Origin of the sequence: Paraburkholderia dilworthii (genome assembly GCF_000472525.1) — a bacterium.
GTDB lineage: Bacteria > Pseudomonadota > Gammaproteobacteria > Burkholderiales > Burkholderiaceae > Paraburkholderia > Paraburkholderia dilworthii.
In genome coordinates this window covers 56990-171971 of sequence record NZ_AWZT01000010.1, presented here as the reverse complement: position 1 = coordinate 171971, position 114982 = coordinate 56990, and the positions used below count along the sequence as shown (strand labels likewise).

Here is a 114982-nt window from a genome sequence, read left to right as displayed (position 1 = left end):
GCGCGCGCCGTCATCGGGAGTCGGGATCGGCGCAGCCAAACTTTGACTGCTCGCAATGCATGCTTTTGTTTAGGTTTATTCAACGCCTGTCGGCAAGCGTTGTCGTTGGCTCACAAGCTCGTGGTCGAGGACGGCCGTCGAACAAACCTCAACATTCAACGTCGCCAGCGCATAGTCATCCGAACGACGGTTCGGCCTTACCGGAGCAGTCAATTGCGGCGTTCCTAGCCCCATACCCATGCAAAGCCAATGCTATGGCTACGTTTGCCCGCTTTATACAGCGGACCAACGACGCGCGTACCGGATCTCGCAAAATGCAGGAGCCGTGCGTTGCCAACCTGTTTTCCTTGGCCACAGACGCATAGCAGTCGGCTATTACTTCGGATGGGCAGAATGAAGTAGCATGGCCATCGAATGTCCGTTATTTTCATTCTGGCGTTGGTGATCTGTTTCCTGTCGCAAACAAGGAGTGCTCATGCTGACGCTTTATTCCTATCCGGATCTCTTTGGCGTCGCCGATAACAATCCCTTTGGTCTGAAGGTATTTGCGTTCATGCGATTGTGTGGGCTCGCCTTCGATCATCGTCATGTCCTCGACACAAGCCTTGCGCCGCGTGGCCAATTGCCTTACCTCCTCGATGGCGAACATACGATCGGCGACAGCGACAGCATCATCGATCATTTAACACGTCAGTACGATCTGGACATCGACCGCGCGCTTTCGCGAAAGCAATTGAATCTGGACTTTATGATCCGTCGAACGCTCGACGACCTGTACTGGACCATGAGCTTTTCACGCTGGCGCGACGAGCGCTTCTGGCCGTCCTTTCGCGACGCCGTGCTTGCCGCCCACCCGGACGTTCAAGCGAATGATCTTGAAGCCGCTCGCGAATACAACCGTCTGCGGTACCACTATCAGGGCATCGGACGATCTGAACTGGAGGCGATCTATGCGCGAGGTATCGAGGATCTGCGCGTCGTGGCCGACACGGTCGGCGACACCGGCTATGTGTTCGGCCGCGATCCTGCCACCGTTGACGCCGCGATCTATGGCTTCGTCGCCAATATCTATTTTTATGAAATTGACACGCCGTTGAAGCAGTACGTACTGTCCCGCCCGGCGCTCGTGCACCATTGCGAAGCCATCCATGAGCGGATCGGCACGACAGGGAGCGATTTGACAGTGTGAGCAGCGCCTAAGGTCAGTCGAATCCACCGGGACGAAGTGGCGCCCAGGATCGTCTGAATGCATCGTACGCTGCGGGGTACAGTCCGTCGCCCCCGGACCGTCAGCTCCTCAGACGAACCGGTAGGTGCACTCGACCGCATTGGCGTGCGCGAGCGGTGCGTCCTGCAGCTGTTCCGGGCTCTCGTTCAGTCAGTCGCGCAGATGCGCCAACGGCCAGCCCGGTGCACTCTGCAACACGGAAGCGCGCCGTGCTAGACAACTCAAGCTTTTCCAAAATAACGTTTTCATAATTCGCTCAAGAGTCCTATCCTCTAACGAGCGCGGTGGGGCAGCGCCTTGGGAAGCACTGGCCACGTTCGTCTGTGACGAAGGCGGAAAATCGTGATGCTTACGTATAAGACCATACGCGGACGATTCGCTGTATTGTCCGTGCTACCTGTCCTATTTGTACTTTTTGCGTGCGCGAAAGCACCGGAGAGAAGCGCGCTTGCGCTCGCTGCGGAACACGGTGACCTGTCGAAAGTCCAGCAACAGGTGAACGAAGGTGCCGATATTAGCGCAAAAGATGATAAAGGCCTGGATGCCTTGTCTTACGCGATAATTAACGAGCGCCGTCAAGTAGCAGAGTACTTGCTGACACGTGGCGCAAACGCGAATACGGAGAATGACAGCGGGATAACGGCTCTGATTATTGCCGCAACGGTAGGTGATCTTGCGATTGTCGAGAGTTTGCACCAGCACGGCGCGGAGATAAATCGGGGCACTAAAGACGGTATTACGCCGTTGATGGCCGCTGTCGCATCGGATAATCAGGAGACTGCCGAATTGCTATTGTCGTATGGCGCAGACCCATGCATGAGAGACAAAAATCATCTGACGGCGCGCCAGACAGCGGACCAATGGCGCGGATCCGAGGAGACATCGCGCGTCATAAGCCGAAACAAGAAGCTGGCCAGGCTGAATTGCAACAGGAGTGAATAGGTGAATAAATCAAAACGCGCTGTTGCTTTTGTCATACTAACGCCCATTTTCTTTATTCTGTCGCTTTGGGTCTCGGCGTTCCCGCACGAGTACGCCCATTCGGTAGCCGCATGGCTGTTCGGATACAAACTGAATCCTTTCGATATCGATTACGGTAGCTTTGACTGGAGGAACGTACTGTTCGTCGACGGTATCGACGAGCATGTGAACTATTTCCTCATATATCTTTTCGGGGGCAGGTTTGCAATAGGAATGATCGCTTTCGCCGGGCCATTTATTGCCACGTCATTATTGTATCTTGTGTCCTGGCGCGTCATTCGTTGGAAAAAAATGGAGTCTAGGCCCTATTTGTTCTACTTCTTCCTTTGGGTCAACGTTACAAATCTGTCCGAGTTGATAAGTTATATCGTGCTTCGGTCTGTTACAAAGCACGGCGATCTCGGGCATATAGAGTTTGCGTGGGGCGTATCCCAGTGGCTCGTCTTCACCGTTGGCTGCGCCTTGTTGTCGATCGCAACGTGGAATTTCTTTTCGCGCACGATCGTAGATCTGTATCTCATCGCAGAGGCAAACAAAATTTCGTTTAAATGTTTTTTCATTATTTTATTTTCGGCTTACTTGTTTGCATATCCCGCTGTACGAGTATTGCTGGTGAACAATGACCTGTTTTCGGTAAGTATGTCTCTTCTCTTTTGCGTACTGACTCCGGTTATTGTAATTGTCTGCTGGCCGGGACGCGATTGGGTAAAAGAGCGCGAGCGCGCCTATCTCGCGTTTTCGGGCGGCGAGGTTGTGAAAGTCTGAGCGACAGATGAAAGCCGCTTCCGGGCCGCTCAGACGCGCAAGCCTGGTCGGGCCTCGGAAAGCCGGACGGGACAGGTGCCGCCCGGGGGCATCCGCGAAGCGCGGCATTCACCTCCATCGGCTGACTAACGACAGCAAAATGACATGGAGCGGCCGAAGCGGGCTTGGCCGGCGAATGTCGGCAATGGCCCACGAGCGGCACTCGCCGATCCGTTGCTTTCTCGTTATGAAGCCCCTTTGTTTTTTGTTTGGGAATCGTCCTCCAAAGACCATCGCTTTCGTCGATCTCGGTGCTCTCCATATCGACAATCTCGCCCCCTCTTGTGCCAGTCCACAGGTAGAGCGTCACGCATCAGCGACAGTCAAGCTGAAATTCGGCAGCCATCGCATCAATGTGCTCAGTTCCTCTATTGAGAGCACCCTCATTTGTGTCCCGGTATATTGGCCCTCGACCTTGCGCCCTTTGCTCTTCAGTCGCCCTCTTAGAACTTCCTTCCACCAGTTAGCGGTGTTTTCAGGAAGACGGACCAGCATCGAGCGCGTAGTGCCAGGCACCGCCAAGCTCCATGCGAACGCGAGCTGCGAGCACTGAAGTCGGCCGATATGATTGGAGCAGATCGAAAGCCTCGGCGCGCGTGATGGTAGCCGCAGGCTTATCCGCGATAGGCCCTAACATCGCTTTGAAGATACGTGCGACCTCGACTGCACTTTTGGTCTTCGGTTGACTTCTGCATGCCCCTGCAGATAGTCGCGGCACAGTTGTTCGACGGTGTAATTGTTCGGCGATGGACGAATGGCGTCTGCTTCCGTCATTCGACGCAGTGCCGAAAGCTCGGCGCCCGAGTCTCTCTCGACGCGGCTCTTCTCCCTCGCAGCGATGGTTCCGGCAAACGACAGTGCTTGCCATTCACCGAGCTTCACTTGCCGCATGCGGCTATCGACCGGTGACTTGTAGCGATACGCCCACGATTTCCGGCTCGTAGACGCTTGCAAGGCGCAGTCCGGGAAATCCATCAAAGGTCATGTGACCGCCGCTCGGCAGTGTGGCTGCGGCACGTGTATCGAAGCGCGTTCTTCCCTCGGCGTAGGTTTTTCTGAGGGAAGAATGTCCGGCGTAGGTTTCCTTGACAACGCCGAAAAAACCTACGCCGACGTTGCAAGTTTAGACATACGGAGACAAACGTCGATGTGGCGACTGGCGCCGCCAATAGGAGTGCATTCTGTTTTATTTTCAACCACTTGCGGACTACTTTGGCTCTCCTTGGGAGACCGCAGACACACTCCTGACCCGCTATTCGTTCTCGTCGAAGTAGTGCCCAAACTTGAGCTGCTTCGTGCGGATATAGCGCTCGTTCTCCTCGCGCATCGGAATGGCGAGCGCCACGCGCTCACACACCGGAATGCCATGCTTGGACAGCGTGTCGAACTTCTCGGGATTGTTGCTCATCAAGCGGACGGAAGTCACTTTCAGCGTGCGCAAAATGCCCGCTGCCGAATCGTATTCGCGAGAGTCGTCTGGCAGACCGAGATCGAGATTGGCCTCGACGGTATCGCGCCCCTGCTCCTGGAGCGCATACGCGCGGATCTTGTTGGACAGACCGATACCCCGGCCTTCGTGACCGCGCAGATAGAGCAGCACGCCGCAGCCTTCAGCCGCGATATAGCGCAGCGCGAGATCAAGTTGCTCGCCGCAATCGCAGCGGTAGGAGCCGAGCACGTCGCCCGTCAGACATTCGGAGTGCAAACGCGTCAGCACCGACGACCGGTTCGCGACATCGCCCATTACGAGCGCAAGATGTTCGGCGCCGCTTTCGACCACGCGAAACACGTAAGAGGTGAACGTGCCGTAGCGCGTGGGAAGCGTGGCGGTGGCGTCGAGAACGACGCATTCGCCGTTGATTGCGCCGTCTACTGCGGGCGACGGATCGTGAGACGTGAGCATGGCGTTAGACAGTGGTGCTGGACATGAACCCGATCAAACCGGGGATAAGGTACGGACAGGAGTTTACCGCTAATCGCCGCACCGCACCCGCATGCCCATGCATGACGCACGGATCATGCACCGGCAAAGCGCCGAAATGCGCCGCGAGTGGGAACGGCGCGAGCCCGCGCGCTACTCGAATTGAACGCTTTGCGCGCTCCAGGTATTCCCGAACACACTCGCCGGCGCGTCACGCCTATACTGGAATCGCTTGGTCCTCGACAGCCCGCCGCGCCGGCGTGCTGCACTGCGAAACGGAGCCGCTCCATGACAACCGTTGCACAGCTTCTTAAAACGAAACCGAACAACACGACCGTCTATACGATCGGAGCCGACGACTCCGTCTATGAAGCGATCAAGTTGATGGCCGAGAAAGGCATTGGCGCGCTGGTCGTAACGCATGGCGACAGCATCGCGGGAATCGTCACCGAGCGCGACTACGCGCGCAAGGTCGTGTTGATGGACCGGTCATCGAAAGCCACGCCGGTACGCGAGATCATGAGCAAAGCGGTGCGCTTCGTGCGCCCCGAGCAGACCACCGACGACTGCATGGCGCTCATGACAGAGCGCCGCATGCGCCACTTGCCGGTAATCGAAAACGACAGGCTCGTCGGCATGGTGTCGATCGGCGACCTCGTGAAGAACATCATCGCCGAACAACAGTTCACCATTCAGCAACTCGAGTTCTACATCCACGGCGAGCGTCCCTGACGCGTCACGCATGCCGCATATATAGCCGCAAAAAAAGCCCAATCGCTGAACGGTTGGGCGAAGCTACCTTGCGGCAGCGGAGGTTCCTCGGAATTGAGAACCGTGCGAGACAATGCGCCGGATTTTACAGGTGCCGCGTGGCGAAGCGTGGCGCTTGCCGCCGGTCTCGCGCGGCGATTTCGCGTTTGGGCGTTGCACTGCATTTGCACTCGCAACGCTGCGCATAGGCATGGCTCGAAATCTGGTTTCCGCCTGAAGCGGGCCTGCGCGCTGCGTCTTCCACAGCGCGCACTCGCGGCCCACCTCCACAACTTGCACTTCTCGCTGCACGCCGACTGCACCTCTTTCACCAATACGCGCTGCTGCGGACATAACGCGAGCCACCGTCCGCAGACTCAACTACACGACGCTGCCAATTCGCATTAGTTGCCGAAGTACACCGACTTCGGCCCGCTCATCGGCTCACGCGCACCGCCCGATTGCGACGAGCCGCTCGTCATGCCGCCGTAGCCGCTCGTGTCGGCAACCGGCTGCTGTGTTTGCGCGACCACAGGGTTTTGAGCCTGTACGCGACGCTCGGCGGCCTGGATGTCAGCCGGATAGTCCGGGTCATTGCTGACGGCCGGGTTGTAGCCCGCTTGCTCCAGCTGGATCAATTGGTTGCGGACTTCGGCGCGGGTCACGGGTTGCTGGCTCGACTGCGCGAACGAAGCGACCGGAGCGGCGAAGACTGCTGCAATGGCGACTGCCTTGATAAGCGATTTCATGATCATTACCTCCAGACTTAGTCTTATTTGCCGCGCTTGCCACACCATGTGGAAGCGAGTGATTCCAGTCTAGTCACCGGCGCACCAAGGGAAAACCCCTATTTGTGAGATACATAATTGTCGCAACTGGAAAAGTGCGACGAAATTGCCGCAGTTCGCTACGCGGCGCGCATCGTCCTCGTAATAACTAGCCGGCGCGTGCCCTTTGTGGATGAGGTACCGAAACGTCACCGCCAATGCGCCCGATATGCTGGTCATCGTCATGGGAGCGGTCAGCGAGGCGCAGCGTCGCTCAGGTCCGCGTGGGGCGCGAGAAGCAGCTTGCGCGGCCCGCTGACGAAGGCGCTGCCGGGCTCGAAAAAGCGCAACGGCCGATGCGTCTCACGTGACAGGCCAATGCGCGTCGTCACGCCAACCGGCACATCGCCCCTCTCGATGACGCCGATCCACAAATCTCGCCCGGCGCAAAGGTCGCGGCCGTCAAAAGACTGACCGATCCCCAAGGCCATCGTCAGGCGGCCGGGTCCGCGCGCCAGATCGCGCAGCGGCACGCCGGGACGACGGGCTTCCATCAGCGACAGACCCTCGAGCGGCTCGATCGCACGAATCAGAATGCCGGCGCCGATCTCTTCGGCTTCCGCGGACATATTGAGCATGTACGAAAGTCCGTAAGTGAGCCTCACGTATGCGTGGCCGGGTGCGAGAAACATCGAGCCGTTGTACGGACGGCGTCCGATGAACGCATGGCTGGTCGAATCGCCGACCGGATAGGCCTCCGTTTCGACGATGCGGCCGCTCATGCGCCCCTGCGGCGCATCGTGCACGAGGTATTTGCCGATCATGAAACGCGCGAGTTCCGCGGCCCCGACGGGCAGATCGTCACGCGACAAGGGGATGATGGGAAGCAACGGTTTGCGCATGCGTTGTGCCTCTTGTAGGTGCGTTCGTTTGTGCGTTGGTTTATGCGCCGTGCGTGCATTAGTTTGCTGGTTTTCTGTAGGCGCGAGCGCCGCCCACTACCCGAAACCGCCCGGACATTCCAGCGAAACCAGCGAAGCTTTGCAGGTTCGTCGGCTCAACCGTTGTAGCGAAGCCTCATTTTCTGGCAGCACCGCCTTCACCCTGGAACCAATTGGAGTATCGTGTGCTTCCAGCCTGCGGCAAGCCTTTGCCGGCTCACGCGGGCTTCGGCCCGCTGAAGCAGGCTCGATCAGCATGCCAGACTCAAGCATTCGCAAGACCCGCAGCAGCAAGACCCGCAGCAACGTCCTTCCGATTCGATTCCGCTGTACCCGTAGTGCAAGCACATGGTCTCCGCCAGGGGACGAGCGTATTCACGACAAGGAGAAACTCGCATGAAAGCATCCACGGCATTGAAGATGGTCGGCGGCGCGCTGATCGTACTGGCATCGCTCAACGCATCCGCGCAAAGCAGCGACGCGGCAGCGGCGGCGGCGCCGGGAATGGCGGCATCGTCGGCAGCAACCGGCAAGCAGGCCAAGGCAGCCAACCGTGCGCTCGGACGCAAGGTCCGCAGCGCGCTTGCCAAGACGAAGGGGCTGAGCGTCGCGAACATCAACGTGCGCGCACGCGGCGGTGCTGTCACGTTGGCCGGCACGGTGCCCGACCAGTCGCAAGTAGATGTCGCGACGCAAGCGGCGCAGGGCGTAGCCGGCGTGACGTCGGTGAAGAACGCATTAACCGTTCGTCCGGTCGGGCAGTAAGCAACGAAGTCGGCGCTGTGGGGGCGCCGGCATCGCCACTGGCGGGTGCCTTCGCCCTCAAAAACACGCATCAGAAAAAGGAAGCCCGATGACCACGTCCACGACCGTCTCCCCCCGCTGGACTCTGGCCGTGCCGTTCATTGCGTGGATCGTGCTGGGCGCCGCCTACGCGTTGCCGGGCAACCGGTTGCTGCTCGTGCTGGTGGGCACCGGCCTGTGCGCCGCGGTGTTCGCGGCCGTGCATCATGCGGAAGTAGTCGCGCATCGCGTCGGCGAGCCGTTCGGCACGCTAGTGCTTGCCGTGGCGGTAACGGTGATCGAGGTCGCGCTCATCGTCTCCGTCATGCTGACCTCCGGCCCCGAGAAAGCCGGCCTCGCGCGCGATACCGTGTTCGCCGCCGTCATGATCGTCTGCAATGGGATCGTCGGATTGTGCCTGCTGGTGGGCGGCATCCGCCATCGCGAGCAGGATTTTCAGAGCCGCGGTGCGGCTGCGGCGCTCGCAGTGCTGGCGTCGTTGTCTGTGCTGACGCTCGTCATGCCGAACTACACGACGACGAGTGCGGGCCCCATGCTGTCGCCGTCGCAACTTGCGTTTGCCGGCGCGTCGTCACTGGTGCTATACGGCGTCTTTGTGTTCGTGCAGACGGTCCGGCATCGCGATTACTTTCTTGCCGGCGTACCCGACGAAAACGTGCACGCGGCGCCCCCGAGCGCCGGACTCGCGCTGGCGAGCGGCGGCTTGCTGCTGGTGTGCCTCGTCGGGGTGGTGCTGCTCGCGAAAGTCCTGTCTCCGGTCGTCGAGACGGCCGTTCAGAACGCGGGCGCGCCGCCGGCAGTGGTCGGCATCGTGATCGCCGCGCTGGTGCTGCTGCCCGAAGGCCTTGCCGCGGTACGCGCGGCGCGCGCCGATCGTTTGCAGAACAGCCTGAATCTCGCGCTCGGCTCGGCGCTCGCCAGTATCGGCTTGACGATTCCGACCGTGGCCGGCGTGTTTCTGTCGACGGGGCAACCGCTCGTGCTCGGCATCGACGGCAAGGAGACCGTGCTGCTCGTGCTCACGCTGATCGTCGGCACACTGACCCTGAGCACCGGGCGCACGACGATTCTTCAAGGCGCCGTGCACCTGTCGCTGTTCGCCGCGTATCTGTTCCTGTCGTTCGCGCCCTGAAACTACGCTTTCTGATCTGGTTTTCGGGCTGCGGCGATTCGGCGCCTATTCTTCCCAATGCGCCGCGATCCAGTCGCGGAACAGATTCAGCTTCTGCTGATGCGCGACCGAGTCCGGATAGACGAAGTAGTAGCGCCAGCCGGTTTTGAGCACCGTATCGAAGGGCCGCACAAGACGCCGCGCGGCCACGTCTTCGTCGATCAATGCAAGGTCGCTGATGGCTACGCCGAAGCCCTGCAACGCGGCGTTGGTCGCCATGTCCAGCGTGTCGAAGCTCGGGCCGTGTTCGGCGTCGATCGAACGCGCGTTGGCGGTATCTCCTTCAGCGGCCTTGGCCAGCCACATCTTCCAGTCGCGATGATCGCGCGTGGGATGCAGCAGCGTGTGGCGCGCGAGATCCGCGACCGCAGCGAGCGGCTTGTCCTTGAGCAGATCGGGCGCGCACACCGGAGTCAGGCGCTCCTCGAACAGCGGCACCGACTGCACGTCCGCGCCGGGCGACGATCCGTAAATGATCGCGGCATCGAACGGCTCACGCTGAAAATCGACGTCGTGCTGCCATGTCGTCGTGATCTGTACATGCAGATCGGGATACTCGGTCTGGAAGCGCATGATCTTCGGCAGCATCCAGCGCATCACGCAGGTGGGCACCTTCAGTGCGAGATCGGTGCGCTGCCGCGTGAGGCGCAGCGAAATCTCCTCGATGCGCGCGAAGCTTTCCTTGACCGCGGGCAGCAGCAACTCGCCTTCGGCGGTGAGCGTCAGCCCCTTCGCATGACGCTTGAAGAGCGGGAATTTGTAGTAGTCCTCGAGCGCGATGATCTGGCGGCTCACCGCTCCTTGCGTGACGCACAAATGATCGGCCGCGCGTGTGAAGCTACGATGGCGCGCGACGGTTTCGAAAATCTGCAGTGCGTTTAGCGGCGGAAGACGTCGCATGGAAGTGTCCGGATCAGAAAAAATCATTGGGGCGGCACAATCGCGATCGTTGGCAACACCCCTTCAGAGCCAACAGGATACGCGATCCAGCATAGACAAACGAAGCCGCACGAAGCAATAGCGGTGCGGCAAGATCCGTTCGCATGCGGCCGGCTCGACGCGTCGTGCTCACGGTCGCCCATGAGCTTACGTCATGCCCTCCATGCGCATATTTCGTTTGTTGAGGGATTTTGGCAAACCTAGAGTCCATTTCATTCCAATACCGACATTTCGACATTTTCGACAGAGGACAGACCATGAACCAGCACAAGCCCGTTCAATCGAACGCTCGCCGCGCGTTCGCCACGCTTGCCGCGGCCTTCGCCTTCACCGGCGCCGCCGCGCTCAGCGCCTTTTCGCCGGCCGCTCATGCCGATGCACTCGATAACATTGCGAAGTCGGGCACCGTGCGCATTGGCGTGTTCATGGACTATCCGCCGTTCGGCTCGATCGGCCCGGACATGAAGCCGATGGGTTATGACATCGACGTCGCCAATCTGATCGGCCGCGCGCTCAACGCAAAGGTCGAACTCGTGCAGGTGACGGGCGACAACCGCATGGCCTATCTCGCGGACCGCAAGGCCGACATGCTGCTGTCGGTCGGCCAGACGCCCGAGCGCGAAAAGGTGATCGACTTCTCGCAGCCTTACGCGCCGTACTACCTCGCGGTGTTCGGCCCGAAAGCACTGCCCGTGAAAAACGCAGCCGATCTCGCCGGCAAGTCCATTTCGGTTGCGCGCGGCACGCTGGAAGACCTGAGCGTGACGAAAATCGCGCCGCCTTCCGCGAACATCAAACGTTTCGACGATCCCAACGGAGCAATTTCGGCGTTTCTTTCTGGTCAGGTACAGTTGATGGTCGTCGGCAATGACGTCGGCGCAACGATTCTCGCGCGTCATCCCGCGAACGATCCGGAGCAGAAGTTTTCGCTCTTCAGCTCGCCGGATCACGTCGGTTTGAACAAGAACGAGCCGCGTCTGAAGCAGAAAGTCGACGAAACCATAGCCAAGGCCCGCAAGGACGGCACCATGAACGCGATCTCGCAGAAATGGCTGCGCACGCCGTTGCCGGCCGACCTCTGAATTTCCTGCACCGGAGTTTGACCTCACGATGAGCGCCACGCCATGACCTATGCGTTCGATTTCAGCGGCTTCGGCCTCTATGCGGGGATGCTCGCGCGCGGTGTCGCCGTCACCCTGGGGCTGACGGCCATCTCGACACTGCTCGGCGGCGTGGTCGGCATCGGCGGCGCGAGCATCGCGGTGGCCGGGCCGAAATGGGCGCGCTGGTTGGTGGCGAGCTATGTGGAGGTGATCCGCAACACGCCGTTCATCGACCAGCTGTTCTTCGTGTTCTTCGGCTTGCCGAGCCTCGGCATTCATATCGACGAAATACAAGCCGCGATTCTGGCAATGACCGTCAACCTCGGCGCCTACGCGATCGAAATCGTCCGCGCGGGCATCGACTCCATTTCGCGCGGTCAGGTTCAGGCGGCGCAAGCGCTCGGCCTGCATGGGCGGCAGGTGTTTCGCTATATCGTGCTGCCGCAGGCGCTCGCCAATGTATTTCCCGCGCTCCTGAGCCAGGTGCTGATCGTGATGCTCGGCTCTGCGGTGGTGTCGCAGATCTCCGTTCCCGATCTAACGTATGCGGCCAACTTCATCCAGTCGCGCAATTTCCGCTCATTCGAGAGCTACGTGATCATCACCGCGACGTATCTGCTGCTGTCCATCGCGCTGCGGCAACTCCTGAACCGGTTCGGACGCGGCCTCTTCGCGGGCCGCACCGCGCGCGGCGCAGACAGCGCGCCTCGCAACTGGCGCACCCGCCTGATGTGGCGCGGCGCCCGCAGCCTGCCCGCGGAGCGTTGATCATGGTCGAATTTACGTTGTGGGACATCGCCCGCAATCTGCTGCTCGCCGCGCGCTGGACAGTGTTGCTTTCGCTGATCGCGTTTGTCGGCGGCGGCATCGTCGGGCTGATTCTGCTCGCGATGCGTGTGTCGCCGATTGCGTGGCTGCGCCGCATCGTCGTGCTCTACGTGGAAGTGTTTCAGGGCACGCCGCTGCTGATGCAACTCTTTCTCGCGTTCTTCGGTTTGCCGCTGCTTGGCGTCGACGTGTCGCCGTGGGTCGCCGCAACCGTCACGCTCACGCTTTACACGAGCGCGTATCTGGTCGACATCTGGCGCGGCTGTGTCGAAGCGGTGCCGCGCGGCCAGTGGGCCGCGGGCGCGAGTCTCGGCATGACCTTCAGCCAGCAGTTGCGCTATATCGTCTGGCCGCAGGCACTCAAAATCGCCGTGGCGCCGACGGTCGGCTTTCTCGTGCAGGTGGTCAAGAGCACCGCGCTCGCCTCGATCATCGGCTTCACCGAATTGACGAAGACCGGCACGATGATCACCAACGCTGCGTTCCGCCCGTTTCCGATCTACGGCATGGTCGCGATGATCTACTTCGCGATGTGCTTTCCGCTGACCTGGTATGCACGCGTGCTGGAAAAGCGGCAGAAGGTGGGCCAGCATCGGTAGACATGCGCGGCGTGTGCCTGGCAGAAGACAAAAAGCGTCAACCGCCGAAAGACGGTTGACGCTTTTTCATGCGCTCGCGCTTTACGGGCTGCTGCTTTACGAGCGACTGCTAGCGAGCCGCTTGCGTTGACTTGCGCAGCTTCGTCACATCGGCCGCCGTGACCGCTGGCGCACCGTTGTTCCAGCCGGCACGCACGAACGTGAGCACGTCGGCGATCTGCTGGTCGTTGAGCACCGGCGCGTACTTCGGCATCGGATACGGCGCGGGAATGCCGCCGATCACGAGATCGTCGGCGCCGTTCAGCGTCACGTTGATGAGCGACGACGCGTCCTTCTCCAGCACGTTCGGATTGCCGGCCAACGGCGCGAGCATCGGCGCGAAGCCGCGTCCGTCAACGCCGTGACAATGCATGCAATACGCGGTGTAGACGCGCGCGCCTGCATCGTTCGCGGGACGGTTGAGCGACACCTTCGTCGCTTGCGGATCGAACTGATAGGGCGGCGCACCGTTGCCGCCCGCCGGCGGCAGCGACTTCAGATACGTCGTCATGGCCGCGATATCCGCATCGTTCAAGCTTTGTGTGCTGTTGTTGATCACGCTCGTCATCGAGCCGAATGCGGAGGCGTGGCGATTCGCGCCGGTCTTCAGGAACGCCTGCACGTCCTGATCGTTCCAGCGCCCGAGCCCCACGTTATGTTCGCCGGTGAGATTGGTCGCGTACCAGTTGTCGAGCAGGCCACCCGTCAGGAACGCGCTGCCGGTTTCGTCGAGCGCCTTCTCCTGGAACGCAATGCCGCGCGGCGTATGACATGAGCCGCAGTGCCCGAGCCCCTGGATCAGATAGGCGCCGCGATTCCACGCAACGTCCTTGCCCGGCTTGTTCTGGTACACGCCCTTCTCGAGGAAGACCATGTTCCAGAGCTTCAACGGCCAGCGCATGTTCATCGGCCATTTGATGTCGGACTCGCGATTGGCCTGCTGCACGGGCGCAACGCCGCTCATGAAGAACGCGTAGAGCGCTTTCATGTCGTCGTCGTTGACCTTTGCATACGACGGATACGGCATCGCCGGATACAGGTTGTGGCCGTCTTTCGCGACGCCTTCGCGCATCGCGCGGGCGAAGTCCTGTTCCGTATAATTGCCGATGCCGGTTTGCGGGTCGGGCGTGATGTTGGTGGTGTAGATCTGGCCCATCGGCGTGTTCATCGGCAGGCCGCCCGCGAACGGCTTGCCTTTGGGCGCCGTGTGACACGCGACGCAATCGCCCGCCTTCGCCAGATACGCGCCGCGCTGCACGAGCGCCGGGTCAGCCGGCTGTCCCGCAGCCGCCGCGGCCGCCGATGGCAAGGCCGCGGTCAGCAAAGGCAGCGCTATGCACAGCGCCGCACCGAAACCCTTCAGTGTGCTTTTCATGTCGGGCTCCCGTTAAGCGGTTTTCAACTGGCTGCCGACCGGCAGATGCCGCAGCCGCTTGCCGGTGGCCGCGAAAATCGCGTTGGTCAGCGCGGGCGCGAGCGCCGCTGTTCCCGGCTCGCCGATGCCGCCCGGCGCCTCGCTGCTCTTCACGATATGCACGTCGATAGGCGGCGTCTCGTCGATACGCAGCATCCGGTAGTCCGTGAAATTGGTCTGCTCGACGCGGCCGTCCTTGATCGTGATCTCGCTATAAAGCGCCGCCGTGATGCCGAAGATGATGCCGCCTTGCACCTGCGCTTCGATCGTGTTCGGATTGACCGCCATCCCGCAGTCGACCGCGCACACCACGTGCTTGACGGCCACCTCGCCCTGGTCCACCGCGACATCGACGACGATCGCGAAGTAGCTGCCGAACGCATGCATGACCGACACGCCGCGCCCTTGCCCCTTCGGCACGGCGCTGCCCCAATTGGCCGCCTGCGCGGCGGTATTGAGCACGTTCAGCGCGCGCGGCGTCTTGCCGAGCAGATCGCGCCGGTATTTGACCGGGTCGATCTTCGCCTCGGCTGCGAGTTCGTCGATGAAACTTTCGACCACGAACGTGCCGCGCGTGGGACCCACGCCGCGCCAGAACGCGGTGGGAATCGCGTGAGGCTCCTGGCGCACATAGTCGACGAGCTGGTTGGGCAAGTCGTACGGCAGATCGGACGCGACTTCCACCGCGTCGGGATCGAGCCCGTTCTTGAATGCAGGCGGCGCGAAGCGCGCCATGATCGACGAACCGACAATCCGATGCTGCCACGCAAGCGGCTTGCCGTTCGCGTCGAGACCCGCGGAAATCTTGTCGTAGTAGTACGGCCGGTACATGTCGTGCTGAATGTCTTCTTCACGCGTCCACAGCACTTTCACGGGCGTCGATAGCTGCTTGCCGATCTTGACGGCCTGCGTGACCATGTCGAATTCGAGCCGCCGCCCGAAGCCGCCGCCGATCAGATGGTTGTGCACGACAATCTTGTCGGCGGGCAAACCGGACGCAGCGGCCGCCGCGTCCCGCACGCGCGTGGGCACCTGCGAGCCGAGCCAGATTTCGCAGCCGTCGGGTCGCACATGCACCGTACAGTTGATTGGCTCCATCGTGGCATGTGCGAGAAACGGCTGCTGATACACGGCATCGATACGCGTCTTCGCGTTCGAAAAGCCCTGCACCACATCGCCGTCCTTGCGTGCGACCGCGCCGTTGCGTTGCGACGCGTTGGCAAGATCGTCGACGATCTGCTTCATCGAAAGCTTCGCGTCGGCGCCCTCGTTCCACTTGATGTCGAGCGCCTGCAGCCCGCGTTTGGCCGCCCACGTGTGGTCGCCGATCACGGCGACTGCATTGTCGATCTTCACGACCTGGCGCACGCCGGGAATCTTCTTCGCGTTGGTATCGTCGACGCTCGCAAGCGTGCCGCCGAACACAGGGCAGTTCGCGATAGCCGCGTAGACCATGTCGGGCAGGCGCACGTCGAGGCCGAAGATCGCGGTGCCGTCCACTTTTTCCGGCGAGTCGAGGCGCTTGACCGCGGTGCCGATGATCTTGAAGTCTTTCGGGTCCTTAAGCGGCACGTTTTGCGGCACCGGCAGTTTGGCCGCGGCATCAACCAGCTGGCCGTAGCCGATGCTGCGATTACTCGCCGCATGAATGACCTGGCCGGCTTTCGCATGACAGCTCGCGGCGTCCACCTGCCATTGCTGCGCGGCTGCACTAATGAGCAGCGTGCGCGCGGTGGCGCCGGCCTTGCGCATCGGCTCCCATGCATAGCGGATCGACGTCGATCCGCCCGTGAGCTGGCCGCCGAGCAGCGGGTCCGTGAAAAGCTTCTCGTCCGGCGGCGCGTGGTCGAGCGTGACGGTGTCGAGCGACACTTCGAGTTCTTCGGCGATCAACATCGGAATCGACGTATAAACTCCCTGCCCCATCTCGACCTTGGGAATCACCAGCGTGACCTTGCCTGCCGTGTCGATCTGGATAAACGCATTGGGTGCGAACACGCCGCTCTGCGGCGCTTCGTTAGCATCGCCGCCGATCACCGATTTGCCGGCCTTCTGGTCCTGACTGACGGCCGGCATGCTGAAGCCGAGCAGCAAGCCGCCGCCGGCCGCCGCGCTTACCGTCACGCCGAGTTTCAGAAAGCTGCGGCGCGACAAGCCGCGCGTTTCATTCGCGTGGGCGTGCGAGGACTTCGCGCCGTTCTGTGCATCGAGCAATCCCTGGGACATATCAGACTCCTTTCGCTGCGTGCCTGATCGCCGCGCGAATGCGGTTGTAGGTGCCGCAGCGGCAGATGTTGCCTGCCATCGCGGCGTCGATGTCCGCATCGGTAGGATTGGGGTTGCTCGCGATCAGCGAGGCCGCCGACATCACCTGGCCCGACTGGCAGTACCCGCATTGCACGACGTCCAGTTGACGCCACGCCTGCTGCACTTTCTGGCCTGCCGGCGTGTTGCCGACCGCTTCGATCGTCGTGATCTTTTTGTCGCCGACTGCCGCCGCCGGCAAGACGCACGAGCGCACTGCGACGCCGTCGAGATGAACAGTGCACGCGCCGCATTGAGCGATACCGCAGCCGAACTTGGTGCCGGTCAAGCCGACGAGATCGCGCAAGACCCACAACAGAGGCATGTCGGGCGGCGCGTCTACGGTATGTGTCTCGCCGTTGATATTGAACGTTGTCATGCGCGGCTCCTTGTGGGGTTATCTTCTATCAGGCTGTTTAGTCGCGATTGCCGCTCAAAACGCGATGACTCGCCGTGTTTATTCGACAGCCCCGACTAATGCGCAATGCCGCCGAAGCGCTAGCGTGCAACTGCACGCCAAGCATCGCGCCAGTGCACTGTGAGGGCTCGGCGAATTGTAGCCGTGCATTAAGAAGTTCGCCGGGGCGCCGCCCGCCCCGCTGTCATTGCGCCGGGCGCGGACGAGGCCGTGGCCGCGCAATTTTGTTAGCATGGACGCGACCCGCACTGACCATCCGAAGGAGCCGCATCATGAACGACCCGCAATGCACCCAATTCCTCTCGGAGATCCGCAAACCTTTGTTGGCGTTGCATAAGGCGATACTCGATCACGAGCGCGCGTCATATGAGAAAGAATTCGGCCCGGTCACGCCCGCAGCCTTTCTGCAAGTGCTGATCAACGGTTCGGGTTTTCGCTGGCTCACGCCGCTCTCGACGATCATCGCAAACGTCGATGAAATTCTCGACGACAAGGAAGCCGACGCCGCGGACCGGCTCGCCGCCGCGGAAGCCGTCACCGGCCTCTTTTCCGCCGATCAGCCGAACAACAGTTTTCTGCCGCGCTACCTGCCGCTGTTGCAGGCCGATCCGGCGATACTGCATTTGCATGGCCAGGTGTCGCAACTGCTGCGCGGCGTGCAGACAAAGTAGGCTGGCTTGCGCCGCGGGCTCCCGGATTTCCTCACCGTTCGCAAGCACGCGGATATGACGAGTCTACGCCGATCACGGGTCGTTCCTTATAGGCCCGCCTGCTTCATTAATAAAGGATTACCAGGCTTTATTAACCGCGGCAGCTCAGAATCACCGCATTTCAAGGTCATTCATGCGCGATTCGTAAAGATGCCGGATGCACTGTCTGCTGACCGACATACGAGGCGAGCGCGATGAAACGCATATTCGGCAAATTGCCTGGGTTTGCTGAACAAATCAAAGGTGAGCTCTTGCGGGATTCGCGTGGCGACGTTTGATGGAGCTTGCCGGGGCTTTGCGGTGCCTGCCGGTGCGCCACGCAGAACGCGTCATGCGCGCTATCAAAAGCCCTGCTAACGTAAGCGAACTTCGTCACCACCGCTCATTACCATGACCGACTGGCCACTGCCCGAAACATATACGTTCCGCGATCAAAGCGTGCGCTTCAACGTGACGGGCACTGGCCCGCCGCTCGTACTGGTGCACGGCACGCCGTTTTCGTCCTACGTGTGGCATCGCATTGCGCCTCATCTCGCGCAGATTCGCAGCGTCCATTATTACGATCTGCTCGGCTACGGCCAGTCCGCTATGTGCGATGGCCAAGATGTGTCGCTCGGTGTGCAGAATCGGTTGCTCGCCGAACTGCTCGCGCACTGGCAATTAAAAAGCCCGGATGTGATCGCGCATGACTTTGGCGGGGCGACTTCGTTGCGCGCGCATCTTATCGACGGTTGCGAATACCGCAGCCTCACGCTGATCGACCCGGTCGCACTCGCACCGTGGGGCTCGCCGTTCGTGCAGCATGTGCGGCGCCACGGTGACGCATTCGCGGGACTGCCGCCGTATATTCACGAAGCGGTGGTGAACGCGTATGTGCGCGGCGCAATCGCGCGCGACATCACCGATGAAGAACTCGCGCCGTACGTCACGCCCTGGCTCGGCGCAACGGGCCAAGCCGCGTTCTACCGGCAAATCGCGCAAATGGATCAGCGCTATACCGATGAAGTCGAAGCCCGCTATTCGCAACTGCGCTGTCCGACGCAGATTCTGTGGGGCGAAGAGGATCAGTGGATTCCGCTGGAACGCGGCCGTCGCCTGGCAGCGCTGATTCCGCAGGCGCGCTTCCAGGCCGTGCCGCGAGCGGGCCATCTGATGCAGGAAGATGCGCCCGAGGCGATCGTCGCGGCGGCGCTAACGTGGCTTGACTGAAGCCGCCGTGGTCCGGTGCGCCTAGCCGCGTCCTTGCGGCAGATATGGCATCGGATCAATCGGTTTGCCGTCGTGGCGCAACTCGAAGCCGACCGAGACGCGCGAGTTGTTCTGGTCGCCCATCTCGGCGATCTGCTGCCCTTGTCGAACGATGTCTCCCGTTCTCACGAGCAGCTTGCGGTTGTGCGAGTACGCGGTCAGAAAGTCCTTGTTGTGCTGGACGATGATGAGACTGCCGTAGCTGTTCAACCCTGTACCGGCGTACATGACCTTGCCGTCCGCCGCCGCGCGAACTGGATCGCCTGCCTTGCCGCCGATTTCGATGCCGCGCGTCTCGCCCGGCTGGAATGCTTCGACCACGCGGCCACCCGCCGGCCATGCGAGCGAAAGGCTATTCGCGTGCCGCGTTGTCTGTTGGGCGACTTCGCGCGCTTCGGCGGCGCTGGGCGCGGCGGAGGCTTGCGGGACCGGCGCCGAGCCGGCTGCGGACCCGCCTGCCACGGAAGCCTGCGCGGCCGATCCGTTCGACGTTGCGACGGAAGCGTTGGCGGTGGCAGCAGCGGTAGCCGCGTTGACGGCCTGAGCGGTTTCCGGCGATGCCACCCGCAGCACTTGCCCCGTCTTCAACCGCGCGGACGCCTTCAAGCCGTTCCATGCCTGCAACTGCCTGACGCTGCAATGATGACGCTGCGCAATGCGCGCCAGCGTGTCACCGCGCTTCACCCGATAAACCGGCGGCGGCGCTTTCCTGAGCGGCGTGCCTTCTGCGATGCCGGCCGCGACTGGCGTATTCGCCGAGGCAGACGATCCCGCCGTGCCCACTACGTTCGCCGTGCTCGCCGCCGATGCCGCGCCTGTCTGCGCGCTCTGCTGCCCGACGTTCGCGCAACCGCTCATCGCGAGCGCCAGCCACGCGCCGGCCACGCTGACCATCATTGCTCTGTCCAAACGCTGTCCGATCATGTTCGAATCCTGCCTTATCTTCTTATAAGCGGGCCGGATGCCGCCTTGCCGCATACGAAGCGCGCGATTCGACGACGCGCAGCCTTTCGTGCTGCAACCTGGCGAGCGCGCTTGTACGCCCCTCGCCCTTGCCTTGCCGGCCGACCCGGTTCGTCGATTCACCGCTTGCGCGCTGGCGGATTCGGGCGCTCGAAGCGGCCGTTCTTCCGCGGACGGGGCCAGAGTGGGACCAAATTCCCAGCCGAATTGTAAAGTGGGTTTAACAGAAAACGCGGCGCGCCACACAGTCTGATACAAACGTTACGCACAGCCTCGCAGGCGTCGTTGTGCGCGCAATCCTGCCCGAAAGCGCCGGCTCGTCGGAGCAGTGCCATCGACGCCATCTGCATAACGGCACGCGGCCGCCGGAACTTGAATTGCGGGTCGAAAAACGCGATCGCTCAGCGCGGAACGCGGCAACGCCCGCAAGGGTTAGCTGTAGTACTGACCCGCGTAACGCACGTAACCGACTGGATGGTGAGTGAAGTGCAGCACGGGCAGCACCGGATTGGAATTGTCGTCGGTCGGATAGGCGCTCGCCTCGGGGAGATATTCGCCTTGCACCTCGATCGGTTGGCCGGCTTGCAGTCCGGGAATCTCCTCGGACAGTCCTTCGTTGTCGCCGAATCGCACCGCGACGAACACCTCCGTGCCGACGAGGTTTTGCGTGCCGCCCTCAAACTTCAACACCTTGTCGATCTTCACGATCAGATGCTGATGGTTGGCGCCGTGGTGGTTGTCTGGGCTCGCGAATACCTTGCTGATGGTGCCTTGCACGCAGGCCAGCGGCGCGCCCAGCGAATGGACATAGCGATGATGAGGAAGAATCTGCGTTGCACGATTGGTCATGAAATCTCCATGAAAAAAGCCAGGCTCATGTTCCGCGCTTGACGATGCCGGCGCTCGTCTTCGCGCTTGAGGATTTCTCCGAAGCCTGATTAGGAAACGGACGATAGGTTGAAGAGCACAAAAAAAATATTCTTAGGTCTCGTTTGATTCTGACCGCCGGGCGCACAAAAAATGGCCGTCAGTCATTCAACGGAACACATCCCTTCAGAATATTTTGCTTCATCAGCCCTTCATCTGGGCGATGAAAAAGTCGAGGCTCACGTGGATTCTCTTACATCAGCCAACCGCTTCATGAGCGGTTTTTTCTTTGGCGCAGTGATCGCTACCGCCATCATGGTGCTCCTCTCCATCGGGGCCGAGGTTTCCCCGTTGGTCGCGAGACTGCATGCGCCCGAACAGGTCATTGCGACAGCGGTGATTTCGCTGCTTATCGCCGACACAAAGCCGCTTCTGTACAAGACCGTGTGGAGCGAGCGCCGCAGCAGCTTCATCCTCGACGAAGACCTGAGCGCCACCCTTCGCGGCCGGACTTTTGGCATTCCCGCCGGCGTGATGATCGGCATTCTCGTTCAAAACGTTCTGTTGAGTTGAGCGTTAGATAAAGCAGCCGGCATTTGCTGTTCTAATAGATAGAATCGAGATAAAAGCGACAAAATCGGCGAAAGCCGGATAGCGCGCCTCGTGAATCGTTCACCGAGGCGCGTTTCTTTTGGATTGCCGTCTGTCTCCGGCACATCAATTCCAATCTAGAATTTATGCCTTATCGCGGCACGTACCACCACCTGTTTCGATGTCGATGACGGCGCCTGCGCGCCAGGTATAAACGCATCATCAAGTATCGAGTACGTGGGGTCGCCGGTTACGTGCTGGTACTCGCCTTGAATATAGACATCGGTTCGCTTGGTCAGGTTGTAATCTGCCATCAGGCCGAACGAGTGGATTTTCGGTTTGACCCCGCCGCTCGACGCATCGTAGTTTTCCATCGTATATACGTATTGGGCACCGACGAACAGCATCGGTGAAATCTGATACTTGCCGTTCAACTCGAAGTTCTGATACTTCAACGAGTTGAGCAATACGCCAGGCGGCACCAGCGGCGCGATGCCCAGATAACCGTTGCCGGTCGGATGCAGATAATTCGAGTTGCTATATACGAAGCCTGCCGTAGCCGGCCCGAAGTTATACGTAATACCGCCGCCGAATACGCGCATGCGCGTTGCCACAAAATTCGCGTCGTTGGCGGTAATCGCACCGTTCGCGCCATTGCCCGGATTATTGGCCTGCAGGTAAGCGGCACTGACGAGCAAGCCTCCGTACGCGTACTGTCCGCCAACGCTATATGCGCGGTTATTGCCGAAGTTGGTGTCGTTGCTGAAACTGTAAGTGCCGCCAAACTGAAAACCGCTAATCGACGGACTCGTATATTTGACGGTGTTATCGAGACGAAACGAGTTATCGGTGTTGTCGTTATCATAGGGGTGCGAGAACAGCGAACCGGCCCAGTTGCCATTGGCTGTGGTTTGCGCCAGATAATCGACCACCGAATCGTATTGCCGCCCGAACGTCAACACCCCGTATCGCTCTGCGCTCAAGCCCACGAAGGCCTGCCGCCCGAACATCCGGCCACCCTGATTGAACCGCCCGGAACTCAGGTCGAAACCATTCTCGAGCTGGAAAATCGCCTTGAGCCCGCCGCCCAGTTCCTCGGCGCCCTTGAGGCCCCAGCGGCTGCCTTGCGCATAGCCGCTCGCCAACTCGTAGACATGCCCGCGGCCGGCGTTGTTCGTGTAGTTGATACCTTCGTCGAGTACGCCGTACAGCGTGACGCTCGTCTGCGCCGAAGCCGGTGCGCTAAAAGTGGCGGACACAGCGGTGGAAACAGCCAGCGCGAACACTTGCTTGTTCATGACGATCCCCTGCACTCGAGTAATGGCACAACTCGATCCGACACCTTCTTCTTGACTCTACGACAACGCGCTTCTGGAGCCTGACGCGCTTATGGGAAATCCTCACACGCCGTAAGCCGTCCGTCCATTGGGTGTCGCGTGGATATGTCAAAACGTTGCGAAATCTCCACTGTCTTTAAACGCCTATTCCGCCGACAACCCATCCGACGGGGCTTTGCCCCTACGCAGTGGAAAGCGGCTTGTCACAGAAAGAAATATAATCGCTGACTTTTGCGGCAGCGAAGCGGAACTCCGTCGCCCTGCCAAGGTCATTTTTACTGCCTCGTGCAACCGTGCATGCATTTCCGGTTGACGCGGCACCGCGGTCGCCTCGCCACCGCAGCACTCATCCACTATTCCAAAGCCTTGTGAGACGCCCGACGCGCTGAGATAGCGCGCCGTCGCACGGGGCTGCTTTTGGCATAAAAACAATGAAACCGTCGCAATCCCGTTTAATCGAGCTCGACTTTTTTCGCGGACTCGTTCTACTGATCATCGTGGTGGACCACATCGGCGGAAGCATCTTGTCGCGCGTTACGCTACATGCGTACGCGTTGTGCGACGCCGCCGAAGTCTTCGTCTTTCTTGGCGGCTTCGCGACCGCGACGGCCTATGCGGCGCTTGCTGAGCGGCGGAACGAAACCATCGCGCGCAACCGCTTCCTGCGGCGCTCGCTGGAAATCTATCGTGCATTTCTCGTGACCGCCGGTCTCATGTTGCTCGTGAGCGCGGTTCTCAACGCGTTCAGCATCGAGGCGCCGAATCTCGCCATCACCGACCTCGACGATCTGATGGACACGCCCGTCGCCGCGTTGCGTGACATCCTGCTGTTCCGCCGCCAGCCTTATCTCGCGTCGGTGCTACCCATGTACGCGTTCTTCGCGCTGCTCGTGCCGATGATCCTGCCGCTCGCCCGCAGCAAGCCCTGGCTTCTCCTCGCGGGTAGCGTCGCGCTGTGGGCCGGCGCGCCGGCCGTCAATGCGTATCTGCCCGCCGCGCCCGACATGCATTGGGACTTCAACCCGTTCGCCTGGCAGTTGCTGTTCGTGCTCGGCGCGCTCGCGCGATGCCAACCGGTCTATCAGCGAGTGAGCGCGCATCGCCTCGGTTGGCTCGTGACTCTCGCGGCCTGCGCGGTAGTGGCGCTCGCGGCTTACTACAAGCTTTTTATCGAACGCGAGCCGCTCGACGCGAGCTTCAAGCAGAATCTGTCCTACCTGCGAGCGGTCAATTTCGTGGCCATCGCGTGGCTGGTGGCTAACCTGATCGAGCTTGGCTGGGCAAGAAAACTCGCACAGTCGCTGCCGATGATCGGTGTCATCGGACGCAAGGGGCTGCTGTGCTTTATCGCCGGTGCGGTGATCTCGCTCGTGGTGGACTCGGTGCTGTATGCGGCAACGGACGGCTATCTGAACTATCCGCTAGGTCTGCTCGCCGACGCCTGCGCCGTCACGGCCCTCGTCGCCGTCGCCTGTGGGACCGAACCGCTTAAGCGCCTCGTGATGCGCATGTTCGGCACGCGGCTTCGGACGTCGCCATAAAGCAGGCCCCGACGCGTGAGGCAGGCGGCTGCACCGTCAAAGAGCACTCTTTCGGCCTCTGAGCCGCCGCATGCATCGCATCGGGAAGCGGCGATCTCCGCGCTGCCCCTGGGCCAAACCTCCTCTGGATGCTGATAGCATGACGGCCGCGCCTCATTCAGCGCGGCGGCTCCCTACCCTGACATGCGTCTATTCCTACATTCCGCGCTGGCTCTACTGTGCGCCGCTTGCGGCACTTCGTCTTATGCGAGCACAGTAACGACTCGAAGCTTCCATTCGTCCGCGCTCGGACGCGACTGGTCCTACACGCTTTACCTACCGACCGGCTATCGTCCGGACGCAGCGCGCATTCCGGTCATCTATCTCCTGCACGGCAACAATGGAGACGCGAATGACTGGATCACCCAAGGCCACCTGCAAGGCACGGTCGACGCACTGATCGAACATCGCGATATCCCGCCGCTCGCGGTGGTAATGCCGCAAGGCGGCACCGATTGGTACGTCGATCGCAAGGAGAAGATGGAGACTGCGTTCTTCGACGATCTGCTGCCCGAGATCGAAACGCACTACGCCGTGTCGACGCAGCGTGCGGGACGGATGATCGGCGGCGTCTCGATGGGCGGGTTCGGCGCGTTGCGCTACGCAATGACGCAGCCTGAGCGCTTTTGCGGCGCGCTGCTGCTGAGCCCCGCCATCTATGCGAACGAGCCGCCGCGCGGTTCAGCCGCGCGGCGTGTCGGCGTATTCGGCGAGCGCCAGTTCGATCCGCGCATCTGGCATGAGCTGAACTACCCGGCGCAATGGGAGCGTTATATGAGCCGGCCCTATCGCGTGCCGATGTTCATCGCCGCCGGCGACGACGATCTCGCGATTCAGGCGGATGCGTCATTGCTTTACACGCAGCTTCGGATGGCGGGCAACCCGGCGGCGTTGCGTATTATCGACGGCGGCCATACGTGGGATGTATGGAGCGCGCTGCTACCGGGCGCGTTGAGATACACACTCGGCTGCACGAGACTGCCGGCGCAGGAACATCCGTCGAATCAGCGGCCCTGAGCGGGTTCCGCCGCTGGCGGAGCCGCGTATCGCAACAACGCGTATGCAACTATTGCACGAGGTCGGTCCACAGCACCATCAGCACCGTCATCAACGCGGGACCGATAAAAAGGCCAAGCAGGCCGAACGTCTCGGCGCCGCCGAGAATGCCGAACAGCACGAGCAGAAAAGGCAGCCGCGTCGAATTGCCGATCAGCACCGGCCGCACGAAATGCTCGGCGACGAACACCACGATCGAACCGAAAATCAGCAGACCGATTGCGCCCGCCACCGATCCCTGCGAGAACAGCCACAACGCTGCGAGGCCAAAAGTAATCGGCGCGCAGAACGGCAACATCGCGGCAATCGCGGTGATGAGCGCAAGCAGGGCGACATGCGGCAAGCCGGTCACGAAATAGGCGACGCCGAGCAGCGCGCCTTCGCCTAGTCCGACCACCACGAGTCCCGACACAGTGCCGCGCACCGCCGTCGCCATGCGCTGGACAAGCTGCGCGCCGTCTTCCCCGAAACCGCGCCGCAAGCCTCGAGTCAACGCGCCCGACAGACGCGGCCCCGCCTGGAAGATCACGAACAGTGTCACGAGCATGAACACGAAGACCGTCACCGCATGCACGGCGCGCGCGCCGAAGTGCCGGCCGAGCGTGACGACAGTGGTACTGTGCAAGCCCTTCATCGCCGCCGAATCGCGCAACGGCGGTGCGAGATAGGCTTGCCACCAGGCTGCGACCTGCTGCGCACCAAATGGCAAACGGTGCATGAAGTCCGGCATCGCAATGCCGTTCTCCTGCGCGGCCTTGAACCACTCGCTGAGGTCATGCGCTTCGCGCAAAGCCTGAGCGATGCCGATACCCACCGGCAGCGCGACCAGCAATGCGATGGCGAGCGTCAGCACGGCCGCGATCAAGGTGGTGCGCCCCATCAGCCAGCGGTTGGCTTCGACCTTGCGCAGCAGCGGCCATAGCGCAATTGCCAGCACGCCGGCCCAGCCGACGACCGGAACGAAGTCGCGCACGACCCACAGCGCCAGCAGCACGAGCCCGATGTAAAGCACGAGCGAAGCGGCCTTCTGCTTCTGGCCGTGTCCCGGCGTCAATAGCGACTGTGCGGGATGCGGCGACTCTGGCGGGGCGAGAGGTGGACCTGAATTCATGTGAGCTCTTTATTGATTGATGCCAATTCGTTAAAGCCGATATGCGTGCGAGCCGCCCCGAAAAAAGCAAACCCGTTAGACTTGCGGGGACGCGCTCGCGCAATGACAACGACATCTTAAAGGAAGCGTGCGCACGCCTCCCGGGCGTGGTTTGGTGTCTCACCTGTTACAACACTGCGTTGCAAAAAGCGCTCCTATCGCGTCCGCGCTCAGTGCGCGCACCGCTAAACCCCGTCTGTTCAAGCCCCATCTAAAGTCAAGTCGGATTGTTGCTAATTGGGGAACAGTGTTTCAACGTAGACACAATGGCTCTCCGGCGCGCGCGGGACTACATTCGGCACACCCACAAAAACGGAGCCGACGATGATGACCCTGGAGTCCATCCCCCTTGACGGTACCAACGGCGTACGCATCGAGATTCTCGAGCGTTCCGACACGACGCTGGTGATCCGTTGGGTCGAGCCTGGACGATGTCATTACGGCGAGCAGCGGTGGCGGCGCAGGTCGGCGCATACATCGGGAACGTGCGCTGTGTCGCGCCGCAAGATTCGCCGCGGCGATGCTGTGTTCAAGCCGGCCGAGCGCCCCGCGCCGTCGAACGCGTCAGCGATGATCTGCGCCGAAATCCTCGGCGCGCTGCCGGCCGACGCCTGATTTTCCTGCTGGATTCCTGCCTTCGTGCCGGCGCGGCAGCCGCGTTTCGCGACCGCGCCGCGCACAACCTCCTCCCGATTGCGGCTCTTCGCCACGTGCGTTAAGGTGGACCTGCTTGCGTCAGGTCATCTTGCCGGCTCGAGGCGCGGCGGTACAGTGACGCGCATTTCCATCCATTCACGCCGTGCGCGGCACGGCGCCGCCCGAGGTTACATCATGGCAGAAGACACGCCGCACACGTCAACACAGCAGGACACTCGCGCGGCAAGCGCGCCTCCCACTTCCCTCGTCGCTCCGCAGCAGTTTTCCATCGACGTCCTGCTTGAAAAATACGCGAAAGGCGACGAGCAATCCGCCGACGACGTGTTCCAGCGTGTCGCCCGCGGCGTTGCCGAGGCCGAGCCTCCGGCGCTGCGCGAATCAGTAGAGGAGCTCTTCGCGGACAATTTGCGGCACGGCGCGCTAGGCGCCGGCCGGATCATGAGCGCGGCGGGCACCGGCATCGCGGCCACGCTGATCAACTGCTTCGTGCAGCCGGTCGGCGACGCGATTCAAGGCGTCGACGAACAAGGGCTGCCCGGCATCTACGTCGCGCTGCTGCAAGCAGCGGAGACCATGCGGCGCGGCGGCGGAGTTGGCTACAACTTTTCGGCGATCCGGCCCAAAGGCGCGCGCGTTCACACCACGAGTTCGTCGGCGTCCGGACCGTGCAGTTATATGGACGTGTTCGACGCGTCGTGCCGCACGGTCGAAAGCGCAGGGTCGCGACGCGGCGCGCAGATGGCGGTGCTCGACTGCAATCATCCGGACCTGCTCGAATTCATCGAGGCCAAACATTCGAAGGGACGCTGGAACAACTTCAACGTCTCCGTCGGCGTAACCGACGAATTCATGCGCGCCGTCGAGGAAGATCAGCCCTGGCAACTCGTGCATCGCGCGGAGCCGTCGCCGGCACTGCGCGCGGCCGGCGACGTCAGGCGGCGCGACGACGGCCTGTGGGTGTACAGCGAGCGGCCCGCGCGCGAGATCTGGGACCGCATCATGCGTTCCACCTACGACGTCGCCGAGCCGGGCATCGTCTTTATCTCGCGGATGAACGACGACAACAACCTGCGCACCGTCGAAACCATTCGCGCGACCAATCCTTGCGGCGAACAACCGCTGCCCGCTTACGGCTGCTGCAATCTCGGCCCGCTGAATCTCACGCGTTTCGTGATCGATCCGTTCGCGCAACTGAAAGGCCGCAAGCCTTCGTTCGATTGGGACGGCTTGGCGAGACGCACACGCACGCAGGTGCGTTTTCTCGACAACGTACTCGACGTCACACTATGGCCGCTGCCGCAGCAATTCGACGAATCGCGCGCCAAGCGGCGCATCGGCGTGGGCTTTACCGGACTCGGCGATACGCTCGTGATGCTCGGCCTGCGCTACAACTCGCAGGAAGGCCGCGACTTTGCCGTGAACATCGCGCGGCTGATGCGCGACGAGGCGTATCGCGCGTCGGTGGAACTCGCGAAGGAGCGCGGCGCATTTCCGCTTTTCGATGCCGCGCGCTACCTCGAAGCAGGCACCTTCGCGTCGCGCCTGCCCGATGACATCAAGGAGGCGATCAGCCGCGACGGCATCCGCAACAGCCATCTTCTTTCTGTTGCACCGACCGGCACGGTCAGCCTCGCGTTCGCGGACAACGCGTCGAATGGCATCGAGCCGGCGTTCTCGTGGACTTATACGCGCATGAAGGTGATGGCGGACGGCGGCCGCGAATCGTTCGATGTCGAAGACTACGCGTACCGGCTTTATCGCGAGCTCGGTGGCGACGTGAGCAAACTGCCGGACTATTTCGTCAGCGCACTGGAAATGTCGGCGCGCGATCATCTGGACATGATGGCGGCCGTGCAGCCTTACGTGGACACGTCGATCTCGAAGACAGTCAACGTGCCCGCCAACTATCCGTTCGAAGCGTTCGAAAGCCTCTATTTCGATGCATGGAAAAGCGGCCTCAAAGGTCTCGCCACCTACCGCCCCAATGAAACGCTCGGCGCGGTGCTCAGCGTGAGCGCCGCGCAAGCCGACGACACGCTGGCCGAAAGCGATCTCGATCCGCTGCGTATCGCAATCGACCATCGGCCAAAGGGCGAACTGCCGGCGATCATCGAAAAGGTCGAGTATCTGACGCAAGCCGGCAAGAAATCGCTGTACGTCGCGGTATCGTTTATCGAAGTGACGGGGCGCCTGGGCGGTGAAGACGTGACGATCGAGCGGCCCATCGAATTCTTCATTCCAACCGGTCAGCGCGATGAGTCGCAGCAATGGATTACCGCGACCATGCGTTCGCTGTCGCTCGCCGCACGAGGCGGTTTCGTCGCGCGCAATTTGCAGGACATGCGCAAGGTCTCCTGGGATCGCGGACAAGTGCGTCTTGGCGAAGTGCAGCGTCTGGACGGCCATCGCACGCCGCGCTGGCACGATTCGGAAGTGGCCGCGCTCGCCTTTGCGATCCAGCAGATCCTGCATCGCCGCGGCTTTCTGGATGCCGAGGGCAACCAGGTTCCGTCGCGTCTGCTCGCACGTCTGCCACGCGGGCAGATGAAAGCGGAAACTGCGTTGCCCGCGGACTTCGGCATCCGCCCGCACCCCGGCGAAGCCGGCGCAGCGGAATCAGCGCTGCCTGGCACTGTCCCCGGACTGCATACGATGCTGGGGCGCAAATGCGGGTCGTGCGGCGCGAACGCCGTGATCCGCAAGGACGGATGCGACTTCTGCACCGCATGCGGGGAAGTGGGAGCTTGCGGGTAACGTCTGTCTTTCGCCACGCTGTCGCACTTCGCGCACGTGCTTGCGCGAAGGCATTGGCAACATTCGTCGCGGCCAGGCGAATGGCTGCTTCGCCCCGGTCAGATCGGCGTGAGCACGGACTGACCGGCAAAATGCCGGGTAGCGTTACGCAGAAAATTGTCCACGGAGGCCGCTATCGCCTCAGGCGAGCGCCCGCCGACATGCGGCGTCAACACGATATTGCGTAGCTTCAGCAAAGCGGCGGGCGGCTGCGGCTCGCTTTCGTAGACGTCCAGTGCCGCGCCCGCAATCGTCCCCGAAGCAAGCGCCTGCGCGAGCGCTGCGGTGTCAAGCACACTGCCGCGAGAAACGTTGACGACAAAACCATGCGGGCCCAGCGCGTCGAACACTTTTGCGTCGATCAGATGATGCGTGCCCGCACCGCCGGGTGTCGATATCACAAGGAAATCGCTCCACCGCGCGAGCTCTTCGACGCTGGCGAAGTAGCGCAGCGAGGCGTCTTCACGCGGCTTACGGTTGTGGTAGCCCAGCTCCATGTTGAAGCCCGCGCCGCGCCGCGCGATTTGCTCACCGATGTTGCCGAGCCCTACGATGCCGAGCCGCTTGCCCGAGACGCTGGGCTGCATCGGCAATGCGTCGCGCCACACGCCTTCACGCGTCGCCCGATCGAGTTGCGGCACGTCGCGCACGATGGACAGCAGCAACGCAAACGCATGATCGGCCACACAGTGGTCGTTGGTGCCCGCACCATTCGCGAGCGCGATGCCTCGGGAGCGTGCATGGCCGATCGCGATGTTTTCATAGCCCGCACCGAGCGCGCTGACGAATTCGAGTCTTGGCATGCGCTCGATCTCCGCTGCGCCGAGCCCCAACGTGCCGTTGGTCAGCACCGCGCGGATCGCCCCGCTGTGAGCGGCGATCGCAGTAGCACGTTGCGTCGAATCCGGCGCGTAGACAATATCGAATTCGGCCTCGATGCGCGCGCGGCTTGCGTCGTCGAGATGAATGAGGATCAGCAGACAAGGTTTCATGTCGACCTTTTTTCTTCGTGGCGTGTTTGCGAGGCGGCGTAGAGAACGCGTGAGATCGAGTGTAGCAAGCCCGAACGACGCATGCTTGCGCGAACCCGTTTCGCACGCCGATGAAAGCCGTTTGTTTTCGGGTCGTTCCGAAGGCGCCGTAGAATAGCCGCACTTTCCGCGACGAGAACCTCATGCTGGATACTCTACCAGGCGTCCCAAGGCCCGCCAACGACGATTCGAAAATGTTCGACCTCGCGCCCGTCTCGCTATGGGTCGAAGACTTCAGCGGCGTGCGCGACCTGTTTAACGTATGGCGTGCCGAAGGCGTGACCGACTTGCGCGAGCACTTCGGCCAGATGCCGGAACGGGTCGCCGAATGCGCGCATAGCATTCGCGTCATCAAGGTCAATCAGAAGACGTTGACGCAATTCGAGGCCGCCGATTTCGACGTGCTCAACAGCAATCTTGCCGCCGTGTTCCGCGACGACATGCTCAAGACACATCTCGAGGAACTGTGTCAGTTGTGGGCCGGGCAATTGCACTTCACCAGCCAGACGGTCAATTACACGCTCGGTGGACAGCGGCTCGACGTGCTGCTCAAAGGCGCCGTGCTGCCGGGTCACGAGGCGCGTTGGGACCGCGTGCTGGTGTCGGTGGAAGACATCACCGAACTGGAGGGCGCGCGGCACCGCGTGGCGCTCGCCGAGGAATATGCGCGCGGCCTGTTTGAACATTCGCCGGTGTCGCTATGGGTGGAAGATTTCAGCGCCGTCAAGCATCTGCTCGATCAGGCGCGCGCGGCCGGCATCAGCGATTTTCGCGTGTTTACGGATGTGCATCCGGAGTTCGTCGAACGCTGCATGCAGGAAATTCATGTGCTCGACGTAAACCGGCACACGCTCGAGATGTTCGCCGCGCCGGACAAAAAGACGCTGCTCGCGCGCCTGCCTGAAGTGTTCCGCGACGACATGAGCCCGCATTTCCGCGAGCAGTTACTCGACCTGTGGGAAGGCAAACTGTTTCAGCAGCGCGAAGTGCTCAACTATTCGCTCGACGGCAGTGAAGTGCATGTGCATCTGCAATTCTCGGTGCTGCCGGGCCATGAAAAGAACTGGGACCTGGTGCTCGTCGCGCTGACCGACATTACCGCACGCAAGAAGGCGGAGGCGTACCTCGAATTTCTCGGCAAGCACGACGTGCTCACCAAGCTGCGCAATCGTTCGTTCTATGTCGACGAACTCAACCGGCTCGAACGCAAGGGTCCGTGGCCAGTAACGGTCATCATGGCCGACCTGAACGGCTTGAAACGCGTGAACGATCAACTCGGCCACGCCGCGGGCGATGCACTGTTGCGCCGCGCCGGCGAAGTGCTCGCGAAAGCAATGGAGACGCCGTTCCAGGCCGCGCGCATCGGCGGCGACGAGTTCGCGGTCCTGATGCCGAATACCGACGAACGCGGCGGCACGGCGATGATGGAGGCAATTCGCCAACTCGTCGAGGTGAACAATCAGTTCTATCCAGGCTCGCCGCTGAGCTTTTCGATGGGAGTTGCAACCTGTCAACGCGGCGAGCGTCTGGAAGCCGGTGTGCAGCGCGCCGATCTGCTGATGTACGAAGAAAAACGCTCCCACTACGCGCAACAGCTCGCTATGAAAGCCGGCGGCGCCTAAAAAACCACCGCCTAAAAAGCGGGATAGCGCGACGCAGCGGTCCGGTATACTCGCCCGCCCTCAATCGATCCGCGGCTCACCGCGCTTAGTGAAAAGAATCATGTCGACGATCCCCGCCTGCCTCCAATGCGCGATGGAAAATACTTATCCGGACGGCGAGAACTATGTCTGCCCCGACTGCGCGCATGAGTGGCCAATGGCCGCTGCCGCATCCGCTGACGATCCGGACGAACGGGTAGTCAAGGACGCCAACGGCAACGCGCTCGCCGACGGCGACGCCGTCGTGCTGATCAAGGATCTCAAAGTGAAGGGCTCGTCGATCACGCTGAAGATGGGCACGAAGGTGAAGAGCATTCGGCTCGTAGGCGGCGATCACGAGGTGGACTGCAAAATGGACGCCGGCAACTTCATGCTGAAGGCGGCGTATCTGAAGAAGGTTTAAGTACCCGCGCTCACACCGCCGTCACATAGCGCGCGACTGGCTTCACGATGCGCGGCGGCGGCGAGTCGTATATTGCCCGCATGCGTTTCACTTCATCGACGGGACTCAGACCAAAAAGGCGCTTGAATTCGCGGCTGAATTGCGACGCGCTTTCATAACCGACGCGCGCGGCGGCCGCGCCCGCATTCAAACCGTCCTGCACCATCAACAAACGCGCGTGATGCAAGCGCGTGGTCTTTACGTATTGCATTGGCGAAGTCGCTGTCACCGCCTTGAATTGCGCGTGGAAAACCGCGAGGCTCATCCCGGCTTCGGCAGCAAGTGTATCGACGTCGAGCGCGCCGTGATAATCGGCGTGTATGCGGCGCAGCGCTTTTGCAATTCGCCCAAAGTGATTCTGATGCGTGAGCGCCGCACGAATCGCATCGCCCTGCTCTCCGGTCAGCACGCGATAACAGATTTCGCGCACGATTGCAGGCGCGAGAATGCGCGCGTCGAGCGGCGACACCAGCGCGTCCAGCAGACGCTGCACGGCGCTGCTCAACGCGGGATCGAGCGGCGTCGAGTAAATGCCGAGCGGTTCTTTCTGCGTGGCGCCCTGCGTTTCGTTGAGCGCCATCAGCAACTCGGCCACCATCGTCAGATCGACCCGGATTGAGATGCCGAGGAACGGCTCGTCGAGGCTCGCCTCGGTCTCGCATTCGAACGGCAGCGGCACGGACAGCACCAGGTACTGCTGCGCGTCGTACTGGAACACCTGGTCGCCGAGATAGCCGCGTTTGCGGCCCTGGCACACGATGACAATGCTCGGCTCGTACATGACCGGCATGCGCGGCTGCGGGCTGTTGGCGCGCAGCAGATTGACGCCTTCCAGGGTCGAGCGCGTCAGGCCGGGTTTGGGCGCGAGCATGTCGAAGACTCCGATCAGGCTCTGCTGCGCGGTCTCGGCCGCTAGCGGTTCGGCGGGGGACGATAACAGTTCGGACGAGCGCGGCGACATGACGATATAGTGACGTACAAGAGAATAGTGCTTGAAATTTAGCATCAAACAGCCTGGCTCGCTCAGCCCCAGGAGTTTTAGGCAAATCTTCAAGACATTCAGGTATTCACTGGTTCGCCGCGGACTCCTACTATGGGAACCCTGCCGGATCATCCTTTCTGTGCAACGCCAACGTCCGGTCGGCGGTTCACATTGAACGACTCGCCATCCAGGCAGCGGTTGCGATCCGCGCTGCGCTCTGGCGCTTTGATCCGACGCGTAGATCCGACAGCATTGATCCGACGGCATTGATCCGAACCAGCAGCAAGGCCCTGGCCGCATCGGCGGCATGTGTCGCCCATCGCAGGCGCCTTGCGACATCCACCGACTTTCTGGAGCTACCCATGACCACGACGTATGCCTATGCCGCGACCGACGCCAGCGCGCCCCTCGCCCCGTTCGAAATCCAGCGCCGCGAACTGCGCGCGCATGACGTGCAGATGGAAGTGCTGTTTTGCGGCGTGTGCCATTCCGATTTGCACCAGGCGCGTAACGAATGGAAGAACACGGTGTTTCCGGTGGTGCCGGGCCATGAGATCGTCGGCCGCGTCACCGCGGTGGGCCCGGACGTGACGAAGTACAAGACGGGCGATCTGGTCGGCGTCGGCTGCCTGGTCGATTCGTGCCGCACCTGCGCGAGTTGCGCGGAAGGCCTCGAACAGTACTGCGAGAACGGTTTCGTCGGTACGTATAACGGCGTAGACCGCGTCGACGGACAGATTACGTACGGCGGTTATTCGACGCAGCTCGTCGTCGACGAAGAATTCACGCTACGTGTGCCGAAAAACCTCGATCCTGCCGGCGTGGCGCCGTTGCTGTGCGCGGGCATCACGACGTATTCGCCGCTGCGCACGTGGGGCGCCGGTCCGGGCAAGAAGGTCGGCGTTGTCGGCCTGGGCGGTCTGGGTCACATGGGCGTGAAGCTGGCGCGTGCGATGGGCGCGCATGTCGTGCTGTTCACCACATCGCCGTCGAAGATCGAGGATGCAAAGCGGCTGGGCGCGCACGAAGTGGTGATCTCGAAGAATCCGCAAGAGATGGAAGCGCATGCGAACAGCTTCGATCTGATTGTGAATACGGTGGCTGCACCGCACGATCTGAACCCGTTCCTGAACCTGCTCAAGCGTGATGGAACGATGACGCTGGTGGGCGCGCCGGAGCACGATCATCCGTCGCCGCAAGTGTTCAACCTGATTTTCAAGCGCCGCCGGCTGGCCGGTTCGCTGATCGGCGGGATTGCCGAGACGCAGGAGATGCTGGATTTTTGCGGTGAACATGGCATTACTTCAGATGTCGAAGTTATTCCTATGCATAAGATCAATGAGGCTTATGAGCGGATGTTGAAGAGCGATGTTAAGTATCGGTTTGTGATTGATCTGGATTCCTTGCGGAAGTGATTTTTTTTAGGCTTTTTTTGCCTGCGGCGCGGGTTTTTTCTCGCGTTCGCGGGTGGTGGGTTGTTCTTTTTTCTGCTTGTGGGGACTGGTTTTTCTTGATTTCGGCTGGTCTTGTTCTGTGGCTGCGAGCTTTAACCTTTCCTTGATTTCTTCGTGGTCTATTAGCGTTGCCCCTGTGCGGGGCGGCACTTACTTTCTTTGCCGCCGCAAAGAAAGTAAGCAAAGAAAGCGGGCTCAAACCGCTAGCTCATAAGTGGATCCCCTGGCTCGGAAGCGGTAGTGGTCCATCTGGAATCCGTGCTCTCGCACATTCCTCATTCGTGACAAGGCAGTCATACGTCCCGCCTCGCGCTACGCGCTCGCCGGAAGGGTAACCGGACACCGCGCGCTTCGTTGAGTGCTGCGGGGCCATCGGCTTCGTCTCGGCGAGGACGCCATATAGCGGCGTCTTGAACCGAAACCTGAAAGCGCGCCTTGGCTCCCTGGAGCGTAGAACTACCAACGGTTTGCACAACTACCGCCACGGCGCGCGAAGCTTCGCCGGAAGAATGACTGCTTTGTCACGAGCGCGGAATGTGCGAGGAAACGGATTCCAGATGCACCACTACCTGTAGCAAGCCACCGCGCCCACTTATGAGCTAGCGGTTTGAGCCCGCTTTCTTTGCTTACTTTCTTTGCGGCGGCAAAGAAAGTAAGTGCCGCCCCGCACAGGGGCAACGCCAATAGACCACAAAGAGATCAAGGAAAGGCCAAAGCACAGAAACAAAAGACAACAGCGACATAAAAAAACAAAAACAAAAAAACAAAGTCCCTCACGAATTAAAACCAAACGCCAAAAAAACCGCCGCCGCACAGGCCAAAAACCCAACCCCAAACGAGAGGCACCGAATGATAGACAGAATAACCGCCATGCGCACATTCATCCGGATCGTGGACACCAACAGCTTCACCCGCGCAGCGGAATCACTAAACATTCCGCGCGCAACGGCGACCACCATCGTCCAGAACCTGGAAGCCGTGCTCGGCACGCAGCTGCTCGCCCGCACCACGCGGCGGCTCAGCGTTACGCCAGAAGGCGCCGCCTACTACGAGCGCTGCGCGCAAATCCTCGCGGATATCGACGAGATGGAAGCCAGCATCCGTCACGCCACCGATAACCTCACCGGCCGCCTGCGCATCGAAATGCCGGGCTCGGTCGCAAGCGCCATCGTGCTGCCCGCGCTTGACGACTTCCATACGCGCTATCCCAACCTGGACCTCGCCATCGGTGTCAGCAACCGCACCGTCGATCTCGTATCCGAATCAATCGACTGCAGCATCCAGCTCGGCGAGTTGCCCGATTCGAACCTGGTCGCGCGGCAACTGGGCACACTCGAACACGTGACCTGCGCAAGCCCGGATTACCTCGCGCGCTACGGCACGCCCACCGACCTCGACGATCTACGCGGACATGTCGCCGTGAATTGCATGTCCCCGCACAACGGCCGCGAAGTCGCTTTCGATTTCGAAATGGACGGCGAAGCGCAAAGCGTCAAACTCAACGGCTTTGTGAAAGTCAGTGACGAACAGGCGTATCTGACCTGCGGGCTGCAAGGCCACGGCCTGATTCAACCCGCGCGGATCGCCGCGCAGCCGTATCTCGACTCGGGACTGCTGCGCGAAGTACTCCCGCAATGGAAGCCAGTGCCAATGCCCGTTTCGGTCGCGTATCTGAAGAACCGCCGCGTGTCGCCACGCGTACGCGCATTTGTCGACTGGCTCGCGGAGTTGTTTGAAAAGGCCGAGCACGTCGATCGCGATCTCTCGCGCGTGCGCCAGTTGCTGCGTGGACTTCATCCCGCGTAAAGCGGATTCGATGCAGCCTCGCAGCAAGCCGTACAGTAAGTCCTGAACTTTTAACCAGGCACCGGCACCGGTCGAGTCAGCAAGTCGACATAGAAATTGAAGAAGTTCTGGTTGTCGAAGCGTTTGACGATTGTCATCTTCTGCAAACCAGCCGGCGGTGAGTTCGTATAGCCGGTAGCTTTGCCGTCATTGGCGCCGAAGCTTGTCTCCACATCCACCCACTCGTCCACGGTCTGGGTCGCGAACGAAGGATGCATCAGATACCCGAGCGTCAGTGTGTCCCATATGTTCGTCGTGTAGTTCGGGTTCGTCTCGAAGCCGTTCTTGCCGTCGAAACCATAGCCGTTCAACGTCTTGAACAATTGAGTGATGATGGTCTGCTTCGTCGGATCGTGCGCGATACGGTCGTAAAGCGCTTTATCCATCTTCACGGTGTCTGTCACGTCCAGCGGAACGACGACCTGCTTTATCGGCAGACGCAGTACCTCTTTCGCTGCCTCTGGATCGAACCACCAGTTGAATTCGGCCGTCGGCGTGGTATTGCCCGGCACGTCGATTGCGCCTCCCATATAAATGATCTGCTTGATCAACGGTACGATCTCGGGATGCTGGCGCGCGGCAAGCGCGATGTTGGTCAATGGTCCGATTGCGAGAATCGTCACTTCACCGGGATTCTGCTTCACTGAATCGACGATGAAATCCACGGCGCTCCTGCTCTGCACTGTCGTGTGAGTCGCAAAGCCGTCAGGCGGCGCCACGAGGTCGCTGTCCGACTTGGGCTCGGGCGTGCCCCATGCGCCGAGATAACCGTCGCCGCCCGGGAATTGCGCCATTTCCGCCTGGATCGTGGCGAAGTCGTGCGACAACGCATAGTTGGCGCCTGCATAGACGCCGATCTGCTTGTCAACGCCGAGCCGTTCGACGGATTTCAATGCGTCCGCCACGCCCTGCTTCAACCATTGATTGCCGGACACCACGGTAATGCCGAGTACTTTTAGCGAACCCTGCGCCTGCAATTGCGCCGCCATGACGCCCAACTGGCCGTCATCGCTCAGCGTGTTGTAGTCGCTGTCGATAATGACTTTGGGAGGATTGGAAGGATTCAGGTCGCTGCCGCCGCATCCGGCAATTATCAGAGCAGTCACGACGCTTGCTGTATAGCTCAATGCCACGAGAAACCGCTTCATTGATGTCTCCTGTTTTATCGCTTCGGTGTGCGACTAAGGAAAATCATCATAGACTCAAAAACGGCGAAATCAAACAGAAGCGTCGACGAGGCTCATGAACAACATGAGCCTCGCTAGCCGCCGCTGAAGCGAACCACTCGCGCGGCGTGAAATCAGGGCTGACGCGCTTGCGGCGCGGAGCCAGGGCATGCGGGATCTTTGCCCCAATGACCGTCGCATACGCGCCAGCGGCACAACTGATCTTCGAAAAAGCCGCGCTGCCCGCACTCTTTCACGCGTTCTGCAAGTTTCGCATTACCCTGCACCGCCGAGGTAGTCACCCTGGTAGCAGGTGTGCTGCCGCCCGCCTTTTTATCCGCGGGCTTGGTGCGCGCAACGAGTGCGGCCAATAGATCGGCGTCCGAATCATCTTTTGACGTGGCGCCCGGCTTCGTCTGCTTCGTCTGCTTCGTCTTCGTCGCCTGCGTCGCGGCGGTCGTCGTGCCGGAATGATGGCTGCTTACACTGGTAGTCGCGCTCTCCTTCTTGCTGCGCGACGCAGCGTCATGCTTGCTCCTGCTCGCGACGGTCGTCGAACTCCTGTCATGCTTGCCCGCCGGCGCGACCGTTGGCGCCGTTCCCGACGCGCCCGCGAGCGAAGCAACGGAGGCAACCGATGCAACCGGCGCCGAAGCGCTGCTCGGCTCCGCGCCGTCAGCGAGCGCGCGCGACAAGCGGCTTTCCGCTAGCCCCGCGGATGCGGACGTTGAAGAAGCCGCGGCTTTGCTGTCGCTGTCATCAGCGATGATCGTCGCCGCTTGCGACGACGCAGACGCCGGTGCCTGGGCATTCGCGGCGACTCGCACCGCGGCGGCCGCAACGGAGGCCGGTACGGCGGCCGCCACGTTGGCCGCGCCCGTCGGCACGGCGGCGGCAAGCGGTTCGCCTGGCGTGCGCTGTTGCATATGCCACGCGCCCCAGACGCCGGCCGCGATCACGAGCAAAGCAACGAGCGCAAGCGGCGTTGTGGACCGGCGTGGTTTATCGGTAGGCGGCGCGACGCGGCCTTCAAGATTCGCAAGAATTCGCGAACCATTGCCATCCGCGCCTTTAGCCCTATCGGATAACAGGCTAGGCGGGACTTTGGAATTTGAATTTTCCGGCGCACTCATTCACTGTCTCATTGAATCCTGGATTATTTCGCCGTGATAATACCGCTCCGGCTCCTCTCCGAGCAGGCCTGATTCTAAGAGCAAGCATTACAAAATACAATTGTTTCCAATTTCCGGGGTCGCCATTGATTGCCGTAGTACTTCTCGCCTATTTCGCCATCGCAGTCGCGATCGCCGCAATGCTTCTTTTGCCGGCAGTGCGCGCTTCTTTATTAGGCGCGGCGCTGACCATTCACGGCCGCGTTATGCGCGGAGCATCGCGCAGCGCATCGCGGGCACGCGGCCAATTAGCCCGCTCGGCAAGAATGTCGCAATCGACTGCGGCTGATATGAAAAAATTACTGGCGCGTCGGCGCTTGCTGATTTTTACCACCACAGGTATTCTTGCGACGCCGCCATTGGTAGCATTGGCATTACGCGGGCGGCAGTTATTCCAATTCGACGAAACCGCACGGGTACCTGACGAAAAAATCGCTGCCTTATTGAACGGCGAACAGCTCGTACCCCCGCCGCCGTTGCCGCCAGAGGTGTTCGCCACGCGGGAAGTCGAGCAGATCCGGCCGGCGCTAAAAGATGCGAGCCGCGACTGGAATTTGCTCGATGCCGATTTCAGAACGCGTTTATTGCTCGTCTACAAAATCATGCACGAGCAGCACGGGTACGAAATGGCTTTGCTGGAAGGTTATCGCAGTCCGGAGCGGCAAAACCGGCTCGCGCAAATTGGGAGCAACGTCACCAATGCCGCCGCGTTTCAAAGCTATCACCAATACGGTCTTGCAGCGGACAATGCGTTTCTACGCGACGGCAAGCTCGTCATTTCTGAAAAAGACCCTTGGGCCATGCGAGGCTATCAGTTATATGGGCAAACAGCCGAACAGGTCGGCCTGACATGGGGCGGCCGCTGGAAAATGATGGATCTCGGGCACGTTGAATATCACAAACCAGGCTTCGTCCTCGGGCGGGGTCATTAAGACGTAGCGGGTACAAGAGGTTGGAAAATGGGGCGTTCAATCAACATTTCTGGCAAAAAGCGGCAATGCCAACGGCAATCTGGCATACATCGACGTATTCGTCCAGCCGCTATTCTCAACGCCGGCAATCGCGGATTTAACAATTCAGCGGTTTTCGCTTTTTTCCTGAATCGGCTTTCGTTTTCTTTCGCTCCATTTTCAAACGCCGCACGTGCGTGATGCCGTTTGCCACAGCACGCGCCACAACACCTATCACCAAGACCTGAACGGCTTATGCGACGCTTTCTCAACGTGTTGACCCATCCACGCACGCTCTCGATCATCGGCCTGCTCGCGCTCGCTGCTGTGTTATTCGTCGGCGCCGATACATTGCAGATCGACCTGATGTGGCCGACCATCGCACTCGGCGTGGTAATCGCGTTATGGCTGCTGGTGTGGGCGGTGCGCCGCTTGCGCGCGCGCCGCGCGAACCGCAAGCTAGGCGAGATGCTCGAACAGCAGGCGGAGAAACAGAGCACCGAGACCGGACCCGCTCCCACGCCCGCGCGTCAGGCGGAGCTCGATGTGCTGCGCACGCGCCTCGTCGATGCGGTCAAGACCATCAAGACCTCGAAGATCGGCCAGGTGTCGGGCGGCTCGGCACTGTATGAGCTGCCGTGGTACATCGTGATCGGCAACCCCGCAGCCGGCAAGAGCAGCGCAGTGTTGAACTCGGGCTTGCAATTCCCCTTCGCCGACAAGAACAACGCGGTGATTCACGGCATCGGCGGCACGCGCAATTGCGACTGGTTCTTCACGACCGAAGGCATTCTGCTCGACACCGCTGGCCGCTATTCCGTGCATGAGGAAGACCGCACCGAATGGCTCGGCTTTCTCGGCCTGCTAAAACGCTTCCGACCCAAAGCGCCGATCAACGGCATCATCGTGACGGCGAGCATTGCGGAACTGACGAGCAGCAAACCCGAATTCGCGATCAATCTCGCGAAGAACCTGCGCCAGCGCGTACAGGAATTGACCGAGAAGCTCGAAGTATTCGCACCGGTCTACGTGATGTTCACGAAAGCCGACCTGATTACCGGCTTCACCGAATTCTTCAGCGGCAGCGATCGTCACGAATACGACCGCGTGTGGGGCGCCACCCTGCCCTACGAGCCGGACGAAAAGCGCGACGTGGTCGGGCTTTTCGACGAACATTTCGAAGAACTGTACGACGGCCTGAAAGAGATCAGCGTCGCGCAAATGTCGATCAGTCGCGGCAACAAGCTTTCGCCTGGCCAACTGAGCTTTCCGCTGGAGTTTTCCACGATCAAGCCCGCATTGCGCGCGTTTCTCGCCACGCTGTTTGAAACGAACCCGTTCCAGTACAAGCCGATCTTCCGCGGCTTCTATTTCACGAGTGCATTGCAGGAAGGCGAAACCAATAGCGCCGCGGCCACACGCATCGCGAATCGTTTCGGTCTGAGCGCCGACAGCATGCCGAAACCGCATAGCGCATTCTCGAAGAACGGCTTCTTCCTGCGCGATCTTTTTTCGAAAGTGATTTTTGCAGACCGGCAAACGGTCAAGCAGTTCGCAAGTCCCGCGAAGACGCGCATGCGCTATGCAACGTTCTTCGGCTTCGTCGCCGTGCTGGCGCTGGCGCTCGGCGGCTGGACCTGGTCGACCATCGGCAATGAGCAACTCGCTGAGAACGTGAAGGCCGACCTCGACAATGTGGTGCGTTTGCAGCAGAACCGCAACGACCTGCAATCGCGCCTGCAGGCAATGGACGTTCTCGAAGACCGTATCGACCAGCTCGAACAGTTCCGCCGCGAGAAGCCGCTCGCGGTTTCGTTCGGTCTCTATCAGGGCGATCGCCTCGAACAGCGTCTGCTCACGGAGTACTACAACGGCGTGCGGCAGATCCTGCTCGATCCGGTTTCGCAGAACCTCGCGTCGTTCCTTAAGGACGTCAACGCGCATCCCGATCAGCTTGCGCCGCTGAATCGCACGCCGGATGCGGCCGCAATTCCGGTGTCCGCTCACGCGGCAATGGCGGCGAATAGCCAGGGCGGGCTCTATAGCGACGCATCGCCCACCAATGTCGAAGACGCGTACAACGCGCTCAAGACGTACCTGATGCTAAGCGACAAGCGTCACGTGGAAACGGCTCATCTGACCGACCAGGTGGCGCGCTTCTGGCGCGGCTGGCTCGAAACGAATCGCGGCAACATGCCCCGTGACGAAATGATCCGCAGCGCCGAGCGCATGATTACCTTCTACCTGTCCCGCGTATCCGACGACGACTGGCCGATGATCGACCAGAACCTCGGTCTCGTCGATCAGACGCGTGAAAATCTGCGCCGTGTAGTGCGCGGCATGCCGGCGCGTCAGCGTGTCTATGAAGAGATCAAGGCGCGCGCATCGACCCGTTTCGCGCCGATGACCATCGCGCGCATCGTCGGCGAAAACAATACGGCGCTGGTGGCCGGCAGCTATGCGATCCCCGGCACCTTCACGCGTGAAGCGTGGTTCCAGTACGTGCAACCCGCTATTCACGAGGCCGCGACGAAAGAACTGCAGGCGAAAGACTGGGTGCTCGACACCTCCGCGCACGACGACCTCACGCTCGAAGGCAGCCCTGAACAAATCCAGAAAGCACTCGTCACGATGTATAAGACGGAATATGCAATGCACTGGCAGAAGTTCATGCAAGGCATTGCGGTGCAGAACTTCGGCAGCTTCGGACAAGCGGTGGATGCAATGAACCGTCTCGGCGACCCGCAGGATTCGCCGATTCGCAAAGTACTCGAAACTGCTTACGACCAGACTTCGTGGGATAACCCGTCGCTCTTCAACGCGAATCTGAAACGTGCGCAAAGCGGCGTCACCAGTTGGTTCAAGCAATGGTTCGCGCGTGCGCCGACCGGTCAGTTGAACGCCAATATCGACATCAACGGCAATCCGGTGGAAATGCCGATGGGGCCGATCGGACAGGAGTTCTCCGCGCTTGGCCGCATTGTCGTGACCGGTGAGAACGGCTCGATGCTGAAGGGCTATATGGACACGCTGTCGAAAGTCCGCACGCGCTTTAACGTAATCAAGAACCAGGGCGACCCGGGACCGGGCGCGCGTCAGCTGATGCAGCAGACGCTCGACGGCAGCGGCTCCGAACTAGCCGATTCGCTGAAGTACGTCGACGAGCAGATGCTCACGGGCCTCACCGATTCGCAACGCAAAGCTTTGCGTCCGCTACTCGTGCGTCCGCTGATGGCCGCGTATGCGGTGGTGATTCAGCCGGCCAGCGTCGAAGTAAACAAGGTGTGGAACGCACAGGTGTACCAGACATTCCAGGGCTCGCTCGCGAACAAATATCCGTTTGCCGGCGATGCGAAGGTCGAGGCCGGCGCGGGCGAAATCGCGCAGGTGTTCGGTCCTGACGGCTCGATTGCGAAGTTCGTCGGCACCACGCTCGGACCGCTCGCGGTGCGCCGCGGCGACACGCTGACCGCTCGCACCTGGGGCGACATGGGCCTCGCGCTCACGCCCGACTTCACCAGCGGCTTCGCGCGCTGGGTCGCGCCGCTCGCCGGCGGTGCAGCGGGTACGTCGGCGGGCCAAAGCTCGGCCGAACCGCAGACCGTGTTCCAGATCCTGCCGCAGCCGAGCAGCGGCACGACCGAGTACACGCTCGCGATCGACGGTCAGCAGATGCGCTACCGCAACACGCCGCCGCAATGGACCAACTTCGTGTGGCCGAATCCGTCGGGCTCGCCAGGCGCTACGTTGAACGCAACGACCTTCGACGGTCGCACGCTGCAACTCGTCAACGAACCTGGCCGTTATGGTCTCGAGAAGCTGATCAATTCGGCGCAACGCAAGCGTCGTCCCGACGGCACCTTCGATCTGTCATGGACGCAAGGCAACGTGACGGTCGCGGTCAGCATGCGCATCATCAGCACGTCGCAAGCATCGGGCGGCAGCAGTGATGCGCCGCAACAGCAGAGCCTGCGCGGTTTGCGTCTGCCGTCTTCCGTGGCGGACGTTAGTGCAGCGGCGAATTCGGTCACTGCCGCAGCCGCGAACACCACGCCGGCAACACCCACGGTGCGGCCTGCCACGGCCACCGCCGCGGCGTCGAACACAGGGGGTGCGCAATGACGCAGACCATCCAGGCGCAGATCGCGTACTTCGGCAAGATTCCGTCGCGTGGCGACTTCGTAAAAAGCGCGCATAACCCGCAGTTGCTCGCCACGCTCGACCGTTGGATCGCCGAGGCGATGGAGTTGCTTACCGACGATCCGCGCTGGAAGATCGTTTATGAAAACGCGAAGCCGATGCACTTCGCGTTCCTCGGCTCGCGCAGCAAGCTCGCGATTGCCGGCCACATGGTGGCGAGTCACGATCAGTCATCGCGGCGTTTTCCGTTTCTAGCTGCGACCGCGCTCGAGGTCGAAAGGCCGCTTACGTTCCTTGCGCATAGCCCGCTCGCTTTTGCGCGTTTGTGGTCGCGCGTGTCCGCGCAAATGAAGCCGTTGCTCGGCGTCAGCGAGCCGGCCGGCGCATTGCAGGCGCTTGGTGAAACGCAAGTATCCATCGAGATCGGCGGCGGTCCGGGCAATCCGCATGACGGTACGTTCAACGACTTCGTCGAACATCAGACACTCGCCGGGCTTGAACAGATGCTGCTCGCAAGCGGCCATCCGGTGCGCTTGCGCGGCGCGATGCTCGCGCTTGGTTCATTGCTGCGTCCGGTGATGCAAAGCGGCTCGTCGCATCTCGAACGCGGACTCACGCTGCCGCTGCCGAACGATCCGTTCTATCGCAGTCTCGTCGCCGCGTTCTGGCTCGAACTGATTGCGCCGTTCGTCGCGCAGGCGGATTTCGAACTGGCGATTTTCATCGGCACGATTGCGGAGCGGGAGCGGCTCATCATCGGCTTTAACGGCGCGTCGGCAAAAACGCTGCACAGTGTGGTGGATCCGCAAGCCTATGCAGCACATAACATCGATATCGACGACCCCGAGTGGATCGACGAACACGCACAAAACGATCATGGCATCAGCAAGCTCGTCAGCTACCTCGACCAACCGCAACTGTCCTTGCGCGTCAGCATCGACACGTTCCGCGAAGCCTTCACGGGAGCGTAATGCAATGCTGAACTCTCGCAACCGGATCACCGCGCTACTCGCTGGCTTGATGCTTAGCGCTTTGGCTCACGCCGACAACGACGGCCCCGCGCGCGTCACGCCGGTCGACAACAGCGGCATGTCGATTCGTACGACGACGCTGCCAGCACCTTCGTCCAGCCCCTCTGCGAGTACAGGCAAAGCCGGTCCCGCAGTGAACACAGCCGGCCTGGCGAGCGGCACGACCGGCGCCGGCACCGGCGCAGTCACGGCTTCGCCGCCGCCCGCCAACGCTGCACCGGGCCAGGTCGTGGTCGGCGGCAAGGTGCCGGACGAAGCGACCAAGGCGGCCGTGCTCGCACGCTTGCGCGACACGTACGGCGCCACCAACGTGGTCGATCAGATCGAGGTCGCAGACGTAGCCACGCCGCCTAACTGGTCCGCCAACGTACAAAAACTGATCGGCCCGCAACTTAAACAGATCAGCAAGGGGCAATTGAAAATCGACGGCACGCAGATCGACGTGAAAGGAGAAGTGCGCAACGAATCGCAGCGTCAGCAACTTGCGAGCGACATGGCAAACGCGCTGAATCCGACGTACACGATCAAGAACGGCTTGCGCGTCAGCGCATCCGAGCAGGGACTGCTGGACCAGACGCTCGCGAATCGTACGATCGAATTCGAGACCGGCAGCGCGACGCTTACACCCCAAGGCCGCGCGATTCTGGATCAGATGGCGACCGCGATGCTGAAGATGACGACGAAGACGGTAGCGATCATCGGTCACACCGACAACTCGGGTAATCGCACATCGAATATCGCATTGAGCCAGGCACGCGCCGATGCAGTGAAGGGTTATCTCGTCGCGAAAGGCATTCCCCCGCAACAGATGAGCACGACAGGCGTCGGGCCCGACCAGCCGATTGCATCGAACGATAGCGCCGATGGGCGTGCACGCAACCGCCGCATCGAGTTTCGCGCGGGTTCCTGAGCGGACCACGGCGTCACTGTATAAGCTGCTCGCGTAAAAAAACCTGGCTTGGTCGATGACCCGAAGCCAGGTTTTTTCGCGTTTCGGCGCAGACGTCTAGCTGCTTTCTTCTGGCTTCACACCGAGCAACTCGCGAATATGCGCGAGCGACCCGTCGTCTTTCACCACGGTTGAGAGCCACTGGTGCAATGGCATATCCGCGGCCTCGGCGGCTTTGTCGGCGAAATAAGCAGCGGGATTATGCGGCTCCGTGCTGCGAAAAAACCGGGCCACCGCGCGCAACTGCGCGACGGCTTGCGCGCGGCTCTGGATTCCTGCAATTGCGATGGTCGGCGTGGTCGTCAACACAGGCTCCTCGCGTTGCGGTGAAGTCTTGAAGGTGGGCTCAGCGCGTTCGCTTTCATGAGGAGTGGACGCACTCGATCCATTGCCGGACGTCTGCTGCGTTTGCGCATTCACACCTAGATCGCGTGCAAAGCGCTCGGCGAGACGATAGACGCTTTCATACGCGTCCTTCGCCTGACGGAAGCTCGGCGCCGCGTCGGCAGCGCGGCAGTCCAGTTCCTGTTCCAGCGCGAGCATCGCCGCTTCGAATGTCTTGAGCTCGGTGAGCAGCGCCGAATAAAACGCGGGTGGTGTTGCACGTTTCGATGCGTCGATCTGCTCGATGGAAGGCTTGCCGCGTGCAATGTCGTCGGCATGATCGGGATCGCGCTTCACGGCTTGCGCAACATGCGTGGCCACGTCCCAGTCGGTCGTGCTGTAGACACTGCCTTGCGACGACGTGAGCGGCATAGCGCGCAGCAGATCGCCGGTGCGCCCGACGAGCCACGCAACATTGCCGAGACGATACTCGGTGTCGTCGCCTTCCGGCAGCGGATGAACCGTGTCCCAATACTTCTCGCACAGCCCTGCGAGCAACACGTAGCCCCGCGTGAGCCCGCTCACGCCTTCCTCGATGGCAAGCGCTTCCGTGAGCCACACCGCGAGCCGTAAGTCCTTGGTCTGCGTTTGCAGCAAAGCGCAGGACCGCTCGATCACGAAAGGCCAGTCGGCTTCCTTGATTTCAGTGATCCATTCGCCTTGATCCAGCGATGGGTCTTCGAAACGTCGCGCGTGCTGGATCGCGTCGAAGTCAGCGGAGAACAGCAGATCTTCGCCACAGGGTGCGGCTTCACTGATCGGGGCGAGCAGCGTGTTCAGATTGGTCGGCATGTCACAGAGCTATCAGTTTGCGTTTTTGAAATCGCTTATACGACGGCGTATTCGAACTCGCCAGCCTCGCTCGCGCGCACTGAAATACGTTGGATTGCCTCGCCATTGGCGATGCGCTCCAACAGTTGCTGCGCGACTTCCGGCAACAGCGTGCCGTTCAAAATATGGTCGACGTTGCGCGCGCCGGAATCCACTTCAGTGCAGCGTGCGAGCACCGCATCGACCAGAGACTCATCCCACTCGAACACTGCCTTGTGATTCGATTCGATGCGGCGGCGAATCCGCTCGAGCTTCAACTCGATGATTTCCGCAAGCACGTCGTCCGAAATCGGATAGTACGGCACCACTTTCATGCGCCCGAGAAAAGCCGGTTTAAATACTTTATATAGCTGCGGACGCAAGGTCTCCGCGAGTGCGTCCGCGTCGGGTAGTTCGTCGGCGGTTTTGTTCAGGCAAGCCTGCATGACCGCTTGCGAACCGACATTCGACGTAAGAATGATCAGCGTATTGCGAAAGTCTATTTCGCGGCCTTCTGCGTCATCCATCGTGCCTTTGTCGAACACCTGGAAGAACATTTCGAGCACATCGGGATGGGCCTTTTCGACTTCGTCGAGCAACACGACCGAATACGGATTGCGGCGCACCGCTTCTGTCAACACGCCGCCCTCGCCATAACCGACATAGCCCGGCGGCGAACCTTTCAGGCCAGAGACGCTATGCGCTTCCTGATACTCGCTCATGTTGATCGTGACCATCTTGCGCTCGCCGCCGTACAGCACATCGGCGAGTGCGAGCGCGGTCTCCGTCTTGCCGACACCCGACGGGCCGACGAACATGAATACACCGCGCGGCTTGTTCGGATCCTCGAGATTCGCACTTGCCGTGCGCACCCGCTGCGCGATGGCTTCGAGTGCATGATCCTGGCCGAGCACGCGCGCGGCGAGCAGTGGTTGCAGATTGAGTACAGTCTGGATTTCATCCTTGACCATGCGACCGAGCGGAATGCCTGTCCACGATGCGACGATTTCAGCGACCACGTGGCCGTCGACCTGCAACGGCACCATCGGCTGACCGCCCTGCAACGCATGCAATCCGGCGACGCGCATAGCGAGCGTTTCGCGCGCCTGTTGCGCCTTCTCCGCTTGCTCCGCGTCCGCACTGCTCACACGAGCGGCGTCGATGTCCGCACGCAAGCCGACGATGTCAGTCACCAACGCGCGCTCCTTGTCGTAGCGCGCTTCGTCTTCGGCGAGATGCTTGAGCTCTTCTTCGCGCAGCTCCCGCAATTGGGTGAGCCGTTCGTCGTGCAGTGCGCCGCTCGCCACTTCGCGTTCGAGTGCTGCGATTTCCGCGTCGATACGCTCGATGTGCTTCTTCGTGTCGTCGATTGCGGCCGGTGTGGAACTGTGCGCGAGCGCAACCTTCGCGCACGCGGTGTCGAGCACACTGATTGCCTTATCCGGCAGTTGCCGGCCGCTAATATAGCGATGCGAGAGGCGGACAGCTTCAGTGATCGCGTCGTCGAGCACCCGCACGTTGAAGTGCCTTTCCATCAATGACGCCATGCCACGCAGCATCGCTGCTGCAAGCGTCTCGCTGGGCTCTTCGATCTTCACGACCTGGAAACGGCGCGCGAGTGCGGCGTCTTTCTCAAAGTACTTCTTGTACTCGCTCCACGTGGTCGCCGCGATTGTGCGCAATTCGCCGCGCGCCAATGCCGGTTTCAGCAGATTCGCCGCATCGTTCTGACCTGCCTGGCCGCCCGCGCCGATGATCGTATGCGCCTCGTCGATAAACAGAATGACCGGATGTGGGCTCTTCTTGACCTCGTCGATCACGTTCTTCAGGCGGTTCTCGAACTCGCCCTTGACGCTCGCGCCCGCTTGCAGCAGCCCCATGTCGAGCACATGTAACGCCACGCCTTTGAGCGGCGCGGGCACGTCGTCTGCCGCGATGCGCAGCGCGAGACCTTCGACCACCGCCGTCTTGCCGACACCCGCCTCACCCGTCATGATCGGATTGTTCTGCCGGCGCCGCATCAGAATGTCGATGGTCTGGCGAATCTCGCCTTCGCGGCCGATCACCGGGTCGATCTTGCCTTCACGCGCGCGCTGCGTCAGGTTGCTGGTGTAGGTATCGAGTGCAGGCGTTTTCGACGGTGCGCCGTGAGCGGCATTCGAAGTCGCTGCATCGCTCGTGTTCTCTTCGATACTCTGCGCCGCATTGCTGCGTTCGACTTCGCGGGAGCCCACGGTCAGCTCTTCGAACTTGTGCTTCAGATCCGTCACGCGCACATCGCGCAACAACGGCGACATGCGTTCGGCAAACTGCGCGAGATCGGGCGCGCTCAGCAACGCGAGCAGCACATGTCCCGACCGTATGCGTCCAATCTGCGAATCGAGCGATGCAATCAGCCACGCCTGTTCGAGCAGATCGATCAGATGTTTCGAGAAAACCGGCGTGCGCGTATTGCCGGTTTTCAGGCGCTGCAACTCGCGCTCGATATCCGCGCGCAACGCATGCGCGTCGATCGTGCTTGCGCGCAGCACGAGCGCAACATCGTTTGCCGGTTCATCGAGCAGCGCAAGCAGAAGATGCTCGAGATCGACCTCGTAATGACCGCGCGCGAGACAGTTGTTCGCCGCCAGCAACGCCGCTTGCCGGCAAGTCGGATTCAGTTTGGCGATCAAAGTATTGAGGGACGTGCTCATGTCGTGCGATCCGGTCAGATTCTATCGTTATGGTCAGTGGATTACGTGCAATTCGTAACGGGCATCCGCGCGATCATGTTGCGCGGTGCGCGTGCAGAGGAACGCGTCCCAGCCGAGGCGCGCGCCCTTGCTCAGAAGCGCCGGCCCAACAGCCTCGCGGCGCAACACTAGCGACACTTCGTATTCCAGCGTGATGCCCGCAAGCAGCGTAAGCATGCGTTCGAGCGCGACGGCGCGATCCGCGCCAGGTAGAAAGGCCTCGTAATCGGCCTTGTCGAGAGGGCCGATCACGAGCCGCGCCCGCATATCGCGCTGCCAGACGCGCTCGCCCGCTAGCGCCGTTGCGCCCAGCGTCGCATTGACACTGCCGAGTACGGTCAATTGATCGCGCGGCACGTCGTACCATTTGCCGACGAATTGTTCGACGCGCACGGGCACCTTGAAATAGTCCGACAACGTGCGCTGCAAATAGGCTGCCGACACGGGCCTGTGCCGCGCGGGCAGCGCATACCCAGCAATCGCTTCGTCGAATAGCGCACCCTCCCCGCTTTGCAGACTGTTGCGCGTGTCGTTGTCGGCGACGCCTGCCAGGGCGAGCAGCAACGGCAAATAGCGTTCGTCGCGATCCAGTTCGTAGTGGAACGGCAAGCGGTACTTCTTCCACGCCGCGTAAAAGAGCGCGGTGGCGCGATTCGAAAACACATCGAAGAATTCGCGCGCGGCGCGGTCCCGCTTGATCTGTTCACGCGCGATGATCTGCTCGGTGTAATGCAGCGGCAACGCGCCCTGCCCGCCGAGTAAACCAAAAAACGCCGGCGTGATATCCACTTTTTCGAGCGAGCCGTCTTGTAGCGCCGCCGTGCGTTGTGCCTTCTCTTTCAGCGCGGCGCCCTCGTCGTCATAAGATTGGGCGCCGTGAATTTCGCTCGGCGGAAACGACATCGACAGGGAATTGCGAAAGGCGATGCGCTGCGCGACGATATCGCCGGAACGCCGGACCTCAGACGGCGATTGCTGCGCGAACCACTTCTCGAGCAGCCGCACGGCCTGAAAAAATTCGAAGCGATGCGGTTCGTCGAGAAGCTGCTCGACTACGCCAGGATCGATTCGCCGCTGCGCGGTTTGCATCGCAATATCTCCTCGCCAGTGCGCTTCGACACGACGACCAGTTGCACAAAGCTGTTCAGATGCACGTACAGCCCAAAGAATGTGTCGATCACGCGCACGAACGACGCGAGACTCGTGCCGACAAAATGTTCTTCGTCGATGGTCAGGCGAATCTCGATGCCGCGCACGAATGTGGCAAACGGTTTGCCCGGCAGCCATTGCACGGCTGCGCGCTGTTCGATAGCCACTAGACCGTCGATATGCCGCGCCGACACCGCCGTGCGCCGCAAATCGTAAAGCACCAGCATTTCCTTCAGCGCGGACAAACCGCTATTTGCAAGCGACACATGGTTCAGCGCAAGATGCGAAATGAGCCGCCAATGCGAAGCGCGCCCTCGTTCGAAACGCACACTCGGCGTGGGCCGGCGCAGCATCGTAATGCTGCCGGTCAGCGAACCTCCTTCGAGAAACAGATCGCCGCCTTCGAGACCTACGGCAAGGCCTGCGGGCAAGTCGCGATTCGTACATGTCAGATCGAGACTCAACGTGTCGGTTTGCGGTGCTGCGGGCTCGAAATCGATGTCGACAATGGAGATTTCGGTCTCATAGCCGGGGCTTTTTTGCGCGACCCAATCGTTGCGCCGCGCGAACCAGTAGTGTCCGGCGCGTGCTGCTTCTCCGTGATGCAGCGAATAGAACGGCCGGAATTCGGTTACCGATTCCTGATGCGCCTGTTGCCTGACGAGCTTTACCGAATCGATCGAATAAACTTCATAAGCAAATGCGCGGCGCGCTTCGGCGACAACCGGGTATGAGATTACCTGATGACTCACGCGAATCGGTTCGCCGTGCTGTTCAAACAGATTCACCACCGGCGTACAGAAGAGACGAAAGTGATGCGCGGACAACGCATCGAGCAACCGGGCGACATGCGAATCGCTGCGCACTTCTTTTAGCACGACATGCAGGGTCATGCGCTGGCAGCGGCCTGCCGCGCGTGTCATTGCCGCCAGGTCGAAGTCGGCGAAATTGAATTTTTCCGGGAATGCGAAGTACTCGGTCAGCAGCCGATAAGCGGGATGCGATTTGGCCGGATAGTCGATCAGTGCGTTGTTTTCGTCAAAGCCCGCTTGCGCGAGAGGCGACGTGCGCAATTGCGTCCACACGCCACGCCGGTCTGCTTCCACATATGTCGCCATTGCATTGACGAACAGGCAGTCCGCGAGCGCCGCAATGAACGACTGCTCGCCGTGCAAATGCGCGCGCAATGCACCAATTTTCAACGCGGACAGATCGAGCTGCGCGGCGGTCGATTCGAAAGTAATCGACACGATGGCCGTGGCATTGCCCGGCAAGACGGTCGCGCTCGGCGCCATTGCAACCGACGTGTACTTTGCTTCAGAAATCCGGATGGGCGCGAGCGTCACGTCGTACGCCGTGCGAAAACGGCATTGCACACCGCGAATAGGCCGCGACTTCAATTCAGTGCCGCGTTCGATCGTGACGGGTTCGGTCAGATGACTCAGCGCGGCGGAGGTGCCCAATTGCGCAATCGAACATGAAGGAAATGGCCGCAGATAGTGCGGATACAGTACTTCCAGTAGCGCTTCGGTGAATTCCGGGTAATCGTCGTCGAGCTTTTTGTTGATGCGCGCGCCGAGCAGCGCAAACGATTCGATCATTCGCTCGACATGCGGGTCCTCGCAGTGCTCGCCGGACATCGCGAGACGCGCGGCAATCTTCGGGTAGCGCTCCGCGAAATCGCGCGAATAGCGCCGCAGAAATGATAATTCGCGCTCGTAATACGGTAGCAATTCTTCCATCGATCTATCCCCGGACCCGAACCCTCTCCGCTTGAACTAGCGCCACCGTTACGCGTCACGGCGGCGTTAAAGCGGTAATGAAGCCAAGCGGTATTAAAACAACTTCTAAAGCTTCGCGCGTGCGCGCGTCACCGAATATTGCAATGTGGATGGCTGCAACATCGCATCGAAACTCACCGGTTCTTCTGCCGGATGAACGACCAGCAGCGCTTGAATTGCAAAGTTAAGCGCGTTGGTCGATTGTTCGTTCAGTTCGAGTGTGACCGATACCTGCTGCAAACGCGGCTCATGCCGTGCAATGGCCTGTTGAATCGATTTGCAAATGAACGTACGGTCATAGTGACTCGCGAGACTCAAACCCGCGAAGTCGTTCAGACCATACGTGAGCACCGAGCGCTGACATTCGGGCAACGCCGCGAGCTCGTGCTCGGTCAGCGCGATACGCGTGTTCAATATCGCTTCGACATCGCGCGCGACGGTGCCCTTCAGCTCTTCCAACGACAATTGCCGCATCGCCGGTGAGGCCGGCAGATGCGGTTCGTCGTCGAACAGCTTGTCGAGAAAGCTGGGTTCGAAGCGTTTCATCAGCGTCCGAAGAAGCGGTTAGATGCAATGCGCACGTCATGCGCGGCAGCTCTTCTGGACTGCGCGCGCCGCATGCGCTCATGTATCAGACCGCGTACGTCTTGTCGTTCTTCGTCAGGCTCCACGCGCCTTGCGCGTTGCCGCCCTGGTTGCCGCCGATCTTCTGCTGCGTGTACTTCCACTGCACGGCGGCGTACTTCAGCGAGAACTGTTCAGTCGGCAGACCTTCGCCGACGACGCTCGGCGTCACGCTCGAAATGATCACGTACTTCAGCTTCACTTCGAGGTACTTGATGCGATTGCCTTCGCCGTCCGAACGCATGAAGTCGATCGTGACTTCGTCGAACGTGGTACCGCCCGACGCGTGTTGATAGATCAGCGGGCTGACCACGTCGATGTCCTTCGTGAACTGCATGTCGGCGTGTTCGCAACGCTCGGACGTGTGACCGCCCGCAGTCGAAGCCGTCGCCGAGCGCGGTTGCGTGATCGAGTGGCTCCACGAATCGATTTCGATCCAGCCAGCGTGATCTCTATCGGCGGACTCGCCTTTGATCGCCGGATTGCCGAATTTTAAATAGATGTCCTTCATAACTCATCGACTCCCCAAAGAGGTGGTTTTAACATCTAACCCGAGCGGCCAGCCCGGGCTTTCTGACTTCGTTTATGAATTGGCCGGTTTCGGCAGGTCGGCGACGAGCCGCAAGGAGATCGACAGTTCGTCGAGCTGGAAATGCGGGCGCAGGAACGCAACAGAGCGATACGCGCCCGGCTTGCCCGGAATCTCCGACACCTGGATCGATGCTTCACGCAGCGGGAACTGCGCTTTCTGCTCCTGAGTTGCGTTGTCATCCAGCAGTACGTACTGCGAGATCCAGCGATTCAGGAAAACTTCGACGTTCTGCGCCGATGCAAAGCTGCCGATCTTGTCGCGCATCATCGCCTTCAGGTAGTGCGCGACGCGCGATACCGAGAAGATGTACTGCAATTGCGCGGACAGAACAGCATTGGCATTGGCGCTGTCGGTGCTGTATTTCTTCGGCTTCTGCACCGATTGCGCAGCAAAGAACGCGGCGTAGTCCGAGTTCTTGCAATGCACGAGCGGAATGAAACCGAGGTCGCTCAGTTCTTTTTCGCGGCGATCCGTAATGGCGATTTCGGTCGGGCATTTCAGCGCGACTTCGCCGTCGTCGGTCTTGAATGTGTGGGTCGGCAGATCTTCCACCAGACCGCCGCCTTCAACGCCACGAATCGCGGCGCACCAGCCGAAGTCGTCGAATGCAGCCGTCAGGCGCGCAGCGAATGCCCATGCCGCGTTACACCACAAGTATTTGCTGTGATCGGTGCCGTTCACTTCTTCGACGAAATTGAAGCCTTCCGCCGTGGCGTCGTCTTTCGGATTGAACGGCAAGCGGCCGAGAAAGCGCGGCAGCGTGAGGCCCACATAGCGCGAATCTTCGGAGTCGCGGAACGACTTCCACTTCGCGTATTCGACGGTATCGAACACCTTGCCGAGATCGCGCGGCTTGCCGAGATCCGCAAACGTTTCGAGGCCCATCAGTTCGGGCGACGCCGAAGCAATAAAAGGCGCATGTGCGGCCGCCGCGACGTGCGACATCTGCTCGACGAAATACACGTCTTCCGGCTGACGCGTCACTTCGAAGTCGCCAATGATCGCGCCGAACGGCGAGCCACCGAACGTGCCGAACTCTTCCTCGTAGATCTTTTTGAAGAGCGCGCTCTGATCGAATTCGATCGCGGTCTTGAAGTCGCGCACGAGATCGCGCTTGGGCGCATGCAGCGCCTTGATCTTGACCGTCGCGCCGGTGTTGCTCTCCTTGCACAGATAGTCGAGACCGCGCCACGTGCTTTCCATGCGCTGGAATTCCGGCGCGTGCATCACCGCGCTCAACTGCGCGGAAATGAGGCGGTCAAGTTCTGCAACGCGTGCGTCGATCGTCGCCGACAGATTGTCAGAGACGACCACCGTGCCGTCGAGCACCTGATGCACGAGTTCGCCGATCAGATCCTTCGCGCGTGCATGTTCGGAATCGGACTTCGCCACGCGGCTTTTCTCGACGATCTCGTCGAGCAGCGTGGATTCCGCACCGCTTTGCGCGGTGGCGAGTTGGGCTGCTGCCGTTTGCTGGTTCATCTCACACCCCGTACTTATTCGCCTTGCTTGTCGTGATCCGGCGCGCCGCCGTGCTGGTCCGCCGCATTGCCCTGGTCTTTCGCCAGAGTCTGCAACTGCTGCGTGTTGTTGAGCACTTCCGAGAGCAGATCTTCGAGTTTGTCGTTGCCGGCAAGCTTGTTGCGCAGATCGGCGAGCTTCGAACGTGCTTCGAGCAGACGCCGCAGCGGCTCGATTTGCGCGACCACTTCATCCGGATTGAAATCGGCCATCGACTTGAAACGTAGATCGACAGCGAATTTACCGCCGCCTTCGCTCAGGCGGTTCTCGACCTGAAACGCCGCACGCGGCTCGATCGCCTTCATCACGTCGTCAAAATTATCGCGGTCGATGTTGACGAACTTGCGATCGCGCAGCTTCGGCTGCTCGACTTCGGACTGCCCCGCCAGATCGGCCACTACGCCGACCACGAACGGCAGTTCCTTCACTTCGATCGCATCGCCACGCTCCACCTCATAGGTGAGCTGCACGCGGGGCGGCCGCACTTTTTGCAAGCGTTTTTGTATGCTTTCTTTCTTCGCCATCGTCGGCTCCCGAATGCTGATGGTGAGGCGTGAGGATCAGCGCAGCGCGCTGAACGGATCAGACGCGCCGCCGCTTTGCGCGGCCTTGGCGGGTGCTGCGGGTACTGCTGGAGCGGGAGCCATCGGAGCAGCTGGCGCAACCGCGACGCTCGTGCTCGTTTCCGGCGCTTCCATCGTCTTGCTCTTCGCGACGCGGCGAATCACACGTTTTTTCTTGGGGGCCGGCTTATCGTTCGGGTCGGGCGGGAACAGCGTGGCCTCGCCGAGTGTGTCGCGCAGCTGCTTGGCGAGCGCCTGCGCGTCCGATTTGGCGTCGCCCGCGAGCGATGCGTCCTGACGCAACTCGCCGAGCGATTGAGTGGCGACGCGCAGCCCGGCCACGGCCAGGACGCTCTTTGCCTGACGGTCGGTCTGGTCGCGCTGCAACGCTTCTTGGGCGGCGACGATAGCCTGGCCGTAATGACCTTGCGTGAACTGGATTTGCGCAATGCGCGACCACGGTTCCTCGCGCGTCGGATCTGATTTTGAAAGCTGCTGATAAAGGGCAATAGCGCGGTCCTGATCACCACCTTTCGCAACTGTATCGGCGTCCGCGAGTTGCTTATTAAAAGCCTCCGGTGTGGTCGCCGCGTTGTTGCCCTGTGTCGCGCAACCGGCCATCACGCCGCATGCCAACACTACCCCAGATAGTTTTACTAACAGACGGTCATTCATCGTTTTTCACCGACGTGCGAATTTTTTAATTCAAGGAGAAACCGGAGTTTTGCTTTGCTTCAAGTGCGCGGGTATAGTACAGGCCAATTTTCGATAATTCAACTTTCATGTGAAGAAGCATTGCACGAAAAAAATACGCGTGGATCTTTAAAACGAAACATGCAGAAATTGTTTCCTGGCGCAATAGGGGCGACGGGGCGACCGGGAAAATTTTCCACTCGGGCGTGGCAAAGCCTTCTACATCGGGATTACATGCAGGCTGCATAACGCGGCAGTAAACGGCATAAAGCGGCATTAGTTGCTGAAGTTTCGCGGGAATCATTTCGTTATTGATGTTTAGACGGGGGACGGCGGCCAGCCGGTCGATGTATATGAATTCGCATCTTGTTCGGCATGCATTGCTATTGATTGCCCATGCCGCCTTATGTGTCCTTCTCGGTGGTTGCGCGGCAGGTGTGACGGTGCTCGGAGCCGCTGCCAACGCGGCTTTGCAGGCGAGCGGCCTCGGCAAGCCCGAATTGCCGGACGCGCAAAAGCCGCCGCGCAATGTCGGTCTCACGTTATATGCGGCGCCCAATCTGAATGCGGCGAATGACAAGCGGCCATTAGCGCTGGTGGTCCGGCTTTACACATTGAAAGATCCCACTTCTTTCCAGCAGGCGCCGTTTAACGCATTTACCGATCCGGCGAAGGAAAAGACCATACTCGGCGGCGATTTGCTGGGCGTGCGTGAAGTGACGCTGATCCCGGGCCAACGTTACGTTGTTACCGAAAAGGTGTCGCGTGAAGCGCAGGCCCTCGGTATCGTCGCGCTATTTCGCGATCCGGCCATGCAGCGTTGGAAATTCGCCTTCGATCCGGCGAAGTCGGAGAAATCCGGCATAATGATCGGCCTGCATAACTGCGCAATGACGGTCACCAACGGCACGGTGATCCCGCCAGAACAGGGATTGCCCGCGCAGCCGCTAAATATGCTTTCTTCGGTTAGCTGCGGTTAAAAGGTGCGGGGAAACATGCCAGGAATACGATTTAACATTTTCTAGAGAATTAACAATGCGACGCCCGAATCGGGTTATTCCGGGCACGCCGCACGCTGAACCCATATAACAGGTTTGAGATGAGTTATTCCGCAAAAGTGCTCTGGGGAGAAGGCCTGTTTCTAAGGCCGCAGCATTTTCAGCGTCAGGACGCCTATCACGAAGCGCGCCTGTTCGAGTCGATTCAGGCCATCCAGCCGTACAACTGGGGTGTGCGCTCCGCGCGCTTCGACCGCGACGCGCTCGGCAGCAACGTGCTGCGTGTAAGCGAGCTGTCGCTGGTGTTTCCCGACGGCGCGCTGTATTCGGCGCCGCAAGCGGACGGCCTGCCGCCGCCCATCGCGTTAGACACGTTGCCGGACGGCATCACCGAATTTACGTTTTATCTCGCGCTGCATCCGTTGCGCGAGACGGGTGCCAACTATTCGCAGGACAGCAACGCCGGTTTCGTCGCGCGTTACGTGAGCGAGCAGACGCCGGTTGCGGATCACTTCACCGATGCCGCCGAAGCCGACATCACGTTCCTCAAGACGAGCGTCAAGCTGATCGCTCATAGCGAGCCGCGCGATCAATTACTGTCGGTGCCGCTCGTGCGCGTGCGGCGCACGGCCACGTCGGGCTTCGAAATCGACGACAGCTTCGTGCCGCCGTGCCTCGCCATCGACGCGTCGCCGGTCCTGCATCAGCGGCTGCGCCAGCTGATCGACGCGTTGCAGGCCAAGGTCAACGCGCTCTACGGCTTTCATCGCGAACCGACCAAGAACATCATCGAGTTCCGTTCGGGCGACATCGCGTCGTTCTGGCTGCTGCACACGGCGAGCGCGGCGTTTGCGTCGCTCGCGCACCTGTATCAGCATTCGGCGCTGCACCCTGAGCGGCTGTTTCAGGAGTTGCTGCGCCTCGCCGGGCAGTTGATGACGTTTTCCAAAGGCTATGCGCTGTCCGATCTGCCGGCTTATCGTCACGACGATCCGGGCCCCGGCTTCGCGCGGCTCGACATGATCCTGCGCGATCTGCTCGAAACCGTGATCTCCACGCGCTACTTCGCGATCTCGCTTGAAGAAGTGCGTCCTTCGTTCCATGCGGGCCGGCTCGATTCCGGCAAGATCGACGACAAGACGCTGTTCTACATTGCCGTATCCGCCGACATGCCCACCGCCGAGCTCGTCGAAGCAGTGCCGGCGCGCTTCAAGGTCGGCGCGCCCGACGACGTTGACAAGCTCGTGCTCTCCGCGATGCCCGGCGTGCGGCTCGTCTACACGCCGCAAGTGCCGCCCGCGATTCCGGTGAGGCCGGGCGCGTGCTATTTCTCGTTGGAGCCGCGCGGCGCGTTGTATGAGCGCATGTTGCAAGCGCAATCGGCAATGATCTATGCGCCCTCGGGCATCAACGATCTTCAACTTGAACTGATCGCGGTCACATCATGAGCTACGCGCCTTCACTTTTCGGCGGCAGCACGCCTGCCGCGACGCCCGCCCCAACGGCTGAACCGAGCTATCAGGTCCGCTCGCTGCTCGACTTGCTGTACGACGGCTTCTTCATGCTGTTCCTGCTGAAAAACGGCCGCGAACCTGGCGACGCGCACGAATTCAGCCAGCGCATCCAGCAGTTTCTCGGCGACTTCGAGCGCGGCGCGAAAAAGCTCAATGCATCAGCTGAAGACGTGTATGCATCCAAGTTTGCGTTCTGCGCGGCGATAGACGAGTCAGTGTTGTCGTCAACATTCAGGATCCGCACGGAATGGGAGCGGCAGCCGCTGCAACTGGTGCTGTTCGGCGAACAGCTCGCGGGCGAAAAATTCTTCCAGTATCTCGAGGAATGCCGCGCACAAGGCGCGGCGCGTCTGCAATCGCTTGAAGTGTTCCATATGTGTCTGCTGCTCGGCTTTCAAGGCAAGTATTTGCTGGAAGGGCCGGAGAAGCTCGCGTATCTGACCGCGCGCATCGGCGATGAAATCGCGCACTTGAAGGGCAAGCGTGCGCCGTTTGCGCCGCATTGGCCGCTGCCCGATCAGGTCGCGCACCATCTGAAGCGCGAAGTCCCGTTGTGGTCGATCGGTGCGGTGTTCGCGCTGGTGGGACTGCTGGCCTATCTTGGCCTGAACACGTATTTGCGCGACCAGACGTTGCGCACGTTGGCGCCCTATTCGCAGGTGGTGAAGCTCGGGCCGCAATCGGCCACGCTGACGATCTCGTTGCCTTGAGTGCGTCGGCTCAGCAGTTGATGCGGCAGCATCGAAAAGGCCCGCTTTCAGCGGGCCTTTTTCATTGCGCCAGAGAAGCTGCGGATAGAAAACCGCTTACTGCGACTCTTCCGCCCAGACGGCGTTTTCGCGCGCCATCAACGCCGTCGACGCAGCCGGCCCGAACGTGCCCGCAGTGTAGTTACGCGGCCGCTCGCCCGACTTCGCCCAACCTTCGAGAATCGGCTCGGCCCACGCCCACGCAGCTTCCAGTTCGTCGCGCCGCATGAAGTGTGTGAGACGGCCGCGAATCACGTCGATCAGCAGACGCTCGTAAGCTTCCGCGCGACGTTCGGTGAACGCCTGCTGCAAGTCGAGGTTCAGATTCACCGGCAGCATGTGCATGCCGCTGCCCGGCTCTTTCGCGAGCATCTGCAACTGGATTGACTCTTCCGGCTGCAACTGGATCACGAGGCGGTTGCCGTAGTTGCGTCCGCCGCTCGGGATGATCGAGAACGGCAACTCGGAGAATTCGATGACGATCTCCGACACCTTCTTCTGCATGCGTTTGCCGGTGCGCAGGAAGAACGGCACGTTGGCCCAGCGCCAGTTGTTGATGTGCGCGCGCAACGCGACGAACGTCTCGGCGCGGCTGCCGGCCGGCACATTGTCTTCCTGGAGATAGCCCTTCACCGCCTCGCCGTCCACCGCGCCGGCCGTGTACTGACCGCGCACGGTATCGCGGGCGATGTCCTCGGGCGTCATGGGCCGCAATGAGCGCAACACCTTGAGCTTTTCGTCGCGGACCGCGTCGGGGTCGAGCGACACAGGCGGCTCCATTGCGACGATGCACAGCAGTTGCAGCAAGTGGTTCTGCACCATGTCACGCAGCGCGCCGGTCTTGTCGTAGAAACCGGCGCGGCTGCCCACGCCGACCGTTTCCGCGACCGTGATCTGCACGCGCTTGATATACGGCGCCTGCCACAGCGGGCCGAAAATCGGATTACCGAAGCGCAGCACCATCAGGTTCTGCACGGTTTCCTTGCCGAGGTAATGGTCGATCCGGTAGATCTGCGCTTCGCTGAAATGCTTGCCGACCGCCGTGTTGATCTCCTGCGCGGACGCGAGATCGTGGCCCAGCGGTTTTTCGAGCACGACGCGCGAATTGTCGTCCACCAGCCCCGCCGCCGAAAGGTTCTCGCAGATGTTCATGAACAGATCCGGAGACGTCGCGAGATAGAACACACGGCGCACACCTTCGCGCGACGCTTCTTTCAGCCGCTGATAGTCTTCGGCCGAGTCGACATCCATGCGCACGTATTCGAACAGCGCGAGAAATTTGTCCCACGCGGCGGCATCGAACGCTTTCTTTTCAATGAAGGGCTTGGCCTTCTGCTCCATGAACTCGTTGATGTACTCATCGCGCGACCACGGCTTGCGCCCGATGGTGAGAATGCGCGTCTCCGGCGGCAGGTTGCAGTGCAGATGCGCCATGTACAGCGCGGGGAGCAGCTTGCGAAACGACAGGTCGCCGGTGCCGCCGAAAATGATCATGTCGAGCGGAAGGTCGGGAGTCGCAGAAGCGTGTTGGGTCGTCATAGCGCGGTCGCAGCGTCGTGAGAAGGAAGGCGTCGCCAGGAGCCAGGAGACCTTTGGGGCCGCTGGCCTGGGGCAAAGACAGAAAAGTGGATGCGAGGCCTGGCGGCACGCGTATCGGCACATTTCTGGCAAACGCCTATGGTGCAACGTTTTGCGATTGTTTGCACGGCAACATGCGCCGCAGGTTGGCGCAATATGCCAACGCGCCCGGCGAAAGGCTGTTTTAAAGGGGTTTTTTATCGTGCCGAGTGGCGTGCTGCGGGCGCTGCGTGCGGTGGGCCAAGGGCTGCTTCGGCCGCTTCGGCCGCTTCGGCCGCTTCGGCTGCTTCGGCTGCTTCGGCTGCTTCGGCTGCTTCGGCTGCTTCGGCCAGTTCAGGCTACGGCGGCCGCTTGTGCCACGTGGCTACCTAAGCCAAGTGCGCTAAGTGGGCTGCCTGCGCCGCTCACGCACTTTGCGACACGCACCCTCGATGCAAGCACGCCGCGCCCGCCTCGCCGTGGATGCTCAACCGCGAGACAAAGCCTCTCGCGCAACGCGACACGCCGCCAGATCCCACGCCGCACAACCGACGCTCTTGAAAACAATCGGCGTTTGCGCCGGCAGCGGCACCGAGTTGTCCAGAAGCGACGCGATGCCCCGGACGTCGGCCCAATCCACGCCTGCCTGAATGAAATCGCCGGCTTCGTGTTTCGCGCCGGCCTCATCGTCGACGAAAAGCGCGCTGTCCGTGATCGTGCGCGCGCCGATTTCGACCATCTCGGGCGTGAAGGCGCCAACGCCGATCACAAGGCGGCTCGTGCGCGCCGCTTCGTCATAGACCGGCTGCCGGCTCGTGGTGAGCGCAATAACCGTGTCGATCGACTCGGGCAGCGCTGCATCCGGCCGGCCAAGCGGCCGGACCTCGAACGCCTTGCCGCGATGCGCGGCGCAAAACGCTTCGGCGCGCGCCGGCGCGCTGCCCTTCACCCACACGCGCGCCTCGGGATACAACTCGCCGATCGCTTCCAGATGATTGAGCGCCTGCGTGCCGGTGCCGATCAGCAGAAACTCGCGCGGCGCGGGAGCGGCAAAGGTACTGACGCCCAGCATCGACATGGCTGCGGTACGCCGGCCCGTCACAGTGGGACCGTCGAGAATGAAGAGCGTCTCGCCAGTGTCGGCGTCGAATGCCATCACCTGGCCGTGGATCGTGGGCAGGCCGCGCGACCCGTTGCCCGGACACACGTTGACCAGCTTGTGAATCGCGAGGTCGGACGCGGTCGCCGGCATCGACAGCAGAATGCCGCCTTCGTTGAGCGGTACGACGAGCCGCTCCGGACTCGCGATGCGTTGCTGCGCGTACTCGATGCTCGCGCGCTTTAACGCGTCGACGAGCGCGGCATACGGTGTGAGCCGCGCAGTCGCGGCCGCGTCGAAAATCTGCGTGGTGGGACGGGTCATGAGCGGATGGGGTAGTCGCAGTCGGGACAGACGATTCTACGACGCCAGGCAGCATCGCAAGCGCACTGTTTCGATGAGTAGTGCGACGACACCGGCGACGACGGCGGCAATGACAGCTGCAATGAAAATGACGCGGCTCCTCGCGTGTCATGCATGCGCCGCTCGCTCAAATCGAACTCACTGCGCCGCGCCCGAATTGCTGCCGCTGTCGCCGGACTTCTTGCCGCTCTTGAACATCGCACGGCAAGGCGGACTGAGTTCGTCGATGTGCTGTTTCATGCAGGCGGTGATCTTCGCCTTGTTCGGTATGTCGGCGGCGCAGAAGTGCATCGCGTCGCCGCGGCAGGCCTTCGCCTGTTCATCGCGGGTCGCCGCATGAACCGCGGTAACGGCGCCGAGTGCGAAAAGGCTGGCGGCGAGCAGGGCATGGATTCGAGTCATGTTGGGTCCTGTATCGCAAATGTCGGTACAGGCGCAGCAGAAAACGGGCCCGATCGTTGCGGCTAGCCTGGCTCTTATCGCTGCGTCTGTTGCGCTGTTGCGCCTCTTGCTTCCTCTTGCGCTCCGGCTCAATCCGCACCCGCACCAAGACCAAGCATCATGCCTCGGCCGGCATAAAAACGCCTGATCGTTGCAAACGGCAGATAAACGTCGGCCTGTTGCGGCTCAATTCCCGAAGGATTGTGAAACCACACGCCGTTGGCATCGCGTCCATGCAGGAGAATCAGATGCCCGCCCTTGCGCTGGTTCGGCCGCTCGGGATAGCGGATCTCCGGGCTGACCGAGACAATCGCGAGCGTCCGCGGACCGAGGCGCGCGGCGATTTCCTCGAGCGAAGCCTGCGGCAACACGTCGACGCGCACGCCGAATGCCTCCCGCACCCATGCCGCAAACGGGCGATAGATCAGACCGTCGACGCCGCCGTCGTCCCTGACGCGATACACGCCGTGCCGCAACGCTTCGTCAAGCAGCGCGGCGCGCGGCGCATGTTCGATGCGCCAATAGTCGAGCGCCGATTCCAGGCACGTCAAACCGCAAAGGCGTTTGGCCCAGAAGCGGTAGCGCTCGGGGTCCGAGAATCCGCTTTTTCGCCAGCCCGGATCGTCGCAAGGATCGCCCTGCTGTTCGACGATATGGCGAACCCATTCGGGGCTGCCCCACTGGGTGTGGTACGGCACGCCGGCGTGGCGCAGGGTCGGTTCGTTCATGCTCGCGATCGATGAAAAGTGCGGGACGTGAAAGCCGGCAGAAGCGCTCACAACATGCTGCGAGGCCGCTGCATGGTACCGTCGACAAAACGCTGCAAACGGAACGCAGACAAATCCAGCGACGCCTGCCCGCCGTCGTTTATCTCCGCAAGGAGCCTGCCGACGATCGGCCCCATCGCGAAACCGTGGCCGCAAAAACCCGTAGCGATAGTAAGGCCGCTGATCTGCGGCGGTGCGTCGATGACAGGGATGCCGTCGGGCAGCACGTCGATCAGACCGGCCCACGACTCGACCACCTGCGCGTTCTTCAACGCGGGAAAGAGCGCGCGCAGTTTTGCAAGTGCACGCGGTGCATGGCTCACATTCGGCTGCGGATGGGGATCACGCGGATGCAACACGCGCTCGCTTTGCGGCACGCTGCCCGGCAGACGGTCGCGCAAGTCGCGCAAGCAAGCGCCGTTCAGGTGAAAGCTGAACTTTTCGCGCTGACTCCAGAGTTCGGGCAGAAACCATTTCAACGCGCGAAAATGCCCAAGCGTCATGTCGACGTCGACCTGCATGTCGTCGGCGAGATTAATCGCCCCGTTCGCGCGCTGCCGGACGCCAAGCCCGTGGCCCCAGAAGGTGGACGCCGTGACGCGCGGTAAAGGATTCGTGCGCATGCAGGTGCCGCGGACCGCCTGCTGCGGCAATTCGATACCCAGTGTCTTCAGCAGACGCCAACTGCTCGCGCCCGCCGCACAGATCAAACGCGACGTGCGGACCGTGCCGCGCTCGGTCACCACGCCGGCGATCGCGCCGCCCGCACGCTCCACACCGAGCACGCCGCAGCCTTCGAAAAAAAGCGCGCCGGCTTGCGCCGCCCGCGCCGCGAAAGCGGCAGCGGCGCGGCGCGGCTCGGCCTGACCGTCGCTTGGCGTATACAGGCCACCGAGCGCGGGGCCTTGCATGCCTGTCACCACCGTATCGATCTGCTTTCGATCGAGCGTGCGCGTGTCAAGCCCATGCTGCCGCGCGACGTCCATCCATTGCTGGAACGAAGTCCAGTCCTCCTCACCGCTCGCGACGTAAAGACAGCCGCCCTGACGCCATTCGAGGTCGAAGTTCAACTCGCGCTCGAGGGTTTCCCACAGCGGTATGCTCGCCATCATTAGCGGGACTTCGGCGGACTCGCGGCCCTGCTGGCGCACGAAACCCCAGGCTCGCGAAGACTGCTGGCCGGCGATGCGCGACTTGTCGAGCACGACCACCGACAAGCCGCGGCGAGTCAGATAGTAAGCCGCTGCGCAGCCCATGATGCCCGCGCCGGCGATGACCACGTCAGCGTGTTTGGGAAACGGTTGGTCGGCGGCGGCGAAGGCGGCGTGCAGCGGATAAGTCGTGGTCATCGGGCGCGAAGGTTTTAAGTGCGAGCATAATCTTCGCAGGCGAACTGTTTGTCCGCAATGCCGAACGCGCAGAAGGCGGTGGCAAGCCTTCTGGCGCGGAAATTAGTCCCGATTGCGTAGCTGCCCCGTTTATCCTTAAAGCGAATAAAAGGCAAATATTCGGCCCACAGATATGGGCTGAATATCCGCCACACGAATATTTGCTAAATATTCGCGAGACGAATAAAATGAGCTTATTCGTTTCCCGGATATTCTCGCCATGTTGCATCTCATCGCCACGCCGGATCAGCTCACCCAATTGCTTGCCGCGAGCCGGCGGCAAGCGGGTCTTACGCAAGCCGAGGCCGCCGCGCGCGTCGGCGTCAGCCAAAGCCGGATATCGGCGTGGGAAACCGACGCCGCCGCCCTCACCCTCGCCCAGTTGCTCTCGCTGTGCGGCGCCTATGGGCTGCAGTTGCAGGTGCGCGACAAGAACCAGCCGAGGTCGGAACCCACGCCTTCGATCGAGTGGTAAGCATGGCCCGGCCCACTCACTCGCGCGCGCTTTCGGTCTGGGCCAACGGCGAGCGCGTCGGCGTGTGGCGCCTTCCGGCGCGCAGTCCGATGGAATTTTCTTACGACGCCGCGTGGATCGACTCGCCCCTCGGCCGACCCCTTTCGCTCTCGCTGCCTTTCACGCCCGGCAACATGGCGCACAAGGGGCCGCGGGTACTCAATTATTTCGACAACCTGCTGCCCGATAGCGACATCATCAGAAAGCGCATTGCTCAGCGCTACCGAACCGGGACGCTGGACGCCTTCGATCTGCTGCAAGCCATCGGCCGCGATTGCGTAGGCGCCGTCCAGCTGCTCGCCGAAGACGATGCACCAGTGGGTGTTGACCGCATCGAAGGCACGCCGCTGACCGATGCCGAGATCGAAATCATGCTCGCACGCACCGTCAGCGCACCCGCGCTCGGCGCGACAGAGGAAAGCGACGATTTCCGCATCTCGCTCGCCGGCGCGCAGGAGAAAACCGCGCTGCTATGGCACGAAGATCAATGGAAACGGCCGCACGGCGCGACGCCTACCACGCATATCTTCAAGCTGCCGCTCGGACTCGTCGGCAACAAGCTGGCCGACCTTAGCACCTCGGTCGAAAACGAATGGCTGAGCCTGCGCATACTGCGCGCCTATGGTTTGCCCGTCGCGAACACCGAAATCGTGACGTTCGGCAAGCAACGCGTGCTGAGCGTCGAGCGTTTCGACCGGCAGATGCATTCGAGCGGGCAATGGCTGCTGCGCCTGCCACAGGAAGATTTTTGCCAGGTGTACGGCGTGCCTTCGCATCGCAAGTATGAGAACGAAGGCGGTCCAGGCGTGCTCGATCTCGCGCGCGTTCTGCAGCAGTCCGTTGCGGCCGCGCAGGACATCGAAACACTGCTCGCGAGCCAGATTCTCTTCTGGATGCTCGCCGCGCCGGACGGCCACGCAAAGAACTTCAGCATTCGCCTGCTGGCGGGCGGCCAATACCGGCTGACGCCGCTTTACGACGTCATGTCGATCTGGCCGGTGGAAGGCAGCGGCCCTAACCAGTGGTCGTGGTTCAAGGCGCGCCTCGCAATGGGCATGTGGTCGCGCAGCAAGCACGACGCCTTTCGCGACGTGCAGCGACGCCACTTCAACGCGATGGCGCTCAAGTGCTCGTATGGCGCGAGCGCCGAACCGCTGATCGAGCGCCTGATCGAGCAGACCCCGAAGGTGATCGAACAGGTCTCGGCGGAATTGCCCGAACGATTTCCGGGCAAGGTCGCCGAACGGATCTTCAAGGGCCTCAGGAACTCCGCCGCCAAACTTGCGAAGATGCCGGCGACCTGACGGCGCTTGCAGGCCCTCGGTGGATGCGGCCTGGTTTCATCGGTAAAATGTGTTTTATGCGCGATGCATAGCTAACCGCGCAAGCTGGCAACCTGATCCGTCGGACTTCCGGCTCACACTGACAGACGCAACGGCGCCTCTACAAAAACCCTGACCGCGATGTTTTTACGGTACATTTGCTGTCCCCCGCGTACCTGCGTTGCCCTGTATCGACGATGCAAGGCCGCATGACGCCTGCCGTATCGCCCCCACAGCCCTTTAAGACGGCGGATTCTCACGCAGCATGACCAACGAAACACACTCACCGGACTCCATCGCAGTCGCCGAGCGCGTGCGCGAGTTGATGAGCCGGCACGGAATCGGCAAGCGCCAGCAAACCACAGAACTTTGCCGCATCCTCGATCTGAGCTTTTCTCAAGGGCACCGCAAACTGCGCGGCAATAGCCCGTGGACCCTGTCGCAAATCAAGAAAGTCGCGGAGGTCTACGGCGAGCCCGCCGCGCAGCTCTTCGGCGCGCAGTCGCTCGATCCCGGCATGGTCGGCGCGATTGCGCAGGAAGCCATGTTCTGCATCGGCGCTATCGAGCTGCCGTGCACCGCCTGGGTCGGCGCGGCGCTCGAACCGGGCAGCCGTCCCGAATTCGTCGCGTATTCGAAGCTCGGCCAGTGGCGCGTCGCGCGTCACGACGGCGCGCTGTATCAAAGCGCCTATGAAGTCCACAAGATCGAGATTTATCCGCGCCGCGCGGAAACGGACAAGCCGACCATCGCTGTCGTCGACGACGACCGCGCGAGCGCCGACAATCTGCGCGATTATCTCGAGGGCAGCGGTTTCGCCGCCGTGGCGATCTACGGACTCGCGGCCTTTGCCGAACAGCTGCAAACGCAGGTGTTCGACGGCATCGTGATCGACTGGCTGTTCGGCACGCAGACCTCGGCGGCCGCGATTCGCGCGGTGCGCGCGTCGGAAAATCCCGATGCGCCGATCTTCGTTCTGACGGGCGAATTGCTCACCGGCAAGGCGAGCGAATCGGAAATCAGCCAGGTGATCCGTAATTACGACGTCGCCTGCTATGAAAAGCCCGCGCGCATGGCGATTCTGGTGGCCGATCTGTCGAAGCGGCTGAATCGGCCATGAATCCGCGCTGACCTGCTCGGGCGCCGCACTGCGTCGGCGCCACACCTGCGTTACATCCGCCCTATACCGGCGTCATACCGCGTCATACCCGCGTCATACCGTATGCCGCGAAGCCAGCGCACGCTGCAACGCGTTGCGCAGATCGCCGTAATGTACTGGCTTTGATAACGCCTCGAAGAACGGCCGCGGGCCGCTCTCTCCTTGCGCACCCTGCCCCGCCGCGCCGGCCTCCGGCGCATAAGCGCTGACCACGATCACCGGCACGCCGGACGACGGCCCGCCGCGCGCGGCCAGATCCGCGAGAAACGCGTAGCCGTCGCGCTCGGGCATATGCAGATCCAGCAGCACCACATCGCAACGGCGCGCATCCAGCCACGCGAGTGCATCGTCGGCGTTGGCGACCGCGTGCGCGTCGAAATCCATATGCGCAACCATTTCGCTGAGCGACTCGCGAATCAGCCGGTTATCGTCGACGATCAGCACGCTCGGCCGCGCGCCGCCCGGTTCGGCCTGCGCGGTGACGCCCGGTGCGTGCGCAAGCGCGACGGGCGTCACAGGAATCGTCACGGTGAACGTCGTGCCCTCGCCCACCGTGCTCGAAACTTCGACCGTGCCGCCAAACAGTCTCACCAGTCCCTGCACGATCGTGAGGCCCATGCCTGCGCCTTCAAAGCGGCGCGTGCGCGAGCCGTCCAGTTGCGTGAACTCCTCGAAGATCAGCGGAATCTGCGCCTGCGGGACGCCCGGCCCCGTGTCGCTAACGATGAAGCAGAGCAGCGTCGGCCGCTGCATCAGCTCTACGCGCACGGTACCGGTTTCCGTGTAACGGATCGCGTTGGTGACGAGGTTATTGACGATCTGGCGAATGCGGTGCGGGTCTGAATCGACGAGCCCGCTCACGCCGCCAGCCTCGCTCTCGAGCTTGAGACCGCGCGCGGCCGCGGACATCGCATGTTCGTCGACGATCGACGCCAGCAGTTCGCGCGGCTCGAAATGCTCATGACGCAGTTCGAGCTTGCCGGCGCCGAGGCGCGCGTAATCGGTCAGGTCCTTCATCTGCGCTTCGAGATGCCGCGCCGCCGTTTCGAGCCGCTGGATCACCTTGCGGTCGGCCTCCGAGTGATAGTTGAAGCCGAGCAACTCGATCGACGACACGATCGCATGCAGCGGCGTGCGCAGCTCGTGACTGATCATGCCGAGAAACGCGTCTTTAGCGAGGCTGGCTTCGCGCGCCGCACGGCTTGCCTGGTGCTCGGCTTCGAGCGCCGCATGCTGCTGATGCATGAGACGCGTGCGACGCCGGCCGTTGACCACGAGCAGCAACGTCGCCGCCGCGGACAGCAGCAGCAGGATCATGCCGCCCGCAAACAGCAGCCGGCGCTTGTCGATGAAATCCCGGTTCATCGCCTCGCGGTCGGCGACATCGGCGAAACGGCGGCTCAGCGCGAGATCGTTCACCTCGTTCCAGTGCTGGCGCAACTGCGCGACGATCCGGTTAACACCGCCCGCGTCCTTCGGCAACGCCGCGACCTCCGGAGCAAGACCGATCAGCATGCGATCGAGCGCGTGGATTTCATCGAGTTGCCGTTGCACCAGCGCGACTTGCGTCGTGAGCCTGAGCGTGGAGCCTTCCATCACGTGCAGCTTCGATTGCAGCAACTGGTAGCGCAACGTGAGCCGCTGGTAATCGTCGTCGACACCGGCCTGGTATAGCAACAGCTGGTTCTCGAAGCGTGCGTACGCGATTTGCAGCTGCGCCGCGTCCCAATAGAAGCCGTCGTACGAGCCCGTCAGCGACTCGGTCGTGTCCGGATTGAGCAGGTTCGCGTAAAGCAGATAGCCGATCGCGCCGGCGGGCGCCGCGAGCGCGGTCAGCCAGATCAGCACATAAAAAAAACGGCGCCACGGACGGCGCGCTACTTGACGATGAGTGCCTTGATCTGCCATACGAATTTAGAATCGCCCGAGGCGCCCGCGAGTTCATCGGGGAACGCATCGCGCGGATAGATGAGGAACAGAGGCCCGAAGTCGCTGATTTTCAGGCGCCGGCCGTTCATGCTGTACGCCACCACCACACCGTAGCGGTCGCAATCCGATATCGGGACCGTGTAGGTATAGTCGTCGAGCGTATGGATTTCGACCTGCGTGCCAGACGCGCCGACCGTCTTCAGAATATCCGCGAGCAGCGGCCCTGTGAAGGTCGAGCGCGGCGTCCAGGTCGTGGCAGTAGTGATCGAGTGGGCCGGCAGAGCGAGCAGCTGCGTCTCGGTGAAGCGATAGGAACGGTGCGCCGCGTCGTTGGTCTTGCCGATTTTGCCCGAGACGTCGAGCGAAAGCGCCGCCGCTTCCGTCTGGGCCTGCACGCTCCACGCAGCCAGCATGAAGATCAGTCCCATCGCCCAGCGCGCGCTTGCCCCAGCGCCGAATCTGCGTTTCATCCTTGCAGTCACTTTGGTCATCTGCTTTTTTATCCGTGGTCTGTTTTTTCTTGCGGACGCCGCCGCCTTTGCGGAACGCATTGCCCCGCGTTTGCCGTAACACGCGCCACCCCGACGCGCGATCGTTGAACGGCATGCATAATATCGTCAAAATTCTTTGCACGAAAAGACGAAGGCCCACCGCCACACTATTTGCCAACGCGCCTCGCGCTTCAGGCGGCGGTCTTCCCACACGCGTTACGCGACTCAACGAGCGTTATGAACAAGCCGGTTTTGCCCCTCACCTATGAGCAACTCGATCACTGGATCGAATCGCTGCAACCCGCGTTGCTCGCCGAAGGTTTTGCGATGGCAATCGGCATTCTGCGCGGCGGTGCGCCGCTCGCGCTGATGGTTTCACACTCGGCCGGCGCACCCGTTGCGTTTCTGCGCTATGACCGCGCATCGCGCAAGGTCGCGTGGGACTCGACGCTGCCTGTCCCGCCCGCCGGCTCGAAGGTTCTGCTGTGCGAGGACATTGCGGGCCGCGGCTTTACGCTCGTCGATTGCATCGCGTTCCTTCAGCAGCATGGCCTCGATGTGAAGACGCTGACCGGCGCCGTCGACGATCTGAGCCGCACGCAGCCCGACTATGCAATCGACGCGCGTGGCTACTTCGCGCTCTTTCCGTGGGAGCGTCAGGCTTACACGCAGCGTTATCGCGACGACTGGGCGCGCGTGGAAGCCGGCGCCGCGCCCGCGATGGCGGACGACCACCACTACGCGACCTATGCAATCGACCTCGACGGCATTCTGCTGCCTGACGTGCCGCTAGCGCGCTACGACGAGGATCTCGCCGCCGCGCTGCTCGAACGCGATGCACTGCTGCCGTTCGAAGTGCTGCCGGGCATCGACCTGCAACGAGTTCGCACGATCATTACAGGTCGTCCGGAAATGGACCGCGCGCGTACGCAGGCGTGGCTCGAACGGCATGGCTTCGGCCATATGCAACTGGTGATGCGCACACCCGGCACGCACGACGAAAGCCCGGCCGGCGCGGCCGCTCACAAGGCGGCTGCGGCGCTCGCGGGCGGCGTCACGCATTTCGTCGAAAGCGATCCGGTGCAGGCCTTGCTGATCGCACAGCAGGCGCCGCTGCTGCGCGTGATCTGGTGGGACGCGCATACGCGCGCCGGCATGCTGGTCGGCGCGCGCGCGTGGGTGTCGGAGTGACCATGAGCGCGCGTCACGCTTCGCGCGCTTCCTTAGTCTCTTTCCTGTCCGTGCTCTCCTTGCCGTCGCGCAGATGCAGATGCTGCGCGGCGCGCTGCGAAGCGACGATGATCAGCTTCATCGTCGCGCGGGTCGCGCCGACGAACAGCTTGCGCGCGATGCGCTCGTCGAATGCATCGAAATCGACCTCGGTGAGAATCACGCAGGGCGCCGCCTGCCCCTTGAAACGGTAGATCGATTCGAACAGAACGTCGCCGTCACGATATTCCGGATTGCCAAACAGATCGTATTTGCCGGTGAAGCAGCGCAACCGATGCGGGCCGAGATGATCCTGCGCGGTCATCGCGGAACCTTCGCGTCCGCGAAACGACAGCACCACGATGTCCTGCTTGCGAAAGCCAAGTGACAACGCCTGCGTGATGGCGCGCTTGGTGGCGTCGATGCTGCCCTCCGCGGCGTTCGCTTCGTCGTAGACAGACAGAGAAATGTCGGAGCCGTCGAACGGGCTGCCCGAGGCGAGGGTCGCCGCCACTGGCACCGCGGAGCCGACTACGTCGCGCACATAATCGAGAATGTCGCGCGGGCTGCGATAGTTGGTGGTTTCCTTCAACGTGGTCCAGCCGGGCAGCGCGACCGGTTCGCGCATGTACAGATTCTGCAACGGATCTTCGAGCCACCACCACGCGCCGCCGGGGCGCAGCAGGCGTTCGAGCGCGGCGACCCACGGCTCCTGAAAATCCTGGCCTTCGTCGACGATCAGCACGTCGAATTGCCAGTGCGTGTCGATAGGCGTTTCGGCGAACATCGATTCGAGCTGATCGAACACCTGACCGGACTGGAAATCGGGCTTGCGGCCCGCGTCGCGCGCAATCCAGTCGCACAGTTGATGATAGTTCGCCACCTTCGCCTCGGGCGGTGCCACGCGTGCGATATGGTCGGCTAACGGCCGGTTGAAGCACACATACAGCGGGCGCTGGCCGCGCGCCACCGCGTCTTTCATCACCTGCACCGCGAGTTGCGTCTTGCCCGAGCCGGCCGTGGCGATCACGCGCAGACGGAACGGCGAGAATTCGAGCCGCCGCGCCCAGGTCGCAAGGCCGCCCGCGAGCCGCGTGACGAGCGTCCCCGCCTGGCCGACGAGCGCGCTCGCGTCGGGCGTGAGCGCGAGTTCATCGGCGAGGAAGTGATGGATTTTCGACGCGCACGGAAGGCGCGGCTCGTCGGCCGGCAACGCTTCGCGAATCACCGCGGCGAGCCGGTCGCGGCGGGTCGCGTCGACGATTCGCGCGGGATTCACGCCGGCAATCGCGGCGTCCTTCACGATATGGTCGGGGCAATACAGCAGTTCCTCGATGAAGTACGTGCCCGCGCCGAACGCGGCGGTAAAGCGCCGGTGCAACCCTTCGATGGTGTGTGCGAGGGCGATCGCCACATTGCGCTCGGTCTGCAGATAAACCTTGACGAGCCCCTTCGGCGTTTCGCGCAGGAAGCCGGTTTTCTGTTCGACGATCATCACGCGCCCCGCCGGACTGACGATCACGAAATCGGCCTCGCCGAATACCGAGAAGTTCTGGTTGAGCCGCGTCCAGTGCACGCCGTGATAGACGGTGTAGGTTTCGGGGAGCGCCTGTTCCAGCAATGCGAGCGTTTCCCGCTCGCGCGCCGCCGCGCCGGTGGCAGCGAGGCTCTTCCAGTCGTCGGGGACAATGCGGGCCATGCGGTGCCTCGTCGTATTTCGGTGCGCTCATTGTACGCAACGCATGGGCGGCAGGCGCGCTGGTGTTTCGTTGTGGGTGCGCCCCGCGCCGACGCTCGCGCTGGTACGCACGCCGACGCCCGCGCCAGTACGCGTGCCGCTACGCAGGCCGCTGCGCACGCATCCAAACAGGCCCGCATCGTGTATCGTTACTGGTTGAACGCCGCGTGCGAGGCGCGGCTTGCCAACTGTCGATAAAAAAGGATTAACCGGATGATCACGATCTGGGGACGCACGAATTCAGTCAACGTGCAAAAAGTCTTGTGGTGCTGCGATGAACTGGTGCTGCCCTACGAGCGCATCGACGCGGGCATGCAATTCGGCCGCAACAACGAACCCGCGTATCTTTCCATGAACCCGACCGGCAAGATTCCCACGCTGGTCGACGACGACTTCGTATTGTGGGAATCGAACTCGATCCTGCGCTATCTAGCGCTGCAATATGGCATGGGCAGTTCGCTGTATCCGGCCGAACCGCGGCTGCGTGCGAGCGTCGACCGCTGGCTGGACTGGTCGCTGTCCACGCTGCAACCGGCCGAGCGGCCGGTGTTCTGGGCGCTCGTGCGCACGCCGCCCGAACAGCGCGACCCGGCACGACTCGCCGACGACATTCGCGACGTCACCGCGCTGTGGCACCTCGTGGACACGCATCTCCAAGGGCGCTTTTTCCTTGAAAGCGACAAGTTCACGCTGGCCGATATCGTGATCGGCGCGTACGCGAAACGCTGGTTCGGCATCGACGGTATCGAGCGGCCGCCGCTACCGAACCTTGAGCGCTGGTATTCGCGCATCGCAACACGCCCGGGGTTCAAGAAATACGTCGACTTTCCGCTGACGTGAAGTAGCGCGGCCAGAGGTGGGACCCAGGCTTTGATCCTCGATCTCGCGTAGCTGGTAGACGGCAGGCACCTTGCAAGACACGAGTTCCGTGCCTTTTCCGCTCGAAAGTGCAAGGCCGGGGCGCGCGCGGAGCGTTTGGGAATCGGCCGCCGTTGCCTGGCATAACCGCGCCACGCCGCTGCAAGGCCAGCCGCCGCAGCCACAGGCATTAGCCTCCGTTGGCCTTTATAATCGACGCATGAAGAACGCCAAGCCCGCCGCCGCTAACGCCGCACACTCAGCCAGTCCCCGGAAAACGGACAAGGTCGCCGCTTCCGCAGATGCTCAGGCTCATGGTCACGCGCCGGGTCATACGCACGGCGACTCGCCCGAAGCCGCACTGGCGCTCGCGGAGGAATATTGCCGCGAACGCGGCGAAAAACTCACGCCGATCCGCCGCAAAGTGCTCGAATTGCTGCTGAATTCGGGGCGCGCCACCAAGGCGTATTCGCTGCTCGACGACATGCGCCAGATTCATCCGGGCTCCGCGCCGCCCACGGTTTACCGCGCGCTAGACTTTTTGCTGTCGGCGGGACTCGTGCATCGGATCGAATCGATCAATGCATTCACGGTCTGCCACGATCTGACGCAATGCCAGCACGGCATCCTGGTGGTCTGCCAGCAATGCGGGAATGTCACCGAACTGCATCAGCCGAAGCTGCGCCAGGCGCTCGTCGCGCAAATCGAAGACGCGGGCTACCGGATCGCAAGCGACGAAATCGAACTGAAGGGATTGTGTTCCGCGTGTCAGGCGGCTGAAGCAGCCGGCGCGGCTGCCGCAAAGACGGGATCGACGGCGCCTGTCGCCGCAAAATAACGACGATTTCGGGTAGCTGCGGCGCACAGCCCTACATGCTTCGCGCCGCAGCGTGACCCGCTCAACGCGCCGCGCGTGCGCCGATGGCGTCGTGCAGCAGAGTCACAAGATCTTCCGGCAAGGCCGGTTTGGTCATGAAATGCTGGAAGCCTTCGCCGATACTTCGCAGGCGGTAGGCGTCGTCTGTATGCCCCGTTAGCGCCACCGCCACAGAAGGCGCGTGATCGCCGCGAATCTCGTGATCGCGCAGCCGCTGGATCAGATAGAAGCCGTCCATAGCGGGCAGTTCGAGATCGCATACCACCGCGTCCGGCAGCAGCCGAACGGCCGCTTCAACACCCTCTTCCGCATCCGCCACTGCAACGACGTTTGCCCCTTCCGCTTCCAGCAACAAGGTCAGCGATTCCCGGCTGTCCGGGTCGTCTTCTACGAGCACGATCGTGGCCTGATCGAGTCTCAATGCTCCGTTCATTTTGTGTTGTTGCTCTATAAATCCGGTTAGGCCGTCATGCTTGGCCAACGTATCGCCCTGCTGGTTGGGCTGCTTGCCGCCGGTTTGCGCGGCCGCGATATTGCTGTTCATGGTTCCGACTCGAATTCGTGTGCCGAGTTGCAGAAAGGCGCACGATTGTAAACATGCCCCATGCAACGCGCGCACGGTAACGCGCCAAAATTGCACGCCAATGAAAAAACGGCTCCCGGCATCATCTCAACGGCAGCCGGGGCCGACACCCGATTTGTCGCGACGGCTGACGCAAACCAATTGCTGTACGTTGCCGCCGTGCTTCTTTTCGTCTTTCCTGCATTCATTTCTTTTTGCGACGCCGGCAGCCCCGTTGCGCGACGCTCGCACTCATCTCCAGAGGTAGCACGTTATGTGCCGCGCATTGCGTAACGGAAAGCGAAGTCGAATACGCGCGTCAGCGCCCTTTCTTCGGACCAATTCCCTGCACGAGGACCGCGACCGCGTGGCGGGCAATCTCCTCGCCACCAATCTGACGCCGTTGCGGATCGTTGCGCCAGAGCTTCGAAGTCGCCAGCGGCAAAAGCGTCAGCCCGAGCAGTGTGACGAATAAAAGCGACGGTTCGAGTGCCGGATTCAGGCGCCCCTCCTTCTGCCACCGCTCGATAGCGTCAAGCGAGATCTTCTGGTTCGCGTCGCCGAAACGCTCGTGCATGCGCTGACGCAGCAGACCGCTGTCGCTGATCACTTCGCGCACCCATAACGACGGAAACCACGGGCGCTCCACCGCCGCCTGCACCATGCGCTGCGCAAGCTGCGTGATCGCGGCGACAGGATCGTCGGCATGCTCCTGGAACGGCACGCCAAGACTTGCACGCAATGGGCCGAAGCGTTCGTCGATCAGCACGTCGAGCAGTTGATCGCGCGTCTTGAAGTAGTAATGCATCATGGCCGGCGTGAAGCCCGCTTCGCGCGCAATCTCGCCAAGCGTCGTATCGACGATGCCCTGGCGGGCGAACAGCACGAGCGCCGCTTCGAGCAGACGATCGCGCTGCTCCGAACCGCGCACAGCGCCGGCAGGTCTACCCGGACGTCTGCCGGCCCCGCCTCGCGACGCCGTTTTTTCGGGGACGTCCGGCGGGAGATCGACGCCCACGTCCGCCGCAACAATCGGCGTGCGCTTAGCACTTTTGCGCAGCGTGGCGCCAGCCGTCCTGCCGGCTACAGCCTTCGCACCGCTCACCTTTTTATTAACTGACGGAATTCTTGCCATTGCACTCGTTTGACGGGCGACAGAATGTCGCATATATTAATCTCCGAATTAATTAATTTCAAGACATCGATGCCATGCAACAGCCCACCACCACGCAGTCCCATCACCAGCTGAACGGCGACCTGCACGCCGTTACGCCGGCAGGCACGCCAGCACAGAATCAGTCGGGCGGGCACGCCGCCGATCACCCGCCCATTCGCCTGCTTTTCCCCGCGCTGCTGCTCGTGATGCTGCTCGCCGCGCTCGACCAGACGATCGTATCGACCGCGTTGCCAACCATCGTCGGCGAACTGGGCGGACTCAATAACCTGTCATGGGTCGTGACCGCTTATTTGCTTAGCTCGACCATCGTCGTGCCGCTCTACGGCAAGCTCGGCGATCTGTTCGGCCGCAAGATCGTGCTGCAAACGGCGATCGGGCTCTTTCTCGTCGGTTCCGCGTTGTGCGGCATCGCGCAGGACATGACGCAGTTGATCGTGCTGCGCGCATTGCAAGGGCTCGGCGGCGGGGGCCTGCTTGTCGTAACGATGGCCGCGATCGCCGACGTCATTCCGCCCGCCGAGCGTGGCCGCTATCAGGGCGTGTTCGGCGGGGTGTTCGGTCTCGCGACGGTAATCGGCCCGCTGCTCGGCGGCTTTCTTGTCGAACACCTTACCTGGCGCTGGATTTTCTATATCAACCTGCCGCTTGGCATCGTCTCACTCGCTGTGATTGGCGCCGTCTTCAAGCCGCATGCGCGTCAGGTGAAGCACACCATCGACTATATGGGCGCAGCGTTCCTTGCGGGTGCGCTGACATGCATCATCCTGTTCACGAGCCAGGGCGGCACGATCTTGCCGTGGTCGTCGCCGCAATTGTGGATCACGTTAGGTATGGGGCTCGTCGCGATCTGGGGCTTCATCCACGAAGAACGCAGCGCGGCCGAGCCGATCATGCCTCTCGAACTCTTCAGGCAGCGCACGTTCTTGCTTAGCAGTCTGATCGGCTTCATCGTGGGCGTGTCGATGTTCGGCTCCGTCACGTTTTTGCCGCTCTATCTGCAAGTGGTCAAAGGCTCCACGCCGACAGAAGCCGGCATGCAGATGCTGCCGATGATGGGCGGCCTCTTCATCATGTCGATGGTGACAGGTCGCCTGATCAGCAAGATTGGCCGTTATCGCATGTTCCCGATTGCGGGCACCTTGCTCGTGGCAATTGCGATGTTGCTGCTCGCGCGTTTGCAGATCGACACGCCGATTCATGTGATGTATCTCGACATGGGTGTGCTCGGTTGCGGTCTTGGCATGGTGATGCAGGTGCTCATTCTTGCCGTGCAAAACACCGTCGAGTTCAGGCATATGGGTGTGGCTACATCGGGCGCCACGCTATCTCGCTCGATTGGCGGTTCGATCGGCGTAGCCGCATTCGGCGCCGTGTTCTCCAACGGTCTTGCCGGGCGACTCGAAAAGCTGATGCCGCCGGACACTGAATTGCCGCACGCACTCGGGCCCGCTGCGATCCGCCAGTTGCCTGACGCATTGCGCGCCGATTATCTGCAAGCATTTGCCGGCGCGTTGCATACGGTGTATCTGTCCGCGGCGTGCGTCGTACTACTCGCGTTCGCACTCGCATGGCTGCTCAAGGATCACCCGCTGCGTCAGCACTGATGCAGTCGCATCTGCTCGTGCGTCTCATTGAAACACTGATTGCACACGCCTGAAATTCGTCTGTGGAACGCGCGCCGTAGCATAAAAATAAACGCGCGCGTTCGTCCTCCTGATGTACACGATCATTCGTCCTACCTGGTAATGTGCGGTAGCGCACACAACATAGGGTCGATCGTCCATTGACGTCCGCCTCGAAACGCCACATATTGAAAACGACGGCATGCAAGCCTCCCTTGCCTGCCCGGACTCTCTGGCGCATGTAGATCGTGCTTTCCGCGGACACCGTACCGCCTCAACGCGATCAGGAGCATGCCGTAACGGCATTGTTTTCCATAGGTGGAGCCATAGCATGTCCACTCAGACCTTAGCCGGTAATCATTTTCCGACGCCCTGCAAACGATGTGGCGGTGCCCTCTACCGACAACTCGACCATTGCCCGTATTGCGGCGCGGTTCATCCACTCGACGCGGACCCACCTGCGCGTAGCACGCTGCACGATAGTCGAGCGAGCACGATGAGCATGTCGACGTTGCACGACGGCTTCGGCGCGCCGGCGCTCAACGAGGCTGACTTCCCTGGCGGCGCGCTGCATGCGGGCCTCAATCTCGCTCCCGCAGCCGCGCTTCAGGCGTCGCCTTCGTCGCTATTGTCCCCCGACACGCCGCTGCTGCCTCTCGCCGATCCCGCCGAATTCAGGCATCGCACCGGGCTCCGCGTGCGCCACGCGCTGCTCGCGAGCGCGGCCATTGTCGCCGCGGGCCTGGCGTATGTCGGTTACGCACTATTCAACGACAGCCGTGACTTCCGTTATGGCAACGGCAAGCCATCCGCAGAAACTGTTCAGGATGCCAGAACGACAACGGGGACCATCGCGCGATACTCGCCCGACGAAGCCCCCGCCTCGCGCCTCGCGGCGGTGCCCGACGCATCCACCAGTACAGGCAGCATGCGAAACGCCATACAGACGATACCGGCGACCGTGCCGATAGCGGCGGCTTCCGCGAAACCGGCCGTGCCGCAATTCCGCGATGCTGCGCAAGCCTTGCAGGCGGCCCGCACCGCATTCCGCACAAACGATCTGAGCGCGGCGCAAGCGGCCCTCGGCGCAGTGCAATTGCTGCAACCGGAAAACAGCGACGCGCAGACTCTCGCCGTCGAACTGAAGCCGTTGACGGCGCGCCGCGACGCCGCGTTGCTCGCAGCGCAGTTGTGTGCCGATCAGCAAGCATGGCCCTGCGCACGCGGGCATGCAAACGAGGCGCTGGCGCTAGACACGGGCAACGACGCAGCCAAGACGATTCTGGAGCGCGTGATTCGGGAAACCGGCTGGGCGCCGCTGACTTCACAGACCACTGCCAGCGCAAAGCCACTTTCACAGCCGCCCGGCAAATAATTCGGATACCGAATTTAATTAGCCAAAATGTGCCAACCTGACCGATAGGTGCAGACCATGCTAAATAGACTTCTGACGGGGTGGCTAGGAGCGATTCTGCTGCTGACGTCTTCGCTGCTCAGTGCCGAACCTGCGCACTACAAGATCGTCACCGGCCCGGAACGGGGCACGTACATCCAGATCGGCCAGGACCTGTCGAAATGGGTCGCGCAGCCGGCGGGCATCGATCTCGCGGTGGCGGCGTCCAAGGGTTCGGCCGAGAACGTGCAGCGCATGCGCTTCGAGCCGGGCGTAAAGCTCGCGCTAGTCCAATCCGACGTGTATCAGGCCTACCTCGACATGGCCAATTCGGGAAACCCCGACGCAGGAACGACGATCCGCCCGCTGCGCCTCATCATGCCCCTCTACGACGAAGAGATTAACGTTGTGGTGCGCGCCGACTCGCCGCTGAAGACTTTGGGCGACATCAGGGACAAGACCATCAGCGTCGGCCTGCTCGGCAGCGGGACCGCGCAATCGGCGACTACCCTGTATCGCCTGATGTTCGGTCAGCCCATTCCGGAACAGAACATCCAGCATCTGAGTAACGAGGACGCGCTCGCCGCATTAATCGTGAAGAAAGTGGACGTCGCGATCATCGTAGTGGGCCAGCCGGCAAAACTGTTCAACGACATGAATCCGGAACTGCTGCAACAGGTCCGTCTACTGAAAGCCGAGCCCGCGGCACCTGAAACGGTTCGCGCCAAGCAGACATATTTCCCGGCCACGATCCGCGCAAGCAGCTATCCGAACTGGCTGAAGGAAGACGTGCCGACACTGACGGTGAAGGCTTTCCTCGTCACATACGACTACGGTCTGCGCGATACCGTTGGCAACCTGAATCATTTCGCCGACTCGCTATGCGCGAACTTCGACAATCTGCAGGAGCACGGGCATCCGAAGTGGAAGCAGGTCAAGCTCGAATTGCCGAGCCTCGTGCGCGGCTGGAAATATTACCCGCCGGTGGAGAAGCATTTACGCGCCTGTCTTGCGAACAGAAGCGCAGGCATCAACGCGGCGGCGGCAGCACAGGTTACGCAGAAGCCGCGCAGCAGTTGCACGAACCAGGAGCGCCTGCTTCTGCTGTGCAAGTGAATGCATGTGAGTGGCGGATGTGACTGCTAGCGGCAAATGGCAACTGCGGGTGCAAGTGCGGGTGCAGTTGCAACTACAAGCGCTGCATGCGCGATTACGCCCGCTGGCGCTCGCTGGACGCAGCGGCATTGTCCATCGCACGCTGCAAAGCCTCGTACACTTTCGGCCGATTGCATTGCGACACATTAAAGCGCAAGTAGCCCGCCGCCGACTGCGAGACGCTGAACACGTTGCCCGGCGCGAACACCACGTTCGCCGCTAACGCATGGCGCGCGATGTCGGCAGCATCGAGCGAACCGGGCAGACGTGCCCACACGAACATGCCGGCGCGTGGCCGTGTCCATACGTCGAGACCGGCGTAACCGAGGCGCCGCATCGTCTCGCCCATCGCGTCCGCGAGCTTTGCGCGCATCGACTCCAGATGACGCCGGTAGGTGCCGTCCACCAGCAACCGATGCACGACGCTCGCCGTAAGCTGCCCATTGCCAAAAGAAGTGGCGAGCTTCAGGTCGATCAGCGGCTCGATCCATTCGGCGCGCGCGGCGATGTAGCCGCAACGCGCCGCCGCGGAGAGCGTCTTCGAAAAACTGCCGATGGACACCACGCGCGTGAGTCCATCGAAGGCCGCCAGACGCGGCGCGGCTTCGTCCTCGAAGTCGGCGAAGATATCGTCCTCGACAACAATCAAACCGTGTTCGCCCGCGAGCTTCAGCAACCGATGCGCGACCGCCGGTGCAAGCGTCGCGCCGGTCGGATTATGAATCGCCTAATTGGTCACATAAAGCCGCGGACGATGCTCGATCAGCGCGCGCTCGAAGGCCGCGAGATCCGGGCCCGACGGTGTATAAGGCACGCCGACGATGCGTGCGCGGTGCGCCCTCAACAGCGCCTGAAAGTTGAAATAGCAGGGATCGTCGATCAGCACCGTGTCCCCGGGTTCGAGCAGAAAGCGGCACACGAGGTCGAGCGCATGCGTGCCGCCGTCGGTCAGGACGATCTGCTCGGGCGGCGCTTCCACGCCATGCTGCGCGAGCCGCCACGCGAGTTGCTGACGCAGCCCGGGCAAGCCGTACGGGTTCGCGTAATCGGCGAGCGGCGACTGCGGATCGCGCGCTATCGCCCGCAACGCGCGGCGCAAGCCGTCCTCGGGCAGCCACGAGGCCGGCATCCAGCCGCAACCCGGCTTCAGCACTTTGGAGCCCGGTTGCAGCGACTGGCGCGTGAGCCACAGCGGATCCACCTCCCGATCGAGCCGCGGCCCGAGATCGGCGAGCGCGAGCGGCGGCGCATGGCCTGACACGAAAAATCCGGAGCCGCGCCGGGCCACGATCGCGCCTTCGGCAACGAGCCGGTCATACGCCTCGACCACCGTCGACTTCGACACGCCGAGCGCCTCGGTCATGACGCGAATCGACGGCACGCGCGCGCCTGGCATCAGCGAGCGGCTTGCAATGCGTTCGCGCAGATTGTCCATGACGGTGCCCACACGCGTGCCCTGCGGTCTTTCGACCCCTTGCTTCTGGCCACTTTGCTCCATCTGTACTGCTCCTTCGTCGGTACAGTTTGCATGAATTGTACTGATCCGTAGCTTAACGTTTCCGCGGTGAAAGCGGATGCTATATGCTTCATTTCAATGCGCATGGACCTTTCCGATGGACAAGACAACGAACGGCTGGCTGAGCGGACTCATAGGCGTGTTGATTTTCAGCGGTTCGCTGCCCGCCACCCGGCTCGCCGTGCAAGGACTCGATCCCGTGTTCCTGACGGTCGCGCGCGCCACCATCGCGGGCACGCTGGGTCTGATGCTGCTGCTCGTGTTCCGCGAGGCGCGTCCTGCGCGGCGCGACGTCGTTCCGCTCGTGATCGTCGCGCTCGGCGTGGTGGTCGGTTTTCCGTTATTGACGGCGCTCGCGCTTCGTCACGTGAGTTCCGCTCACGCGATCGTGTTCGTCGGACTGTTGCCGCTCGCCACCGCGATCTTCGGCGTGTTGCGCGGCGGCGAGCGTCCGCAAGCGGCGTTCTGGCTGTTTTCGGCGCTCGGCAGCGGCGCGGTGGTCGCGTTTGCGATGCGCCACGGCCTCGACGCGTCTCCGATAGGCGACGCGTTGATGCTCGCCGCAATCGTCGCGTGCGGGCTCGGCTATGCGGAAGGCGCGCGGCTGTCGCGGCACCTCGGCGGCTGGCAGGTCATTTCGTGGGCGCTGGTGCTGTCGCTTCCTGTCATGCTTCCGCTCGCGTGGTGGAGCCGCCCCGCTTCGTTCGACGGCGTTAGTCATACAGCGCTCTGGGGCCTCGCCTATGTGTCGCTGTTCAGCATGCTGATCGGCTTCGTGTTCTGGTATCGAGGCCTCGCGCTCGGCGGCATCGCAGGAGTCGGACAGTTGCAATTGCTACAGCCTTTTTTCGGGTTGCTGCTCGCCGGCTTGTTGCTGCACGAAGAAGTGCCGCCCTCGATGATCGTGGTCACCGTTGCGGTGGTGGCGTGCGTGGCGGGCGCGCGGCGTTTCTCGAAAACGGCGCCGGCACGGCGCGCGGCCTGAACCGCGCGGCAGCGTCTTTACGCAAGGATTTTTGACTGGCTTCAAATTTGTGCGCGCGGCGGGCATAGTAAAACGTATCCTCGGAAGAACGACACAACAGGCCACACACCCGGCCGCACCAGGACTACGTATGAGCACAGCCCGCCCCGCATCCGTCACCTCGGACGCAACCGATGAAACCGCCACGTCGTCCCGCAGCGCCCCGCTGATTCGCGACGCTACCGAAGCCGATCTGCCCGCGATCCAGACGATCTACGCGCACCATGTATTGACCGGCGTTGCATCGTTCGAAGAAGTCCCTCCTTCCGTCGACGATCTGCGCACGCGGCTCGCGTCCGTGCGCAGCCAGGGACTGCCGTACATGGTTGCCGAGATCGACGGCGAGGTCGCGGGCTACTGTTACGCGACGCCGTACCGCCCTCGCGCCGCGTATCGCAACACCATCGAAGATTCGATCTACGTGAGCGACGCCTATCGCGGACGAGGCCTCGGCCGTGTGCTGCTGCAAGCGCTGATCGAGCGATGCGAAACAGGGCCCTGGCGTCAGATGATCGCCGTCATCGCGGACGGCGGCAGCGGCGGATCGCTGTCGCTGCATAAGCAACTGGGATTCGAGTTGACCGGCACATTAAAGGCCGTCGGTTTCAAACATGGCCGCTGGCTCGACACCACACTAATGCAACGGACGCTGGGCGCGGGCGCTTCGACGCCGCCGGATTCGGAACCCTAACGCCGCAGAGGAAGCGTCGTGCTGGTCCGCCTCCAGGCAGCGGGGTAAAATCCCGCGCATGCCTAAGACGCCGCCTTCCGCCTCGCCGCCCTCGTCGCCGGACGCCTCGGACGTGTCCACCGGCGCCGCGCCGCGCAACGAATACACCGTCGACGAACTCGCCCGCGTAAGCGACACGACGGTACGCAACGTGCGCGCGTATCAGGACCGCGGCCTTCTCGAGCCACCCGAAAAGCGCGGGCGTGTAGGCGTGTATGCCGACACGCACGTATCGCGTCTGAAGCTGATCAATCATTTACTCGCCCGCGGCTACACGCTCGCTAACATTCAGGATCTGATCAAGGCCGTTGACGAAGGCCACGATCTTCGCTCTATTCTGGGCCTCGAAACTGCAATCGGCGGTCGCTGGTCGCGCGAACATCCGAAGAAGTATTCGCTGATCGAACTCCTGCATATGTTCGGCGACAAGGCTTCGCCCGGCGCGCTCGCGAAAGCGGTCGATCTCGGCCTTCTGGAACGCGACGGGCTGTCGTTCGTGTCCGATAGTCCCACTGCGCTCGCCGCCGGCGCCACGCTCGCGAAAGAAGGCATCCTGCTTGCCGATCTGCTCGACGCCGTCGGCATCGCGCGGCCGCATTTCAGCGCGGTGGCCAAGGCCCTCGTCGATCTGGTGGTTCGTCAACTGGACCGCTACGACCCCGACGCACTGCCGCCGCCTGCCGACGTGCCCGCCCTTGTCGACGCCATCTGGCGTGTGCGGCCGCTCGCGATGGTGCTCGTAGAAAGCGAAATGAATCGCGCGTTGGAAGAGGCATCCGGCGATTACCTCGGCGATCGCGTCGCGGCCATCATGGAAAAGAAACTGGGTCATCGCACTGTAAGCTCTGCGCCAAAGGGCGCCGCCGGCAAAGTGAAGCGGCCGAAAAAATAACGCTGTGTGGCAGTCGGCGCGTCGCGCGATTACATGAATCATCGCGCTGCCCGGTCCTAGAGTCGAGCGTCTAGACGCCCGCTTGCGTCATTCGTCTCGGCCTCCTATCGTTACATCACTCAATGTAACAGTAGTGAGCGTAAAAAGGAGACGGTCCGGATGAACGCACGCATGCCTCACGACGCCGCGGCCCACGACGCATCCACGCCCGTCGAAACCGACATCGCCATTATCGGCACCGGCTTTGCCGGGCTTGGCATGGCGATTCGCTTGAGACAGGCCGGGTTCACGGATTTCATCGTCGCGGAAAAGGCCGATTCGGTCGGCGGCACATGGCGCGACAACCATTACCCTGGCTGCGCGTGCGACGTGCAATCGCACGTCTATTCGTTTTCGTTCGCACCGAATCCGCGCTGGACCCGCATGTTCGCGCGTCAGCCGGAAATCCGCGCGTACCTGGAAGAATGCACGCGGCGTTTTGGCGTCGAGCGTCATTTGCGTTTCGGCCATGAACTCGCGAGCGCGGTCTACGACGACACGCGCCTCCGCTGGCAACTGAGCTTTGCCAACGGACAACGGTGGTCGGCGCGCGTGCTGGTTTCGGCGATGGGCGGCCTCTCGCGCGCGTCGGTGCCGGACATTCCCGGCATCGGGAGATTCAGGGGCAAGGCATTTCACTCGCAGCACTGGGACCACACCTATCCGCTCGAAGGCAAGCGTGTCGCCGTGATCGGCACCGGCGCGAGCGCGATCCAGTTCGTGCCGCAAATCGCGCCGCGCGTCGCGCATCTCGATCTGTTCCAGCGAACCCCGCCGTGGATCATGCCGAAGGCCGACCGCCCGGTGCGGCCGTTCGAACAGTGGCTTTTCAGACACGTGCCGTTCACGCAAAAGCTCCTGCGTTCGGCGCTCTACTGCATGCTCGAATCGCGCGCGCTCGGCTTCGCGGTTCATCCGTCGCTGATGAAGACCGCGCAGAAAGTCGCGGAGCGGCATTTGCGCCGTCAGGTGCGCGATCCGCAATTGCGCGCGACGCTCACGCCGAACTACACGATGGGCTGCAAGCGCATCCTGATTTCGAATGACTATTTCCCCGCCCTCTCGCGTGCGAACGTATCGGTAACGGCGAGCGCGATCGAGCACATCGAGGAAGACGCGGTAATCACGAGCGACGGCGTGCGTCATCCGGCCGACTGCCTGATTTTCGGCACCGGCTTCCAGGTCGCCGATCCGTTCCCGCGAGGCGTGGTGCGCGGCCGCGGCGGCGTCGACATCGCCGATACCTGGCGCGACGGCGCGCATGCTTACCTTGGTACGACATTGCCTGGTTATCCGAACCTTTTCATGATCGTGGGTCCGAACACCGGTCTCGGTCACAACTCGATGGTGTTCATGATCGAGTCGCAGGTTGAATACATTTTGCGTGCGCTCAAGACGATGCGCGCCGAACGTGCAGAGGCGATCGAAGTTCGCCCGCACGTGGAGCGCGCATACAACGAACGGATCCAGCAGAAGCTTGGCCGCGCGATCTGGTCGACCGGCGGCTGCAAGAGCTGGTATCTCGATCCGAAAACCGGCAGGAACACCACGTTGTGGCCAGGGTTCGCATACAAATTCCGCCAGGCCACGAGCACCTTCAGCATGGACGATTACTTTGCGTATGCGCCTGCGTCCCCAACAGTGAGCATGCATGCCGTCTCGTCACAAAGCGCCCACGCGCACGGCAATGCAGCGGCTTCCGCGTCGGCCGAAGCAATCTGAAATACACATAACGACAACGCACGTTCAGAGAGGACAGGAGATAAAACCAATGAAGCATTTCACCGACAAGGTAGCCGCGATTACCGGCGCGGGTTCGGGCATGGGCCGCTCGCTCGCGATCCGGCTCGCGCGAGAAGGCTGTCACCTTGCACTCGCCGATCGCAACGCAACGAGTCTCGAGGAAACCGCTCGACTTGCGCAGGCCGCCGCACCACACATCGTCGGCGCGCCGCTTCTCATCACCACTGCCGTATTCGATGTGTCGGACCGAACCGCAATGTTCGCGTGGGCAGCGGAAGCCGTCGAGCAGCATCGGCGCGTCAACCTCGTCTTCAACAACGCGGGCGTCGCGCTGTCCAGCACGATTGAGGGCATGGACTACGCGGATCTGGAATGGATCGTCGGCATCAACTTCTGGGGCGTCGTGCATGGCACGAAAGCGTTTCTGCCGCATCTGAAGGCGTCAGGCGAAGGCCACATCGTCAATACATCGAGTGTGTTCGGTCTCTTTTCGCAACCGGGCATGAGCGGCTATAACGCGACAAAATTCGCCGTGCGCGGCTTCACCGAAGCGCTGCGCCAGGAACTGGACCTGGTGAAATGCGGCGTGTCGGCCACGTGCGTACATCCGGGCGGCATCCGCACGAGCATCGCACAGTCGAGCCGTATTGCGCCGAACATGGTCGGCTTCATGCTGGAAAACGAGCAGCAGGGCAAGGACGACTTCGAGAAGTTCTTTATCACGACCGCCGACGAAGCCGCTCGCGTGATACTCGACGGCGTTCGCAGGAACAAACGGCGCGTGCTGATCGGCCGCGATGCGCGTGCCGCCGATTGGCTCGCACGCACGCTGCCCGCGGCCTATCAGGTACTCGTCGTGCTGCAAACGCGGCGCATGAAGCGCATTGCGGAGAAACGCGCGCGGCGTGCGGCGCAACTCGCCGGCCGGCGTGCCTGATGCCACGGCCGCAGAGCACCATCCACACGCTTAAAGGAACTCAAGGAGAAAGGCCATGATGCCCGTTCGCCGCGACTTGCGCTTCAATCTTCCGCAGGACCGTGCCTGCGACTGGCACGCGCAAGGCTCGCATGTGACACACTTCTTCAACGCGCTTTCGCTGCTGTTCCCGGCTGGCGAGCGCTTTTTTATGGACAGCGTGCGCAACTATCGCGACCGGATCGACGACCCGCTGCTGAAAAAGCAGGTGCTCGGTTTTATCGGTCAGGAAGCGATGCATACGCGCGAGCACGTCGAATATAACGATCTGCTGGAACAGGCCGGCCTGCCCGCGCATAAGCTCGACAAGCGGCTGTGGGCAATCCTCAACTTTGGCCGTAAGGTGTTGCCGCATTCGTATCAATTGGCGGTCACCGTGTGCCTCGAACATTACACCGCGATGCTCGCCGGCTTGCTGCTCGAAGACGCGTCGCGCATCGAGGGATCCGTCGACGGCTACGCGCACATGTGGACATGGCATGCGCTGGAAGAAACCGAGCACAAATCCGTTTCCTACGACGTGTGGAATACGGTGCTCAAGCCCGGCCTCGGGCGTTACCTGTTGCGCACGGGCGTCATGCTTGCGACAACCATCACGTTCTGGCTGATCGTGTTCGACTTCCATGTGCGCCTGCTGATAGCGGACCGCAAGCGCGGCGATCATTTGCGTGGCATGTGGCGCGTCGTACAGTACCTGTACGGCCCAAGGCATGGTGTTTTTCCGCGCATTGCCGGCGAATGGCTGAGTTTTTTTCCGGCCGGGCTTTCATCCGTGGGACCACGACAATCGCGCTCAACTGGCGCGTATCGACGGCCTTGTAGCGGCCGTCGACGCTTCCAACGCGGCCGACCCGAATATGCGCAGAGCCGCGCGGCGCGGCGCGCAGGCGGCTGCGTGATGCGCGACACGTTGTCGGTCGATGCCGGCGACGTGCGGCTCGCGGCTTACGTGAGCGGACCGCGTGACGCGCCGCCGATCGTGCTGGTGCACGGTTATCCCGACTCGGCTGCAATATGGGAGGCCGTGCGCGCGCAACTCGACTCGCGCTACCGCGTCATAAGTTACGACGTGCGCGGCGCCGGCGCATCGGAAGCACCGGCAACGCGCAGTGCCTACCGTCTCGATCGGCTTGCGGCCGATCTCGCCGCAGTCGCAAATGCAACCTGCGGCCAGCAGCCTTTTCATCTTGTCGGTCACGACTGGGGCTCCATTCAAGGCTGGGAAGCGGTAACGGACCCGCAATTCAAAGGCCGCATTAGGTCATACACCTCGATTTCCGGGCCGTGCCTTGATCACGCGTCGCCCGCCTTGCGCGGCAGGCATGGTTCAGGCAATAAACATAGGATGGCGAAACAATCGCGGGGTAGCGGCATTCGGCAAACGCTCCGGTCCTGGTACATCTTCTTTTTTCATTTGCCGTGGCTGCCGGAACTGGTGTGGCGCATGGGCGGCGCACGCATGTGGCCGCTGTGGCTGCGAGTGACCGAACGGGTGCAAGCGTCGCGCGACCCCGCGCAGATGCGCAACGCGATCAACGGTCTGAACCTTTACCGCGCGAATTTCATCGACAAACTATTGCATCCGCACGTGAGCCACGCTCATGCGCCTGTGCAGTTCATCGTGCCGCTGCGCGACCGCTATGTCGGGCTGGAATTGTCCGTAGGACAGGAAGGCTGGCTCGGTCCCTACGAACGCATCGAGCTCGACGCAGGTCACTGGGTCGTGCTGCGCGAGCCGCAATTGATTGCCGCGAACATCGAACGCTTTGTCGCGCGGCATCTAGCCGGGCCGGGCGGCTCGGTCACGTCGTCGTTCAACGCTCGCGCGGCAGGCGAGTGAAAAGCGTCGGGTAGTCGATCACGAGCCCATCGTCGTCCACCTTCATATTCGCCGTGAAATCGCGGAAGATGCCCTCATAGCGGTACTCGCGGTTGAGCTCGATGCACGAATACGCCTGCTCGACGCGCGTTACCTGCAAGTCCGGTGTGGAAACGTAGGCGACCTGGATAGGCCGACGTTCCCCTTGCGCGAGTTGCAGCCGGCGAATCGGCAATGTATTAGTAAACGGCGTGGCGGCAATATCGATGTCGATGCACCCTTCAATCGCGCTCAACAGGAGGCCGTGCCCATCGTGCCAATGGCCCTCGCCGTTGCCGCGCAATTCCAGTTCTCCCCCGCCGGCGATCTTCAGCCACGCAAAACGCGTGCGCCATTGCGCGTCACAGCGCACCTTGTAGTGCAGCCCGTAGGCCTTGCCATAGCGCTGCCCGACCACGACGCTCTCCACCTCGAAACCGTCGTTGCGCGCGTCGAACGCCAGATGTTCGATGCCGTCGCCCTCTTGCGATGCCCACCGTAGTTCCCGCATTGGATCGTCTCCTCACATGAAAGGCGCGGCACGCGCACCGGTTTCGTATCGTAGCGCGAACGCTAGACAATCGCCGATGCATACGCTCACCGCGCTGTCATATGTAGGCTATTGCAAATAGCCACTATCAACGCGCAGGCATGCGCGCAGCCGCGCCACTGCCCTATGCTCGCGGTTCGCACCTGTTCGCCCGCCGCGCGTAATTCCATTTCGAGCACGCGCGCCGTCGGACGCTCATTGCTCCAGAAACCATGTACGCCGCCGCCACCGAAGCACACCCCGCCTTGCGCACACTGCTGCGCAGCCTTGGCCAGATCGTGCTGCAAGCGAACGCCTTCACCGGCGCCTGCCTCATCGCCGCCTGGCTGCTGTGCGATCCGCGTCTCGCGTGCGCGGCGCTGATCGGTGCCGTCGCCGCCAACGTGAGTGCGGTACTGGCCGGTTCTTCCGACGACGACATGCGCGCGGGCCTACACGGCTTCAACGGCGCATTGGCCGGACTCGCCGCGTTCAGCTTCGTCGCCGACGATGCAACAGCCGCTGCAATCGCGATTCTCGCGGCCACCGGCACCGCATGGCTTCTCGAACCGTGGTCGCGATGGCTGCGCGCGCACGGGCTCGGCTACTTTTCGAGCCCATGCCTGATCGTCACGTGGCTCTGGCTGCCGATGGCGGCAAGCGGACCTGCGCCGGCAGATCTTGCAGCAACGCATACGCTCGGCGCAGCGCAGTTTGGCAGCGGCGTGCTCGCCGGCCTCGCGCAAACTGGTTTTGCCTCGAACGCAATGGCCGGTGCGCTCGTGCTGATCGGCATCGCGGCGGCATCGACACGGCACGCGCTATATGCGCTGACCGGCGCGGCCCTCGCGAGCGGCGCGCATGTTCTGCTGGGTACGGCGGCAAGCTCGTTCGACGCAGGCCTGCTAGGATTCAACGGCGCACTCAGCGCGCTTGCGCTGACCGATTCCGGCATCGGGTGGATGGTCGGCAGCGTGGCGATTTCGGTGGGTTTGCAAGCGGCGGCCACTCACGCTGGACTGCCGGCGCTGACCGCGCCCTTCGTCGCCGCGACGTGGAGCGTGCAGTGGCTAAGGCAGCGCGTCGCCTGCTGAAAGTCGCGCCCACGTTCGTGCAGACACAGATATACGTCAGGCAACATCAAGGCAACATCAGGAGACATGTATGTCGTTCATCCACACACCCGCTGGCCGCATTGCACAGTCCGGGCCGCTGTCCGAAGCGGAGCAGCAGACTCGCGTCGACCTCGCGGCCGCCTATCGCCTCGTCGCGCTCAATGGCTGGGACGACCTGATCTACACGCACATCTCCGCGAGCGTTCCGGACGAGCCAGGCCACTTTCTGATCAATCCTTTCGGCCTCGCATTCGACGAAGTCAGCGCGTCGAACCTCGTGAAGATCGACATTGACGGCAACATCGTCGGCTCAAGCGAACACGCGGTGAACGTAACCGGCTTCGCGATTCACGCCGCCGTGCATGCTGCGCGCGCGGACGCGTTCTGCGTGATGCATCTGCACAATACGGCGGGCGTGGCCGTTTCCGCGCAGCCGGCGGGTTTGCTGCCCGCGTCGCAACATGCGCTGCGTTTTTATGGTCAGCTTGCGTATCACGACTATGAAGGGCTCGCTTTTACGCCGGCCGAAAGCAGGCGCCTCGTCGAGCATCTCGCGGACAAACCGGCCATGCTGCTGCGCAATCACGGCACGATGAGCGTGGGCCGCACCGTCGCCGAAGCGTATGTGCTGATGGCCACGTTGCTCAAAGCGTGCGAAATCCAGTTGCAGGCACAGGCTTGCGGCGCGCAACTCGTCGTGCCCGACGACACGGTAGCCGCGCGCGCGGCCGAGCAACTGTGCGATGGCGGTGCGATCGAAGGAACGCTTGAATGGCCGGCGTTGCTGCGCAAGCTCGACAGGCTCGATCCGGCCTATCGTCACTAGTAAGCGCTAAAAGGCGTCTAATAAGCGGCTAAAAAGCGGCTAAAAAGCGGCTAAAAAGCGGCTAAAAGCGCAGCCGGATTCGCGGCGCCCTGTGCCAATCAAGTTTTCAACGGAGCCAAACCATGCCCACGTTTCATATCGAACTGTTTGAAGGCCGCTCGCTCGAGCAGAAACGCCAATTTGTCGAAGCAATCACGAAAGCGACCTGCGAGTCGCTCGGCGTCGAGCTGAATTCGGTGGACATTATTCTCACCGACGTGAAGCGCGAAAACTGGGCAACAGGAGGACGCTTGTGGTCCGACAGCGAGAGTTGAATTGAAACGCTGGGCGCGTCGCGCGCAGCGTTTTTCATGGTCGGCGACGCGTGATTAAAATGCGCCGCTGTGGCGGCGTAACAACACGCCGCCACTATGCCAACAGATCAGAAGCGGTGGATGATGCCCACGCCGGCAGCAAACTGGCTACGCGACGAGGACGGTGCGCTGTTCTGACCGTCGCCGATATCGGCCGTTGCATTGATGATGCTGATGCCGTTGTTGCCGATCGTCTGGCCGCTCGCACGCTGATACGCTTCCAGCGCGTACAGGCCGGTACGCTTGGAAAGGCTGTAGTACTGCGAGAGGTTGAACTGGTGATAACGAGCCGCGCTCGAAATACCATTGGCCTCCGTTGCACGCGTGTAGCTATAGCCTGCAGCCAGGTCCAGCGCGCTGATCGGCTTGAAGTGGAGCACTGCGCCAACCGTGTTGAAGATCGCTTCGTTACGGAAAGCCGAACCCACGCCGGGAATGTACTGCACGTTCGAGTACGAGAACGACACGTCGAATTGCGAGCTGAAGGCATAGCCGCCGGTGACCGCCACGCGCTGCTGAGCCTGCGCCGTGCGGTAGCCGTTGTTGATGCCCGACACGCCCGGCTGAGCACCGTTATTCGACGCCGTCGAATCCGTGCCCCACGCCCCGCCGCCCGAGGTCGAGTTGTTGATGCGCTGGAAGCCAGCGGCGATACCGAACGGACCGTTCAGGTACTGCACTGCCGCGCTCCACGTCGAGCCTGCGTTGAGTCGGCCCGCCACGCCGCCGAGCGCATACGAACCGCTCACCGTCAAACCGTGCATGCTCGGCGACGTATAGACCAGCGAATTGTTCACGCGGTACAGCGTATCGAGCGAATCGATATCGCCCGGGTGCGCGCCATATGCGCCCGTGAGCCACGTGGTCGGGCTATACGGCGACAGCAGCGTGTAGTACGACGTGTACTGGCGGCCCGCAGTCAGCGTACCGTACGTGGTATTCGTCACACCAACCCATGCCTGGCGATTGAACGCGAGGCCGCTCACGCCCTGTGCGCCGGTTGCGCTGTTAAAGCCCTGCTCCAACTGGAAAATGGCCTTCGTGCCGCCGCCAAGATCCTCACCGCCCTTCAGGCCGAAGCGGCTGCCCGCCCAGATGCCGTTGTTCATCTTGACGACCGAGCGGCCGCCCGAGTTCGAACCGAGCGCGGCCGAGCTGCTTTGGTAGCCGATACCCGTATCGACGATACCGTACAGCGTGACGTTGCTCTGGGCGTGGGCGCCGAGGGCGATCAACCCAAGTGCGGAGGTTGCTAGTGCCTTTTTCATTTATGCTCCTCTTTAAAAAATTGTTCTTGACTACCGGTCATTGTGTGAACAGCGCAACCGGTGAATCCGGGGATTTAAGGTCAGAAGACCGGGTGTCCATTAATCACGCTCGGCAACCACGTGGAGAACACTGGCACGTAAGTCACAATATTGATGGCGCTGAAGATAGCGAGGTAATACGGCCAAGCCACCTTGGTAGTTTCCCCAATCGACACATTGCCGATCGCGCAACCAATGAACTGCACCGAGCCGATCGGCGGATGCACGAGACCCAACGCGCAGTTCAGAAGAATCATGATGCCGAACTGCACGGGACCGACGCCGCTATGCATCGCCATCGGCAGGAAGAGCGGCGTGGTGATCAGAATGTGCGCCGCCATGTCCACGAACGTGCCGAGGAAAACCTGGATGACGTTGATATACAGCAGCATCAGCCAGGGGAGGCTCGTCGCGCCGTCGAGCATGTGCTCGATCGCATCGGGGATCTCCAGATACGCCATCTGGTAACGCAGCATGTTCGACACGCCGATCAGCAGCAGTACGACGCCGGTGGTCTTCGCAGCCTTCGACAATGCGAAGGAAAGCTTCTTCAGCGTCATCGAGCGATACACCACGACCGTCAGCACGAGCGAATAGGCCACCGCAATAGCAGCGGCTTCCGTCGCCGTCGCAATACCCTTCGCCACGCAAACCAGAATGATCGCGATGACCATCAGGCCCGGCAATGCGCCGAGGAACGTCCGCGCGACCGCCATCCAGCCCGGAAAGCGCTGCAGTTCGGTCGAACCGTCCGGACGGCGCGGGTAGCCGTAGCGCACGGCTTGCCAGTACGCTGCGATCAGCACGAAGCCCATCACCCACAACACCGGCAACAGCCCCGAGAACAGCAGATCGCCGATCGACACCCCGCTCATCGGCACACCGTTCAGCGTGCCCGTGATGCCCTGCGCCGCGAAGGCGTAGATGATCATGTTGGTCGATGTGGGCATCAGCGCGCCGGCCAGCGACGAATGCGTCGTGACGTTGACCGCGTAAGCGGCGCTATAGCCCTCGCGCTTCATCAGCGGAATGACGACGCCGCCCATTGCCGACGTATCCGCTGTGGGCGAACCCGAGACGCCGCCAAATAGCGTACAGGCGACCACATTTGCCATGCCTAGGCCGCCGCGGAAATGGCCGACCGTGGCCTGCGCGAAACGCAGGATGCGATCGGCGATGCCGCCGTGCAACATCAGTTCGCCTGAGAAGATGAAGAACGGCACTGCGAGGAACGAGAACGCGTTCATCCCCGAGATCATCGACTGCATCGCGGTGGCGGCGGGCAGCCCTTCATATAGATACGTCAGCACGCACGACAATCCCAGCGCGAACGAAACAGGAACGCCGAGCACCAGAAAAACGAGGAAACTGATAGAAAGGAGGGCAAGTTCCATGATTGTTCTATTTGTGTTTCTTTGCGAAAAGCGCCAGAAGGTTCTCGAATGAGAACAACGCAATGCAGACGCTGGCAATGACCGGGATCACGTAGCGGAGCGCTTCGGGCAAGCCGAGAATCGGAATCTGGTCATGCAGCGTGGTTTCAGCCATCTGCAGCGAGCCGAAGAAAATCGCCACCGCGAGCGCGATCAGACACAGATGCTGGAACGCGTGTGCGACGAGCTGCCCCTTCTCCGGCAAGTTCTTCACGAGCGAATCGAGCCCGATATGGCCGCCTTCGCGGACCTTGAGCGCCGCGCCGAACATCGCGATCACGATCACCAGCAACAGCGCTATCGGCTCGACGAAATCGGGAGCGTCGCTAAACACGTAGCGCATCACGACGCTGTAGATCACCAGCAGACTCAGCGCTGCGAGGCTGAGCGAGGCGACGACAGCCAGCGCGCGAAAGATAAAATCGTTTGGGCGTTTCATGAATCTCTTTACCCCATTCTTGCCTACGACGGACCGTTTTTACTCGTTAGTAATGCTACTTTCCGTCACCAGTCAGGCAATCGGCGGACAGCGGAAAGCCTCGCAGTTTTTCTGCAAGGCTTTTCCGCTGCCGCGAAAGCGCTATGCGAGCGTTACTTGATTGCCTGGATCTCTTCGACGAGCTGCTTCATTTGCGGCGTCTTTTCGTACTTCGCCCAAACCGGCTGCATCACCTTGACGAAAGCCGCGCGATCGATCTGCGACGACGCGACGATCTGCGCGCCGCCCTTCGTCACGGTCTTGCTTGCGTCGTTCTCGCGTGCGGTCCACAGCTTCTGGTAGTAAGGCACCGAGTCGGCCGCGGCCTTCTTGATGATTTCCTGTTCCTGCGGCGACAGCGTGTCCCAGATCTTCTTCGAGAAGACGAGCACTTCCGGCGTCATCGAGTGCTGCGTTTCCGAATAGACCGGCGCGACTTCGAAGTGCTTGGTTTCTTCGTAAGAAGGCAGGTTGTTTTCCGCTGCGTCGACGAGGCCCGTCTTCAGCCCCGTATAGACCTCGGCGAACGGCATCGGCGTCGGCGTGCCGCCCATCGCCCTGATTTCGTCGACCATCAGATCGGACGGCTGCACGCGAACCTTGAGGCCCTTCATGTCGGCCGGCGTGCGGATCGGCTTCTTCGTGTAGATGGAACGCGCGCCGCTTTCATAGAAAGTCAGCGCGATCATGCCCTTCGCCTTGAAGGCGTCGAGAATCTTCTGGCCTTCGGGGCCGTACATCACCTTGCGGAAATGGTCGATGTCACGGAACAGGAACGGCAGCGACGGAATCATCGACTCCGGCACGATCTCGTTGAATGCCGCGCCGTTCGCGCGCGCCATGTCGAGTGCGCCGATACGCACCTGATCGATTGTGTCGTTTTCCGAACCAAGTGCGCTATTGCCGAACACCTTCACCGAATCCTTGCCGCCGGTTGCCGTCTTGATCTGCTCACCCATGTATTTCACGGCCATGTTGGTCGGATAGGTGTCGCCGTGCACGTCGGACACGCGGAACACGCGCGCTTGCGCCGACATGGCGCCGAAGGCCAGCACCGAGGCCGCAACGATCAACGAAACACGGGAAGAGGCGAACTTCTTGTTCATCATGACATTCCTTGAAAAATAGACACCCAATCGATGCAGACGGCCGCTCACGGAGGGCCTCTGACGGATGGCCGGTTGCGACGGCCCAGTGCGGACAGCCGGCGCGGATGTGACATGGTTTTGCTGCGTCTCCCGGCGCGGCGCTCGCGGTCTCCAGCGGTCGGCGAACGCTTTGCCGTGCTGTCCGTGCAACATCCCCGGCACAATGATCAGCACTCCTGTTGGACAACTCGACTTCTTTTACTTCTGCTGCGTCAGCGTGCTTTCGCGCGAACACCGCGTTGCGCGCCAAAGCCGCCACGTTTGGCGCTGCAATCTCGAAATGCTTAGAAAGCTGTCTGTTTGCGCTTATACGTTGTACGACGACATACGAAGTCTATAAAACGCAGTTTGAGTTGTACAGACGGTATTTACCCGAGGAAACGGGGTTCGGTACAGATGACCGCGACGACGCTGCAGGCACGGAGCGCGCGCCGCCGCGCTGTATGGCGCAAAGACGTGAACTAGGAATGTGAACGCGCTGGATTTGCGTAAGCCGCAGCGAAAGCGTCGTATCGGCGCGACAATGTTGTATGACGAGTGATGAATTTACGTGGACTAAACCTTGGGCGCCGGTGGTATCGAAGCGCCGGCGCCCTGCCTAACCGCATTGCGCGGTTCACAGATCGCCGGCGAACTCCGGCTCGGGCAAGCCGCTCACACCAGGACGCACCGCGAAAAGATGCCCGTCATGTTCGCTCGCGCCGGCTGCCGGGCGAATCGACGTGATAAATAGCGTATCCAGGTTGCGTCCACCGAACGCGCACATGGCCGGCTTGATTGCGGGCACGGCAATCTGCCGGTCCAGCTTGCCTTCCGGCGTAAAGCGCAGCAGCGCCCCGGCGTCGTTCGCGCAGATCCAGTAGCAACCGTCGGAATCCACGGCGGCGCCGTCCGGTCGGCCGACATAGTCGTTCAGATCGGCGAAGACGCGCCGGTTGCGTGGCTCGCCGGTTTCGATGTCGTAGTCGAAAGCCCATATCTGCCGACGCAGCGGATGCGAGTCGGACAGATACATGGTCGCGCCATCCGGCGACCAGCCCAGACCATTTTGCGTGATGAGCCCGTCGACAATGGGTGCCGACAGCACGCCCTGGGCGTCGAACCGATACAGCGCGCCGGCCGGATTGGCTGCTGCCATGTCCTGCACCATCGTGCCGGCCCAGAAGCGGCCTTGCCGGTCGCAGCGGCCGTCGTTGAAACGCATGTCGCCGCACGGGAAGACCGGCGCAGCCAACTTGCGTCCCGCTATTCTCACTGGTTCGTTAACGCGTCCGACCTGCGTCGTCGCGTCGGTCGAACTCTCGCCTGGCGTCACCGCAAAAAGGCCGGTTTCACAGCCGGCGAGCACCGTGCCGCGACGATCGAACGCGATGCACGCGACCTTCTCCGGCAACAGCCATTCGGACCGCTCGCCCGTTTCCACTGCGAGGCGCACGATTTTTTGCGCAGGAATGTCCACCCAGTAAAGCGCCTGTTCGGCAATGCGCCACACCGGACTTTCGCCGACCAGAGCCGGCGCCTGCCCCGCCGCCTCCACTCGCTCTACGCGCGGATTCGCGGCCGCGCTCATCGCTTCGGCTCCATCGGTCCGGCCAGCACGAACGCGCCGCCCTGGAAGCGCTGCGTGGGATCGTCCAGATCGGCGGTCGGCGCGGTGACCGGGAAGAGATGTTCGAATTGCACTGAACTGTCCTGCGGACGAAACCCGAGGAACGCCGCCTTTGTGTTATCGACCCACTTCGTGCGGTTATCCGACACGCCATACACGATTGCGTGGCCGACCCGATTGGTGAACAGCGAACAGCGCACCAGTTCGATGAAGTCGCGATAGCTCAGATACGTGACCAGCATGCGCGGATTCTTCGGCTGCTCGAACGACGAGCCGATCCGCAAGCACACCGTCTCGAGGCCAAAGCGGTCGAAGTAGTAGCGCGACAGCGACTCGCCGAAGCATTTGGTCACGCCGTACAGGCTGTCGGGGCGCAACGGCGCGTCGACATCCACCGCTTCCGTCACTGGATGAAAGCCCACCGCGTGATTCGAGCTTGCATACACGATGCGCTTCACGCCCTGTTTCTGCGCAGCCGAATACAGGTTGTACAGGCCGCGAATATTCGCTTCGAGCAGGTCTTCGAAAGGCGCCTCGACGGAAATACCGCCGAGATGGATCACCGCATCCACGTCTTCGAGCAGCGCGTGAACCGCGGCTCCGTTCGCGAGGTCGACAATCGACGCTTCTTCGTGCTCCGCTACTTCGCCGAGCGGCGCAATGTCGGTGACGCGCACAACATCGGCCCACGCCGCAAGCGCGCCACGCAATTGCGTGCCGAGATTGCCCGCGGCGCCGGTGAGCAGAAGGCGTCGGAAAGGTTTTTGCGCAGCCGGGCGGACAGAATTCGAATCGGTCATGTCTTTCTATTTATTGAGTAGCCGCTGTGAATGCAGCAGATAAGGCAAATAAAGCCAATCAGGTAACGAGTCGTCAAGCCCAAAAGCAAAACGAGCCGCGAAATCGCGGCCCGCTGGATCTGGCGATCAGGTCACCGGCGCCGGATTGAAGAGCGCCAGTGCGTTGTGCAGCTTGAGCTTTTCGGCGCAGGTCTTCTTGCGGCCGCTCGCGACATCGAGCATGAAGCGGAACAGTTCCCAACCCACCTCTTCGATTGTCGCCGTGCCGGTTGCAATGGTGCCTGCGTTAATGTCCATCAGATCATGCCAGCGGCGCGCCAGATCGGAGCGCGTCGCGACCTTGATGACGGGCACTTCCGCGAGACTATACGGCGTGCCGCGGCCAGTCGTGAAGACGTGCAGATTGATACCGGCCGCAAGCTGAAGCGTGCCGCAGATGAAGTCGCTCGCCGGCGTGGCCGCGTAGATCAACCCTTTCTGGCGTACTTTCTCGCCCGGCGACAACACGCCGGAAATCGGCGAGTTGCCCGACTTGATGATCGAGCCCATCGCCTTTTCGACGATGTTCGACAAGCCGCCCTTCTTGTTGCCCGGCGTGGTATTCGCACTGCGGTCGGCGCCGCCGCGCTTCAGATAATCGTCATACCACTGCATCTCGCGGATGATCGCCTGGGCGACGTCCGCGTTCGCCGCGCGCGCCGTCAGTTGATCGACGCCGTCGCGCACCTCGGTCACTTCAGAAAACATCACCGTGGCGCCGGCGCGCACCAGCAGGTCGGTCGCGAAGCCGACGGCCGGGTTTGCCGTGAGACCGGAGAACGCATCGCTGCCGCCGCACTGCACGCCGACCACCAGGTCCGCCGCCGGGCAGGTTTCGCGGCGCCGATTATTCAGCCGCTTCAGGTGGCCTTCGGCCGTTCTCATGATCGACTCGACCATCGACTGGAAGCCGACGTGCGCTTCGTCCTGCAGCACGACCACATCGCCATTCTCGTCAGCGCCGAGATCGCCGATATCCGCGATTTCGCTCGGGTTCTGCGCCGCCGCGATCGGAATGGTGCCCGGCGGCATCAGCCGCTCCGGCTGGAGCTTCTCGCAACCGAGGCTCACCATCATCACCTCGCCGCCGAAATTCGGATTCAGCGCAATGTTGCGCACGGTGCGGATCGGCACCATTGCGTCCGGCGCGTCGATTGCCACGCCGCAGCCGTAGGTATGACCGAGGCCCACCACGTCGTCGACATTCGGATATTTCGGCAGCAGTTCGGACTTGATACGCGCAACCGCATGCTCGACCACGTCGGCGACGCACTGCACGGTCGTCGTGATCGCCAGAATGTTGCGCGAGCCCACCGAGCCGTCTGCATTGCGATAGCCCTCGAACGTGTAGCCCTCGAGCGGCGGCATGTCCGGCGCCTTGATAGTGGCGATCGGCAGATCGTCGAGCCCCGGCGGGCTCGGCATGCGGATAACGTGTTCGTTGATCCAGCTTCCCTTGGGCAGTGCCTTGAGCGCATAACCGATCACCACGTTATAGCGGATGACCTCGTCGCCTTCGGCCAGATCGGCGAGTGCGACCTTGTGCCCTTGCGGCACGCGCTCACGCAGCACGAGGCCGTCGGGGAAAACCGCGCCCTCACCCAGGCCGCCGTCGTTGACGACGATCGCGACATTGTCATTGGGGTGAACGCGAATGTAGAGCGGGGAAAGTTCCATTGCATCGATCCTTATGGCGATTTACGCCTTCTGCGCCAGCTATTCATACGTCATCCTACAACATGCCAGTTTGCCCGGATGTTCCGTATTTACCCTATGACTAGCATTATGCCGCGAAAACACCGTTGAGTTAGCCGAATTGTTGTTGTACGATGACGTATAAGAAATCTTCATTTCTATCGATCACCCGGTCAACCCGATCTCAACCCGATCTCAACCCGATCTCAACCAATACCGACGCCCGGATACATACATCATGACTACACCGCAGGAACTCAAGCAGATCGTTTCGCAAGGCCTTCTTTCTTTCCCCGTCACCGACTTCGACGAAAAGGGCGAATTTCGCGCCGACACTTACGCCGAGCGCCTGGAATGGCTTGCTCCGTATGGCGCGTCTGCATTGTTCGTCGCGGGGGGCACGGGCGAATTTTTCTCGCTGACGCATAACGACTATTCGAACGTGGTGCGCACCGCGGCCGAGGTGTGCAAGGGCAAGGTGCCGATTCTCGCCGGCGCGGGCGGGCCGACGCGCGTCGCGATCGAATACGCGAAAGAAGCCGAGCGCCACGGCGCGAACGGCATCCTGTTGATGCCGCATTATCTGACGGAAGCGTGTCAGGAAGGCATCGCCGCGCACGCCGAAGAGGTGTGCAAGTCCGTGCCGAACATGGGCGTGATCATCTACAACCGCGCGAATTCCAAACTCAACGCGGACATGCTCGAAGGCCTCGCCGAACGCTGCCCGAACCTGATCGGTTTCAAGGACGGCGTGGGCGAAATCGAAAACATGGTGACGATCCGCCGACGTCTGGGCGACCGTTTCTCCTACCTCGGCGGCCTGCCGACCGCGGAGGTCTATGCCGCGGCCTACAAGGCGCTCGGCGTGCCGGTGTACTCGTCGGCAGTGTTCAACTTCATTCCGAAGACGGCGATGGACTTCTACCGCGCGATCGCCGCGGACGACCACGCAACCGTCGGCAAGCTGATCGACGAGTTCTTCCTGCCGTACCTGAAGATCCGCAACCGCCGCGCAGGCTACGCGGTCAGCATCGTCAAGGCGGGTGCGAAGCTGGTCGGCCATAGCGCCGGCCCGGTGCGCGCACCGCTGACCGATCTGACCGAAGAAGAAGTGGCGCAGCTCGACGCGCTGATCAAAACGCTCGGCCCGCAGTAATACTGCGCGCCTGGCCGGCGCGTCAATTTTCCGTCGGCCAGGCGAACGAGAGCCGCACAGGCGGCAGCGCTTGGAGCGCCCGGAGACAGCATCGTCGCCGGGCGTTTTTTGCACATGCGTCTGGACGCCGCCACTTCACGAAGGCCGGGAGCCCGCTCCCCCTGCATAAGAATTAAGGAGATGACAATGGAAATGAGCCGCACGGCAAGTTCCGCGAACGTCGCAAAGCGCACCAAAGTCCGCTACGCGATCCTGCTACTTATCTTCGTAATCACCACGTTCAATTACGCGGACCGCGCGACGCTGTCGGTCACCGGCTCGGCGATGCGCGCCGAGTTCGGCTTCGACGCAATCCGCATGGGCTACATCTTCTCCGCGTTCAGCTGGGCGTATGTGCTCTCGCAATTGCCTGCCGGCTGGCTGCTTGACCGCTTCGGCGCACGGCGCGTGTACGCCGCGAGCATCTTCTTCTGGTCGCTGTTCACGCTGCTGCAAAGCTCGATCGGTTTGCTGGGCGGCGCGGCGGCCGCGGTGACCGGCCTCTTTGTATTGCGCTTCGCGATGGGCGCGGCGGAATCGCCGGCCTTTCCGGCCAACGCGAAAGTGGTGGCGAGCTGGTTCCCGACCAAGGAACGCGGCACCGCGTCGGCGATTTTCAACTCGGCGCAATACTTCGCGGCAGTCGTATTCACACCGCTGATGGCCTGGCTCACGCACGCGTTCGGCTGGCACATGGTCTACGTCGTGATGGGCGTAGCCGGCCTGCTGCTCGCCCTCACCTGGCTCAAGGTGATGAAGCATCCCGCCGACCATCCGGGCGTGTCCGCTGCGGAACTCGAGTACATCGAACAGGGCGGCGGCGTGATCAACGGTCACCACAACGCGCGTCCCGACGACGTCGATAAAGCCGGCGGCTGGGCGCTCGTGCGTCAACTGCTGAGCAACCGGATGCTGGTCGGCATCTATCTCGCGCAGTACTGCATCAACGTGCTGACGTACTTCTTCCTGACGTGGTTTCCGATCTACCTCGTGCAGGCGCGCGGCATGACGATCCTGCAAGCGGGGCTCGTCGCTTCGCTGCCCGCGATCTGCGGCTTCTCGGGCGGCGTGCTCGGCGGCATTCTGTCGGATTCGCTGATCCGGCGCGGCCATTCGCTGACCGTCGCGCGCAAGGTGCCGATTGTCGGCGGCATGCTGCTGTCGGTGTCGATCATCGGCTGCAATTATGTTTCCACCGACTGGATCGTCGTCGCGCTGATGTCGCTCGCATTCTTCGGCAAGGGCATCGGCGCGCTCGGCTGGGCGGTGGTCGCAGATACATCGCCGAGGGAAGCGCTCGGTCTGTCGGGCGGCATCTTCAATATGTTCGGCAACGTGGCCGGCATCGTCACGCCGATCGTAATCGGCTATCTCGTGGCGAAGAGCGGCTCGTTCAATGGCGCGCTGGTATTCGTCGGCGCCAATGCGCTGCTCACGGTGTTCAGCTACCTCGTGATCGTGAAGGACATCAAGCGCGTCGAGCTGCGTCCGCGCTAGGCGCCGCGCCGGGTTTGTGCTTCGCAGCGCCGTGCCTTGCGCACCGGTTCTCAGCCGGGTGCAGCGGCGCGGCGCGAAATGATCCGGCCTTTCTATAATCAGTCGTCAGACGACGGTATAATGGATCAGGAAGTCTCTGCAACTATCTGATTCAAGGGGCGTTTTCGATGGCTACACCACTGGCATCCACGGCACCGCCACGACGCGCTCGTAATCTTGCCGAGCTCGTCGTCAACTACGTCACCGAGCAGATCGCGTCAAACGCGCTGAAGCCGGGCGACAAGCTGCCCACCGAATCGCAACTCATGGTCACGCTGAGCGTGAGCCGCACGGTCATCCGCGAAGCGATTTCGCGCCTGCAGGCGGGCAAGATCATCGAGACGCGCCACGGCATCGGCAGCTTCGTGCTTGAGCCGCAGCGCGAAAAGCTCGGTATCGACATGGTGCCGGCCACCACGCTGCGCGACGTGCTGTCGATTCTCGAACTACGCATCAGCCTCGAAACGGAATGCGCGGGCCTCGCCGCACAACGCGCGAAGCCGGAAGACCTCACGCGCATGCGCGCCGCACTCGACGCAATCGAAGCGACGCGTCACAACGGGCTAGACAGTGTGAACGCCGATTTGCAGTTCCATATTTCGGTGGCGCGCGCCACGGGCAACCGCTATTTCGTCGACATCCTCACGCAAATGGGCAGCGCGCTGATTCCGCGTAACCGGCTCGATTCGGCCGGCATCGCCCGCGCCGAGCCGGACGCGTACCTGTCGCTCGTCAATCTGGAGCACGAGAGCATTCTCGAAGCGATCAGCCGGCACGACGCCGAAGGCGCGCGCGCGGCAATGCGCATGCATCTGTCGAATAGTCGCGAACGCCTGCGCCGCGCGAACGAAACTTCCGAAACACCTGGCTGAGCGACCACAGAGCAATTAGCCGATTGTTTGTCGCTGCGAATTTGCAAACAAAATGGCCGGGGAGTCACCTCCCCGGCCATTTTTCATTTCATTTCAGCCGCAGCTCAAACGCAAGTAATCAAACGCACGTATCAGCTGCGCGTGATCTCGCCATCCCGGCGGCGCCACAGGTCGAGCGGATTGCCGTCAGCCAGCGCCTGCGGCAGCAGATCGGCCGGAAAATCCTGATAGCAGACGGGGCGCAAAAAGCGCTCGATCGCGGTCGTGCCCACCGACGTCGCGCGGCTGTCGGACGTAGCCGGGAACGGGCCGCCGTGCACCATCGCGTGACAGACTTCCACGCCGGTCGGATAGCCGTTGACCAGCAGCCGTCCAGCCTTGCGCTCCAGAATCGGCACAAGCTTTCTGGCTGCGGGGACGTCCGCGCTGTCCATCTGGATCGTCGCCGTCAACTGGCCGGCAAAGTGCTCGGCCACTTGCAGCAATTCGTTTTCGTCCTTGCAACGCACGATCGTCGATGTCGGTCCGAACACCTCGTCCTCCAGCGCCGGCGTGGCGAGGAACGTCTGCGCGTCGGTGACGAACAATGCCGCGCGCGCCTGGTTCGGGCCGGTTGCGTCGACGCCGCGCGCCACCGTTTCCACGCCCGCGGTCGTGGCCCGTTTGCCTTCCCCGTCCATGTATGCCGAGTGAATGCCAGCCGTGAGCATGGTCTGCGCGGGCTTGCCGCTCAGCGCCTCGGACGCCACGGAGACGAAGTTCTTCAGCGCATCGCCGTCCACGGCGATCGCAAGGCCGGGGTTGGTGCAGAACTGGCCGGCGCCGAGCACCAGCGAATCCACGAAACCGCGCGCGATGTTTTCGGTGCGCTGCGTGAGCGCGTTCGACAGCAGGAACACCGGATTGACGCTGCTCATTTCCGCGTAGACCGGAATCGGCTCGGGGCGCGCAGCGGCGATGCGCATCAGCGCGAGGCCACCCGCGCGCGAACCCGTGAAGCCGACTGCCTTGATCGCCGGATGCGCGACCAGCGCTTCGCCGATCGAATTGCCGGCGCCAACGATCAGCGAGAACACGCCTTCGGGCAAATCCATATCTTGTGCGACGCGCTGAATCACGCGACCGACCATCTCCGACGTGCCGAGGTGAGCACCGTGCGCCTTCACCACGACCGGGCAACCGGCCGCCAGTGCCGCAGCCGTGTCGCCGCCAGCCACCGAGAACGCGAGCGGGAAGTTGCTTGCGCCGAACACGGCGACCGGGCCGACTGCAATCTTTTGCATACGCACATCCGAACGCGGCAGCGGCTTACGATCCGGCAGCGGCGAGTCGAGCGTCGCGTCGAGCCACTGGCCCGAGCGCACCACTTGCGCGAACAGCTTCAATTGACCGGTCGTGCGGCCGCGCTCGCCTTCCAGGCGCGCTTTCGGCAAGCCCGATTCCTGCTGCGCACGCTCGACCAGAGCATCGCCCAACGCAGTGATTCCGTCGGCGATACGCTCCAGGAATTCCGCGCGCACCGCGAGCGGGAGCTGCCGGTACGGATCGAACGCTTTCTGCGCCAGTTCACACGCGAGGCCAACGTCGCGAGCCGTGCCGCCGCCGAAAACCGGCTCGGCAATGTCCGCACCCGTGGCGGGATTGAATGCGTGCAGCGCCTGGTCGGCGCCGCGCACGGTCTTGCGGCCGATCAGCATCTCGCCGGTGATGTTGCCTGTGATTCCGCTCGAATTTGACATGCTCGTTCCTTGATTTAAATGCCAATAGATATAAGTCATCCTACAACATAGGGGCACGCTCACGCAACCGAAACCCCCTAAGCCCACCGCGAATTCGGGTTAACGTGGCCGTTACAACGCGTCCTTCGAGTGCTAATCTGGAGTAGATATACGACGACTTATAACTGCGGTCTAGCCACATCGTCGGAACTAACCCGATCCATTACCGTTCGAGGAAAACGTTCATGCCAGCCGCGCCCTGCCAGCCCTATCAGTCTCTACCCAACGGTTTCCGCCAGGCGGTGCGCGGAGGCGAAACTCTGATCGGCTGCTGGGCCTCGCTCGCGAGTCCGATCGTCACCGAACTGCTCGGCGTGATCGGCTTCGACTGGATGCTGCTCGACGCCGAACACGCACCCAACGACGTCCTCACGCTGATTCCGCAACTCATGGCGCTCAAGGACAGCCGCAGTGCGCCAGTGGTGCGCCCGCCCGCCAACGACAGCGTGGTCATCAAACGGCTGCTCGACAGCGGGTTCTCGAATTTCCTCGTGCCATTCGTCGATAGCGCCGACGACGCGGCACGCGCCGTCGCCGCCACGCGCTATCCGCCGCAGGGTGTTCGCGGCGTCTCGGTGGGCCACCGCGGCAACCGCTACGCGACGGTACCCGACTATTTTGACATGGCCAACGACAACGTCTGCGTCATCGTGCAAATCGAGAGCCGCAAGGCGGTGGACGGCATCGACGATATTCTGGCTGTGGACGGCGTCGACGGTGTTTTCGTCGGCCCATCCGATCTCGCGGCTGCCTACGGACATCTCGGCGACGCCGCGCATTCCGACGTGCAGCAGGCGATTGCGCACGTCTTCGAGCGCGCGCAGGCCGCAGGCAAGCCGAGCGGCATTCTTGCACCGGTGCAAGCCGACGCCGAACGCTATCTCGCGATGGGCTGCCACGTCATCGCGGTCTGCGCCGACCTCGGGCTGCTGAGGAACGCCGCGCAGACGGTTCACCATCACTTCATGCAGAAACCGGCGGGCCAAGCCTGAGCCAGGGCTAATCAGGCACTAACCCAGCACGAGCGTGGCCGCCATGACATCTCCGGAGCATTCCATGCAAAAAGCAGGCTTTATCGGACTCGGCATCATGGGCAAGCCTATGGCCGCGAATCTTCTCAAGAACGGCGTCACGCTCACCGCCTTCACGCGCAGCGGCGTGCCCGACGATCTCACCCAAGCCGGCGCGCAGGCTTGCGACAGCCCTGCCGCGGTTGCCGCACAGGCGGACGTGATCTTCATCATGGTGCCGGACACGCCGGACGTCGAACGCGTGCTGTTCGGCGAAAAAGGACTCACGAGCGGCTTGCGCGCAGGTCAGACGGTGGTCGACATGAGCTCGATTTCGCCGATGGCCACCCGCGAGTTCGCAGCTCGCGTACGGGAAACCGGCGCGGATTATCTCGACGCGCCCGTGTCGGGCGGTGAAGTCGGCGCGAAGGCGGGTTCGCTCACTATCATGGTCGGCGGCGAACAGGCCACTTTCGACAGCGTCAAGCCGCTGTTCGACATGATGGGGAAGAACGTCACGCTGATTGGCGCAGTCGGCGCGGGACAGGTATGCAAGGTCGCCAACCAGGTGATCGTCGCGGCCACCATCGAGGCAGTCGGCGAGGCGCTGCTGCTCGCATCGAAAGCCGGCGTGGATCCGGCTCGCGTGCGCGAAGCGCTAATGGGCGGCTTCGCGTCGTCGCGCATTCTCGAAGTGCATGGCGAACGTATGACGAGGCGCACTTTCGACCCGGGCTTTCGTATCGAGCTGCATCAGAAGGATTTGAATCTCGCGCTTCAGACCGCGCAGACGCTCGGCGTCTCGTTGCCGAATACCGCTACCTGCCAGGCGCTTTTCAACGCGTGCGTTGCCCACGGCGGCAAAGCGTGGGACCACTCCGCGATGGTGCGCGCGCTTGAAGTACTCGCCAATCACGAGATCGGCCAGCAAACAGCCTGATTCGCTACGCGCATTCCCCTCGCGCCGCTTTGCCCGTTCGATGCCATGAATGGATAAAGCGGCGCGTATTGCGTTCTGGTGCTGTACAAGCCGACAAATTCCCTTCATTCCTTTCACTTATTAAGGATGACTGACTGAACCCAGATGGTCGCAATGAACCGCGTATTTTCGAGCATCGACGATTATTCACAAGGCCCTGAAGGGCAAGGAGACATTCGTGGCAATCCAACATAAAAACAGCAGCACGCGGACGGCATCGACAGACCCTGCTCACGCTGAGCCTCCTTCACCGGGACGCCGCGCCTTCATGGTGCTCGCCGGAACCTCGGCAGGCGCGACGCTGTTCGGCGGCTTGTCCGCATGCGGCGGCTCGGGCAGTTCCGGCCCGACACCGGAAGATCCGATCTGGGGCAGCGCTGGCGCCGCGACGCAAATCATCGCGTCGCTCGCCGGCGTTACCCAGTCGATGTTCCCATCGCGCGACTTCGTCGTCACGCAGTACGGTGCGCAGCCGTGCGCCGTAGTAGCCGCGACGAATCCATACACGGGCACTTCGTCGCCAGCGAGCCCTGGCTCGAATCAGACCAACGCGCCTTCGTCGTTCGACTCGCGGCCCGCATTTCTCGCTGCGATTCAAGCCTGCAATGCGGCCGGCGGCGGCCGCGTCGTGGTGCCCTCCGGCACCTGGTATTGCGCGGGGCCAATCGTGCTGCTGAGCAACGTGAACTTCCACCTCAGCGCCAATTGCACGATCTACTTCAGCCCGAATCCGGCGGACTATGCGAAGGACGGCCCGGTGAATTGCGGCGCGAACGGCAACCTCTTTTACAGCCGCTGGCAGGCAAACGATTGCCTGAATTACGGCTCGCCCGTCTACGCGCGTAACCAGAGCAACATCGCGCTGACCGGAGAAGACGCGACCTCGGTTCTGAACGGCCAGGCAATGACGCCGTTCTCCGGTTCCGGCAACACGGCCACATGCTGGTGGACTTTCAAGGGTTCGAACGGCGCGTATGGTTGTGTGAGTTCGTCGACGCCATCGCAGGTATATCGGAATCCGAACAATGTGGATCTGCGGACTGCCGCACCCGGCATTTCCGACGCGCTCTACGCACAGCTGACGAGCCCCACGACGCCCTGGCAAGAGGATCAGAACTACTTGCCCGCACTGTCAGAAGCAGGCGTTCCGATTGCGAAGCGCATCTTCGGTATCGGCCATTACCTGCGTCCGTGCATGGTCGAGTTTATTGGCTGCACGAATGTGCTGATGGAAAACTACTGCACGAACAACACACCGTTCTGGCAGCATCATCCGACCGATTGCAGGAACGTCGTGATTCGCGGCGTGACGACCAACAGCATCGGCCCGAATAACGACGGTTTCGACCCGGACGCGTGCAATAACGTGCTCTGCGACAACGTGACATTCAACACCGGCGACGACTGCATCGCGATCAAGTCGGGCAAGGACCTCGATACGCAATACGGTCCCGCGCAAAACCACGTGATCCAGAACTGCACGATGAACAGCGGTCACGGCGGCATTACGCTCGGCAGCGAAATGGGCGGCGGCGTGCAGAACATCTACGCGCGCAATCTGCAAATGCTCAATCAGAACTGGGCGACCAATCCGCTGAACATCGCGATCCGCATCAAGACCAATATGAATCGCGGCGGCTTCGTGAAGAACTTCTATGTCGACAAGGTGACGCTACCCAACGGCGTCGCATTGAAAGGCGGCGGCTACGGCAGCGCGCTGCTCCCCGGCAGCCCGATCAACGGCACTGTGCCGCTCGGCGTGGCCACCGCGAGCGCAGCCAATCCGTCTGCGGCCCAAGGCGGCCTCATTACATTCGACTGCGATTACCAGCCCGCCAATGACGCGATCAGAACGCGGCCTGCCGTCGTGCAGAACGTGAACATATCGAATGTGCAGGCGAGCAACGTCACGGTCAACGGCGTCACCGCTTCCTGCTTTCAGGCAATCGTCGCGCAAGGGCCGGTTGCGTTCGACTACAACGGGCCCTCCCCTGCGCCGACAATCCCGCCGATCACGGGCGTCATCATCTCCAACTGCAACCTGGGCACCGCGGTTTGCGCGGGACCAGCCACGTCGACCACGCCGGGGCCGATCTATGCGTACAACGTCAACGGAATCACGTTGAAGAACGTCGTGATCGGCTCGACGACGTACAACACGAATGTGACTGACCAGCGCTAAGCGTCGGACGCGGCGCGGGCTTTCGCTGCGCCGCGTTCCGGCGTCGCCGTCGGCTGGTCACAGACTCACACGCTCACACGCTCGCCGGGTGCCTGGTGGCAGCGCCGCACGTCCCGAATCAGCAAACATCGAGGCACAAAAAAACCGCTCCGAAGAGCGGTTTTTCTGCGAACCAGAAACGGGCGAAGCCCCTGGCGAAATCAATCATCGAGCAGCGACAGATCGCGCACCGCGCCCTTGTCGGCCGACATCACCAGCTTCGCGTACGCCTTCAGCGCGGCCGACACCTTGCGCGGACGCGGCTTGGCAGGCTTCCACCCTTTCGCGTTCTGCGCTTCACGGCGGCTCGCCAGTTCGGCGTCAGACAGCAATACGTCGATGGTGCGGTTCGGAATGTCGATGCGGATCTTGTCGCCATCGCGCACGAGACCGATCGCGCCGCCCGCCGCCGCTTCCGGCGAGCAGTGACCGATTGACAGACCCGAAGTGCCGCCCGAGAAACGGCCGTCCGTCAGCAGCGCGCAGGCTTTGCCGAGGCCCTGCGACTTGATGTAGCTCGTCGGGTAAAGCATTTCCTGCATGCCCGGGCCGCCCTTCGGGCCTTCGTAACGCACGATCACGACGTCGCCCGCCTTGACCTTGCCCGCGAGGATGTTCTCCACCGCCTCGTCCTGCGATTCCGTGACGTGAGCCGTGCCTTCGAACACCAGAATGCTTTCGTCGACGCCAGCGGTTTTCACCACGCAGCCGTCGAGCGCGATGTTGCCGGTCAGCACCGCGAGGCCGCCTTCCTTTGAAAACGCGTGCTCGTAAGAGCGGATGCAGCCTTCGGCACGGTCGAGATCGAGACTGGGCCAGCGCGTGTTCTGGCTGAACGCAATCTGCGTCGGAACGCCGGCCGGACCCGCCATGTAAAAGGTTCTTACCGTTTCGTCCTGAGTGCGGACGATATCCCACTGATCCAGCGCGTCTTTCAGCGTCGGCGCGTGCACCGTGGGCACGTCCGTGTGCAGTTTGCCGGCGCGGTCAAGCTCGCCGAGGATAGCCATGATGCCGCCCGCGCGATGCACGTCCTCGATGTGATACTTGTTCGTATTCGGCGCCACCTTGCATAGTTGCGGCACGACGCGCGACAGACGGTCGATGTCCGTCATCGTGAAGTCGATCTCAGCTTCGCGCGCGATTGCCAGCAGGTGCAGGATCGTGTTGGTGGAACCGCCCATCGCGATGTCGAGCGTCATCGCGTTTTCGAACGCATTGAAGCCCACTGCACGCGGCAGCACGCTCGCCTTTTCCTGCTCGTAGTACTCGCGCGCCAGTTCGACGATGCGGCGGCCTGCGCGCTTGAAAAGTTGCTCGCGGTCCGCATGCGTCGCGACGACGGTGCCGTTGCCCGGCAGCGACAAGCCGAGCGCTTCGGTCAGGCAGTTCATCGAGTTAGCCGTGAACATGCCCGAGCACGAGCCGCAGGTCGGGCACGCGGAGCGCTCGACCTCGGCCACATCGGCGTCGGAATAGGCTTTGTCGGCGGCAATCACCATCGCGTCCACCAGGTCGAGTTTCTTGAATTCGATGGTGCCGGTCTTCGGATTGGCGAGGCGCGTCTTGCCGGCTTCCATCGGGCCGCCCGACACGAAGATCACCGGAATGTTCAGGCGCATCGCCGCCATCAGCATGCCGGGCGTGATCTTGTCGCAGTTCGAGATGCACACCATCGCGTCGGCACAGTGCGCATTGACCATGTATTCGACCGAGTCCGCAATGATGTCGCGGCTCGGCAGCGAATACAGCATGCCGTCGTGGCCCATTGCGATGCCGTCATCGACGGCGATGGTGTTGAACTCCTTGGCCACGCCACCCGCAGCCTCGATCTCGCGCGCGACGAGCTGGCCGAGATCCTTCAGATGCACGTGTCCGGGCACGAACTGGGTGAACGAATTGACCACCGCAATGATCGGCTTCGAGAAGTCTTCGTCTTTCATGCCGGTGGCGCGCCACAAGGAGCGCGCCCCTGCCATGTTGCGGCCGGCGGTGGAGGTTTTGGAACGGTATGCGGGCATCGTGATGGTTGAATGAATATCGCTTGAAAGAAGCGGGCCAAGGGAGTGGAGGCCCCTCGAACGCCCGTGCGAACAACCTTTTGAGCCGCGCCTCGGGCAAAGCGCGCAATTATCCCACAGGCCCCGACAGCGTGCGGCTCACACGCGCGGCCTTGAAGCCTTTGCACGGAACCCTGCTGTGATGTGTGAAGGCGACTCGCCAAACAAAGAGCGGCGCCCGAAGGCGCCGCATCCGTCTATAGGCTCACGCGAACATCACGCCGGACGATGCCGGCGGAGTTCATCGCCGGTTACTTGACGGGGACCGCATCGCCCGTCTGCGACCAGCGCGGCTCTGCCGTCTTGTCCGCGCTTTTCGCGAGCAGGCACACGACGCCCGCCGCAATGATGTCGAACACGGCCAGCACGACGAAAAGCGGACTGTAGCCGACCTGAGTCACCAGCACGCCAAACAATGCGGTAAACGCCGCAGCGCCGAGATAGCCGGCCATGCCGCCCATGCCGGTCGCCGTGGCCACTTCGTTCTTGCCGAACATGTCGGAGGTGATCGCGTACAGCGCTCCCGACAAGGTCTGGTGCGCAAAGCCGCCCACGCACAGCAGCGCAACGGCCACATACGGACTCGCGACGAGGCCCACGCACGCCGGTCCGATCATGCACAGTGCGCCGACCACGAACACCATCTTGCGCGACGTGAACAGCGAGACCTTCGCATACTTATGAAATAGCGGGCTCAAATAGCC

Annotated in this window: 99 protein-coding genes and 2 pseudogenes (1 of these 101 only partly in view); 52 read left to right on the top strand and 49 right to left on the bottom strand. The window is 61.8% G+C overall.

All coding sequences use genetic code 11. The annotated features are described in order from the left end of the window. Window positions 1–475 precede the first annotated feature (475 nt). The 3 genes from F759_RS0112165 (at window position 476) to F759_RS42100 (ending at window position 2974) form a co-directional block, all read left to right on the top strand. Window positions 476–1189, top strand: a complete 714-nt coding sequence (locus F759_RS0112165; protein WP_027800102.1) for a glutathione S-transferase family protein — start codon at window positions 476–478, stop codon at window positions 1187–1189. 384 nt (window positions 1190–1573) lie between these two features. Further along, a complete protein-coding gene (locus tag F759_RS0112160; protein ID WP_027800101.1) occupies window positions 1574–2170 on the top strand; it encodes an ankyrin repeat domain-containing protein in 597 nt (198 codons plus the stop codon). Further along, window positions 2171–2974: a hypothetical protein gene (locus F759_RS42100; protein WP_027800100.1), complete on the top strand. Its 804-nt coding sequence runs from the start codon at window positions 2171–2173 to the stop codon at window positions 2972–2974. A 1291-nt stretch (window positions 2975–4265) separates the two neighbouring features. Here F759_RS42100 and ribA read toward each other — a convergent pair. After that, window positions 4266–4916 carry a GTP cyclohydrolase II gene (gene ribA, locus F759_RS0112140; protein ID WP_027779321.1) on the bottom strand — a complete coding sequence of 217 codons (651 nt, stop codon included), beginning with the start codon at window positions 4914–4916 and terminating at the stop codon, window positions 4266–4268. A 306-nt stretch (window positions 4917–5222) separates the two neighbouring features. Between ribA and F759_RS0112130 the strand changes: the two genes are divergently transcribed. After that, entirely contained in the window at window positions 5223–5666 is a 444-nt protein-coding gene (locus F759_RS0112130; protein ID WP_027800097.1) for a CBS domain-containing protein, read from the top strand. 422 nt (window positions 5667–6088) lie between these two features. Here the strand turns inward: F759_RS0112130 and F759_RS0112120 are convergent, their stop codons facing one another. Further along, window positions 6089–6433, bottom strand: coding sequence for a DUF4148 domain-containing protein (locus tag F759_RS0112120; RefSeq protein WP_027800096.1), 345 nt, complete (start codon window positions 6431–6433; stop codon window positions 6089–6091). 272 nt (window positions 6434–6705) lie between these two features. Further along, a complete protein-coding gene (locus F759_RS0112115) occupies window positions 6706–7353 on the bottom strand; it encodes a DNA-3-methyladenine glycosylase (protein ID WP_027800095.1) in 648 nt (215 codons plus the stop codon). 435 nt (window positions 7354–7788) lie between these two features. On the opposite strand from F759_RS0112115, the gene F759_RS0112110 reads away from it, so the two are divergent. Both F759_RS0112110 and F759_RS0112105 read left to right on the top strand, forming a co-directional pair. Then, a complete protein-coding gene (locus F759_RS0112110) occupies window positions 7789–8157 on the top strand; it encodes a BON domain-containing protein (protein WP_027800094.1) in 369 nt (122 codons plus the stop codon). Window positions 8158–8245: 88 nt separating this feature from the next. Continuing rightward, entirely contained in the window at window positions 8246–9328 is a 1083-nt protein-coding gene (locus F759_RS0112105; RefSeq protein ID WP_027800093.1) for a calcium:proton antiporter, read from the top strand. A gap of 45 nt (window positions 9329–9373) precedes the next feature. On the opposite strand, the gene F759_RS0112100 is transcribed toward F759_RS0112105, so the two are convergent. Beyond that, window positions 9374–10267 (bottom strand): LysR substrate-binding domain-containing protein, encoded by an 894-nt coding sequence (locus F759_RS0112100; protein ID WP_027800092.1) that lies wholly within the window; start codon window positions 10265–10267, stop codon window positions 9374–9376. A 296-nt stretch (window positions 10268–10563) separates the two neighbouring features. Between F759_RS0112100 and F759_RS0112095 the strand changes: the two genes are divergently transcribed. From F759_RS0112095 to F759_RS0112085, 3 genes are read left to right on the top strand one after another with little or no spacing between them, the layout of a single operon-like run. Further along, entirely contained in the window at window positions 10564–11388 is an 825-nt protein-coding gene (locus tag F759_RS0112095) for a transporter substrate-binding domain-containing protein (RefSeq protein WP_027800091.1), read from the top strand. A gap of 42 nt (window positions 11389–11430) precedes the next feature. Then, entirely contained in the window at window positions 11431–12177 is a 747-nt protein-coding gene (locus tag F759_RS0112090) for an amino acid ABC transporter permease (RefSeq protein ID WP_027800090.1), read from the top strand. Window positions 12178–12179: 2 nt separating this feature from the next. Next, window positions 12180–12836 (top strand): amino acid ABC transporter permease, encoded by a 657-nt coding sequence (locus F759_RS0112085; protein ID WP_027800089.1) that lies wholly within the window; start codon window positions 12180–12182, stop codon window positions 12834–12836. A gap of 109 nt (window positions 12837–12945) precedes the next feature. Here F759_RS0112085 and F759_RS0112080 read toward each other — a convergent pair whose 3' ends face one another. Genes F759_RS0112080 through F759_RS0112070 form a run of 3 tightly spaced genes read right to left on the bottom strand, consistent with a single transcriptional unit; the run spans window position 12946 to window position 16972 of the window. Next, complete coding sequence (locus tag F759_RS0112080) at window positions 12946–14250, bottom strand: c-type cytochrome (RefSeq protein ID WP_027800088.1); 1305 nt, start codon at window positions 14248–14250, stop codon at window positions 12946–12948. A 12-nt stretch (window positions 14251–14262) separates the two neighbouring features. Further along, window positions 14263–16515: a xanthine dehydrogenase family protein molybdopterin-binding subunit gene (locus tag F759_RS0112075; protein WP_027800087.1), complete on the bottom strand. Its 2253-nt coding sequence runs from the start codon at window positions 16513–16515 to the stop codon at window positions 14263–14265. Window position 16516: 1 nt separating this feature from the next. Then, window positions 16517–16972: a (2Fe-2S)-binding protein gene (locus tag F759_RS0112070; RefSeq protein ID WP_027800086.1), complete on the bottom strand. Its 456-nt coding sequence runs from the start codon at window positions 16970–16972 to the stop codon at window positions 16517–16519. Between the two features lie 311 nt (window positions 16973–17283). Here F759_RS0112070 and F759_RS0112065 point away from each other — a divergent pair, with 311 nt between their 5' ends. Next, window positions 17284–17682: a hypothetical protein gene (locus tag F759_RS0112065; RefSeq protein WP_027800085.1), complete on the top strand. Its 399-nt coding sequence runs from the start codon at window positions 17284–17286 to the stop codon at window positions 17680–17682. Window positions 17683–17848: 166 nt separating this feature from the next. Here the strand turns inward: F759_RS0112065 and F759_RS43625 are convergent, their stop codons facing one another. Further along, window positions 17849–18097: a hypothetical protein gene (locus F759_RS43625; protein WP_027800084.1), complete on the bottom strand. Its 249-nt coding sequence runs from the start codon at window positions 18095–18097 to the stop codon at window positions 17849–17851. Between the two features lie 14 nt (window positions 18098–18111). On the opposite strand from F759_RS43625, the gene F759_RS0112055 reads away from it, so the two are divergent. Further along, a complete protein-coding gene (locus tag F759_RS0112055) occupies window positions 18112–18930 on the top strand; it encodes an alpha/beta fold hydrolase (RefSeq protein ID WP_027800083.1) in 819 nt (272 codons plus the stop codon). A gap of 21 nt (window positions 18931–18951) precedes the next feature. Here F759_RS0112055 and F759_RS0112050 read toward each other — a convergent pair whose 3' ends face one another. Further along, window positions 18952–19893, bottom strand: a complete 942-nt coding sequence (locus F759_RS0112050) for a peptidoglycan DD-metalloendopeptidase family protein (protein ID WP_084534244.1) — start codon at window positions 19891–19893, stop codon at window positions 18952–18954. A gap of 471 nt (window positions 19894–20364) precedes the next feature. Further along, window positions 20365–20781 carry a hypothetical protein gene (locus F759_RS0112045; RefSeq protein WP_027800081.1) on the bottom strand — a complete coding sequence of 139 codons (417 nt, stop codon included), beginning with the start codon at window positions 20779–20781 and terminating at the stop codon, window positions 20365–20367. A gap of 171 nt (window positions 20782–20952) precedes the next feature. On the opposite strand from F759_RS0112045, the gene F759_RS0112040 reads away from it, so the two are divergent. Continuing rightward, window positions 20953–21372 (top strand): hypothetical protein, encoded by a 420-nt coding sequence (locus tag F759_RS0112040; protein WP_244438813.1) that lies wholly within the window; start codon window positions 20953–20955, stop codon window positions 21370–21372. 155 nt (window positions 21373–21527) lie between these two features. On the opposite strand, the gene F759_RS0112035 is transcribed toward F759_RS0112040, so the two are convergent. Then, window positions 21528–22688 (bottom strand): porin, encoded by a 1161-nt coding sequence (locus tag F759_RS0112035; RefSeq protein WP_027800079.1) that lies wholly within the window; start codon window positions 22686–22688, stop codon window positions 21528–21530. Between the two features lie 470 nt (window positions 22689–23158). On the opposite strand from F759_RS0112035, the gene F759_RS0112030 reads away from it, so the two are divergent. Together F759_RS0112030 and F759_RS0112025 are read left to right on the top strand one after the other, a co-directional pair. Further along, window positions 23159–24268, top strand: coding sequence for an OpgC domain-containing protein (locus tag F759_RS0112030; RefSeq protein ID WP_027800078.1), 1110 nt, complete (start codon window positions 23159–23161; stop codon window positions 24266–24268). Window positions 24269–24451: 183 nt separating this feature from the next. After that, window positions 24452–25324, top strand: a complete 873-nt coding sequence (locus F759_RS0112025; RefSeq protein WP_027800077.1) for an alpha/beta hydrolase — start codon at window positions 24452–24454, stop codon at window positions 25322–25324. A 49-nt stretch (window positions 25325–25373) separates the two neighbouring features. On the opposite strand, the gene F759_RS0112020 is transcribed toward F759_RS0112025, so the two are convergent. Continuing rightward, the gene (locus tag F759_RS0112020; RefSeq protein ID WP_027800076.1) at window positions 25374–26474 is read right to left on the bottom strand and encodes an AI-2E family transporter; all 1101 of its coding nucleotides are present in this window, start codon (window positions 26472–26474) and stop codon (window positions 25374–25376) included. Between the two features lie 366 nt (window positions 26475–26840). On the opposite strand from F759_RS0112020, the gene F759_RS40805 reads away from it, so the two are divergent. Both F759_RS40805 and F759_RS0112010 read left to right on the top strand, forming a co-directional pair. Beyond that, window positions 26841–27128 (top strand): DUF3331 domain-containing protein, encoded by a 288-nt coding sequence (locus F759_RS40805; RefSeq protein ID WP_084534243.1) that lies wholly within the window; start codon window positions 26841–26843, stop codon window positions 27126–27128. 216 nt (window positions 27129–27344) lie between these two features. Then, window positions 27345–29924, top strand: a complete 2580-nt coding sequence (locus F759_RS0112010) for an adenosylcobalamin-dependent ribonucleoside-diphosphate reductase (RefSeq protein WP_027800074.1) — start codon at window positions 27345–27347, stop codon at window positions 29922–29924. Window positions 29925–30022: 98 nt separating this feature from the next. Here F759_RS0112010 and F759_RS0112005 read toward each other — a convergent pair whose 3' ends face one another. Further along, window positions 30023–30955, bottom strand: a complete 933-nt coding sequence (locus F759_RS0112005; protein WP_027800073.1) for a 2-hydroxyacid dehydrogenase — start codon at window positions 30953–30955, stop codon at window positions 30023–30025. Between the two features lie 182 nt (window positions 30956–31137). Here F759_RS0112005 and F759_RS0112000 point away from each other — a divergent pair, with 182 nt between their 5' ends. Together F759_RS0112000 and F759_RS0111995 are read left to right on the top strand one after the other, a co-directional pair. Then, the gene (locus tag F759_RS0112000) at window positions 31138–32616 is read left to right on the top strand and encodes a sensor domain-containing diguanylate cyclase (protein WP_027800072.1); all 1479 of its coding nucleotides are present in this window, start codon (window positions 31138–31140) and stop codon (window positions 32614–32616) included. Between the two features lie 100 nt (window positions 32617–32716). Further along, window positions 32717–33058 carry a zinc ribbon domain-containing protein YjdM gene (locus F759_RS0111995; RefSeq protein WP_027800071.1) on the top strand — a complete coding sequence of 114 codons (342 nt, stop codon included), beginning with the start codon at window positions 32717–32719 and terminating at the stop codon, window positions 33056–33058. A 10-nt stretch (window positions 33059–33068) separates the two neighbouring features. Here F759_RS0111995 and F759_RS0111990 read toward each other — a convergent pair whose 3' ends face one another. Further along, window positions 33069–34058: an AraC family transcriptional regulator gene (locus F759_RS0111990; protein WP_027800070.1), complete on the bottom strand. Its 990-nt coding sequence runs from the start codon at window positions 34056–34058 to the stop codon at window positions 33069–33071. A 383-nt stretch (window positions 34059–34441) separates the two neighbouring features. Here F759_RS0111990 and F759_RS0111985 point away from each other — a divergent pair, with 383 nt between their 5' ends. After that, window positions 34442–35494 carry an NAD(P)-dependent alcohol dehydrogenase gene (locus tag F759_RS0111985; RefSeq protein ID WP_027800069.1) on the top strand — a complete coding sequence of 351 codons (1053 nt, stop codon included), beginning with the start codon at window positions 34442–34444 and terminating at the stop codon, window positions 35492–35494. Between the two features lie 6 nt (window positions 35495–35500). On the opposite strand, the gene F759_RS42095 is transcribed toward F759_RS0111985, so the two are convergent. Further along, a complete protein-coding gene (locus tag F759_RS42095) occupies window positions 35501–35683 on the bottom strand; it encodes a hypothetical protein (RefSeq protein WP_152530619.1) in 183 nt (60 codons plus the stop codon). A gap of 699 nt (window positions 35684–36382) precedes the next feature. Between F759_RS42095 and F759_RS0111980 the strand changes: the two genes are divergently transcribed. Next, window positions 36383–37339 carry a LysR family transcriptional regulator gene (locus F759_RS0111980; protein WP_027800068.1) on the top strand — a complete coding sequence of 319 codons (957 nt, stop codon included), beginning with the start codon at window positions 36383–36385 and terminating at the stop codon, window positions 37337–37339. A gap of 50 nt (window positions 37340–37389) precedes the next feature. Here F759_RS0111980 and F759_RS0111975 read toward each other — a convergent pair whose 3' ends face one another. Then, window positions 37390–38526, bottom strand: a complete 1137-nt coding sequence (locus F759_RS0111975) for a nucleoside hydrolase (protein WP_027800067.1) — start codon at window positions 38524–38526, stop codon at window positions 37390–37392. A 152-nt stretch (window positions 38527–38678) separates the two neighbouring features. Beyond that, window positions 38679–39677, bottom strand: coding sequence for a hypothetical protein (locus F759_RS0111970; RefSeq protein WP_027800066.1), 999 nt, complete (start codon window positions 39675–39677; stop codon window positions 38679–38681). Between the two features lie 125 nt (window positions 39678–39802). On the opposite strand from F759_RS0111970, the gene F759_RS0111965 reads away from it, so the two are divergent. The 4 genes from F759_RS0111965 (at window position 39803) to F759_RS0111950 (ending at window position 46747) form a co-directional block, all read left to right on the top strand. After that, window positions 39803–40648: a M15 family metallopeptidase gene (locus tag F759_RS0111965; protein ID WP_027800065.1), complete on the top strand. Its 846-nt coding sequence runs from the start codon at window positions 39803–39805 to the stop codon at window positions 40646–40648. 273 nt (window positions 40649–40921) lie between these two features. After that, the gene (gene tssM / locus F759_RS0111960) at window positions 40922–44788 is read left to right on the top strand and encodes a type VI secretion system membrane subunit TssM (protein ID WP_027800064.1); all 3867 of its coding nucleotides are present in this window, start codon (window positions 40922–40924) and stop codon (window positions 44786–44788) included. Beyond that, complete coding sequence (gene tagF, locus F759_RS0111955; RefSeq protein WP_027800063.1) at window positions 44785–45777, top strand: type VI secretion system-associated protein TagF; 993 nt, start codon at window positions 44785–44787, stop codon at window positions 45775–45777. Before tssM ends, tagF begins: the two co-directional genes overlap by 4 nt. 4 nt (window positions 45778–45781) lie before the next feature. Further along, on the top strand, window positions 45782–46747 hold the full coding sequence (locus F759_RS0111950) for an OmpA family protein (protein WP_027800062.1): 966 nt from the start codon (window positions 45782–45784) through the stop codon (window positions 46745–46747). 96 nt (window positions 46748–46843) lie between these two features. Here the strand turns inward: F759_RS0111950 and tssA are convergent, their stop codons facing one another. From tssA to F759_RS0111900, 10 genes are all read right to left on the bottom strand, one after another. Then, window positions 46844–47962, bottom strand: a complete 1119-nt coding sequence (gene tssA, locus F759_RS0111945; RefSeq protein WP_027800061.1) for a type VI secretion system protein TssA — start codon at window positions 47960–47962, stop codon at window positions 46844–46846. Window positions 47963–47997: 35 nt separating this feature from the next. Further along, window positions 47998–50673, bottom strand: coding sequence for a type VI secretion system ATPase TssH (gene tssH / locus F759_RS0111940; protein ID WP_027800060.1), 2676 nt, complete (start codon window positions 50671–50673; stop codon window positions 47998–48000). 33 nt (window positions 50674–50706) lie between these two features. Further along, the gene (gene tssG, locus F759_RS0111935) at window positions 50707–51801 is read right to left on the bottom strand and encodes a type VI secretion system baseplate subunit TssG (protein ID WP_027800059.1); all 1095 of its coding nucleotides are present in this window, start codon (window positions 51799–51801) and stop codon (window positions 50707–50709) included. Beyond that, on the bottom strand, window positions 51765–53603 hold the full coding sequence (gene tssF, locus F759_RS0111930; RefSeq protein WP_027800058.1) for a type VI secretion system baseplate subunit TssF: 1839 nt from the start codon (window positions 53601–53603) through the stop codon (window positions 51765–51767). The genes tssG and tssF overlap by 37 nt, the downstream gene beginning before the upstream one ends. 105 nt (window positions 53604–53708) lie before the next feature. Then, window positions 53709–54188 (bottom strand): type VI secretion system baseplate subunit TssE, encoded by a 480-nt coding sequence (tssE, locus tag F759_RS0111925; RefSeq protein ID WP_020070382.1) that lies wholly within the window; start codon window positions 54186–54188, stop codon window positions 53709–53711. Between the two features lie 85 nt (window positions 54189–54273). Further along, window positions 54274–54777 carry an Hcp family type VI secretion system effector gene (locus tag F759_RS0111920; protein ID WP_027800057.1) on the bottom strand — a complete coding sequence of 168 codons (504 nt, stop codon included), beginning with the start codon at window positions 54775–54777 and terminating at the stop codon, window positions 54274–54276. Window positions 54778–54849: 72 nt separating this feature from the next. Beyond that, window positions 54850–56340: a type VI secretion system contractile sheath large subunit gene (gene tssC, locus F759_RS0111915; RefSeq protein WP_027800056.1), complete on the bottom strand. Its 1491-nt coding sequence runs from the start codon at window positions 56338–56340 to the stop codon at window positions 54850–54852. A 14-nt stretch (window positions 56341–56354) separates the two neighbouring features. Further along, entirely contained in the window at window positions 56355–56903 is a 549-nt protein-coding gene (gene tssB, locus F759_RS0111910; protein WP_027800055.1) for a type VI secretion system contractile sheath small subunit, read from the bottom strand. Window positions 56904–56939: 36 nt separating this feature from the next. Then, window positions 56940–57617 (bottom strand): tetratricopeptide repeat protein, encoded by a 678-nt coding sequence (locus tag F759_RS0111905; protein WP_027800054.1) that lies wholly within the window; start codon window positions 57615–57617, stop codon window positions 56940–56942. A gap of 25 nt (window positions 57618–57642) precedes the next feature. Continuing rightward, window positions 57643–57939, bottom strand: coding sequence for a hypothetical protein (locus F759_RS0111900; RefSeq protein WP_027800053.1), 297 nt, complete (start codon window positions 57937–57939; stop codon window positions 57643–57645). A gap of 49 nt (window positions 57940–57988) precedes the next feature. Between F759_RS0111900 and tssJ the strand changes: the two genes are divergently transcribed. The 3 genes from tssJ (at window position 57989) to icmH (ending at window position 60857) form a co-directional block, all read left to right on the top strand. Further along, window positions 57989–58615 carry a type VI secretion system lipoprotein TssJ gene (gene tssJ / locus F759_RS0111895; protein WP_027800052.1) on the top strand — a complete coding sequence of 209 codons (627 nt, stop codon included), beginning with the start codon at window positions 57989–57991 and terminating at the stop codon, window positions 58613–58615. A 119-nt stretch (window positions 58616–58734) separates the two neighbouring features. Then, on the top strand, window positions 58735–60081 hold the full coding sequence (gene tssK / locus F759_RS0111890; RefSeq protein WP_027800051.1) for a type VI secretion system baseplate subunit TssK: 1347 nt from the start codon (window positions 58735–58737) through the stop codon (window positions 60079–60081). Beyond that, window positions 60078–60857: a type IVB secretion system protein IcmH/DotU gene (icmH, locus tag F759_RS0111885; protein ID WP_027800050.1), complete on the top strand. Its 780-nt coding sequence runs from the start codon at window positions 60078–60080 to the stop codon at window positions 60855–60857. Before tssK ends, icmH begins: the two co-directional genes overlap by 4 nt. 96 nt (window positions 60858–60953) lie before the next feature. Here icmH and zwf read toward each other — a convergent pair whose 3' ends face one another. The 5 genes from zwf to F759_RS0111850 all read right to left on the bottom strand — a co-directional run bounded on the left by zwf (window position 60954) and on the right by F759_RS0111850 (window position 66472). Beyond that, window positions 60954–62435, bottom strand: coding sequence for a glucose-6-phosphate dehydrogenase (gene zwf / locus F759_RS0111880; protein WP_027800049.1), 1482 nt, complete (start codon window positions 62433–62435; stop codon window positions 60954–60956). A gap of 505 nt (window positions 62436–62940) precedes the next feature. After that, window positions 62941–63876 carry a bifunctional Delta(1)-pyrroline-2-carboxylate/Delta(1)-piperideine-2-carboxylate reductase gene (gene lhpI, locus F759_RS0111865; protein WP_027800048.1) on the bottom strand — a complete coding sequence of 312 codons (936 nt, stop codon included), beginning with the start codon at window positions 63874–63876 and terminating at the stop codon, window positions 62941–62943. 177 nt (window positions 63877–64053) lie between these two features. Next, on the bottom strand, window positions 64054–64317 hold the full coding sequence (locus F759_RS0111860; protein ID WP_027800047.1) for a hypothetical protein: 264 nt from the start codon (window positions 64315–64317) through the stop codon (window positions 64054–64056). A 128-nt stretch (window positions 64318–64445) separates the two neighbouring features. Next, the gene (locus tag F759_RS0111855) at window positions 64446–65084 is read right to left on the bottom strand and encodes a C39 family peptidase (RefSeq protein ID WP_027800046.1); all 639 of its coding nucleotides are present in this window, start codon (window positions 65082–65084) and stop codon (window positions 64446–64448) included. A gap of 47 nt (window positions 65085–65131) precedes the next feature. Continuing rightward, the gene (locus F759_RS0111850; RefSeq protein WP_027800045.1) at window positions 65132–66472 is read right to left on the bottom strand and encodes an NAD(P)/FAD-dependent oxidoreductase; all 1341 of its coding nucleotides are present in this window, start codon (window positions 66470–66472) and stop codon (window positions 65132–65134) included. Window positions 66473–66731: 259 nt separating this feature from the next. Between F759_RS0111850 and F759_RS0111845 the strand changes: the two genes are divergently transcribed. The 3 genes from F759_RS0111845 (at window position 66732) to F759_RS0111835 (ending at window position 69467) form a co-directional block, all read left to right on the top strand. Beyond that, window positions 66732–66986 (top strand): helix-turn-helix domain-containing protein, encoded by a 255-nt coding sequence (locus tag F759_RS0111845; protein WP_027800044.1) that lies wholly within the window; start codon window positions 66732–66734, stop codon window positions 66984–66986. 2 nt (window positions 66987–66988) lie between these two features. Further along, window positions 66989–68329 carry a type II toxin-antitoxin system HipA family toxin gene (locus F759_RS0111840; RefSeq protein ID WP_027800043.1) on the top strand — a complete coding sequence of 447 codons (1341 nt, stop codon included), beginning with the start codon at window positions 66989–66991 and terminating at the stop codon, window positions 68327–68329. A 283-nt stretch (window positions 68330–68612) separates the two neighbouring features. Next, window positions 68613–69467: a helix-turn-helix domain-containing protein gene (locus tag F759_RS0111835; protein WP_027800042.1), complete on the top strand. Its 855-nt coding sequence runs from the start codon at window positions 68613–68615 to the stop codon at window positions 69465–69467. Window positions 69468–69560: 93 nt separating this feature from the next. On the opposite strand, the gene F759_RS0111830 is transcribed toward F759_RS0111835, so the two are convergent. After that, window positions 69561–71414 (bottom strand): ATP-binding response regulator, encoded by a 1854-nt coding sequence (locus F759_RS0111830; protein WP_027800041.1) that lies wholly within the window; start codon window positions 71412–71414, stop codon window positions 69561–69563. Continuing rightward, a complete protein-coding gene (locus tag F759_RS0111825) occupies window positions 71384–71926 on the bottom strand; it encodes a molybdopterin-dependent oxidoreductase (RefSeq protein ID WP_027800040.1) in 543 nt (180 codons plus the stop codon). The genes F759_RS0111830 and F759_RS0111825 overlap by 31 nt, the downstream gene beginning before the upstream one ends. Before the next feature lie 237 nt (window positions 71927–72163). Between F759_RS0111825 and F759_RS0111820 the strand changes: the two genes are divergently transcribed. Further along, window positions 72164–73117, top strand: coding sequence for a phosphoribosyltransferase (locus F759_RS0111820; RefSeq protein ID WP_027800039.1), 954 nt, complete (start codon window positions 72164–72166; stop codon window positions 73115–73117). A gap of 13 nt (window positions 73118–73130) precedes the next feature. On the opposite strand, the gene F759_RS0111815 is transcribed toward F759_RS0111820, so the two are convergent. Continuing rightward, complete coding sequence (locus tag F759_RS0111815; RefSeq protein ID WP_027800038.1) at window positions 73131–74834, bottom strand: ATP-binding domain-containing protein; 1704 nt, start codon at window positions 74832–74834, stop codon at window positions 73131–73133. A gap of 252 nt (window positions 74835–75086) precedes the next feature. Here F759_RS0111815 and F759_RS0111810 point away from each other — a divergent pair, with 252 nt between their 5' ends. Further along, window positions 75087–75713 carry a glutathione S-transferase family protein gene (locus tag F759_RS0111810; protein WP_027800037.1) on the top strand — a complete coding sequence of 209 codons (627 nt, stop codon included), beginning with the start codon at window positions 75087–75089 and terminating at the stop codon, window positions 75711–75713. Window positions 75714–75951: 238 nt separating this feature from the next. After that, window positions 75952–76569: a Fur family transcriptional regulator gene (locus F759_RS0111805; protein ID WP_027800036.1), complete on the top strand. Its 618-nt coding sequence runs from the start codon at window positions 75952–75954 to the stop codon at window positions 76567–76569. Between the two features lie 61 nt (window positions 76570–76630). Here F759_RS0111805 and F759_RS0111800 read toward each other — a convergent pair whose 3' ends face one another. Further along, window positions 76631–77152 carry a response regulator gene (locus tag F759_RS0111800; protein ID WP_027800035.1) on the bottom strand — a complete coding sequence of 174 codons (522 nt, stop codon included), beginning with the start codon at window positions 77150–77152 and terminating at the stop codon, window positions 76631–76633. A 337-nt stretch (window positions 77153–77489) separates the two neighbouring features. Next, complete coding sequence (locus tag F759_RS0111790; protein ID WP_036024175.1) at window positions 77490–78305, bottom strand: TetR/AcrR family transcriptional regulator; 816 nt, start codon at window positions 78303–78305, stop codon at window positions 77490–77492. A gap of 74 nt (window positions 78306–78379) precedes the next feature. Between F759_RS0111790 and F759_RS0111785 the strand changes: the two genes are divergently transcribed. From F759_RS0111785 to F759_RS0111775, 3 genes are all read left to right on the top strand, one after another. After that, the gene (locus tag F759_RS0111785) at window positions 78380–79951 is read left to right on the top strand and encodes an MDR family MFS transporter (RefSeq protein ID WP_027800032.1); all 1572 of its coding nucleotides are present in this window, start codon (window positions 78380–78382) and stop codon (window positions 79949–79951) included. A gap of 349 nt (window positions 79952–80300) precedes the next feature. After that, window positions 80301–81344 carry a hypothetical protein gene (locus F759_RS37610; protein ID WP_036024172.1) on the top strand — a complete coding sequence of 348 codons (1044 nt, stop codon included), beginning with the start codon at window positions 80301–80303 and terminating at the stop codon, window positions 81342–81344. 57 nt (window positions 81345–81401) lie between these two features. Continuing rightward, window positions 81402–82478, top strand: coding sequence for a TAXI family TRAP transporter solute-binding subunit (locus F759_RS0111775; RefSeq protein WP_027800031.1), 1077 nt, complete (start codon window positions 81402–81404; stop codon window positions 82476–82478). A 94-nt stretch (window positions 82479–82572) separates the two neighbouring features. On the opposite strand, the pseudogene F759_RS37605 reads toward F759_RS0111775, so the two are convergent. Further along, window positions 82573–84015 (bottom strand): annotated as a pseudogene (locus F759_RS37605) (aminotransferase-like domain-containing protein). Between the two features lie 115 nt (window positions 84016–84130). Here F759_RS37605 and F759_RS0111765 point away from each other — a divergent pair. From F759_RS0111765 to F759_RS0111735, 7 genes and pseudogenes are all read left to right on the top strand, one after another. After that, window positions 84131–85018 carry a DMT family transporter gene (locus tag F759_RS0111765; RefSeq protein ID WP_027800030.1) on the top strand — a complete coding sequence of 296 codons (888 nt, stop codon included), beginning with the start codon at window positions 84131–84133 and terminating at the stop codon, window positions 85016–85018. A gap of 130 nt (window positions 85019–85148) precedes the next feature. Then, window positions 85149–85748, top strand: a complete 600-nt coding sequence (locus F759_RS0111760) for a GNAT family N-acetyltransferase (RefSeq protein WP_027800029.1) — start codon at window positions 85149–85151, stop codon at window positions 85746–85748. Between the two features lie 58 nt (window positions 85749–85806). After that, entirely contained in the window at window positions 85807–86679 is an 873-nt protein-coding gene (locus F759_RS0111755; RefSeq protein WP_027800028.1) for a MerR family transcriptional regulator, read from the top strand. Window positions 86680–86838: 159 nt separating this feature from the next. Then, window positions 86839–88440 carry a flavin-containing monooxygenase gene (locus F759_RS0111750; RefSeq protein WP_027800027.1) on the top strand — a complete coding sequence of 534 codons (1602 nt, stop codon included), beginning with the start codon at window positions 86839–86841 and terminating at the stop codon, window positions 88438–88440. A 49-nt stretch (window positions 88441–88489) separates the two neighbouring features. Next, a complete protein-coding gene (locus F759_RS0111745) occupies window positions 88490–89398 on the top strand; it encodes an SDR family NAD(P)-dependent oxidoreductase (RefSeq protein ID WP_027800026.1) in 909 nt (302 codons plus the stop codon). 55 nt (window positions 89399–89453) lie between these two features. Then, window positions 89454–90336: pseudogene (locus tag F759_RS37600) on the top strand (metal-dependent hydrolase). Next, window positions 90333–91277, top strand: coding sequence for an alpha/beta fold hydrolase (locus F759_RS0111735; RefSeq protein WP_027800025.1), 945 nt, complete (start codon window positions 90333–90335; stop codon window positions 91275–91277). The pseudogene F759_RS37600 and the gene F759_RS0111735 overlap by 4 nt, the downstream one beginning before the upstream one ends. Here the strand turns inward: F759_RS0111735 and F759_RS0111730 are convergent. After that, window positions 91252–91806, bottom strand: coding sequence for a putative glycolipid-binding domain-containing protein (locus F759_RS0111730; RefSeq protein WP_027800024.1), 555 nt, complete (start codon window positions 91804–91806; stop codon window positions 91252–91254). The genes F759_RS0111735 and F759_RS0111730 overlap by 26 nt on opposite strands. A 251-nt stretch (window positions 91807–92057) precedes the next feature. Between F759_RS0111730 and F759_RS0111725 the strand changes: the two genes are divergently transcribed. From F759_RS0111725 to F759_RS0111715, 3 genes are all read left to right on the top strand, one after another. Next, window positions 92058–92918 carry an urea transporter gene (locus tag F759_RS0111725; protein WP_027800023.1) on the top strand — a complete coding sequence of 287 codons (861 nt, stop codon included), beginning with the start codon at window positions 92058–92060 and terminating at the stop codon, window positions 92916–92918. 70 nt (window positions 92919–92988) lie between these two features. Beyond that, window positions 92989–93765, top strand: coding sequence for a class II aldolase/adducin family protein (locus F759_RS0111720; RefSeq protein ID WP_027800022.1), 777 nt, complete (start codon window positions 92989–92991; stop codon window positions 93763–93765). Between the two features lie 89 nt (window positions 93766–93854). Beyond that, on the top strand, window positions 93855–94079 hold the full coding sequence (locus F759_RS0111715) for a 4-oxalocrotonate tautomerase (RefSeq protein WP_274533473.1): 225 nt from the start codon (window positions 93855–93857) through the stop codon (window positions 94077–94079). Window positions 94080–94186: 107 nt separating this feature from the next. Here the strand turns inward: F759_RS0111715 and F759_RS0111710 are convergent, their stop codons facing one another. The 7 genes from F759_RS0111710 to garD all read right to left on the bottom strand — a co-directional run bounded on the left by F759_RS0111710 (window position 94187) and on the right by garD (window position 102609). Continuing rightward, window positions 94187–95386: a porin gene (locus F759_RS0111710; protein WP_027800020.1), complete on the bottom strand. Its 1200-nt coding sequence runs from the start codon at window positions 95384–95386 to the stop codon at window positions 94187–94189. Window positions 95387–95466: 80 nt separating this feature from the next. After that, window positions 95467–96819 (bottom strand): TRAP transporter large permease, encoded by a 1353-nt coding sequence (locus F759_RS0111705; protein ID WP_027800019.1) that lies wholly within the window; start codon window positions 96817–96819, stop codon window positions 95467–95469. Window positions 96820–96826: 7 nt separating this feature from the next. After that, a complete protein-coding gene (locus F759_RS0111700; RefSeq protein WP_027800018.1) occupies window positions 96827–97297 on the bottom strand; it encodes a TRAP transporter small permease in 471 nt (156 codons plus the stop codon). Between the two features lie 152 nt (window positions 97298–97449). After that, window positions 97450–98442: a TRAP transporter substrate-binding protein gene (locus F759_RS0111695; protein ID WP_027800017.1), complete on the bottom strand. Its 993-nt coding sequence runs from the start codon at window positions 98440–98442 to the stop codon at window positions 97450–97452. 658 nt (window positions 98443–99100) lie between these two features. Beyond that, window positions 99101–100054, bottom strand: coding sequence for an SMP-30/gluconolactonase/LRE family protein (locus tag F759_RS0111690; RefSeq protein ID WP_027800016.1), 954 nt, complete (start codon window positions 100052–100054; stop codon window positions 99101–99103). Beyond that, complete coding sequence (locus F759_RS0111685; RefSeq protein ID WP_027800015.1) at window positions 100051–100893, bottom strand: NAD-dependent epimerase/dehydratase family protein; 843 nt, start codon at window positions 100891–100893, stop codon at window positions 100051–100053. The genes F759_RS0111690 and F759_RS0111685 overlap by 4 nt, the downstream gene beginning before the upstream one ends. 126 nt (window positions 100894–101019) lie before the next feature. After that, on the bottom strand, window positions 101020–102609 hold the full coding sequence (gene garD / locus F759_RS0111680; RefSeq protein WP_027800014.1) for a galactarate dehydratase: 1590 nt from the start codon (window positions 102607–102609) through the stop codon (window positions 101020–101022). Between the two features lie 256 nt (window positions 102610–102865). On the opposite strand from garD, the gene kdgD reads away from it, so the two are divergent. The 3 genes from kdgD to F759_RS0111665 all read left to right on the top strand — a co-directional run bounded on the left by kdgD (window position 102866) and on the right by F759_RS0111665 (window position 106230). Next, on the top strand, window positions 102866–103783 hold the full coding sequence (gene kdgD / locus F759_RS0111675; RefSeq protein WP_027800013.1) for a 5-dehydro-4-deoxyglucarate dehydratase: 918 nt from the start codon (window positions 102866–102868) through the stop codon (window positions 103781–103783). Between the two features lie 186 nt (window positions 103784–103969). Beyond that, window positions 103970–105319 carry an MFS transporter gene (locus tag F759_RS0111670; protein ID WP_027800012.1) on the top strand — a complete coding sequence of 450 codons (1350 nt, stop codon included), beginning with the start codon at window positions 103970–103972 and terminating at the stop codon, window positions 105317–105319. Window positions 105320–105486: 167 nt separating this feature from the next. Then, complete coding sequence (locus F759_RS0111665; protein WP_027800011.1) at window positions 105487–106230, top strand: FadR/GntR family transcriptional regulator; 744 nt, start codon at window positions 105487–105489, stop codon at window positions 106228–106230. Between the two features lie 131 nt (window positions 106231–106361). Here the strand turns inward: F759_RS0111665 and F759_RS0111660 are convergent, their stop codons facing one another. After that, window positions 106362–107969, bottom strand: a complete 1608-nt coding sequence (locus F759_RS0111660; RefSeq protein WP_027800010.1) for an aldehyde dehydrogenase (NADP(+)) — start codon at window positions 107967–107969, stop codon at window positions 106362–106364. A gap of 224 nt (window positions 107970–108193) precedes the next feature. On the opposite strand from F759_RS0111660, the gene garL reads away from it, so the two are divergent. The 3 genes from garL to F759_RS0111645 all read left to right on the top strand — a co-directional run bounded on the left by garL (window position 108194) and on the right by F759_RS0111645 (window position 112179). Then, a complete protein-coding gene (gene garL, locus F759_RS0111655) occupies window positions 108194–109000 on the top strand; it encodes a 2-dehydro-3-deoxyglucarate aldolase (RefSeq protein WP_027800009.1) in 807 nt (268 codons plus the stop codon). A 43-nt stretch (window positions 109001–109043) separates the two neighbouring features. Continuing rightward, entirely contained in the window at window positions 109044–109958 is a 915-nt protein-coding gene (locus F759_RS0111650; protein WP_084534241.1) for a 2-hydroxy-3-oxopropionate reductase, read from the top strand. A 307-nt stretch (window positions 109959–110265) separates the two neighbouring features. Then, window positions 110266–112179: a glycoside hydrolase family 28 protein gene (locus F759_RS0111645; protein WP_244438814.1), complete on the top strand. Its 1914-nt coding sequence runs from the start codon at window positions 110266–110268 to the stop codon at window positions 112177–112179. Between the two features lie 200 nt (window positions 112180–112379). On the opposite strand, the gene ilvD is transcribed toward F759_RS0111645, so the two are convergent. Next, on the bottom strand, window positions 112380–114239 hold the full coding sequence (gene ilvD, locus F759_RS0111640; RefSeq protein WP_027800006.1) for a dihydroxy-acid dehydratase: 1860 nt from the start codon (window positions 114237–114239) through the stop codon (window positions 112380–112382). Between the two features lie 290 nt (window positions 114240–114529). Beyond that, window positions 114530–114982: the 3' portion of an MFS transporter gene (locus F759_RS0111635; RefSeq protein ID WP_027800005.1), read on the bottom strand. 846 nt of this gene lie beyond the right edge of the window; only the last 453 of its 1299 coding nucleotides appear in the window; its start codon lies beyond the right edge, outside the window — the gene reads right to left on this strand; it ends in the stop codon at window positions 114530–114532.

Excerpts from the sequence above, each read along its gene's own strand:
- F759_RS0112165 (WP_027800102.1), top strand. The coding sequence starts at position 476 with ATGCTGACGCTTTATTCCTATCCGGATCTCTTTGGCGTCGCCGATAAC.
- F759_RS0112160 (WP_027800101.1), top strand. The coding sequence starts at position 1,574 with ATGCTTACGTATAAGACCATACGCGGACGATTCGCTGTATTGTCCGTG.
- ribA (WP_027779321.1), bottom strand. The coding sequence starts at position 4,916 with ATGCTCACGTCTCACGATCCGTCGCCCGCAGTAGACGGCGCAATCAAC.
- F759_RS0112130 (WP_027800097.1), top strand. The coding sequence starts at position 5,223 with ATGACAACCGTTGCACAGCTTCTTAAAACGAAACCGAACAACACGACC.
- F759_RS0112120 (WP_027800096.1), bottom strand. The coding sequence starts at position 6,433 with ATGAAATCGCTTATCAAGGCAGTCGCCATTGCAGCAGTCTTCGCCGCT.
- F759_RS0112115 (WP_027800095.1), bottom strand. The coding sequence starts at position 7,353 with ATGCGCAAACCGTTGCTTCCCATCATCCCCTTGTCGCGTGACGATCTG.
- F759_RS0112110 (WP_027800094.1), top strand. The coding sequence starts at position 7,789 with ATGAAAGCATCCACGGCATTGAAGATGGTCGGCGGCGCGCTGATCGTA.
- F759_RS0112105 (WP_027800093.1), top strand. The coding sequence starts at position 8,246 with ATGACCACGTCCACGACCGTCTCCCCCCGCTGGACTCTGGCCGTGCCG.
- F759_RS0112100 (WP_027800092.1), bottom strand. The coding sequence starts at position 10,267 with ATGCGACGTCTTCCGCCGCTAAACGCACTGCAGATTTTCGAAACCGTC.
- F759_RS0112095 (WP_027800091.1), top strand. The coding sequence starts at position 10,564 with ATGAACCAGCACAAGCCCGTTCAATCGAACGCTCGCCGCGCGTTCGCC.
- F759_RS0112090 (WP_027800090.1), top strand. The coding sequence starts at position 11,431 with ATGACCTATGCGTTCGATTTCAGCGGCTTCGGCCTCTATGCGGGGATG.
- F759_RS0112085 (WP_027800089.1), top strand. The coding sequence starts at position 12,180 with ATGGTCGAATTTACGTTGTGGGACATCGCCCGCAATCTGCTGCTCGCC.
- F759_RS0112080 (WP_027800088.1), bottom strand. The coding sequence starts at position 14,250 with ATGAAAAGCACACTGAAGGGTTTCGGTGCGGCGCTGTGCATAGCGCTG.
- F759_RS0112075 (WP_027800087.1), bottom strand. The coding sequence starts at position 16,515 with ATGTCCCAGGGATTGCTCGATGCACAGAACGGCGCGAAGTCCTCGCAC.
- F759_RS0112070 (WP_027800086.1), bottom strand. The coding sequence starts at position 16,972 with ATGACAACGTTCAATATCAACGGCGAGACACATACCGTAGACGCGCCG.
- F759_RS0112065 (WP_027800085.1), top strand. The coding sequence starts at position 17,284 with ATGAACGACCCGCAATGCACCCAATTCCTCTCGGAGATCCGCAAACCT.
- F759_RS0112055 (WP_027800083.1), top strand. The coding sequence starts at position 18,112 with ATGACCGACTGGCCACTGCCCGAAACATATACGTTCCGCGATCAAAGC.
- F759_RS0112050 (WP_084534244.1), bottom strand. The coding sequence starts at position 19,893 with ATGATCGGACAGCGTTTGGACAGAGCAATGATGGTCAGCGTGGCCGGC.
- F759_RS0112045 (WP_027800081.1), bottom strand. The coding sequence starts at position 20,781 with ATGACCAATCGTGCAACGCAGATTCTTCCTCATCATCGCTATGTCCAT.
- F759_RS0112040 (WP_244438813.1), top strand. The coding sequence starts at position 20,953 with ATGGCCGTCAGTCATTCAACGGAACACATCCCTTCAGAATATTTTGCT.
- F759_RS0112035 (WP_027800079.1), bottom strand. The coding sequence starts at position 22,688 with ATGAACAAGCAAGTGTTCGCGCTGGCTGTTTCCACCGCTGTGTCCGCC.
- F759_RS0112030 (WP_027800078.1), top strand. The coding sequence starts at position 23,159 with ATGAAACCGTCGCAATCCCGTTTAATCGAGCTCGACTTTTTTCGCGGA.
- F759_RS0112025 (WP_027800077.1), top strand. The coding sequence starts at position 24,452 with ATGCGTCTATTCCTACATTCCGCGCTGGCTCTACTGTGCGCCGCTTGC.
- F759_RS0112020 (WP_027800076.1), bottom strand. The coding sequence starts at position 26,474 with ATGAATTCAGGTCCACCTCTCGCCCCGCCAGAGTCGCCGCATCCCGCA.
- F759_RS40805 (WP_084534243.1), top strand. The coding sequence starts at position 26,841 with ATGACCCTGGAGTCCATCCCCCTTGACGGTACCAACGGCGTACGCATC.
- F759_RS0112010 (WP_027800074.1), top strand. The coding sequence starts at position 27,345 with ATGGCAGAAGACACGCCGCACACGTCAACACAGCAGGACACTCGCGCG.
- F759_RS0112005 (WP_027800073.1), bottom strand. The coding sequence starts at position 30,955 with ATGAAACCTTGTCTGCTGATCCTCATTCATCTCGACGACGCAAGCCGC.
- F759_RS0112000 (WP_027800072.1), top strand. The coding sequence starts at position 31,138 with ATGCTGGATACTCTACCAGGCGTCCCAAGGCCCGCCAACGACGATTCG.
- F759_RS0111995 (WP_027800071.1), top strand. The coding sequence starts at position 32,717 with ATGTCGACGATCCCCGCCTGCCTCCAATGCGCGATGGAAAATACTTAT.
- F759_RS0111990 (WP_027800070.1), bottom strand. The coding sequence starts at position 34,058 with ATGTCGCCGCGCTCGTCCGAACTGTTATCGTCCCCCGCCGAACCGCTA.
- F759_RS0111985 (WP_027800069.1), top strand. The coding sequence starts at position 34,442 with ATGACCACGACGTATGCCTATGCCGCGACCGACGCCAGCGCGCCCCTC.
- F759_RS0111980 (WP_027800068.1), top strand. The coding sequence starts at position 36,383 with ATGATAGACAGAATAACCGCCATGCGCACATTCATCCGGATCGTGGAC.
- F759_RS0111975 (WP_027800067.1), bottom strand. The coding sequence starts at position 38,526 with ATGAAGCGGTTTCTCGTGGCATTGAGCTATACAGCAAGCGTCGTGACT.
- F759_RS0111970 (WP_027800066.1), bottom strand. The coding sequence starts at position 39,677 with ATGAGTGCGCCGGAAAATTCAAATTCCAAAGTCCCGCCTAGCCTGTTA.
- tssM (WP_027800064.1), top strand. The coding sequence starts at position 40,922 with ATGCGACGCTTTCTCAACGTGTTGACCCATCCACGCACGCTCTCGATC.
- tagF (WP_027800063.1), top strand. The coding sequence starts at position 44,785 with ATGACGCAGACCATCCAGGCGCAGATCGCGTACTTCGGCAAGATTCCG.
- F759_RS0111950 (WP_027800062.1), top strand. The coding sequence starts at position 45,782 with ATGCTGAACTCTCGCAACCGGATCACCGCGCTACTCGCTGGCTTGATG.
- tssA (WP_027800061.1), bottom strand. The coding sequence starts at position 47,962 with ATGCCGACCAATCTGAACACGCTGCTCGCCCCGATCAGTGAAGCCGCA.
- tssH (WP_027800060.1), bottom strand. The coding sequence starts at position 50,673 with ATGAGCACGTCCCTCAATACTTTGATCGCCAAACTGAATCCGACTTGC.
- tssG (WP_027800059.1), bottom strand. The coding sequence starts at position 51,801 with ATGCAAACCGCGCAGCGGCGAATCGATCCTGGCGTAGTCGAGCAGCTT.
- tssF (WP_027800058.1), bottom strand. The coding sequence starts at position 53,603 with ATGGAAGAATTGCTACCGTATTACGAGCGCGAATTATCATTTCTGCGG.
- tssE (WP_020070382.1), bottom strand. The coding sequence starts at position 54,188 with ATGAAACGCTTCGAACCCAGCTTTCTCGACAAGCTGTTCGACGACGAA.
- F759_RS0111920 (WP_027800057.1), bottom strand. The coding sequence starts at position 54,777 with ATGAAGGACATCTATTTAAAATTCGGCAATCCGGCGATCAAAGGCGAG.
- tssC (WP_027800056.1), bottom strand. The coding sequence starts at position 56,340 with ATGAACCAGCAAACGGCAGCAGCCCAACTCGCCACCGCGCAAAGCGGT.
- tssB (WP_027800055.1), bottom strand. The coding sequence starts at position 56,903 with ATGGCGAAGAAAGAAAGCATACAAAAACGCTTGCAAAAAGTGCGGCCG.
- F759_RS0111905 (WP_027800054.1), bottom strand. The coding sequence starts at position 57,617 with ATGAATGACCGTCTGTTAGTAAAACTATCTGGGGTAGTGTTGGCATGC.
- F759_RS0111900 (WP_027800053.1), bottom strand. The coding sequence starts at position 57,939 with ATGATTCCCGCGAAACTTCAGCAACTAATGCCGCTTTATGCCGTTTAC.
- tssJ (WP_027800052.1), top strand. The coding sequence starts at position 57,989 with ATGAATTCGCATCTTGTTCGGCATGCATTGCTATTGATTGCCCATGCC.
- tssK (WP_027800051.1), top strand. The coding sequence starts at position 58,735 with ATGAGTTATTCCGCAAAAGTGCTCTGGGGAGAAGGCCTGTTTCTAAGG.
- icmH (WP_027800050.1), top strand. The coding sequence starts at position 60,078 with ATGAGCTACGCGCCTTCACTTTTCGGCGGCAGCACGCCTGCCGCGACG.
- zwf (WP_027800049.1), bottom strand. The coding sequence starts at position 62,435 with ATGACGACCCAACACGCTTCTGCGACTCCCGACCTTCCGCTCGACATG.
- lhpI (WP_027800048.1), bottom strand. The coding sequence starts at position 63,876 with ATGACCCGTCCCACCACGCAGATTTTCGACGCGGCCGCGACTGCGCGG.
- F759_RS0111860 (WP_027800047.1), bottom strand. The coding sequence starts at position 64,317 with ATGACTCGAATCCATGCCCTGCTCGCCGCCAGCCTTTTCGCACTCGGC.
- F759_RS0111855 (WP_027800046.1), bottom strand. The coding sequence starts at position 65,084 with ATGAACGAACCGACCCTGCGCCACGCCGGCGTGCCGTACCACACCCAG.
- F759_RS0111850 (WP_027800045.1), bottom strand. The coding sequence starts at position 66,472 with ATGACCACGACTTATCCGCTGCACGCCGCCTTCGCCGCCGCCGACCAA.
- F759_RS0111845 (WP_027800044.1), top strand. The coding sequence starts at position 66,732 with ATGTTGCATCTCATCGCCACGCCGGATCAGCTCACCCAATTGCTTGCC.
- F759_RS0111840 (WP_027800043.1), top strand. The coding sequence starts at position 66,989 with ATGGCCCGGCCCACTCACTCGCGCGCGCTTTCGGTCTGGGCCAACGGC.
- F759_RS0111835 (WP_027800042.1), top strand. The coding sequence starts at position 68,613 with ATGACCAACGAAACACACTCACCGGACTCCATCGCAGTCGCCGAGCGC.
- F759_RS0111830 (WP_027800041.1), bottom strand. The coding sequence starts at position 71,414 with ATGGCAGATCAAGGCACTCATCGTCAAGTAGCGCGCCGTCCGTGGCGC.
- F759_RS0111825 (WP_027800040.1), bottom strand. The coding sequence starts at position 71,926 with ATGACCAAAGTGACTGCAAGGATGAAACGCAGATTCGGCGCTGGGGCA.
- F759_RS0111820 (WP_027800039.1), top strand. The coding sequence starts at position 72,164 with ATGAACAAGCCGGTTTTGCCCCTCACCTATGAGCAACTCGATCACTGG.
- F759_RS0111815 (WP_027800038.1), bottom strand. The coding sequence starts at position 74,834 with ATGGCCCGCATTGTCCCCGACGACTGGAAGAGCCTCGCTGCCACCGGC.
- F759_RS0111810 (WP_027800037.1), top strand. The coding sequence starts at position 75,087 with ATGATCACGATCTGGGGACGCACGAATTCAGTCAACGTGCAAAAAGTC.
- F759_RS0111805 (WP_027800036.1), top strand. The coding sequence starts at position 75,952 with ATGAAGAACGCCAAGCCCGCCGCCGCTAACGCCGCACACTCAGCCAGT.
- F759_RS0111800 (WP_027800035.1), bottom strand. The coding sequence starts at position 77,152 with ATGAACAGCAATATCGCGGCCGCGCAAACCGGCGGCAAGCAGCCCAAC.
- F759_RS0111790 (WP_036024175.1), bottom strand. The coding sequence starts at position 78,305 with ATGGCAAGAATTCCGTCAGTTAATAAAAAGGTGAGCGGTGCGAAGGCT.
- F759_RS0111785 (WP_027800032.1), top strand. The coding sequence starts at position 78,380 with ATGCAACAGCCCACCACCACGCAGTCCCATCACCAGCTGAACGGCGAC.
- F759_RS37610 (WP_036024172.1), top strand. The coding sequence starts at position 80,301 with ATGTCCACTCAGACCTTAGCCGGTAATCATTTTCCGACGCCCTGCAAA.
- F759_RS0111775 (WP_027800031.1), top strand. The coding sequence starts at position 81,402 with ATGCTAAATAGACTTCTGACGGGGTGGCTAGGAGCGATTCTGCTGCTG.
- F759_RS0111765 (WP_027800030.1), top strand. The coding sequence starts at position 84,131 with ATGGACAAGACAACGAACGGCTGGCTGAGCGGACTCATAGGCGTGTTG.
- F759_RS0111760 (WP_027800029.1), top strand. The coding sequence starts at position 85,149 with ATGAGCACAGCCCGCCCCGCATCCGTCACCTCGGACGCAACCGATGAA.
- F759_RS0111755 (WP_027800028.1), top strand. The coding sequence starts at position 85,807 with ATGCCTAAGACGCCGCCTTCCGCCTCGCCGCCCTCGTCGCCGGACGCC.
- F759_RS0111750 (WP_027800027.1), top strand. The coding sequence starts at position 86,839 with ATGAACGCACGCATGCCTCACGACGCCGCGGCCCACGACGCATCCACG.
- F759_RS0111745 (WP_027800026.1), top strand. The coding sequence starts at position 88,490 with ATGAAGCATTTCACCGACAAGGTAGCCGCGATTACCGGCGCGGGTTCG.
- F759_RS0111730 (WP_027800024.1), bottom strand. The coding sequence starts at position 91,806 with ATGCGGGAACTACGGTGGGCATCGCAAGAGGGCGACGGCATCGAACAT.
- F759_RS0111725 (WP_027800023.1), top strand. The coding sequence starts at position 92,058 with ATGTACGCCGCCGCCACCGAAGCACACCCCGCCTTGCGCACACTGCTG.
- F759_RS0111720 (WP_027800022.1), top strand. The coding sequence starts at position 92,989 with ATGTCGTTCATCCACACACCCGCTGGCCGCATTGCACAGTCCGGGCCG.
- F759_RS0111710 (WP_027800020.1), bottom strand. The coding sequence starts at position 95,386 with ATGAAAAAGGCACTAGCAACCTCCGCACTTGGGTTGATCGCCCTCGGC.
- F759_RS0111705 (WP_027800019.1), bottom strand. The coding sequence starts at position 96,819 with ATGGAACTTGCCCTCCTTTCTATCAGTTTCCTCGTTTTTCTGGTGCTC.
- F759_RS0111700 (WP_027800018.1), bottom strand. The coding sequence starts at position 97,297 with ATGAAACGCCCAAACGATTTTATCTTTCGCGCGCTGGCTGTCGTCGCC.
- F759_RS0111695 (WP_027800017.1), bottom strand. The coding sequence starts at position 98,442 with ATGAACAAGAAGTTCGCCTCTTCCCGTGTTTCGTTGATCGTTGCGGCC.
- F759_RS0111690 (WP_027800016.1), bottom strand. The coding sequence starts at position 100,054 with ATGAGCGCGGCCGCGAATCCGCGCGTAGAGCGAGTGGAGGCGGCGGGG.
- F759_RS0111685 (WP_027800015.1), bottom strand. The coding sequence starts at position 100,893 with ATGACCGATTCGAATTCTGTCCGCCCGGCTGCGCAAAAACCTTTCCGA.
- garD (WP_027800014.1), bottom strand. The coding sequence starts at position 102,609 with ATGGAACTTTCCCCGCTCTACATTCGCGTTCACCCCAATGACAATGTC.
- kdgD (WP_027800013.1), top strand. The coding sequence starts at position 102,866 with ATGACTACACCGCAGGAACTCAAGCAGATCGTTTCGCAAGGCCTTCTT.
- F759_RS0111670 (WP_027800012.1), top strand. The coding sequence starts at position 103,970 with ATGGAAATGAGCCGCACGGCAAGTTCCGCGAACGTCGCAAAGCGCACC.
- F759_RS0111665 (WP_027800011.1), top strand. The coding sequence starts at position 105,487 with ATGGCTACACCACTGGCATCCACGGCACCGCCACGACGCGCTCGTAAT.
- F759_RS0111660 (WP_027800010.1), bottom strand. The coding sequence starts at position 107,969 with ATGTCAAATTCGAGCGGAATCACAGGCAACATCACCGGCGAGATGCTG.
- garL (WP_027800009.1), top strand. The coding sequence starts at position 108,194 with ATGCCAGCCGCGCCCTGCCAGCCCTATCAGTCTCTACCCAACGGTTTC.
- F759_RS0111650 (WP_084534241.1), top strand. The coding sequence starts at position 109,044 with ATGACATCTCCGGAGCATTCCATGCAAAAAGCAGGCTTTATCGGACTC.
- F759_RS0111645 (WP_244438814.1), top strand. The coding sequence starts at position 110,266 with ATGGTGCTCGCCGGAACCTCGGCAGGCGCGACGCTGTTCGGCGGCTTG.
- ilvD (WP_027800006.1), bottom strand. The coding sequence starts at position 114,239 with ATGCCCGCATACCGTTCCAAAACCTCCACCGCCGGCCGCAACATGGCA.